This window comes from Sporosarcina sp. Y1009, assembly GCF_057669865.1.
This window is the reverse complement of sequence record NZ_JBYHFO010000007.1, coordinates 57672-172184: the sequence shown is the minus strand read 5'-3', so window position 1 is coordinate 172184 and position 114513 is coordinate 57672. Positions and strand designations below refer to the sequence as shown.

The window sequence follows — 114513 nt, the reverse complement described above, 5'->3', positions numbered from 1 at the left end:
GACCCTGAGTTTAATTTATTTGAAAAGGTATTGTCGCTTGCGATTGAAGAGCTAGAGAAAGCTGAAGTTCCAGATTCATTTATAAAAATTGGTGGTATCAGCGGTCCAAAAGCACAAGCCGTGAAAGAAGCTAATTTTCTTAAGTCGATAGGCTACGACTTTGCTTTACTCAGTACTGGGGGCCTCGGAGATGCTTCTGAACAAGAATTGCTAGAACGAACGAAGGCGGTTGCAGAGATTATTCCAGTTATCGGGTTTTATCTACAACCTGCTGTAGGCGGGCGTGTCCTTTCTTATGATTTTTGGAAAGAACTAGCAGATATACCGAATGTACACGGGATCAAAATCGCTCCTTTTAATCGATATCAGACACTTGATGTGATGCGTGCGGTTTGTAACGCTGAAAGAAATAAAGAAATCGCTATTTATACTGGCAATGACGATAATATTGTTGCAGATTTGTTGACCTCGTATCGTTTTAACGTAAATGGGAAAATCGTGGAGAAAGAAATCGTTGGCGGATTATTGGGGCATTGGTCTGTTTGGACAAAAAAGACAGTTGAAATTTTTGAGGAAATCAAAAAAGCTAAAACAACCGGGAATATCCCAGTTGAATTGTTAACAATTGGGCAAGAAATTACTGATGCCAACGCTGCATTCTTCGATCCGAAGAACCAATTTAAAGGAAGTATAGCCGGGATTAATGAAGTGTTAGCAAGACAAGGAATTCTTCAAGGTAATTGGTGTTTACATGAGCGGGAAAAGCTTAGCCCAAACCAAGCACAGGAAATCGACCGCGTATATGCTGAATATCCTCATCTAAATGACGATGCATTTGTGAAAGAAAACTTGTCTAAATGGTTTAATAAGGAGTAGATGATGTGAGAACGGTTATTGCGAGAGATAAAAAAGTGCAAGTAATTGAACAAGCAGACCCAGTAATTTTACCATCCTATGTACTAATTGAAACGAGTTATTCCGCAATTTCACCAGGAACAGAACTCGGTTTAATTGAACTCAGTGAAGGCCGTGACCTTGAACTGGGTTATAGTGCAGTCGGCGTTGTTGTTGAGTGCGGTGATCATGTAAAGGACTTCCAGCCAGGGGATCGTGTCGCTTGCTACGGAGCTCCTTATGTGGGGCACCGTGAAAAACTTTTAGTTCCAACAACTTTATGTGCAAAAGTACCGTCCAATGTCGATTTAAAAGAAGGTTCATTAGCTGGAATAGGTGCAATTGCCATTCACGCTTTACGAGTTGCGAACTTAGCGTTTGGCGAGACGATTGTGATTGTTGGACTCGGGGTACTTGGCCAAATGATTGCCAAAATCGCGAATGCGGCTGCTTATAATGTCATCGCTTTTGATATTCAAGTAGACCGAGTAAAACTGATTAACGAAGATAAGGGAATTCGAGCATTTTCATCTCGTGCTGAAATGGAAGAGGCACTCTTACAGTCTACAGCTAATCACGGTGCTGATGCTGTCCTATTATGTTCGGGCGGCAAACGTTCTGAACTGACTGACTACTGTCTCGAGTGGGTTAGAAAACAAGGGAAAGTTGTGATTGTCGGAGACGTGGAACCAGTTTTTCCGCGCGGTCAACTTTTTTCGAAAGAAGCACAAATTCTAATTTCGCGCGCCGGCGGACCTGGACGATATGATCCAATATATGAGAAACAAGCCATTGACTATCCTTATGGATATGTGCGTTGGACTGAAGGACGAAATGTCGCAGAGTATATTCGCTTACTCAGTACTGAAAAAATTGATGTACAACCCTTTTTGAAAAATGAAGTTGAACTTGAGAAAGTTCCTTTTGCTTACGATGCGTTAAGTAGCAGTGAAAAAGATGTGTTAACGAAAATTATTACCTATAAAAAATAGGGAAGGGCGTTTTATGCATGTTGAACGTTGGTGTTATTGGTGGCGGTTCAATTTCTGAGTTTCATATCAAGCCGTATGTAAATAATGAAAAAGCACAGCTAATCGCATTATGTGATCAAAATACAGATAGATTAGCATCGGTAGGGGCACACTATCAAATTGAAAATCTATACACGGATTATGAGGAGTTACTCGCGAATGAAGAAATTGATGCCATTAGCATTTGTACATGGAATAATACACATGCTCAAATTGCAATTGCCGCATTGGAAGCAGGGAAACATGTATTAGTGGAAAAACCACTCAGTATGACTGTTGAGGAAGCACTCGCAGTCGAAAAGGCGGTTCAGAAATCCGGGAAAATTCTTCAGGTTGGCTTTGTCAGAAGGCACGGCGACAATACGAAGATTTTAAAACAGTTTATCGATCAAGGAGATCTTGGTGAAATCTATTATGCAAAAGCATCTTGCTTACGAAGGCTTGGTAATCCAGGTGGTTGGTTCAGTGATCAATCGAAATCAGGCGGGGGTCCCCTTATTGATTTAGGCGTTCACATGATCGATATAAGTTGGTATTTGATGGGCAAGCCAAAGCCTGTTTCCGTCAGTGGGAATACATATAATCGACTAGGAAATCGAAGCAATATTGAGAATCTATCATTCTATCAAGCAGCCGATTATAATCCAAGTTTAAACGATGTCGAGGATTTGGCAAATGCATTGATCCGATTTGAAAATGGGGCATCCTTATATATTGATGTTAGTTTTACTCTTCATACGAAGCAAGATGAGTTATATGTAAAACTGTTTGGCGAAAGTGGCGGAGCAGAGATTGAACCAGAGTTGTCGATTGTTACTGAAAAAAATAACACCATATTAAATATTGAGCCACAAATAGATAATTTAAGTTTTGATTTTGAAGGCGCTTTCACCAATGAAATTAACCATTTTGTTGATAGCTGTATTGAAGGAACAGAAACAATAGCCCCAGTTGCTGATGGCGTGCAAGTGATGAAAATGTTAAATGCAGTCTATGAATCAGCAAAAACAGGGAAGGAAGTTTATTTATAAATGACGATAAGACAAGTAGATCTTTTAATCATTGGTGGGGGTTTAGGTGGAGTCGCTGCAGCTTTGTCAGCATGTCACGCAGGTATGCATGTGATATTAACAGAAGAAACGGATTGGGTCGGCGGGCAAGTGAGCTCACAAGGTGTTCCACCCGACGAGCACCAGTGGATTGAAGAGTTTGGTTCTACAAAAAGATATAGAACGTACCGTCAGAAAGTACGAGATACTTATTTGCGGACGATGGATGTTAAGTATGAAAATAGTGATTTTAATCCTGGAAACGGTTTGGTGAGCAATATTTGTCATGATCCAAGGGTCAGTGTGCATGTGTTGAATGAAATGCTTCTTCCTTACGTATTAAGCGGTCAGCTTATTATTGAGTTAAACACGATTCCCATTGCTGTTAACCGAGAAAATCAAGTCGTGAAAGAAGTAACATATCAACATACACTCACAGGGATTACGAATACAGTGCAGGCATCCTATTTCATTGATGCCACTGAAGCTGGGGACGTTTTACCATTGGCCGAGATTGCATATGTCACTGGAGCTGAGTCTTCGCTGGAAACAAATGAGCCACATGCAGAAGAAGTGGCGGATCCAGAAGACATACAAGCATTTACAGTTGTGCTTGGAATGGAATACCTAGAAGGTGAGAACCACACGATACCAAAACCCGAAACGTATTCATTTTGGAGAGATTTTCATCCAGCAATTTGGCCAGATGCGTATTTAAGCTTTTTTGCACCGCATCCAATTACGAAGGAAAAAAGGACCTATACACTTTTTCGTGAAGACGTAGGTTTTCCACTATGGGAATACAGACGTATATTCGATACTAAAAACTTTAATCTGGCTATCGATGTTGGGGAAATTAGCTTGATGAATTGGCCGATGAACGATTATTTTTTGGGTAATATTTATGATGTTTCTGAAACAGAAAAACAAGGAAATATATATAAAGCAAAACAATTAAGTTTATCTTTGCTGTATTGGCTTCAAACAGAAGCGCCGAGACCGGATGGAGGAGTGGGTTATCCTGGCTTAAAACTGCGTAAAGATCTATTTAATACGCAAGATGGGTTGGCTAAAGCGCCTTATATAAGGGAGTCCAGACGGATAAAAGCGCATTACACAATCGTGGAACAGGACGTATCCCCTGATTTTAACAAAGGGAAAACAGGGAAGCTCTATACAGACAGAATCGGCATCGGTTCTTATAGCATCGATTTGCACCCGAGTATGTCGGGCAGAACCTATTTAGATATTAAAGCATTGCCGTATCACATTCCATTAGGCGCGTTAATCCCTAAGGATGTCGATAATTTATTGGCAGGTTGCAAAAACATTGGGACGACACATATTACAAACGGTTGTTACAGACTTCATCCGACAGAATGGAATATTGGGGAAGCATGTGGTTTGCTCGTTGCCTATTGCATACGGACAAAAGCAACACCAAAAGAAGTTCGGGAAAATCCTGAAATGTTAGTTGCTTTTCAAGAAGAATTGCGTGGAGATGGTTTTGAACTAGAGTGGCCGGATTCCTTTTATCAAGATTGAATTTTTGAGATATGAAACTAGCTTTGAGAGGGTGATACGATGAAAATCAGTGTGAGTATGTACAGTCTTGCCTCCACTATTAAAAAAGAAGGTTGGACGATAACTGACTTTATTGACTATGCAAGCCAAATTCCAGTAGACGGTGTCGAATTACTAGACATCTATTGGACAGATAATCGTGAAGCTGAAATTGAACAAGTAAGAGCATCTTTACGATCAAATGATTTAAAAGTGTCAGCATATGATATCACGAATAATTTTGTTAAAGAAACACTTGTAGAACGAGATGCTGAAGTGAAAAAGGTACTCGAAGGTATAGAAATTGCCCAGAAGTTAGACACGAATATTGTTCGCATATTTTGTGGGGATATTAAAGAGAATCTGACATTTGAAGATGGATTTTCTTGGATTATTGAAGGGCTAAAGAAATGTGCAGCAGCCGCTGAAAAAGCAAAAGTGTATTTGGCGATTGAAAATCACGGATTACTAGCCGGGACAAGTAAGCAAATCATGAAAATTGTAAATGAAGTCAATAGCCCTTATGTGAAGTGCACCTTTGATACGGGAAACTTTCTACTCGTTCATGAAAATCCGACTGAAGCCTTTCATGAAGTGAAAAAGGAAATTGTTCATGTACATTTTAAAGATTTCCGAGAAAAGGCTGTCAATGATTCGGTAAATGGTTTCCGTTCAACAGAAGGTGTGGAATTGATCGGTGTCATCCCTGGAGACGGAGAAGTCGATCTTGAAACAATTGTTGAAGGCTTGAAGGACATCAATTATAACAGTTGGTTGTCGATAGAGTATGAAGGATTTGATGATGCTAAAAAAGCTAATGAGGAAGCAGTTAGACGTTTGAGAAAACTATTAGCATAGAGGGAGATGTAGCATGAATATCGTATACGCTGATATAGAAAGAGTGGATATAAGCAATTCATTAGAAAAAATTAACTTCGTTTCCTCTTTAGAAGATAGTAAGAGGGCTGAAGACGAGACCTATATTGTACCGATAAATGGATTGGCAATGGAGACGATTTCTGGTGCAAGTATTTATCATCCGTATATGAATCAAAAATTAGTTGAAGGTAACTATCTTTACTTTGATTTGGATAATCATGCTTTTTATCAAAAAGCAAAAGTACTTATTAAAAAAGGTGAAACTTCCAAAGGTGTTTTTCGCTATCGACGAATTGTTAGAGAAGAGGATTATTCATCATTTGTTATTGGAGATTTATACGTTCTATCCTCTTTATTTGGCGAAGCAATAGATGTCCAGCTGAAACGTACAGATCACACTTCAACGCCAGCACATACAATTTTGTCGGTTAATTTTGGCAAGGGGACGATGGCGCATATCGAATTTACAGTTGGACATGAGGATAGAATCGAACTTGAATGGAGTGGTATTAAGCGTATTCTTGAATTCAATAGTGGACAAATGCAACCTATACAACCTGCGGAAAATCCAATAACCTACACTGTAGATTCGATTTTGGAAACGGCACATCTAGTCGACGGCGCACTGATTAGTCATTTGGAACGCATAAAAGCATTGATTTACGGAGGTGATCGCTCATGAGAATTGGGATGATGAGTTTCGCACATATGCACGCCTATAGCTATGCAGACGGTTTAATGAAAATGCCGAATGTCGAGCTAGTCGCAATTTTTGATGAAGATCTAGAACGAGGGCGTAAAGTAGCAGAGCAATACAATACAATTCATTATTCGAATCAGGCAGAATTTCTTGCGTTGGATATTGATGCTGTCATTATTTGTAGTGAAAATAATAGACATAAAGAAATGGTCATTAATGCAGCAAAAGCGAAAAAACATATACTATGTGAAAAGCCAATTGCGACGAATGTAAAAGATGCAGAAGAAATGATTGCTGTTTGTGATGAACAAGAAGTGATTTTCCAAATTGCTTATCCGGTTCGCTTTAGTTCGCCTATTCAAAAACTCAAGCAAATGATTGATAACGATGAGTTAGGTGAAATTTTAGCTTTTCGCACAACGAATCGTGGACAAAATCCGGGTGGATGGTTTATCGATATAGAACAATCAGGCGGCGGTGCTGTATTAGATCATACAGTTCATATGGTAGATATCATGCGTTGGTATTTAAATGAAGAAGTAACAGAGGTAAAGGCTATTGTAGATTCCTATTTTCATGATATTGATATTGATGACGCAGGTATTCTGACGTTGGAATTCGAGAATGGGGTAATCGCTTCCCATGACGCGAGTTGGTCTCGATTTACAGAATATCCAGTTTGGGGAGACGTCACGATTGAGGTCATTGGAAAGAAAAAAACTGTGAAAGTTGATGCGTTCAGTGAACATATACGATTATACGCCAACAGCAGTAAGTCTTTAGAACACGAATTTTATGGCAGTGATATGGATTTTGCATTGATCTGTGACTTTGTGGATTGTGTTGAAACAGGAAGAGCGCCTTCCGTAACAGGGTTTGACGGCTTGAAGTCACTTGAAGTTGCCTTGGCAGCTTATGAATCTAGTGAATCGACAAAAGCGATTAAATTATAAACGAGTGAAGGTTGGAGCACTGATTATGTGCTCTTTTTTTGAAACAATTACATAAAGAAGGTGCTATTTTTATGCATAAAGTCATTTATTGGGATGCACATGAGACGGTCATCTTTGCAGTTAGAGAGCTGGAACGACTTATGAAGGAAGCGGATATGGAATGTCAAATCAGTGATCGTTCTGTATTTAACAGATTAAATGAAGAGACGGATACATGTATTATGTTAATCGATACGGATGAGTATAATCGCATGACTGAAGAAAAAATATCACTTCATGGTGATCGTTTTGCATTGGTTCACTCAGGTAATAATCGATGGATTATAGGAAATGAACCGAGAGCAATCTTATATGGTGTTTATCATTATTGTAAGCAGTATTTAGGTTATCAATGGATTGAATTAGAGGATGAAACGATTCAAACAGCTTACATAGGGCCACATGAAGATGACATCTATATTCACGAGCCTTTATTTGCAAGACGGGGTAATATTCTGGAAACAATTAATGATCCAGACTACATTAATTCACTAATTGATTGGGGCGTGAAAAACGGCCAAAATGAGTATTTCTTCACATTCTTCCTGTGGGATCAAATTAAGCATGAAGTGGCACCACAGTTAAAAAAACGCGATGTCAATGTAACGCTCGGTGGTCATAGTCTTAGCTATTTACTAGCGCAAATTCAAAATGAAGATGTTGGTAAAAGTCTTCAAAAAGAAGAGAAACTTAAATTTTTTGCGGACAATATCATGCTTCAGGACAAAGTGATTCAAAAGATTGTTGAGATTTGCCTTGAAAATCAGATTATAACGAGAGTTTCATTATGGCCAGAGGATATAGGTATCGATGAAAAAAATGCGGATGGATTTTTACAAACGTATATTAGTTTTACAGAAAAGTTGAAGAAAACCTTAAATGAAAAATTACCGCATATAGATGCTGAATTTATTGTCTATAATGCGGGTCTTTCCTGGCGTATGTTGGAAAGAGATTCAGGAACTGAAGCGTCAGACAAAGTTGATGTTTTGTATGCCTTTTGGGGAAGGGACTATTCAACGCCAATTAACTCCAGTAACAATCAGCAAAACAGAGCGAACGAGGCGTTGCAGGACTGGGTTAGGCAAACTGATAACAAGGGAAGGTCATTGACGGTTCTTGAATATTATAGTGATCATTTTATGCTATCTGAAATTTTTCCACCGCTGTTAACAAGAATTCATGAGGATTTACAGGAATATAAAAAAAAGAATATAGAAGGCGTTTTAAATTTAATAGTTCCATTACATCGTAAAAAGGATGCGCCTGCATTTCTAGAAAATTATCCTTGGAAATGGATTCACCATTTAAATAATTATATTTATACCCGAATTACTTGGGGAGAGCGTTTTGAGGATATTGTGGAAGAATACTTTTCTAGATTTAAGGAAGACCAACATTTCTTTTATTCAATAATTATTCAATTGGAAAGTATCGTTTCAGCGCATACAAAATACAATGTGCCGCTATTTCCAGCAAGGGTTGTTGATCCGGAAAAAGTTACTGAACCAAAAGAGCATTTAAAGGTAGTCGAGTATTTGAAACAAGTCGAATCGCTATTAGCGCCATTAGATTTGGTAGCGGATGAATCATTAAGTAGCAAAAATAACCAGCAAATGATGCTGTATTATTTTTCTATGCTAAAAAAGTCAGTGCAATTGTATATCGAAATTTGGGCGTCAAAAGAAAGTAGCGGAGGTCATGACATTGAGTTTTGAACATCTATATTATTATAAACAGACTGAAAAACTTGAAACCTCAAATACAATCAAAAAGGATATTATTATTTACGGTGGAACACCAGCTGGGATAACGGCAGCGATTCAAGCGAAGAAGATGGGATCGACAGTGGCTATTGTTGAATTTAGTCGTCATATTGGCGGTATGACGGCAAGTGGCTTAGGGGCGACGGATTTAGGCGCAGAAGATGCTGTAGGAGGACTGTCAAAGGAATTCTATAGTCGAATCGCAAACTATTACGGGAAAGATAAACAATGGACTTTTGAACCTAAAGCTGCGCAGTCAGTTTTGGAACAGTGGGTGAATGAACATGAGATTCCGATTTACTTAAATCAGCCTTTAGATGAAGTGATGAAGGTAGATTTAGAAATTCGTGAAATTACAATGGAGAATGGGAATCGTTTTATCGGAAAGGTATTTATGGATTGTAGTTATGAAGGAGATTTATTGGCAAAAGCGGGTGTTTCCTTTTTTGTCGGTAGGGAGTCCAATGCTACATATAAAGAGATTTATAATGGAATTCAGTTCGGTGCGCCTCATCATAAATTTGAAAAGTGGATTGATCCTTATGTTATCGAAGGTGATCCAACTAGTGGGTTACTGCCAGGCGTTACAGAGGATGACCCTAGTGAATTAGGTTATCAAGGACAAGGGGACCATCGGATTCAAGCTTATAATTTTCGAATATGTTTAACAAAAGATAAGGATAATCAAGTTCCATTTCCAGAGCCGCCCGAGTATGATGCGGAGCGCTATCAGCTTCTTCTGCGCTATATACAATCGGGTGTGTGGGATGCGATGAATCTGCATACGATGCTTCCGAATGGGAAATCAGATTTGAATAATTACGGTGCATTTTCAACTGATAATTTAGGGATGAACTACGATTGGCCTGAAGGTAGTTATGAAAGGCGAGAGGAAATTTTTCAGGACCATGTTAATTATGCGTTAGGCATGTTGTATTTCTTGTCGAATGATCAACGTGTTCCAGAGGAAATTCGTAGGGAAGTAGCTGGTTGGGGATTACCGAAAGACGAGTTTCTTCAAACCGGGCACTGGCCACATCAACTATACATTCGTGAAGGAAGAAGAATGGTCTCAGATTATGTCATGACAGACCACAACTGTTTACAACAAACTTTTGTGGATGATCCGATTGGATTGGCATCGTTTCATATGGATTCGCATAATTGTCGACGTGTCGTGATTAATGGTAGATGTGTCAATGAAGGGGATGTACAAGTACCAATTCCTCCATATGAAATTTCGTACCGCTCCATCCGCCCAAAATCCGAAGAATGTACAAATCTACTTGTACCTGTTTGTTTATCTAGTTCTCATATTGCCTATGGTTCGATTCGGATGGAGCCAGTATTTATGATATTGGGACAGGCAGCAGGCACAGCGGCTTCGTTAGCGATTAGGCATAATGAAACCGTTCAAGACGTGGACTATGCCGAACTGAAACAGGAACTCTTAAATGGTAGTCAAGTTGTCCAATGGGGCGAAGACATGATGGATGATCCACTGTCTCGTATGAAAGAAACGTTCGGGAAAGAATAGAAATCGGGGGGATGGATATGAAGCTAATCCCATGGGATATTGGGCGACTAGATGAATTGCTTGCGTTGTGGGAAAAAGAACTATCAACTGATTTTCCAATGCGTAAAGAGTTGTTCAAACAAAATAGTTTTGATGATGTAAATATTTGCTTTAACAGTTCGTACATTGCGGTAGATCTTAATGATCATGTCATTGGGTTTATCGTTTCCAAACGGTGGCTAGAGGACATCGATGTTGGTATGGATCCGAAACGAGGCTGGATTCAAGTCTTGCTAGTAGATCAAGCGTATCGTAAAAAAGGAATAGGGACGGCACTTTTTGAGCGGGCTGAAACTGAATTGAAAAAGCAAGGAATAGAAGAAATACAGTTGTGTGGGGATCCCTTTCATTATTTTTCTGGAATTCCAGATCAGTATAAGGAAACCAGTAAATGGGCTGAGAAAAAAGGGTACGTAAAGCGAGTCGATACTTATGATTTAGTGAATCATTTAGAGAAGAATTATCCGGTTCCAGAAGATGATTCGATTGAATTTTCACTGCTTCATATTGATGAGAAAGATGACCTTCTCTCATTTCTTGAAAGATGTTTTCCAGGACGCTGGGTTTACGAAGCGGTGAAGTATTTTGAGCTGAACGGGAATGGAAGAGAGTACCTTGTGATAAAAAAGAAGGGCAGCATCATCGGATTTTGTAGAATGAATGATGTAGATTCACCGTTTATCGCACAAAACGTCTACTGGAGTCCGTTGTTTGGGACGGAGGTTGGCGGAATTGGTCCTCTGGGTATAGATCCTGATGAGCAGAAGCAAGGCTATGGACTAGGGATTGTCCAAGCGGCAATGGCTTATTTGCAAGCGAGAAATATTACAACCATTATTATTGATTGGACGGTTTTCCTAGACTTTTACGGTAGACTTGATTTTGTTCCGTGGAAAAAATATGGGGTTTATTTAAAAGATGTAACTTGATGTCAGGGGGTTAAATAGACAATGGACTATATTCTTGCAGCTGATATTGGCGGTACAAAACTCGCTACAGGTTTGTATGATGAAAATGTGAATCTAGTATCATCAACAGTTATCCCGAGTGAGTCAACTAGTGGGGAAAAGCTTTTTACTTCTTTGGTCGATTCATTCACCTTACTTTGTCAGAATGCGTCTGTCCAAATGAGTGACGTTCAACGGATTTCGGTTGGACTTCCAGGGGTTTTGGACGTGGAAAACGGCATTATTCTCTATCAAAACAATCTACCATGGAAAGACTTTCCATTGCATGCGCGGCTTAAGGAAGTATATGCCCAGGCTGATATTGTCATTGATAATGATGCGAATATGTCGGCGTGGGGAGAGTATTCAACACGTGGCTATACAGATGAATCATTGGTTTATGTAACATTAAGTACCGGTATTTCATGTTGCACAATTGACCATGGACGTTTTTCTAGGGGTGCTGGCATGGCCGGAGAAATAGGCTTCAGTCTTATGGAGGACTCGAATGGAACATTGGAAGATCTTGTTTCAGGTCCTGCTCTGGAAGCAAGAGGAAGAAAGCTATTCAACCAATCTGATATGACATTAAAAGAGATGATGGCATTTTATTATGAGGGCGATGAAAGAATGATTGACGTTATGAATGACGCTGTCAAAGCATTGGCAAAAGAAATTCATCATATCTTGGTCTATTCAGATCCACATTGTATCGTTCTCGGCGGTGGCGTTTTTAATCATCATCCGAAACTTGTGGAAGCAGTGAGAAATGAAACAAAACGATATTTGCAACACCCGCTTTTAAGTGGGAAAGAAACACGTATCGAAGGAAGTCTCCATAAAGGAGAGGCAGGATTAGTGGGCGCTGCGCTGAGAACACAATAAGAAGTCTAAAAAAGTGTAGAGGGAGCCTCTACACTTTTCTTTGGTATTCATAATTGTGAAATCTGATAGGATTTCGAAATGTCTTCACTAATTTGGTTGGCAGTTGCCACAAGAAGTGGGACATAAAATTCCTCAATAGTTTCTTCTGTAAATCTGCCGGCATGTGCAGAGATATTAATCGCTGCGATTACCTTACCTGCTTGATTTTTAATAGGTGCTGCAATTGAATGTAGCCCGTCCTCAAGTTGTTGCTTTGTACTCGCCCAACCTTTTTCTCGAATTTCTTCTAGCTGATCTTTCAATTTTACTTTGTCTACAATTGTTTTATCTGTAAATGCTTTTAGGTCGACTGAATTGAGATACTCATCGAGTTCTTCAGCTGACAGATTTGCGAGTAAGATGCGTCCCATTGAAGTGACATATGCAGGAAGACGTGAGCCGATATCCAATGCAATGGCCATAATTCGTTTCGTTGGAATTCGAGCAACGTAAACGATATCCGTCTGATCTAACACAGAGATTGAAGAAGATTCTCCTGTTTGTTCAACAAGCTTTCGCATATGTGGATGTGTAAATTCCCAGATTTTTCTCGATGAAATATATGAATAGCCTAATGCCAGTACACGAGCAGTTAAACGGTAACGTCCATTTGAGGAATCTATGAAACCCAATTCTTCAAGGGTTAAAAATATTCTACGTACAGCAGGCCGACTTAAATTTGTGATTTGTGCGGCTTCACTCACAGTTAGATCCGGATATTCTGGTGAAAAAGCTTGAATCACCGATAATCCACGTTCAAGAGATTGTATAAAATCTGATGATTTAATAGAGTTATTAGAAACTTCGCTTGACATTGAACAAGCCTCCAATGGTATAATAGTATTGTACGTTAATTAATACAAGTGTACGTTTATCGTACAATAGTCGATCATGAATTACAACTAAATTCACATAGATTTATTTTAAAAAAGAGGGGGATTTTTTATGTCTAGAGAAGTAGTCATAGTAGATGCAGTGCGTACGCCCATTGGTAGATATAAAGGACAATTTAAAAATGTGCGTCCTGATGATTTAGGCGCGATTGTTATTAAGGCTTTACTCGAGAGAAATCCAGAACTAGATCCAACTTTAATAGATGATGTTATTTTGGGCAATGCAAACGGTGCAGGAGAAGATAATCGTAACGTTGGTAGAATGTCTTTACTGTTAGCGGGTTTGCCACAAGAAGTGAGTGGCACAACGGTGAACCGTTTATGTGGTTCGAGTTTAGATGCGGTTAGTATGGGGGCACGTTCAATTCTTTCTGGTGAATGTGATGTCATCATTGCAGGCGGGACTGAAAGTATGACGAGAGCTCCGTTTGTCATGGGGAAACCAGAACAAGAATATCCACGCGGGGATTTGGGCTTACATGACTCGACAATGGGGTGGAGATTTATCAATCCTAAGTTGAATGAAATGTACGGCACAGAAACGATGCCGAAAACAGCGGAAAACGTTGCAGAAAAATTTAATATTACTAGAGAAGAACAAGATGCTTTCGCGTACCGCAGTCAACAATTGACAAAGCAAGCTGTTGAAAATAATCGTTTTGAAGATGAAATTATTCCTGTAGTTGTTAAAGATCGAAAAGGCAATGAAACCATTATTGATAAGGACGAACACCCAAGGCCCACAACCTCATTAGATAAGTTAGGAAATTTACGACCATTATTTGAAAATGGCACAGTTACTGCTGGAAATGCTTCTGGTATCAATGACGGTGCTTCGGGCGTGATTTTGATGAGTGCAGAACTCGCGGAAAAGTTAAATCTAAAACCTTTAGTGAAATTTGTTGGATCTGCAACGGCAGGAACTGAACCTTCGCTAATGGGATTAGGTCCAATTTTTTCTACGAAGAAAGTCATGAAACGGTACGGATTGACTGCAGAAGACTTTGATTTAGTGGAAATTAATGAAGCATTTGCATCCCAATCTATCGAATGCGTGAAACAACTTGGACTGGATATAGATAAAGTAAACGTCAACGGTGGTGCAATCGCACTTGGTCACCCACTAGGCGCAAGCGGGACGCGAATTTTAACAACGCTAATTTATGAAATGAAGAAAAGAAATTCAAAACTGGGACTCGCTTCGATGTGTATCGGAGTTGGGCAGGGGATATCAGTAGTTGTTGAAAATATAGAGTAATGAATTCAAATAAAAAACCGTTCTGCTATGATGACAGAACGGTTTTTTTGTGTTTAATCTCTCATTTCCATATAAGACAATGACACTTTCAGATTTGCGTTTCTTTCGCGAATTACATTCAGTAATTCTTGATCTTTTGTATCGACTTTACTGCGAATGGCAAATGTATATAAAATCATTGTGCCTAGGTTTGTTGTTTCAACTTGACGAAGTTGATAGCTATCCGTTTTTTCTTGTAAAATGTCATCAAATAGATTTTCATCATTTAAATTTTCAGGAACTGTAATTTTTAGGATTTGTGTGTCTTTCCCAACGCCATAATCGACTTTATATAGTAAGTAGAACACAAGACTCGCAAAAAGCGTTAAAACGATGGCTAGTTCGAACTGAAATAATCCTGCGGTCATTCCGACACATAGTCCAAAGAAAATATAAGCGATATCTTTCGCATTTGTTACAGCACTTCTAAAGCGAATCAGAGAAAATACTGCAAATAAACCAAATGCAACACCCGCATTACCACTCACGACATTCATAACAACTGAAACGACGACACTCATCATGATAATTGTATGAACAAAAGCCTGAGAATAACGCTCACCAGTAAATGTTATTTGGTACACCTTTGTAATGATTAAACTCAACACTGCTGCAATGGCCATTGCACCAATGCTCATCCATATTGTCGGTTCCCCATCTACGCCATTAAATTGAAATAAGTTGTTTATGCTCTCCATCTTTAACGCCTCCAATTGTTGTTGTTTCCATCCAGTCATTATGTGGAAGGCTATCTCCATATAATAATTCCGTGCTCGTGCAGAACTTCGAAGCACTTCGTTGCTCACAATCTAGTTCTTGTAAAAAACGCGTAAGCCATAATGGCACACTATCATTAACTTTAACCTCAAGTACAACAAGGTTCTCATCGATAAAGTTCTCCCCATAAGGACCATGTTCAAGTGCTAAATCTTCATTTCGACATTTGAGGTCCAAGTCGAATGTGATTCGGAGTTCCGGATCAGTTGTTCCGTGAAATGCATGCCGATAATAACTCACAATCATTGCGGGATGTAAGTTATAAAATCTACGGAAATGATCAATCTCTTTTAAGACTTGTGGATTAGAAGTTTCAAAGCTCGATAAACACTCATCAGTATCATTCTTTAAGTATCGATAAGCTTCCTTTAACGGCAGCACAAGACGGCGTTTGTTGACGACTTTATTATGCTTTTGCTTCACTTCAAAAAATGCTGTGCCGTTTCGATCCGTATCATCATAAACACGCAGTCGTAGTTTTTGACGGTACTTCAATTTGTTTTTCGTTTCAAAATAAATTACTTTGTTAGGGTTTTCAAAATATAGACTGGTTACCGTATACTGACCACCTACCCCGTACTTATCATGTCGCATGAAAGGTGTTATCTTCTCGACAAGCTGCTCATACTGCCAGCGCGTAATTAGATACTTTTGTTCACGCCGACTAAAGATCTCAATAGCCATATCATCTCTCCTCTTATGTATTAACAACCATCCTTTATTTGGATTACCCTTATCATATGGTTCCCTTCTGTGATTCTACTGAGAGATTTATTAGAAAGTCATGAGAATCTCTAAATACCGTCGGGAAATATGTATAAAATATCCCCTTATGTAGTTTGTAATTATTGGAATCCATTGTATAGTTAAACTAGAACATTCAATTCTATTCCATAGAGGAGATATTCAAATGAGGAATTTTTCATATGTTGAAAGATCGAATTTATTGAACGAACTTGAAGACAAAGAGTACGACGTTATTATTATTGGCGGTGGAATTACAGGTTCAGGAATTGCACTTGATTGTACAACTCGAGGGTTGAAGACTCTAGTAGTGGAGATGCAGGATTTTGCAGGGGGGACATCAAGTCGCTCTACTAAGCTTGTTCACGGTGGGCTCCGCTATCTAAAACAATTCGAAGTTAAAATGGTTTCTGACGTCGGAAAAGAACGAGCGATTGTTTACGAAAATGCACCGCATATTACACACCCTCAATGGATGCTGTTACCTATCTATAAAAAAGGAACATTTGGAAAATACTCAACATCAATTGGACTTAAAGTATATGATTTTTTAGCAGGTGTTAAGTCTGCTGAAAAGAGAAAAATGCTCTCTCGAAAGGATGTCCTCCAAAGAGAACCTTTGCTTAATAAAAATGGGTTATTAGGTGGTGGGGAATATGTGGAGTACCGTACGGATGATGCAAGACTAACAATTGAAGTTGCCAAAAGTGCTTTTGAGCACGGAGCAGATTTACTTAATTACACCATGGTTAATGAATTTAAATATAACGCTAATGGAATCGTTTGTGGTGCCTACATTACGGATAAAGTAACGAATCACCGTCATCTTGCAAGAGGGAAAATCATTGTCAACGCAACTGGTCCTTGGGTTGAAAAAGTATTAAATCTAGATGAAAAAGTTGTTGGAAAAAGCCTCCTACTAACAAAAGGCGTTCATATTGTCATCGATCGAAAAAAGCTCCCTCTCCATCAACCTATTTATTTTGACACACCAGATGGGCGAATGGTTTTTGTGATTCCAAGAAATCGAAAGACTTATATAGGAACGACGGATACAGTCTATGAAGATAATTTGGAACACCCCATAACGACAGAAGAGGATAAAAAATATCTATTGAACTGTGTTCAAAGTATGTTCCCGGACACTAAGATAAATATGACGCATATTGAGTCAACATGGGCTGGTATACGTCCTCTAATACTTCAAGAAGGGAAAGGCCCTTCTGAAATTTCGCGGAAAGATGAAATTTGGACATCTGACACGGGACTCATTACAATTGCTGGTGGTAAATTGACAGGCTATCGAAAAATGGCGGAGTCAATAACAGACCTAATAGTAGATAAATTGAATATTGAAGGTATCCGAAGCAGACCCTCAATTACAAAAAAAATGAAGTTGTCCGGAGGTGATTTTTTTCAAACCAGTGATTATCCGACCTTCATCGAAGCCAAAGCTAGAGAACTCTCGAAAATGGGGATGTCAATAGATGACGGTGCATCGATTGCTGCAGTTTATGGCACAAATACAGATAAAATCATTAATTTAGAAGAAGAATTATTAGTGGAATTAGATTTACCGCTTCCAATCAAATTGACCTTACATTATGCGATTTATCATGAAATGGCAGTGACACCTACGGATTTTTTCACAAGAAGAACTGGAGCAGTCTATTTTGATCTTCAATGGGTTCAAATATGGAAAAAACCTGTAATCGAGTATATGGATCGTCTATTACATTGGACGCCAGAAAGAAAAGAGTCACTTATAGAAGATTTAGAGCAGCGAATCCGAGAGGCGAAGGGTTAAACTAAACTATATCTTTCTAGGATTATTATCTGCCGAATACTATATTACTATTAGATAGGTGTGAAAGATTTGAAAAATTACTTAGTGGAAAAAGAAGAGGAAATGCTGTTGTTGCTAGAAAGATTAGTAAATATAGATAGTGGCTCGATGGATAAAGAAGGCATAGATACAATTGGTGCTATCTTACAAGCTGAATATGAGAACCTAGGATTTGTGATCGAAACGAATTTCCAAGAAGTTCAGGGAAATCATTTAATCATACGTCATCAAGAGGCTGTTAATCCGGAAATACTGTCTGTTCTGCATATGGATACTGTTTTTTCGAAAGGCACTGCATTAAAACGTCCTTTTAGAATTAATGAAGGACGTGCGTATGGACCGGGTGTTATTGATATGCAGGCAAGCCATATCGTTATTCTTTATGCATTAAAGGCACTTCAAAAAACGAATCAATCAGGACTTAAGAATATCGAGATTATTTTAACAAGTGATGAAGAAATTGGTTCTCCAACTTCAAGACACTTGATTGAAGAGCATGCTGAAAATAAGAAATATGCGCTTGTTATGGAGCCTGCCAGACAAGATGGCTCACTCGTCACGGCTCGAAGAGGAGCCGGTGAGATGACGCTACATGTAACTGGTAAAGCGGCACATGCGGGTGTAGAACCACAGGCAGGAAGTAGTGCAATCGAAGAACTGGCACTTAAAATTATTAAAATCCTGAAGTTAACTGATTATGAAAAAGGGATTACTGTCAATGTTGGGGTGATTAAGGGTGGAGATACAGTAAATACAATCGCTCCATGGGCTACTGCAGAGGTAGATCTTCGTATTAGCCATATTGAACAGGGTAAATGGCTTGAAAATCAAATTAAAGAGATATGTGCAGTTCCTGATGTAAAAGGCACAACTATCAAAGTGACTGGTGGAATTGAAAGACCGCCAATGGTGAAAAATGAACAAACGATAGATCTCCTCAACGTGATTAAATCTGTTGGTAATGAGCTTGGAATTGATATAAAAGATATGGCGACTGGGGGAGGCTCAGATGCTTCCTTTACATCAGCAATGGGAGTGGCCACGATTGATGGATTAGGTCCGATTGGTGGAAATACACATAGTGAAGATGAGTATTTAGAAGTTGACAGTCTCGTTGAACGTACTCATTTATTAGCTCATGTGATTCATCGACTAACAAATAAATAAAAATACAATAAAACACCAAAGCCACTTTAGGCTTTGGTGTTTTCGAATCGTAAAATTATGAAATAATTTTTTTAACGGTTAAGTAATAGTCTACATCCTGCGCCAAATGAGCTTGGAATTCATAAATAGAAGTGGGATGTAAGTGTTCAAAATTGAGTTGTGCTGCAATTTCTAGTTCGCTTTCAACTTCAATCTCAACTTCTTCATCCACAATTTCTTCTGGATTAGTTTCTTGGACAGGTGGTGTAGAAACTGTCTCTGTCTTTGTTACAGCTTTTGCTTGCGGTTTTTCAGCAACCTTTTGTGTTGTTACAGGTTTACTCGTTTTTTTAACTTCTTGTTTTGCTTTTGGTTTTTCCTCTTTTTTCTCCACTTTTACTTCAGTAACTTCTTCTGTTTTTGGTTTTTCAGTAGGTTGAACATTTGGACGGCGCGCTCCGATATAGCGACTTCCCCAGTAATGTGGGTCATATATGGAAGAAATCATAACACCCCGACTAGAGGAAGCGTGAATAAAATTATTAGAGCCTATATAGAGACCTACATGCGATACGCCTTTTCCATTTGTGTTAAAAAATACGAGATCCCCTGCTTGCAAGTTCTCTTTAGCTACTGATGCACCAACAGCAAACTGTCCGCTTGTTGATCTAGGAAGTGAACTTCCTGCATCGCTGAATACACGTTGTGTAAATCCAGAACAATCAAATCCTGAGCTAGTCGTGCCACCGTATGAATATGGGGATCCGATATAACCATTTGCAATACCAATCAGTGTAGATGCAGAGCTAGCAGAGGTCATGGCAGGAGTTGCCATGGTTAAAAGTAAGCATGCCAAAATTCCGAAAATGATTCGCTTCATGTTATTCCCTTTTCCCCTTTCAAATCTTTTAAAGATTCTTTCGTTTTTTCTGTCTATTTGTCTATAACTATCGTAACAAATTAAACATAAAGAATAATTACAATTACATTACATCTTAGTGACATATAAAACATATCGACTTCAAGACAAGCACGTTTTGTAATATCTTCTAACTTGGTCGAAATATTATTATATAAAAATTATATTGACTATTAAGTAGCGTTGTATTATTCTGTTAACACAAACTGTATACCGTCGACGAAGTATAAAGGAGTGAAATATTTGACTGGCGCAATTATAAAACGCAAAACTTTAAAAACACAAGTTTACAAATACTTGAAAGACGCAATTACATCAGGAAGAATTCGTCCAGGAGATCGACTCATTGAAGAAAAAATTGCGTCAGACCTTCAAGTGAGCCGAAGTCCGATACGGGAAGCCATACGGATGCTTGAAAAAGATGGTCTTTTGCTAGTCAATTCAACCGGTGGTGTTACCGTCGTCGAACCGACATTGGAAGACTATCAAAGTTTATTTGAATGTCGAGTAGAAATGGAGTCATTGGCAGCTTTTTATGCAGCTAAAAGGCGCTCAGAGAAGGAACTTGAACAAATACATTTGAATTTGTTGGATAGTAACCAATTATCAGCGCCGAATAATTTAGCAACTGTGAATGAAGCGAATCTAGATTTTCACAACGACATTGTTAAAGCAAGTAGAAATTCATTTTTAGTCTCAATGATTGCTCAACTACGTGGTGTCAATAGTTTTTATAGGAAGGCAATTCTAGAAAACTATCCACAGCATATTAAGAATGCATTAGTTGAGCATGAAGCTATTTATCATGCAATTGCCAATCAAGATGCAGATGCAGCAAGATTTCATATGAAAAGTCATATCGAAAATGATTATAAAATGTTTATGCATATCGCCAATAAATGATAGGAGGTGCAACATTGGTAAAACGAAAGCCGTTAGATGGGATTAAAATCTTGGAACTAGGAAATATAGTTGCTGCACCTTTTGCAGGAAAGATCTTTTCGGAATTTGGTGCGGAGGTTATTAAGGTAGAGGAGCCGAAAAATGGTGACCCCCTTCGAAATTGGCGTGTCATGCATAAGGACACCGCCGTCTGGTGGTATGTTCAGGCTAGAAATAAAAAATCTATCACAGTCAATTTAAGAGAAGCAGAGGGGCAAGAAATTGTTAAATCGTTGGTAAAGCATGTCGATGTTGTGCTTGAAAATTTTAAACCTGGAACGTTGGAAAAATGGGGACTTGGATTTGATGAATTGAAAAAGATTAATCCATCCATCATATTGACGCGAATTTCTGGTTATGGTCAAACTGGTCCCTATCGAGAAAAACCAGGATTTGGAAGCGTTGCAGAAGCAATAGGTGGTTTAAGATACCTGACTGGCTACCCAGAATTACCACCTGTCAGAGTGGGAGTTGCCGTCGGGGATATGGTAGCAGGCTTGTATGCGGTTATTGGAACCCTTATGTCATTACGTGCACGTGATGAGGACCCTAACCGCAAAGGACAAGTTGTCGATGTTGCATTATATGAGTCTGTTTTTAGTTTACTAGAAGGGATTTTACCGGAATTTGATTTAACAGGGCATGTACGAAAAAGAAGTGGTGCTACATTGCCAGGAATTGCCCCATCAAATACTTATGAGTGTAAAGAGGGAAAACGAATTGTTATTGGGGGAAATGGTGACCGAATCTATGAACGACTGATGGTTGCTATGGACCGCGAGGATTTGGCTTTCGATCCTAGATATGCAACGAACCAAGGGCGAGCAGATCATGTTGAAACGATAGACCGAGCAATTGAAGAATGGACAAAACAACATACTTTGGAAGACGTGCAAAAGAAACTTGACGAGGCTTCAGTTCCAGTTGGGCCAATCTATGGAATTGAAGAAATAGTTGCCGATAAACATTACCAAGCTCGTGACATGTTAAGAAAAGTAGACTTGCCTGATGGGAGTTCGGTTTTAGTGCCGGGGGTTGTACCAAAACTTTCTGAAACACCAGGTGATTTAGAATGGGTTGGGCCGACGTTAGGCGAACATAATGACGAAGTTTACTCAGAGTATTTGGATTTTAGCTTTGATGACTTTATTAGGCTGAAAAAGGAGGGGATTATCTAAATGCCAGATGTAATGATAATCGACGTGAGTCCACGAGATGGCTTGCAAAACGATTCCAATATAATTGCTACAACAGAAAAAGCAAAGTTAGTTGAAATGCTTGTGGACGCAGGTATTTCAAAAGTTGAAGTGACATCATTCGTACATCCGAAAAAAGTACCCCAAATGGCAGACGCAGACGACTTACTTAGAGAAGTCTCTTCCAATCCAAATCTTGAATCAATTGCACTTGTCCCTAATTTAAAAGGATATGAACGTTCAAGTCATCATAAACTTTCTGAAATTAACTGGGTGAGTTCTGCAACTGAAACTTTTAATGAGAAAAATATTGGGATGACAATCAGCGACAATCTACAACAGTTCGAAGCAATTGTTGAACAGGCAAAGAAGACAGGTATAAAAACTTGTTTCTCAGTTGCAGTCAGTTTCGGATGCCCATATGAAGGACAAGTATCGAAAGAACAAGTTCTATCTCTTGTGAAAAAGGCCAAGGCAGCGGGTGCTGATCGGATTGGAATTGCAGATACAATCGGAATCGCGACACCGGATCAAGTCGAAGCTTTGATGGCAGAGGTTTTACTAGTAGCTGGGGAAACACCAGTAGCCATTCATTTACATGATACGCGTGGACTTGCTTCGGCAAATGCTTATGCAGCTTACAAAGTGGGCATTAGGATATTTGAAGCGGCGGTTAGCGGAATTGGAGGCTGTCCATTTGCACCTGGAGCCGCAGGGAATTTGGCGACAGAAGACTTGGTGTACTTATTTGAACGGATGAACATTAAAACAGGTATTGATTTTGAGAAGTTATTAGACGCGGCTGATTATGCTGCGAGTCTCTCGTCAAAAAATCCATTGGGAAGAATCAGGCATGTAGAAAGACCAGATACGAGGGGGAATAGAAAATGAAAAAGTGGATGGCAGGTATTATTTATACAATTTTAGCGGTATTGGTGTTAGCAGCATGCGGTAGCACAGACGAAGGAAATGCGAGCAGCAATGGTTCGGGAAGCGACGGTGATTATGAAGAAGCGAAAATTCGCCTTGCCTATAATCTACCACTAGATCACCACATAGCGGTAGGAATTGAACAATTTGCAAAAGATGTGACTGAAAAGTCTGGTGGAAAAGTAAAAATTGAAGTCTATCCAGCGGGTCAATTATTAAGTGACAAAGATATGAACCAATCAATTTTATCAGGCGGCGTCGAAATGGGTGTTAACTCATCAACCCTTTGGGCATCAACTGTTCCAGCTATGGGGATTTTCGATGTACCTTATGTGTTTAATGATTATGCGGCCGTAGGAGAAGCTGTGGGCGGCGAATTTGGTGACAAATTACGCGATGCGATGGAAGAAAAAGGTGCGAAAGTTTTGATGTTTGCTGACTATGGCTACGTTCAGTTCGCAAATAATAAACGTGCATTAAAATCACCATCGGATTTTGAGGGCTTAAAAATTAGAAGTATCGGAGATATCCCTTCAGAACTGATTAAAGCATATGGTGCATCACCAGTATTCATGGGCGGTGGAGAAGTATACATGGCTTTACAACGAGATACTGTTGACGGTGCTACTTCTGGAACAACTGCAATGCTTCAACGAAAATATGACGAGGTTACAAAGTATTTAACGATTAATAATTATGCTTATCTAGAATTTCTACTAGCAGTGAATAAAGACTTTTGGGATAAGTTACCTGAAAAAACACAAGTTCTTCTACAAGAAACAGCAGATGAAACTGAAAAGTGGATTCGTGAACAGGCAGAAATTGAAGATGCAGCAGCAGCGAAACAACTTGAAGAAAATGGTATGGAGGTCTATGTAGTACCTGAAGAAGACATACAAGAATGGATTGATGCCGCGGAACCTGTACAAGAAGCCTTTACTAAAAATGCAGGTGAACTTGGAAAAGAACTGTTAGAAATGACAGTCGGTAAGTAAAATTGTTTAGTTAGGAGGGAACCACCATTGAAAAAAGTATACAACTTTTTTGATTTTCTTATTAAATTAGGCGCTTATATAGCAGGAACATTAATATTGATTACAACTTTTATGACATTTTATGAGGTGGTTTCCAGATCGGTTTTCAATGCACCGACATCATGGGCAACAGAGTTGTCGATTTATGCGATAATCGGAAGTTGTTTTTTAGGAAGTGCCTTTGCGGTAAGAACATACTCGCATATCACGGTTGATTTATTGATCAATAGTGTGAATGACCGTTTTAAAACGATTCTTGCTTATGTTACGAATTCTTTAGGCTTATTATTTAGTGTGATTTTCACGATTTACACATTTAGTCATGTAGTAAAGACTTACGAATTAGGCGTTACATCAGCATCCTTATTACGTGTACCTATGTACCTGCCAGAGATTTTTCTATTAGCAGGTGGAGTGCTGTTATGTATAGCTTTTATCTTACAAATTATTGACGGCGGCGTGCATGAGGGGGGAGAACATATATGAGTTTCTTTTTTACAGGTGGATTAGGTGTTCTTCTTTTACTCGGGTTGCCAGTCGCATTCGCACTATGCCTATTAGCTGTTGGTGGGATGTTCTTCTTTAATGGGGGGACATTTGCATTTGCGCAAATTCCAATTATTTCATATAAATCCTTGGATGATTTCACACTGACAGCGTTACCGATGTATGTGTTGATGAGTCAAGTGTTAGTTGTCAGTGGAGTTGGAAAAGATCTTTATGAGATGGCGAGTAGATGGTTTAGACATTTTCCAGGAGGACTCGCAATTGCAACAATCTTTTGTTGTACAATCTTTTCCGCAATCTCAGGTTCTAGTGTTGCAACTGCTGTAACAGTTGGTGCAGTAGCACTTCCAGAAATGGTGAGACGTGGATATCCTAAGAGACATGTACTGGGCCTACTTGCAGCAGGGGGAACGCTTGGTATTCTAATCCCACCAAGTATTCCAATGATTATTTATGGTTCGGTTACTGGAGAATCTGTTGGTAAGCTATTTATTGCTGGAATTATCCCGGGAATCATTATGACACTTGCATTTATGGTGTTTTCTGCTTATCAAGCGCGGCATATCAAAGATGCACCTGCGACTTGGGCAGAACGGTTTGAAGCTTCTAAAAAGGCAATATGGGGCTTGTTACTTCCAGTAATAATTATTGGTGGGATTTACACAGGTTTCTTTACCCCTACTGAAGCGGCGGCAGTTGGTGTTGTACTCAGTTTCGCAATATCAGCGATAATTTATAAAAACTTAACCATTGCCAATTTGAAACAAATTATGCTTGCAACAGTAAAAACGAATACAATGATTTTGTTTATCATTATTGGTGCAATGTTATTAGGATTTATCTTGACGATTTTACAAATTCCACAATCCGTTGTAAATTTCGCAACATCACAAGATATTAATCCTTGGATCATCTTTATCTTGATAAATATTGTGTTGTTGATCTTAGGTATGTTCCTTGAAACAGTGTCTATCCTAGTCATCACATTGCCAATTCTATATCCAATCATTATCGCACTTGGCTTTGACCCAATTTGGTTTGCGATTATCATGGTGATTAACATGGAACTAGCACTAATTTCGCCGCCTGTAGGCTTGAATCTATTCGTGCTGAAAGGGTTAGATAGGCAAAATTCAATTAGTGAAATTGTGAAAGGTGTTATTCCGTATGCTGTTATCATGATTGTTTTCATGATTGTCTTATCGTTTTTCCCTGAAATAGCAACGGTGTTAATACACAGTGATATTAAGTAATGAAAAAGGAAGACACCCAATTCGGTGTCTTCCTTTTTACATAAAGAAGTTCTCAGCGCCAACTTTTTCATATAATCCGCCCTTTTTAAAAAGGGGAATTTTTTCTTTTGGTAGTTTCTTAATGATAATGTGAATATCCGCGCGGCGTGCATCGTCAATAAACGTTGATAAAGCAGCTTCTCCAGTTGCGTCTATGACTGATGTATGCTCTAAGTCAAGAATAATTGTCTTCACATCTTTCGTCAAGATAACGGGATAAGCATCCTCAAAAGTTTTTGCCGTACCAAAAAATAATGGGCCATCGAGGATATATTTCTTTAACGCATCAGGCTGATTTTGACCGAATTTAATGATCTCAACTTCGGAGGTTTTCGCCACTTTTAAATGAAGTTTATTGACCATTTTGCGTAAAAAGGAGATAATCGCAATCAGAATACCGACTTGCACAGCGACCGTTAAGTTTACGAATATCGTTAGTAGAAAAGTAGTTAACAAGACGATAGAGTCACCCGATCGAATTGACAATATGTGTACAAAAGCTTTTCTTGCACTCATATTCCAAGCCACAAACATGAGAATTGGTGCCATCGCTGCAAGTGGGATATGTGATGCGTAGGGTGCAAATAAAAGAAGGAATCCAAGAACAAATATACTTTGAACAATTCCAGAGACGGGACTTACTGCACCTGCACGAATGTTTGTTGCCGTACGAGCAATCGCGCCGGTTGCAGGAATTCCGCCAAACAAAGGTGTGATAATATTTGCGATTCCTTGGCCGAATAATTCTCGCTTGGAATTATGATTCTCAACTTTCTCAGGTTTCATCCCGTCCGCAACAACGGCTGATAAAAGTGATTCAATGGAACCAAGTGCGGCGATAACAAGGGCTGGTTGCCATAGAGCAACCAATCTAGATAATGTAATTTCAGGAAATTGGAACGTCGGTAGGGAGTTTGGAATGCCGCCAAAGGCAGTGCCGATTGTTTCAACTTTCCCATCAAAGAAGAAGAAGGAAATAAGTGTTGGAATGAGGAGTGCAACAAGAAGAACCGGAATGCGCGGTGCCACTTTTGGTAAAATAAAAATAACTGCTAGACCAATAACTGCGATGAGTATACTATTAAAGTTTGCTGTATATAATTGATTGAACAAACCAATCATATTTTCATGAAAAAACTCTTTTTTATCGACACCAGTCAAGCCGAAGAAATTCTCGAGCTGTCCAGTGAAAATAATGATGGCAATACCAGCAGTAAAGCCTATGGTCACTGACTTTGGTACAAAGTGTATTAGACTACTCACTCCTGCATAACTCATAACGACAAGTATAATACCTGCTAAAAATCCGGCGATGAGCAAATCTTCGTAACCGTATTGAAGAACAACAGCCAGTAAAATAGGGATAAATGCACCTGTTGGTCCTGCAATTTGAAATCGAGATCCACCTAAGAGAGCTACAATAAAACCTGCAACAATCGTCGTATAGAGTCCATATTCGGGTTTTACACCAGAAGCGATTGCAAATGCCATTCCAAGTGGTATGGCAACAATTCCCACTGTAATCCCTGCGATTAAATCCTTTCTGAACCCGCTTACATTATAATCAAGAAATCGATTATCTTTGAACACGTCGTTCACTCCGTATAATATTAGTATGTTTTTAAGATCTTCCAACTATATTATACCTCATAAATGTAGTAACACCAAGGGTTCAGCTTGGTTTTTAATGTGTTCTAAATAATTAAAGAACCGGTTATTCTCTTTTCTGAGAATAACCGGTTCTTTAATGTTTTTAAAATGAATATTGTTTTAAGAGTTTTTCGAGTTTTAACGCCTCACCAAGATTCCCTTTTATTTTAAGTTTCCCCATCATATATGAGGTGGTTGCGTTTAAGTTTCCTTCGATTAACTTCTTGAAGTCTTTAACGCTCATTGACAGTGCGCAGTCGGATCCATCAAGCATCCCGATAATGGTTTCTACATGTCCATCTGTAAATTTAAGCGCGAATTGTCCACCATCTTCCCCGGACAGGTTAAAAGCGTAAGTCGTATTCATGTCCTGATATGGTTCAGCATTTTCGTTCAATTTCTTGTCGATTTCTAGCCAAATTTCTTCAATCGACATTTCATTCAAATTTGATGTCATTTAATACCCCTCCAATAAATGAATGTTCATTCATTTATTATTATATCATCTATTTCACTTCTTTTGAAAGAAACTAATAATAATTCCGACAAATGCCCCTACTATTGCTGGAACTAGCCAACCGATTTGTTGTTCATAGAGCGGAAGGTGTTGAAGTATTGATGTCACTGGTTCTACATCAATTCCTGCTACACGAAGTCCGTCGAAAATACTGACAATTGCTGTTGCAAAAAGTGCGAGTATATAAACAATGGGTTTTCGGTCAAATGCTTTGTCAATGAAGGACATCAGCATAAGTACAATTGCAAGTGGATAAATCATCATAAGTGCAGGTAGTGAAATGGCTAAAAGTTGAGTTAAACCAACGTTCCCAACAACTGCACTAAATCCGGCAAAGATCCATACATAAGTTTTATATGAAAGTCGTGGGAAGATTTCATTAAAAAACTGAGCGCACGCGGCAACGAGTCCGATAGAAGTTGTTAAACAAGCGAAAATAATGGTGACTGCTAGAATTGTGGTCCCTGCTGATCCGTATAAAACTGTGGATGCCAGTGACATAATTGCGCCACCATTATTTTGTATACCAATTACATCAACACTAGTTGCGCCGATAAAACTTAAGGAAACATATACGAAAGTTAACCCTATAGCGGCGATAAAACCAGCAATCGTCATAGCTCTCATAATAGGTGCTTTTTTAGTTACGCCTTCATCTTTAAGTGCGTTGACGACGACAATTCCGAAAACGAGTGCAGCAATTACATCCATGGTTAAATAGCCTTCAATAAAGCTCCTGAAAAAAGGGTGTGTCGCATAATCTCCCTGCGCCTGTCCAATCGATCCAATCGGTGTTACGATACTTTTAATCGCCAATGCACCAATTACGATAAATAATCCAGGCGTTAATATTTTCCCAATTCTATCGACTAGTTTAGTAGGGTTTAAGGCCATAAAAACTGTAATAAGGAAGAAAAAAATCGTGAACAAGGCAAGTGGCCAAGTTGATAATGCTATATGTTAGAAAGAAAAGGAACAATCCCAATCTCATAAGACACAGTAGCAGTCCGCGGAATTCCAAAAAAGGGACCTATCGCCATATAGATAATTATCGTGAAAACGATTCCGAAAACGGGGTGAACTCTTCCCGCTATCGTTTGTAACCCTGAACGTCCTCCTGCATTTGCAATTGCTAATACAGCTACAAGGGGAAGACCGACACCAGTAATTAGAAAGCCAGTCATTGCGATGAAAAGATTTTCGCCTGCCATTTGTCCGAGCGTCGGCGGGAAGATAATATTTCCTGCACCAAGAAATAATGCAAATAACATCAATCCGATGAGGAAGTTTTTGCGTAATGTCAAAGTAAACACTCCTTGAAATCGTGTTAATATTTAATGTTTCCTACTATTTATAGTAAAATTCAATATAAGAATAGTGGAAAAACTAAGCATGCTATTACTCCGAATTATTCCACTTAATCGTTAAATATACAAGGTTTACTTGTACAATTCAATTTACGAAAGATCTAATAGTGTGTAATATGGGAACAGTACTCAATTATTTGGAGGTTGAAAAAATGGAACAAAGTGAATTTATGCGTAACTTAATTATTGAAACCCCATCTTCACCTGGTAACTTTGCTAAAGTAGCGATGGCAATCGGAGCGTTAGAAGGTGATATAGGGGATATCCAAACAATAAAACTCGGTACATTATCAACGATTCGCGATGTTGCGATTCATTGTAGAGATGAAGAACATTTACATACGATTGTCAAAGCAGTGAATGATATTGGAAACGGAATTACTGTACAGGCTGTAACAGATGACGTACTCCAAGCACATGAAGGCGGTAAAATTCACACGAAGAGTCGAATGGAAATTCGTTCACTTGGAGATTTACGTCGGGTTTATACGCCTGGGGTTGCAAACGTTTGTGAAGTAATTAAAGAAGATCCTGAGCAAGCTAATTATTTTACCGGTATTTCAAACACGGTTGCAATCGTCACTGACGGTACCGCAATATTAGGTCTTGGAGATATTGGACCAGTTGCAGGAATGCCTGTTATGGAAGGGAAATCCGTCCTATTAGATCAATTTGCTGGAATCAGCGGTGTTCCGATATTACTAGGAACGAGCGACCCAGATGAAGTGGTCAATACAATTAAGAATATTTATCAAGGTTTCGGTGGAATTCTACTTGAAGATATTGGATCACCACATTGCTTTGAAATTGAAGAGAGACTCAAAAAAGAACTTCCGATTCCTGTCATGCACGATGATCAGCACGGTACAGCTGTCGTCACACTTGCTTCAATTATTTCCGCTTGTAGGCAATCAGATGTTAAGTTATCAGACTCTATTGTAGGGCAAATTGGACTTGGAGCTGCTGGTTTAGCAATTAGTCGGATGCTAATGGAATATGGCGTAAAAGAAATGCGTGGAATTGACCGAAACGAAGTTGCATTAGAACGTCTTAAAGCACATGGTGGGACTGTTTTAGATTCACTTGATGAACTAATGGCTACTTGTGATATTATCGTTGCAACAACAGGCGTTGCTGATTTGATAAAACCGGAAATGGTTCGAAAAGGACAAATTATTTTAGCATTATCAAATCCTAATGCAGAGATTAAACCTGATGTTGCTTTAGAAGCAGGAGCTGCATTTGCAGCAGACGGCAGACTTGTTAATAATGTTCTAGGTTTTCCAGGCATATTCCGAGGTGCATTAAATGCCAATGCGAAAGCAATTACGTATCCAATGCTTCTGGCTGCCGCACATGCCATTGTAGACAGTACTAAACCCGGAGACCTTGTTCCACACCCGCTAGACCCATCAGTCCATGAGAATGTCGCAGCTGCTGTTGAACGTGTAGCATTAGAACATAAAATGGATAAATAAGTAGGTTAAATTAGAAAAAAGACTGAGGAAATCATTGCGATTTCATCAGTCTTTTTGATTTCTACCTTCCAATCAGCCAATCAAATGGTGGTGAACCAGGTGGTGAGTGTTTTATTATTTCAATCACCGGAATTGTATAAGCGAAAAGGATTAAAGCAATTGTAATCGCGATCCATAAAACCCAGTTTTCCAATAGTTTTGGTGTTGGCTCTGCATCTTCTTCTTCCTCAGCAATCGGGTATTCTTCAACGCCGCGCGGTGCAAAGAATGTTAATTGGATGAAAATATACACCATTAAGATGATAGCGATGAAGAGTATCGATCCACCAATAGCTTGTGCCATTTGATAACTAATCCATGTTTCTACTTGTGCTCCGCCTGCATATTCAGAGAAATTGGAGCGACGCGGCCCACCTAATAACCCCTGGATATGCATAGAAGTCGACATGATGACCATACCGACAGTCCAGATGAGGGACTGAATGATACCTAATTTATTTAGTCTTGGTGTCAATCGGCGTCCTGTTAAATGAGGGACAAGCCAATACGTTATTCCAAAGAATGTAAGAACAGATGTCATTCCTGCTGTTAAGTGGAAATGTCCAGTAACCCAAATCGTGTTGTGGATTAATGCATTCATTTGGTGAGATGCGTTAATAATTCCACCTGCTCCACCAGGAATGAAAGCAACCATCCCGATGAAAGGTGCCAAGAAGCGAACATCTTTCCATGGCAGTTTTCTAAACCAGCCAAAAAGACTTGTAAATCCTTTTTTACGTCCTGTTGCTTCAAATGTTGCAAAAATCGAGAAAGCTGTCATTAAAGTCGGAATGACGACCATAAATGTTAAAACAACTTGAATGAATTTCCAAGTCGCATCAATACCTGGCTCTGTCAACTGGTGATGGAAACCGACTGGTATCGAAAACATTAATAGTAAAACAAATGATAACCTAGCAAGTGAATCGCTGAATATTTTCCCGCCAATTATTTTCGGAACAATTGCATACCATGCCATATAAGCAGGTAATAACCAGAAATAGACGAGTGGGTGCCCGAAATACCAGAACAATGTACGACTCAGTAGCACATTAATGGTTGCAGTATAGCCAAGTGACCAAGGTATGAAAAGTACTAGGACAGAAACGGCAACACCAAGTGAGGCAATTACCCACATAATCATATTAATCGTTACCATATAAGCGAGAAGTGGAGACTTTTGTCCTTTATTCGCTTTTTTCCAGAGATATAATTGACGGAAATTTACAATTGCGGCGACCCAACTGCCGACAATAACGAGCGCGAGTCCGATATAAAAAATAGGATGGGCACGTAGTGGTGCATAGAATGTATATAGTACAGATGCTTGCCCGGTTAAAACCATTGTTGCGGCCATTATTGTACCCGTAAGCATAATCCAAAATGACCACCAAGCCATTTTTCGTTGTTTATCAGACATGCCAACTGTTTTACCCATGAGTGAAAATTGGAATCCTATTATGAAAAATGTCGTCATAACAAGTGCAAGAATGACGCCGTGAACCGTTAAAATTGTATAATAGTCGATGCCGAATGGTAGTGTAAGTTTTCCTGATCGAACAAAAGTCTGAAGTAATCCCATCAATCCACCGACTAAAAGTGAAATGAAAGTAACATACATAAACGCCATATATAATCTAGATTCTTTTTTAGAAAATTTTAGTTGTTTCATGATTATTCGTACACCTCAACTTTCCCATACATTAAGTGATGACCGATACCGCAATATTCGTTGCAGACGATTGTAAATTCACCAGTGTTTTTCATTACGGTTTCGTATCGGCTTATATGACCGGGTTCGACCATCATATTGATATTTGTACCTGCGACTTGAAAACCATGTACGACATCTATTGTTGTTATTTGAAACAGAACAGTAGCGCCTTTAGGAATTCGAAGGCTATCTACGCGATTTCCTTCGTTATCTTTCCCTAAGTCATAATTGAAAGCGGATGCAACAATGTTTACGGTGTATTTACCTTCTTCGACTTCATGTAACCCAAGGTTTTCAGGTTTAAAAGCTTCATGCGCGTCAACATTTTGCGGATCTATCGTTTCAATATGACTCTGTGGATGCGTCCCTTTCCAAAATGCTGCAAAACCAATGATGATTAAAAACACAGCAAGTGAGCCGATTCCAAAAATCAACCATATCTTTTCATATTTATGCAAATTCATTTTATATCCCCCTGTCTTTCGTTATCTAGATAAAAAGAGTGCGTAAATGCCAAACCAAGATGCAACCAAGAATACACCGAGTAACATGACTGCAATAAAAGTTCCTTTAAAATGAATGGATGATTCGTTATTCTCTTGTTGTTTTGGCTGTTTGTTTTTCATATCAACACTTCCTTTCATTGTGCTTGATTTCGTTGGCGCCTACCTCTATCATAAGCAGACTATTTTAAAGAGGAATTAGGGATTTCCCTAGGAATGTTGATAAGTACGAATCATTCACATTTCGTTCACGTATCCTTCATAAATTTGCCATAAGCTCATTTGTTGGGTAATGTTAACTTGTTCTGATGATGACGGTTGTTTTTTAAGTGAACACAGGTAAAAATTTTAGATATTTTAAATCAGTAAATATTTTTTCAGTTGACAGAGGGCTTATAAAAAAAATACAATTAGTACAACAAAAAAAATAAGTGAAGGTCGGATGTAATGATGGAAAACGTGAAATTTGTTAAAGTGGATAATCCTGAACAAGGATCAGTTACGACATTTCAAATCATCAAAGAGGAGCTTGAAAATAACAAGCTCCATACAATCAGTCTTGCGACTGGAAACACAATGATTCCTGTTTATGATAAATGGGTGAACTCGGACCTAGATTTTTCAGATGTGATTACGTTCAATTTAGATGAGTACGTAGGAATTTCAGCGGAGAATCCAAATAGTTATGCATACTTTATGCATGAACATTTATTCGATAAAAAACAATTTAAAGAAACGTTTTTATTAAATGGGTTAGCAGAAGATTTAGAAGAAGAATGTACGAGATATGAAAACTTACTTGAAAAATACGGTATTGATCTCCAACTTTTAGGTGTTGGTGAAAATGGTCATATTGCTTTTAACGAACCAGGTACTTCATTTGATTCGGTGACACATATTGCCAAATTAACGGAATCCACATTGAATGTGAATAGTAAACTATTTGCGAACGATGAAAAGATTCCTGATACTGCATTATCTTTAGGAATTAGCTCCATCTTCCGTGCGAAGAAAATTGTCTTACTAGCGTTTGGCGAAAGAAAACGTGCAGCACTAGAGAAGTTGAAAGAAGGTCGTGTAACAACAGAATGGCCAATTACCAAGCTTGTGGATCATAAAGACGTTACGATCATTACAGATTTGGACATTTAATGGAACCAAAAAAATCCCACCTCGTCCTATAGACAAGGTGGGATTTTTAAGATTGTTTAGCGTTTATCGCCAATGTGACCTCTATATTCTGATCGCATATCTTCAATTTTATCTTGACGCATCTCGTTCTCAAGCATACTGCGGTTATCTTCTTCTATTTGACCATCGATTTCGCTTTTGGATGGGGGAGACTCTTTACGTTTTGATTCGCTATTCTCACTGCTAAGTGTATTTCTTTCTTGTAAGGGTTCATATTCACCAACTGCATGGTTGTGCTGTGAATCTGCATTTGAATCCCAATTGAGGTTTACTTTATCTTCTTTGATCTCATCTGTATGGTTAACCCATTTTTCAAGGTTTTTTTTGACGGAGCCCTTTGAATTGTGAAAGATTTTTATCACCTCATCAGACATATGGTCATTATTCGGCATGATCTTATTCCTCCTTCTTTTTTGGCTGTTGATTATACATACCCGGATAGATAGGAGTTAAACTGTTTATCCATTTACTGTTACTAGGTAGATTCATTCGTTAAATGAGTAGGGACGGAATGCTTTATATACCTAACTGTGTTATAATAGTAAAGATTTTAAGACTAGATTATTTTTAGGAGGTAGGACATGTTAATCCTTGCAATCGTTGTTGCGTTTCTCACTTCGATTATATTGACTCCGCTTGTAAGAAAATTAGCATTCCGTATTGGGGCTGTAGATCGTCCGAACTATCGGAAAGTTCATGTGTCCATTATGCCTCGTATTGGTGGTCTAGCGATCATAGGCGGTTTTTTAATAGGCTATTTACTACTAACGCCTTCGGATGAGCATGCTATTGGAATTTTCATAGGAGCACTTATCATTGTGATAACAGGTTTTCTTGATGACATGCTTGAAATTACCGCAAAAGCAAAAGTTGCTGGTCAATTGGCAGCTGCAATTGTTGTCGTAACATGGGGCGGTTTACAAATAGAATTTATTAATTTACCATTTGGTGGTATTATAGAATTTGGCTTTTTGAGTATACCAGTTACAATACTTTGGATTGTTGGTATTACGAATGCGATTAATTTACTTGATGGTTTAGATGGTTTAGCAGCAGGTGTATCATCAATCGCTCTCATTTCGCTTTCTGTTATGGCGATGCTAATGGGTGATATGTTTGTTGTAGCAACTACAACAATTTTAGCAGCTAGTTCCTTAGGTTTTTTAATTTACAACTTTTATCCTGCAAAGATTTTTATGGGAGATACAGGGGCATTGTTTCTTGGGTTTATGATTTCCGTCCTTGCATTATTAGGATTTAAGAATGTAACATTTATCTCCTTAGTTATTCCAGTTCTAATACTCGGTGTTCCGATTTCTGATACATTTTTTACAATTGTGCGGCGTATCCGGATGAAACAACCGATTTCAGCACCTGATAAATCACATTTACATCACAGCCTCTTGAATGCAGGATTTTCACATAGACAGTCGGTATTAATTATTTATGCACTTGCTGCATTGTTTGGTGTTAGCGCAATTCTTTTTTCGCAAGCTACGCAATGGGGCGCACTTCTACTGGTTTTCATTATGCTCATCGCAATTGAGTTATTTGTTGAAGTCGTCGGACTAGCCGGTAAGAATTATAGACCACTATTGAATCTTGTTAGAATGATAGGGAAGTAAAAACGATTAGACATACTGTCTGGTCGTTTTTTAATGGAAGAAAATAGAGCAGAACAAAGCCCGATAGTGACTAGCGCTATCGGGCTTTGTTCTTGCTATTTCATTATGTTTATTATCTTGGAAGGGTTGCATCATCTGCTGCTTCTTTAATAGCGTTCATGCGGTCTACTTCTGAGTCATCATTGACTAGTGATGAACCCGGTAAAACCTCTAAATGTTGTTGTAGTTCAAGTTTTATTTCCTGAAGATTTTCTTCATCAGGTAACCAGTACCAAATACCCGTCGATCTATCGTCAGTTCCGCTAATGTTGAGTGTTTCAACATCTGGCATACCGCCTTTAGCATAGGCTAGGAATGATTTCATTTCACTAAAGGTCATATTGGTTTTCATATTGTCACCAACTGCATCAATGACGCTACCGTACTTAGTTACCGATGATATGGATGTCGCTTGACTCATAATCGACTTTAAAATCATTTGTTGTCGCTTACCGCGTTCAATATCACTATCTAGTTTACGAGTTCGTGCCAGCGCGAGCGCTTCTTTTCCGTTGAGTTCTTGTAAACCGGGTTCTAAATTGATTGTTCGTTTATCGTTCTCGTCTAATTCCGTTAGCTGATATGGGACTTCAGCTTCAATACCGCCTAGTGCGTCAACGACTTCAATAAAGGCATTGAAATTCATCTTTACATAATAATCAATCGGGATATCGAGCATGCCTTCAACTGTTTCAATTGTGCCTGGTACACCACCAAAAGCGTGTGCGTGATTTATTTTGTCTTTACGCTCTCGATCAGGAATGTATACGTATGAATCTCGTGGGATACTTAGAAGTTTTACCGACTTATCTTTGTTGTTAAGTGTGGCCACAAGTAGGGCATCTGAGCGGCTATTGCTGTCACCTTGGCTACGATTTTCACTTTCATCGACACCGATGAAAAGAACTGAGACATTGTCGGTCAATGGTTTGACAACTTCATCGCGAAGATCAGACTTCACTCGTTCATCAAGCGCTTCATAAGCGCGGTCAGCTGCATCTGAGGCTTTTTTTTGTAATAGGACTGCATAAGCAGCGCCGACTAAAACGATTGTTAACACAGAGAAAATCGATATTTTAAGAGCAAGTCTTTTCCGACTGCTATGCTTTTTTTCTTGTCTATACTTCTTTCTATTCATCAAGGGTCCTCCGAACTTAATATGTGATGGTAACTATTATTATAAAAGACGATTAGTTGTCTCCAACAATCAGACGTTTACTTCTAAAAAAAGTTTCATATCTACAAAAGTGCATTTCATATTATTATACTCTTTTTTTAGCACAGTTACAATTTATCAAATATTAAATTCTAGGAATTTATTCGATTGAATAGAAATTTTCGCCTGACCATTCGTCATTTCGGTCATCCATTCTGTAAATACCTGTTCATCTTCTACAGGCGCGTATAAAAATAAATCAACATCTTCCGCATATGTAATGTCATCAAGGATATAGCTTGATTGCCTTGCTTCGTTTTCTACCTTTCCTAACCAAGTATAATCGACGCTTACCTTCATTAAATGATGAAGTTTGCATACTACTAAGCCAGCTGCAGCGATTCCTTCAGTAGCTGCTCGACCATATGCACGAATGAGACCACCTCCGCCAAGCTTGATTCCACCAAAGTATCGGGTGACAACGATTACTGTATCTTTTAGTTGTTGCTTCTTTAATACTTCTAAAATCGGAACACCTGCAGTGCCTGATGGTTCACCATCATCATTCGCTTTTTGTATATCATCATGCTCGCCGATCATATAAGCTGAACAGTTATGTGTTGCGCTATGATGCATTTTTTTAATCTTCGTTATGAAGTCTAAAGCCTCTTCTTCAGTTTCGACGCGCATGACATATGTTAGGAATCTTGATCTTTGAATAATGTATTCACTTTCACCATATCCTCTTACTGTACGATAATTTGCTCGCATTTCAAAACCTCCATATCTGTAATACAAACTTAATATTCATTTCGTTGTATAATGATATAATAAGTGAAGTGGGCAAGAAATTGAAAGCCCATTGGTACACTACATAAAGTCAAATGTTTGTTTTCTAGGCAAGGGGGAACATAATGGCAGACCAAAGAGTCGATATTAAGGCGTTGGACAATATTTTTTCTAGTATGCTACGTGCGATGGATCATTCCAAGAACGATATATTCATTATAAGTGAACGAAGTCGTAAAAGCTTTGATGAAATGAAAGCAGAGCTAGAAGCGGTGGAAAATGCGATTGCCCGTTTGCTAATAGAAAACACTCAATTAGAGGGGGAAAGTCGTCGTTCACGAAAGCGGCTTGCAGAGGTTTCAAAGAACTTTGCGAGTTATTCAGAGCAAGAAATTAGTAGTGCTTATGAAACTGCAAATAAATTGCTTCTCGAGTTATCGGTCAATGAGATGGAAGAAAAGCAGATGCATCAACGACGTTTCGAACTTGAAAAACGAATGAGTGAACTACTAGAAACAATGGATAGAGCTGATCAACTTGTGCACCGGGTTTCAGCAGTTGTGAACTATCTGACATCTGATTTGAAAAATGTTGGAGAGGCACTTCAAGATGCTAGGCTCAAGCAGAACTTTGCGATCAGCATAATCGAAGCGCAAGAAGAAGAGCGCAAAAGACTATCTCGAGATATTCATGATGGACCCGCTCAAATGCTAGCTAACGTCTTAATGCGCTCAGGTTTAATAGAAAAAGTCTTCACGGAACAAGGTGCGGACCTAGCTTTTAAAGAACTAAATGAATTAAAAGAAACGGTACGCGATGCGCTTTCCGAAGTTAGGCGGATTATCTACAACCTTCGTCCGATGGCACTTGATGATTTAGGCTTAGTTCCTACTTTGAAGAAATACCTATCAAGTTCGGAAAATTTTGAAAGAGCAGCTGAAATTCATTTTGTAAGTATTGGCCAACCGATACGTCTCCCAACAAATATTGAGATATCAGTTTTTAGATTGGTGCAAGAATCAGTTACAAATGCAATAAAACATGGAAATTCCAAGGATGTTTGGGTGAAAATTGAGTGGCTTCGCGATATACTAAACATAGAAGTGAAGGATAATGGAAAAGGCTTCGATTTAAAAGAAGTACGAGATAAATCTTTCGGTTTAATCGGAATGCGAGAACGTGTCGATTTACTGAAAGGCGAAATGAAAATTACTTCAACACCGGGAAAATGGACTAAAGTAATGTTTAGTATCCCACTAAAAAGCAATGTGATTGAGACGATAATGGAGAATTAGAATTATTGGGAGGAAATGCTAATGGCGACAATAAAAATTGTAATTGTAGATGATCATCAACTATTTCGTGAAGGGGTAAAAAGAATTTTAGACTTTGAAGACACATTTGAAGTGGTTGCTGAAGGCAGTGACGGAAGTGAAGTTCTTGACCTTTATGAAAAACATAGTCCAGATGTAATTTTAATGGATATTAATATGCCTCGCGTTAGTGGGGTAGAGGCTACAGAATCGCTTCTGAAGAGCTATCCAGATGCAAAAGTTATTATTTTATCTATTCATGATGATGGTTCATATGTTACACATGCACTCAAAACAGGTGCACTTGGCTATATGTTGAAAGAAATGGACGCAGATGCGATTGTAGAAGCGATTAAAGTTGTTTCGTTAGGTGGTTCATATCTGCACCCGAAAGTCACACATAATCTCGTGACAGAATTCCGCAGATTAAGTGAACGTGAACATAAAGGGGCGTTCCAACAAAATGATATTCGACGTCCGTATCATTTGTTGACAAAGCGTGAATGTGAAGTGTTACAATTGTTAACGGATGGACAAAGTAACCGGACAATTGGCGAGACATTATTTATATCTGAAAAGACCGTTAAAAATCATGTATCAAGCATTTTACAGAAAATGGCTGTCAATGATAGAACACAAGCAGTTGTTTCTGCGATTAAAAATGGTTGGGTCGAGGTAAAGTAATGATTTAAAATGAAAAGGGCCATCCGATTTTTGGAATGGTCCTTTTCTATATGCAGGAGGAAAAAGTCATGAAAAAGATTTACTTGGCAATGGGGTTAGGTCTATTGTTAGTGCTTGGGGCTTGTAGTGCAGATAAAGAAAGCACGTCGCAGCATGGCTCAGTAGATGATGGGGAAGCGATGAATGAAAACGGCGCGCTCGATCACGGTGTAGATGATAAGCAAGTTGGATTTAATATGTCTGGCGGGATGATCGAAGAAGCGGCAGAGGTACCGGCCGCCGAAAAAGAGCGAATTTTAGAAGCGTTTTCGGTTTACATCGATGCATTTAATGAAAAAGATATCGATAAGTATATGAATACTCTTTCAAAGCACTCAGATGTGTTTGATTTAGAAGAAGAACGTATTTATATGGAAGAACAATTCAGTGAGTATGATTTGAACCGCGAGGCTGATGATCTGACAATCGTTAAATACGATGAGCAAGAAGCTCAAGTATTTGCCACACTGACAACAAAGATTCAGCAAATCTCGACAGGTCTGAAAATCGATCAATTGGGTCGACAAGTAACGGTTTTTACAAATGACGATGGTGATTGGAAAGTAACATCGATTCACTATATCGGCGATGAAAAACAATAAAACTGATAAAATGACTTCTTGCTCTTATGGGCAAGGAGTTTTTTTCTGCTTTTTAAAGTTGATATTTTGGTGTAGAAAGCATATACTGAAAATAAAGGAACAAGCGTTCGTTTTGTAGAAGAGGAGGTATAGTATGGCGCTAATTCCGGAACAGGCTTTGCCGTACTTCGAAAATATGATTTACTTGCCGATGATTCTGATTGTGTTAGAACGGGACCGACAAGAATTTGATAAAGGCTCGTTCAAACTAAAAAGACCTTATGTCAAAATCGTTGAAGAAGCGCTCACTATTGCGCGAAAGGAACTAAAAGAAACCTCGATTTATTTAAGGCGAAATAATATGAAAGTGATTCGCGGTAAAATGGATGACACCTTCACCGAGTATCTCTTTTTATACGGCGGCTATGAAGAACGCCGCCGATATTTAAATGTTCGCTTGCGCAATAGAACGGAAGAACTGATTTCTGTTTACTTGGCTATGACTGGAACTTCAGTTTAGAAAGCCGTTAAAGTTTTTGTATTTTCTAATATGTTCTTTTTCTAAGATATTACCTAATGACGTTTGACGATATATTGTTGCTGAAGAAACACGTACTGATAATGTTGTGCCATTTGTCAAATCGATCTTACATGCATTTTCTTCCCGCCGGATATTAGAAACTGCATGCAAAGCGATCCAAACATTATCAGGTGCACTTGGTGATAATGTTGGGAAAAATGTGATTGGGCTGCCGTAATTAAAAGCGATAACGATGGGTGGCTTTTGTAGTTTTCTTAAAAATTTATTTGAGCCATCCACTGCATTTTCGAATGAGTGTCCATAATGCCGACATGAGTTTTTAATGCTATGTAGCGGCGATTGAGCAAAAGTAAGTGTTCGCTCGGATTCTAAAACTTTTGTTTGCATTCCATACTCTGTAAAAATTGGTTCTAGTACTAATGTATTTAAAGAAATTACATAGGGCTTACTGTTTTGATTTTTTGTATTCAAATAGTCCCACTCCTCTTCCATTTAATAGTTGTACAATTCATATTATATATAAAATTATTATAATTTTGCAAGAGTTTTATTGAAGAAATTTGATTTTTTTGAAAAAAATGATTATATAGACCTATTTACCGTCCAGAGAATAGCTTTGTAAAGGGGTTAATATTCAATCATCTAAAACGAAAAAACCCCTTCTATTAGTCATAATAGAAAGGGTTAAAGGTATTTCGAACTATATAAATGGGTTTTAATTCAAAGAATAATGGACTACTATTTGCCAATTTAGATAGAAAAATTGAAAATGATAGAAGTAGTACTTATTGTTGGTAATCAAGCGCCGCCGCACCAAGTACTTTTGCCGCATTTAACATCGCATTTTCATCGAAATCGAATTTTGGATGATGATGTGGAAATGGATTTTCAGGTTTTGCACCAGTGAAGAAAAATGTACCCGGAACTTTTTCAAGGTAGTAAGCAAAATCTTCGCCGCCCATATGGGGTTTCGTTTCATTGACATTTTCGACACCCGGAATTTTTTCCGCTACCGATTTCAAAAACTCAGTCTCATCTTTATGGTTAACAAGAGCAGGATACCCACGTTCATAGACAAACTCAATTTTACAATCAATTGCAAGAGCAGTACCGTCAACAACACGTTTCATTTCGAGTTCCATCAAGTCTCGAATTTCTGGATTGAATGTTCGAACCGTGCCTCCAATTTTTGCAGAATCGGCAATTACATTGAATGCATTGTCCGCCACAAAAAAAACTACAGATAAAACCGCTGATTCGGTCGGATTCACACGTCGTGATACGATTTTAGTATTCTTTGGAAGTGAAGCATCCCGATATATTACTGCTAAAATAATACCTGTAAATGGTGGTTTCAGTTCCGCTGGTAATAGATTAGAATAGAATTATAATGTGTAAAAATATAGCACTCTAAATTTTATGGTAACTTTGTGCTTTTTATAAAGAATAAAGTGAATAAAACAGAGAATAGAAATTTCTAACGGGTTCCGTTATCTATCGCAAACATTAAAAGTTTAAGTGAAATTGACTATCAAATTGTATACTAATTTGGTAGTCAATTTTTATTGATATAAAAGGGTTTTGTATGAAAATTGCATTTAATTTGTATGGTAAATTGTAGCCCATTTTGCAAGGGTACAACGGCTATTGTACCTTTGCATATTCTAATAATATGTTATTTATCGTAAAACACGGGTTTACAAGGAATTTTTAATCGAATCTTATTTCCAATGTACAAGCAAATAAAAGAAGGTCGTGGAATAGGTATAGGTGCAGATTGAAAGGTTTGGTTGAAGATTGAAAATGGTCTATTTGATATAACAATTTACTCGTTTGAGATGGCTTTCCATCATTTTTTGGAGAATCATTTATTCAACGAATCAGGTCTTCTACTTCTATACAATAGGATAGTAACATTTTACACGAAATAATCGACTTTCTTATCAATAATTTTATAAATCTAACGTTTGAGTTATTTGATATCTGTTGATAAATTGTTTTACTTGTGAACTTAATAGGACATGCTTATTACGGACCCAACCAATTTGTGCAGATAACAGTTCAAATCCCTTGATTTCTAATGGAACGATTCTTCCCGACAAAAAATAAGGATTAAACTTAAGGGAATAATCATAGGCAACACTAATAGCATTTTGTTCCAAAATAGCTAAAAATATAGCTTCAGTATTATTTGTCCGAAATAGAACATTAATATTCCCATGCTCTTGAGTAAACTCATTTTCAAAATACTTTACATGATCATCCTTATATAAGATAAAACTTTCCCTTTTTAATTGCTCTACAGTAATGGATTTTTCTTTAGCATAGGAAGAATGGTGACTCACAACTGCAACCATTTTTCCTTCCATAATAGGTTCGAAAATTAAATCATTAAATTCATCTTTAAAAAGTGCGGAACGTACAATTAATCCTGCATCTAGTTCTCTTGCCATTATTTTTTTAATTATTTCTTCGCTAGTAATTTCCGTTAAAAAAAGTTCAACATTAGGATTATTCTTTTGGTAATTAGTAACCGTTTTTATTAACAATGGCATAACACCTGGAATGGATGCTAAACGCAACTCTTCGGTTAGTTTCGCATGTTCAAACAAATCCTTCAACTCTTCAGTTTTTTCAATAACTTCAAGAGCCTTTTCTATAATCATCTTTCCTTTTTCACTTGGATATGTACCTGATTTTGTTCGAATAAATAGAGGATATCCAATCTCCTTCTCAATTTGATTAATTGCTTGGCTAACTGTAGGTTGCGTAACGTTTAAACTTTTGGCAGCTTTATTTATAGATTTTAGTTTTGCTACTTCAATAATATATTCTAATTTTACTGTATTCATAAGTATATCCTCCGTTATGTTATAGGAACTACCTATAACGTAACAAAAAAGAACAATTATTACAATTTCGTGAAATGCTTTATAATTATAATTGTAAGAAAACTAATTGGGTGGAGTGAAATGGAGGCTACTGTTTGGCATGTTGTAAAAGTTATAAGGGTGTAAGATTTTAATATAATTTGATTAGAGGGTTTGCAGTACAAACGAGTTATTTTGGGACTAGGTCACAAAGAAAATCAAATAATTAAGTTCAATTAGAAGAAACTAATTTCAAGGGGGAATAAACAAATGACAAATAATACATTCCAAAAAGATCTTTTCAAAAATCGTGTTGCGGTGGTAACTGGTGGAACTTCAGGTTTAGGTGCAGCAACTGCATTTTACTTAGCAGACCTGGGAGCTAAAGTATATGCATTAGGTTTAAAGGCGGATTCCCTAGATATTCCAGAGGGACTAGATGTAGAATCTGTCGAATTCGATGTAACAGACGAAGAAGACGTGAAAAGGTTCTTTGCTGGATTAGATCAGCTTGATATTTTATTTAACGGTGCCGGCGTGAACCTGCCGAACCAGTTTGACTATAAAGTTTACAAAAAAACGATGGATATTAATGCGGACTCTGTATTCCTTATAAGCTCATTAGCACAACCACTCTTAGCAAAATCTGAGATAGCAAGCATTGTTAACGTTTCATCAATGATGGCGATTTTTGGTTCTGAATTAGGAGTTGCCTATAGTGCAAGTAAAGGTGCAGTAGACCAAATCACTAAATCATTAGCAGACGCATACGCAAAAGATAATATTCGTGTTAATGCTGTTGCACCAGGTTGGGTCAGAACACCACTTATGGAAGCACTTCCTAGTGATTTACAAGAAAATATTATAAAACGTACACCAATGAAACGATTTGGAGAACCTATTGAAATTGGACAGGTAGTTGCGTTCTTCTCTTCACCTGCGGCATCATTTGTAACAGGAACTATTCTTCCGGTCGACGGTGCATATTCAATTTCGATTTCTTAATATAATTTGATAGGACAACAAGTTCTTCTATTTCTATCTAATTTTATAGTAGTTTAAAGTAGACTTTAGTAATTTTAGCAAGAGATATTTATAATTGGCTGCCTTTTTAGGAACAGATAGATTTTTATAGTTTGTAGGGGGTTCTTAGTAACCTCCTCTTTACTTTTAATGTGACAAGAGTTCGATGTATAATCAAAAAATGTGCGAGTTATGTCATATTATAACTATTTATGAACCTGTGAAGAGATGTACTTAAACTAAATGGTGTCGATATACAGTATCCGAACCAAAACATTGATATGGTGCAACTTTTATCCGAAAAAAGAGCATATGGGAAAAAATATTATCACTATGCAGGATAGATCTGCACAGGGTCTAATGTCTATTTTTTCCGGTTGCTAGTTATTCCAATGTCGTTAATAACAAGAACCCCTTACTGATCTATGGTAGTAAGGGGTTTTGAACTTTTGGATCTAATAGATAAATGGAATAAGGCAAGAGTAAATGTTATTTGACGGTGTGCATAAACCCTGAAAATTAATCTATAGACCTATTTAATTTTAATTTAATCATTTAACCTGATAATCCAATGCCGCCGCACCAAGTACTTTTGCCGCATTTAACATCGCGTTTTCATCGAAATCGAATTTTGGATGATGATGTGGAAATGGATTTTCAGGTTTTGCACCAGTGAAGAAAAATGTACCCGGAACTTTTTCAAGGTAGTAAGCAAAATCTTCGCCGCCCATCTGCGGTTTCGTTTCTACAACTTTTTCAATGCCTGGAATTTGTTCAGCTACTGATTGTAAAAACTCAGTTTCATCTTTATGGTTTATGAGTGCTGGGTAGCCGCGACTATAAACAAACTCGATTTCACAATCATTGGCAAGTGCAATTCCATCAATGACGCGTTTCATTTCACGTTCCATAAGATTACGAATTTCTGGATTAAAAGTTCGAACGGTACCGCCAATCACTGCAGAATCCGCAATAACGTTGAACGCATTGTCAGCGATAAATGAACCGACAGATAAAACGGCTGATTCAGTTGGATTCACGCGACGTGAAACGATTTGTTGTAAGTTAGTGACGAGCTGTGCACCAATTGCAATGGCATCTTTTGTTTGATGGGGTGCAGCCCCGTGCCCACCTGCCCCTAGAATTGTAATGTCAAATTTATCAGCTGCTGCCATCGTTGGACCAGTTAAATATTCAATCGTACCAGCGTCAGTCAGTGACCAAAGATGCGTTCCAAAAATAACATCCACACCATCGAGACAACCGTCTTCAATCATTGGCTTGGCACCGCCTGGCGCAAATTCCTCGGCATGTTGGTGAATAAAGACATATTCACCTGCAAGATCTTCCCTCATCTCGTAAATGGCTTTGGCGAGTTGTAGAAGCGTTGCTGTATGACCATCATGTCCACAAGCATGCATAACCCCAGGAACAGTAGATTTATAGGGAACCTCTTTCTCATCTTGAATTGGCAATGCATCAAAATCTGCACGAAGCGCAACCGTTTTTCCTGGTCTTCCGCCTTTTACGCGAGCCACTACACCATTACCGCCGACGCCAGAACGCACATCAACGCCGAGATCCGCATAGAAATCTACAATATATTGAGCTGTTTTTTCTTCTTTAAAAGATAACTCTGGATTCATATGTAAATATCGGCGTATAACGACCATATCTTCATATGAATTTGTTAGTTTTTCAAATAACTTTACTTTCATAAGTATTCTCCTCTCGAGTACAAAGTAGTTTGAAAGTTAATTGTATCAATGATGGGTAGTTGCTTCAATAAAAAGAAAAATCCTAACAGTTAAGTTAGGATTTTTCCTCTTTATCTTCCTCAGTAGTTGTTTTATAAGTTGTCACATAAGGTGCACTTAAAAAGATGTGTTGCATCTTATCCAATCCAGCTTCGTGTTCGATACTTTCATGTAGCTTTTTATAAGTAGGGGACTCGAGCCAAAGGTTTAAAAATACTTTACTCGTCCATTGTGTTAAGACGATATACGTTTCTGAATTTAATGGTCGAAGTAAACGGTGAGCGACAAATCCAGGTTCCCCGCTGATATCTTGTAGACGGGTTTGAAACCGATGTTCAAAAGTCGGTCGACCTTCTTCTGTAATAGGAATATGATTGAAAGCAAAAAAACCAGTGTCTGTTAGCGTGCCTAAGGTGTTAATCACTTCATATCGTCTCGGTGTTTGAAAAACACTTTTTTCTTCTGATTCATGTAGAAGGACAGTATTACCTGCTCCGTGCATAACAATCATATCCTCCATTGGATATCGTGTTCTAACCGTTTCCATAAAATCCATCGTTCCTGAAGTTAAATAAATGTTCATTCTAAAATCGCCTCCCCTTATTACTTTATATTTTCCCTTATCTACAGAAATAAAACAAAGAATGACAATTATGTGGCGAAAATTAAAGACGATTGTATGACGATGGGGGCATTCAACTATACAAAGTGCACAGAAAGCTCTAGTATTTAAAGGAGTTAGGTTAAGACGAAAATATTATTTGAAAGTGGGAATCGAGTTTATGACTAAATTTAACGACACACTTTTGCGAGCAGCACGCGGTGAGAAGATTGAACATACACCAGTATGGTTTATGAGACAGGCCGGACGATCACAGCCCGAGTATTTGAAAATCAAAGAGACTCACTCTTTAGAGCAAATTACACAAAATCCTGAAATTTGTGCGTATGTTACAAAGCTACCAGTCGACCAATACAATGTGGACGGGGCTATTTTATATAAAGATATTGTCACACCGCTACCAGCAATAGGTATTGATGTGAAAATTAAGCCAGGCGTAGGACCGGTTATTAGTAACCCTATTCGCTCGGTACAAGACGTTTATAATCTAGGTGAAATTTCACCAGAAGATGATATACCTTTTGTGTTAGAAACGATTAAAGTTTTGACTAAAGACCAATTGAATGTTCCACTCATCGGTTTCGCAGGCGCACCGTTTACACTTGCGAGCTATATGATCGAAGGTGGTCCATCAAAAACATACAATCTGACGAAGTCATTCATGGTGTCAGAATCTGAAGCATGGTTTGCGTTAATGGACAAGCTTGCGGATATGACGATTACGTATATAACTGCACAAGTAAATGCGGGTGCTAAAGCAGTCCAGATATTTGATTCGTGGGTTGGCGCATTAAATGTTTCGGACTATAGAATCTTCATTAAACCTGTTATGACACGTATTTTTACAGAACTACGTAAACTAAATGTTCCAATCATTACATTCGGCGTTGGTGCCAGCCACCTTGCAAATGAATGGCATGACCTTCCAGTTGATGTTGTTGGTCTTGACTGGCGTCTACCGATAAAAGAAGCAGGCGAACGTGGTCTGACGAAGCCGGTACAAGGAAACTTAGACCCTTCACTTCTATTAGCGGATTGGAGCATCATTGAAGAACGTGCGAAAGTCATTGTAGAACAAGGCGTAGCACATGGTAATCATATCTTTAACCTTGGTCACGGTGTATTCCCAGAAGTAAAACCAGCCACATTGAAAAAGTTAACTAAATTTGTGCATGATTATAGTACGGAGTTACGTAAATAAGACAGTGAAAAATTAACAGAGGTGATTACTATGACGAAAAAGAAAATGGGTTTATTGGTGATGGCATACGGAACGCCTTATAAAGAAGAGGATATCGAACCGTATTACACACATATTCGGCGGGGGCGTCCACCAGCACCAGAACAGTTAGAAGATCTTCAAAATCGCTACGAAGCAATCGGTGGAATTTCTCCCCTTGCAAGAATTACGGAAGACCAAGCAAATGCGCTGTGCGATCGTTTGAATGAAGTCCAAAAGGAAATAGAATTTAAAGTATATGTCGGACTCAAACATATTACGCCTTTCATCGAAGAAGCAGTTGAGCAAATGCATAATGACGGCATTACAGAAGCTGCTTCAATCGTTCTTGCACCGCACTTCTCAACATTCTCTGTTAAATCGTACAACGGTAGAGCGAAAGAAGAAGCTGAAAAATACGGCATACAAATCACTTCTGTTGAAAGTTGGTACAAAGAGCCGAAGTTCATTGAATATTGGGCGGACAAAGTCCGTGGAACATATGAAAGTATGAGCGATGAAGAACGCAGTGAAGCATGTCTTATCGTCTCAGCCCATTCACTACCTGAAAAAATTCTTGCAAACGGTGATCCTTATGCCGATCAGCTCAATGAGACAGCAGATTTAATTGCCAAGGCGGCTGGCATTGAGAATTATGAAGTGGGCTGGCAAAGTGAAGGACAGACACCTGAGCCTTGGTTAGGGCCAGATGTTCAAGACCTCACACGTGATTTGTATAATGAAAAAGGATATAAAACATTCGTTTATACGCCAGTAGGCTTCGTATCAGATCATCTAGAAGTTTTGTATGACAATGATTATGAATGCAAAGTTGTTTGTGATGAAATTGGCGCATCTTATTATCGCCCAGCTATGCCTAACACTGATCCACTCTTTGTCGACGCAATGGTCGATGCGGTATTTGGGAAACTTGAAGAATCGAAATAATAAAGAAAGACGTGATGATGGACATGAACGAAAAACATAAAAAAGTCGTCATTATCGGTGGAGGAATTACAGGACTTTCCGCAGCTTATTATATGCAAAAAGAGGCGCGGGAAAAAGGACTTGCACTCGATGTACTCCTCATTGAAGCGTCGAATCGTCTTGGAGGAAAAATTCAAACGGTGCGACGTGACGGTTTTATTATTGAACGCGGTCCTGATTCGTTTCTTATACGCAAGAAAAGCATAGGGATTTTAGCGGAAGATCTTGGGATTGAAGATCAACTCGTCAAGAATTCAACGGGTCAAGCATATATTTTCGTTAATGGAAAACTACATCCAATACCTGAGGGTTCTGTGATGGGAATTCCGACAAAAATGGGTCCGTTTCTAAAGACAGAGTTATTTTCATTAGCAGGAAAACTTCGTGCCGCAGGTGATTTTATTATGCCGCGGACTACTATATCCGGCGATCAATCACTCGGTAGTTTTTTTCGTAGACGACTCGGTGCTGAGGTTGTTGAGAACCTGATTGAACCGTTGTTATCTGGTGTTTACTCGGGTGATATCGATCATATGAGTTTAAAATCCACTTATCCACAGTTTTATGAGGTTGAGAAAAAGCATAGAAGTTTAATTCTCGGGATGAAAAATTCAACACCTAAACCGCCACTCACGAAAGATGGCTTACCTAAGAAAAAGGAAGGGGCCTTTCATACGTTTCGAAATGGTCTTGACACACTAGTTGAAGCTATTGAAGAAAAACTGGAGCCTCATTCTGTTTTGAAAGGCGTTCGTGTAGATTCGATTAAACGGACAGAAAACGGAAATCTCCTTCATCTGAATGATGGGCAAATAATAGAAGCCGATGCTGTAATCATGACCACTGGACATAAAATGGCAAGTGATATATTTGCCCCACATGGTTTGTTGAAAGATTTGGGAGAAATTCCAACGACATCGGTTGCAACAGTCGCAATGGCTTTTCCAGAAGAAGCGATTGTGCAAGAAGAAGAAGGCACTGGCTTTCTAATTTCTAGAGCAGGCGATTTTTCTGTCACAGCCTGTACATGGACACATCGTAAATGGCCAACGTCGACACCAAAAGGAAAAGTACTCATACGAGCATTTGTAGGTCGAATTGGTGATGAAATGATTGTGGATTTGCCTGATGCTGAAATTGAAAAAATTGTACTGTCAGATTTGAAAAGAATCATCAATATTAACGCCAAGCCTGAATTCACAGTGATTACTCGTTGGAAAAAAGATCGTCCACAATATCGGGTCGGTCATAAAGAACGAATTGAAGCTGCAAGAAGAGAGTTACAGGACGAATTTCCACTCGTGAAATTAGTGGGCGCTTCCTATGATGGCGTCGGACTACCCGACTGTGTCGATCAAGGGAAAGCGGCTGTAAAAGAGCTAATCGAAGAGTTATTTTAATCGTGCTTACATCCATGCACCCGCTTGTATCTTTTACAGGCGATGCATGGATTTTTTTGACGTTTCTTTTACTTAAGAAAGGGATATAGAAAAAAAGGAGACGGTAGTATTGAAAAAAAACGGACCATTTTTATCAGTTTCTTGTTGGCGGGATGCGGGCAAGAAATGATTGATACTAGAGCAACGCCAGATGAAGACTTTCATATTGTTGCGCATCGAGGAGCCTCAGCTTATGCGCCTGAAAATACGCTGGTATCATACGAACTTGCAGAAGAAAATGCAGACTACATAGAATTAGACATACATTTAACGAAGGACGGTAAAATAGTCGGTATGTATGATGAGGATGTTGCGAAGACAACAGAGGGAAGCGGAGATGTCGGGAATCATACACTTGCCCAACTAAAGGAGCTATCTGCAAACTTCGGACATAAAGGAAAAGAAAGAAATCGAGAAGGTGAAGCTTATAAAGTACCCTCCTTGCGGGAAGTATTCGACCAATTTGAGGGTCAAATAAATTTCATGATTGAATTAAAAAAATTCGAAACAAATCATGGGATTGAAGAAAAGCTGGTCAACCTGTTGAAAGAATACGATATGATGAACTCTGCTGAAAAAAACAATAAACCAAAGGTCATTGTTCATTCATTCTTTGAAAAAATGCTGAAACGAGTGCATGAATTCAATGAAGATATTCCGTTAGTGAAATTAATTACCTTCGAGAAAGGGGAGACTGCTGAACTCTCAAAGGAAGAAATAGATGAATTAGTAAATTACTCGTCTATGCTGCGAATGTACAGGAAGAGGAAGCGGCACGGGATATGTTGGAAATGGGGGCAAATGGTATATTTACCAATCGTCCTGATGTGTTGCAAAATATTGAATTTTAATTATCAAAAAAAGCAGCTATCGGAATTTTACAAGTTCCATAGCTGCTAATTTTTTTTAACTCTATATAACGTTACACGAATCGCATGTGTTTCCGTAGCATTCATGTTGTTCAACAATTTCTTCACCGCAATTCGTACATTTTTTTGGAGGTAAGTTTTTAAAGAACTCTATAATGTTTTCAATCATCTAGTTCATCTCCTTTGCTTATTATAGTGGATGGGTAGTGGTCTATGTTCTCTATACTACGTTACATTTATTGCATTTGTTCGTGTAGCAATCATGTTGCTCTGTAAATTCTTCCTTACAGTTAACGCAAACTTTTGCAGGTAGGTTTTTGAAGAACTCGATAACGCTTACTAACATTGATGATCATCTCCCTTCTGTACTAGCACTGAAGCTATTAATCATAGTGTATTATAACAGTGAATCAAATGTCAATACATTTCTGTACTTTTCAGATAAAATAGAAGTGAATCATTAGAGAAGGGGCGATAGCCATGCATTTTATAGACAATAAAGGAATAACAGATCCGCAAATTAACTTAGCCATAGAAGAGTACGTGCTTCGGACAATGGATATTAATGAAGATTCATTTCTACTGTTCTACATCAATGAACCATCAATCATCGTTGGAAAAAATCAAAACACTATTGAAGAGATAGATACCGATTTTGTAGAAGAAAACGGCATTAAAATTGTTCGACGTCTTTCCGGTGGTGGCGCTGTGTATCATGATTTAGGTAATTTAAATTACAGTTTCATCACAAAAGATGACGGAGAATCTTTCCGTAATTTTAAGAAGTTTACTGAACCCGTTGTTGATGCACTCGCAAAAATGGGGGTAAAAGCAGAATTGATTGGCCGTAATGATCTCCTCGTAGAAGGCCGCAAAGTTTCTGGTAACGCACAGTTTGCAACACAAGGCAGAATGTTTAGCCACGGTACTTTAATGTTTGATACGGAAATTGATACAGTTGTGTCAGCTTTAAAAGTGCGAAAAGATAAAATTGAATCGAAAGGGATTAAATCAATCCGAAGTCGAGTCGCGAATATTTCAGAGTTCCTTGAAGAACCAATGACAATTGAACAGTTCCGTCAAGAAATCCTGAATTCTATTTTTGATGGTGAAGAAAATATTAAATATCGCGTATTAACAGATGAAGATTGGGAAAATATTCACGAATTGTCTAAAGAGCGCTATGCGAATTGGGATTGGAACTACGGGAAGTCGCCTAAATTTAATATGCAGCATTCTCACCGTTTTCCAGTCGGAAGCATTGATGTAAGACTTCAAGTGGATAAAGGAATCATTAAAGACGTTATTATTTTTGGGGACTTCTTCGGGGTTGGTGAAGTTGAGGTCATTACTGAAAAGCTGAAAGGCATCCAATACAACAGGGAATCTATGAATAAAGCCCTTTCAGACCTTGATATCTCTAAATACCTTGGTGGGATAACAAGAGATGAGTTTTTACAGTTGGTCTATTAATTACTGAACATTGAGTATGAATGTAACAGGTTATTCCCCATTAGACATCATTGATAATCAGCACTGCAATTTTGCAGTGCTTTATTGTTTTATAAAACAACGCTATTTCATTTTGGCTTTTTCATTAGCTTATCCATATTATAGGATAAAGCAAGGCGAGCATTCAGTGCTTATCTAGGTTATAATCAATATACTAGTGAAAGGGGAATAGCTATGGAAAAACATCGTATATTCATCGTTGAAGATGATCACAAAATTGCTCATTTACTTGCAGATACATTGCGAAAGTATCAATATGACGTAGCGATTATCGACAACTTTGATCTCGTAACGGAAGAATGCCTCGCATTTAATCCGCATTTAATCCTTCTTGATATCAATTTACCTTCATATGACGGTTATTATTGGTGCCGTCAATTACGCACTCACACCACATGCCCAATTATTTTTATATCCGCGCGATCTGGTGACATGGACCAGGTCTTCGCACTCGAAAATGGTGGAGATGATTTTATAACAAAACCATTCCACTATGAAATAGTTCTTGCGAAAATTCGGAGTCACCTACGTAGATCTTTTGGCGAATATTCTTTAGGGCAATCCGAACGAACAATTAAACTCGGTGCGATGAATTTGTATGTCGAACGAATGGAACTCCATATAAATGATGGCGTGATTCCGCTTCAAAAAAAAGAATGCGTAATTTTAGAACTTTTACTTGAAGCTTCTCCTAAAGTAATTTCTCGCGAGATTCTGCTTGAGCAACTTTGGGATGACCAATCTTTCGTCGATGAAAATACGTTAAACGTCAACATGACAAGAGTTCGAAAAAAGCTTGCAGACTACAAAGTCAAATCGACAATTGAAACTGTACGAGGGGCTGGCTATCGCTTTATCCCAGCGCAGGAAGAATTATGAAAGCAATACGCCTATTCCTGAAAGATCATGTATCGTTTATCTTTTTTCAAATTGGGCTAGTCTTATTTTTACTTTTACTATTTTGGTTAGACGGATTTAGAAATTACAACACAGCTATTTACTCTATTATTATTAGTATATTATTGACAATTGGTTACCTCATTGGAAAATATACCATTCGGCGTTTCTATTATAAGTCAATTGTTAGAAAACCAACAAAAATGGAAGATGCATTAATCCGTCACGCACAAGGACCAGAGCATATTCGAACAGCTGCTTATACACGAGCTTTATACAAAATCTATCAAAATGAAGTGCAATCCTTGTATTCTTCACAAAGTCGGCAACTTGAATTTATGAATCACTGGGTCCATCAAATGAAAACCCCGATCTCGGTCATCAATCTATTGTTAGAAGAAGAAGATATAGACCGAGAAAGCATTAAAGAAGAAATTGAACGTTTGCATTTTGGTCTTGATTCTGTTTTGGTTAATGCAAGATTAGAAACATTTGAACGAGATATGACAATTGAACGTGTTAATTTAAAAGAACTTGTGCAGGAAGTAGTCACAGAACATAAGCGTTTATTGATCACTAATGGTGTGTTTCCTGTTCTCGTGATTGATGAAAGTTTTGTCGTTTTCACAGACAGAAAATGGGTAAGAATTGTGCTTGGTCAATTTATCACAAATGCGCTTAAATATACTTTTGAAAAAAACAAGAAAATCTTTTTGTCTGCTATACGTACTGAGAGTAAGATTACCTTTACGGTTCGTGATGAAGGTGTTGGAATTCCTGCATCTGATTTGAATCGTGTGACACAGGCTTTTTTTACAGGAGAAAATGGTAGGCTTACAGGTGAATCGACTGGTATGGGTCTCTATATTGCAGCGGAAGTTTGTGGAAAACTTGGTCACTCGTTAAAAATTGCGTCTGAATTAGGTACGGGGACAACTGTATCTGTAATATTTGAGAATACGGAAGTGGTGGGGGGAATTAGTAGTGAAGCCAATCGTGACATTGCAGGAAATAACGAAGATTTATGAAGGGAAAGTCATGCATCGTGCGTTAAACCAGCTGAACTTTGAAGCGTTAGAAGGCGAATTTGTCGCCATCATGGGTCCATCCGGAAGTGGTAAAACGACATTGCTGAACCTGATTTCTTCGATTGATTTACCAACTTATGGTCGTGTGAGCATCGATAATATTGAGCCAGAAAGGCTATCGGAAAGTAAACTAGCCCTTTTTCGAAGAAATAAGTTAGGTTTTGTCTTCCAAAACATCAACTTATTGAATATGCTCACAGTCGAAGAAAATATTGTATTGCCATTAACTTTAGATGGCGCAACTCTCGAAGAAATGGAGCAACGTATTTCACTATTGTCGAATCGGCTTGGTTTAGGGGATATTTTAGACAAACGTCCTGATGAATTGTCAGGGGGACAAGCACAACGAACGGCAATTGGACGAGCCCTTGTTCATAAACCTAAAATCATACTTGCAGACGAACCCACTGGTAATCTAGATTCAGCCTCGGCAAAAGATGTCCTTGAATTATTAAGTGAAGTTAATCAAACAGAAAAAACGACAATCATAATGGTTACACATGATCCAATTGCAGCTAGCTATTGTGACCGTGTTGTATTTATAAAAGACGGTACATTTTTTAATGAAATCTACAAAGATGAGCGTAGACACACTTTTTTTCAACGCATCTTAAATGTGCTTTCACTATTGGGAGGACACTCAAATGACCTTTCGTCAGTTCGCCTACCGTAATGTCGTTCGCAATCGCCGTATTTATGCTGCGTTTTTTATGGCGAGTGTGTTTTCAGTCATGGTGTTTTTCCTTTATTCAATGTTACTTTTTCACCCGACGATAGAAGACCGATTTATTCAAGAAATTGCTATTATGGGCATGGGAATTGCTGAAATTATATTATTTGTCTTTACTGCGTTCTTTTTATTTTATTCAATGCGGGCGTTCCTGCAAGCCCGTTCCAAAGAATTTGGGATCTTACTTCATCTTGGAATGGAAAAACGGCAACTCAATCGGCTTATTTTTATTGAAACGCTACTAATCGGCATTACAGCAATTGGTATGGGCATCATTTTAGGATTTACTTTTTCAAAGTTCTTTTTTATGATTGTGAAAGAAATCGTATTATTACCGGCGTTGCCACTCTATTTGTCTTGGAAACCATTTGTCCTGACCATCGGTGCTTTTTTAAGTTTATTTGTTCTTATTTCCTTGATTGCACCGGTTTTTATCAAATCAGGAAAAGTTGCAGATCTTATTCGTGGTGATGGAAATCAAACAGACTTATATCTCTACTCTAAGTTGAAGGGGTATACTGGACTTGTTTTTCTAGGTGTGTCGTATGCAATGGCAGCATCTACTTCGAATTCAATTGTTCTTGTCCTCCTTTACTTCTTACCACCACTAGCGACAATTGGCACATTTTACTTTTTCACGGATTCAGTTCCGATGATTTTACATAAGCTTAGGGGAAATCGTAAATTTTATTGGCGCAGTTTTCGTTTATTGACCGTTTCAGAGGGCATTGTCCGGTTACGTGAAAATGCACGGATGTTTTTCATTGTGACGATTGTTTCTACGATAGCGTTCATGTCAGTGGGCACTCTAGCTTCATTAACTTCATTTGCCTCGCAATACCGTGAGATGAATCCACTCGGGCTCGTTTATATAAGTCAGCAAGAAAACGAGTTGGAAGAAGCGCATATCAGCATGCTAGATAAAGAGCTGAAAGACCATAATATTCAATATGAAAGCAAAAAAATTCCGGTATTGAAACAGCGTTCCACCTATACGGGTAGCTCTGTCGATATTATTAGCGTATCTGCTGTCAATGAATTGGCAAAGATGTTTAATCATTTGTCCATTCAACTGGGGAAAGGCGAGGCACTCTTTTTACCACCGTCACCATCCTCGTTTGAAAATTTAAATAGTCGGACGGTCCGAACAACGCTTCAAGATAGCGATGTGCCAATTAGAATTGATGGTGCTTATCCATATCATTTATTTGCATCGTACTCAATATCATCAAATGCAATCATATTAAATGATGAGGACTTTTCATCTGTTTTCGCCAAAGGAACTCCAGCAGAGGCACAGTCATTTACGTATTACGCTTATTACATTCCAGAATGGCAAAAAACAAAAGATATCGGTCTTTCCATTAATGACACGATTAACGAAACCTTTATCATAGGTGCTGCTAGTTCACTATCGTACTCTTTCGATAATCCAGGCCTCAATTATTCGGTAATCCGAACGACATTTTCACTATTATTATTTATCGGATTGTTGTTGGCGGCAGTTTTATTATTAGCGGCAGGCAGTTTCATCTATTTTCGATTATATACGCGGCTCGAACAAGACAAAAAGCAGTTTGATGTGTTAAAACGCTTAGGATTAACAGATCGGGAATTCAAAAAAATTGTCAATAGACAGTTAATCCCGCAATTTTTCTTACCATGGGGTGTTGCGATGCTGCATAGTTCGTTTGCATTTTTGTCGTTACAAGTTGTTTGGGATGCGCTTGCTGAAATTTCGATTATAAAAGAAATGATGCTGGTTTTAATTAGCTTTACTATTTTACAAGTCATTTATTTTTATTTGATTCGCTGGCGCTATCTTGCACATATAAAAGCATCAAGTTGAGTTCTTGATGCTTTTATATGAAAATATAGATTGTATTATTTTAATTATTCTTATATAATTATTATTGTAGAGTTTATGAATGGTTATTCATTCATAAGGGAGGGGATGCGAGAATATGAACCTAATAACAAAAATTCATGAAACTGCAACTGCACAACCGGATAAGATTGCTTATCATTTCATGGGACAGGATACGTCTTACAAGGAATTGGATTTATCTGTTTCGAAATTTGCTGCTGCACTTCAAGATTTGGGGATTGAAAAAGGGGATCATGTGGCGTTTTTATTGGGGAATACACCACATTTTTTAATTTCGCTTTATGCGACGATGCGGATTGGGGCAACGGCTATTCCCGTTAATCCGATTTATACGCCAGATGAAATATCTTACATCATACAAAATAGTGATGCAAAGGCCGTGATTGCACTTGATCAGCTATTGCCGCTTGTTGAGAAAGCAGCAGTTGCATTTCCAACAGTAGAGCATTATATTATTTGCGAAACAGATTCAACAACACCGGAAAAAATGGCAGCTATGCCTGAACATGTAAAGAACAAATTACGTTCATTTACTGGGCTGATTTCTACTGGAAATACAAATGTTCAACCAGTTAGGATTGAACAAAATGAAACCGCTATCATTCTTTACACTTCGGGAACGACAGGGAAACCAAAAGGGGCTATGTTAACGCATCAAAATATTTACTCTAATGCACGTGATGTGGCCGATTATCTTGGTTTTTCAGAAGAGGATCGGGTTATCGCGACATTGCCCGTCTTTCATGTATTTGCGCTAACTGTTGTTGTCAATGCACCTCTCTTAACTGGGGCAACGATTCTACTAGCACCGCGATTTAGTCCAGCAGAAATTTTCCGATTAACGAAAGAGAAAAAGGCGACAGTGTTTGCAGGTGTGCCGACGATGTACAATTTCTTGTACCAGTATCCAGAAGGTAGAAAAGAAGATTTCGATTCGATTCGTCTTTCCATTTCAGGAGGATCTTCATTGCCAGTGGCTTTGCTCCATAATTTTGAAGAGAAATTTGATGTAAGGATTTCAGAAGGCTATGGATTATCTGAATCATCGCCGGTAACTTGTTTTAATCCAACTGATCGCGAACGGATACCTGGTTCAATTGGAATGAGTATAACGAATGTAGAGAATAAGGTTGTCGATGAGTTCGGAAATGAAGTACCAGACGGCGAAGTTGGCGAACTGATTGTACGTGGTCCGAACGTTATGAAAGGCTATTACAAGATGCCGGAAGAAACTGCGGCAACGCTTCGTGATGGCTGGCTATATACAGGAGATTTAGCAAAACGAGATGAGAATGGTTATTTCTATATCGTTGACCGCAAGAAAGATTTAGTGATTGTCGGTGGCTATAATGTCTATCCACGCGAGGTTGAAGAAGTATTATTTGAGCATAGAGATGTTGTTGAAGCAGCAGTTATTGGAATCCCGGATCCAGATTTCGGTGAAGCAGTTCATGCATTTGTCGTGTTAAAAGATGGCGTCAAAGCAGATGTTGATGCACTTAAGAATTATTGCGAAAAGCGCTTGGCGAAGTACAAAGTACCAACACGTTTTGAGTTTTTAGAGGACTTACCAAAAAATACGACGGGCAAAATTTTAAGACGCGCTTTAAAAGACCACGTTACAGTTTGATTATCTAAACTCTTTCCAAAGTGGAAAGGGTTTTCGTTTTGATTAATCAGATAGAATTTGCTCGATGAAAGAAATTAAGTCAGCTAGATATGTTGAACTATTGAATGCGAATTTCAGAAATTTGTAAAGGGAAACATTTTGTTTTAAACACACTTGAAAATCGTTGAAAAAGGCGACACTCCCGCGGGAATAGCATCAGCCGAAGACCCCACAGCGAAGCGAGGAGGCTGAGGCGATGCCCGCAGGAAAGGGAGCCGTTTCAACGATTTTCTTTTTAGTGGATTCTTTATTTCAACATATAGAGATGATTTTTGACAATAAATTAACCAAAATAATAGTTTGAAATTTGGTGAATGAATTCTTCTTCAAGTTCTCCTTTTTTCTTCACGATAATAAATGTTGAGACGGTTGGCAATTCGAACAAGTCAAATTGGGGTTGGATCAGTCTTCCTTCAATGAGTTCGCGTCTAACAATTGAATGGGGCAAGAACGAGACGCCAAGCCCTTCTTGTATGAAGCGTTTTGCGATATGCGCTTGTGTCACTTTCATCGTTCGGATTCCATGGACATGCTTACCTAGAACGAACAACAGTTTATCCCAAAAAACGGGATGATGATGGGTAAATAGGAAATTATTTTGAAGTACTTCTGATACATCAATTGGTGGACCACTTTCATCATCATAATTATCTGGAGGCATTACAAACAAAATAGGGTCTTCATATATACGGATGGATTCGATGTTTTTATATTTGGCATCAATTGCTGAAATGCCTAGATGGACCTCGCCAGAATCGACAAGTCGTTCGATTACTAAGGAATCTTCGATACGAATTGTTATTTCGACGTCAGGATGCCGTTGCATAAACGTGCGTAAATAATAAGGCAAAATGGTTTCCGCCATGAGTGGTGAGATTGCGATGGTCCAGTTTCGCCGATAACCTTGGATAAATGCATGCATTCGGTTTACGGTAGCGTCTAAATCGGTCGTTAGGCGAACCGCTTCTTTATAAAAAAGTTTACCTGCATCGGTTAATGAAACACGATTGTTCAACCGGTCAAACAGTTTCGTCCCGAGATGTTCTTCTAGGAGTCGAATATGTACAGTGACACTCGGTTGAGACATCATTAATATTTCAGATGTTTCTCTGAAGTTAAGTTTTTCTGCGGCAACAGTAAATGTTTTCAACCATTGGTAGTCCATGTAATCCTCCTTTTGATTAATATTATTAATTGAAACGATTAAAAACATTTAATTTAACTAATCATAACCTCAATCTATACTAAAGAAAAGGAGGAGGAATAGTTATGTTTCAAAAAGGATTAAAAGATGTTGTTGCTGTCCATACAAAGATTGCATCTGTAGAGGGGGATATTGGTGAACTACGTTATCGCGGTGTGAAAGTGAATGACTTAATATCGAATAGGACTTTTGAACAATTGGCAGATTTTATTTGGAAGGGGGAACAGCGCAAAGAAGCGCTCCATTTAGATGCGAATGAATCTCGACAGTTGCCCAACCATGTTATACAAATTATCGATGCACTACCAAAGGATGTACCTCTAATGGACGCGATGAGGACAGCGGTTTCAGCTTTTTCATATTCGGAATTTAATGAACAATCAATTGAAGAACAAGCTGTAACGTTAACTGCATCATTACCAGTTATCGTTGCAAGACATTTTAGATTGCAAAACGGATTAGAACCGATTGATCCCAATCCAAAATTATCCTTTACAGCAAATTATTTATGGATGATAACGGGGAACATACCAAATGACGTGCAGGTAGAGGCACTTGAAACATATTTAAAGTTAACCATGGAACACGGATTGAACGCTTCTACATTTGCAGCCCGGGTAACTATTTCAACGGAGTCCGATTTGACCGCAGCTATTACTTCTGCACTTGGAACAATGAAGGGCCCTTTACATGGTGGAGCGCCATCGGGCGTTATTGAGTTATTGGAGGAAATTGGGGAGCCTGAAAATATTCGATCAATCGTTGCCAGAAAGTTGGTACATGGTGAACGGATAATGGGATTTGGACATAGGGTTTATCAAACGGAGGATCCAAGGGCTATACTTTTGAGAGAGAAATGTGTCAGTATGATTGGGCAAGATGACTGGCTCGATCTCGCGACAGAATCGGAAAAGGTAATTCTCGAGATGCTGGGTGAATATAAACCTGGTCGGAAAATTTATACAAATGTTGAATACTACGCTGCTGCAATCATGCGTTCTATTGAAATGCCACCTGAATTATTCACACCGACGTTTAGTGTGGCCAGAATGGTCGGTTGGACAGCTCATGCAATTGAACAACAGCGTGACAATACAATTTTTCGGCCACAATCAATATATACAGGAAAATTAACGGGATGAACTTCTTGTGAGCTTCAGACTTTAAAATGAAAAAGTCTGAAGCTTCTATAATTCTTGGTAAATGGCTTAAGTAGACGGTAGAATATACCGATAGATTCGATAGAATTATTTTTGTTCCTAAAATAGAGGGAAACTGTTCCGACTGTCGAAGTAATAAAAAGTAGAAATGAATTTTAGGGGGAATCCGTATTGAGTAAACGTAAATTACAAGTCAATGATTTATTTGCACTAACATCTGTAACAAATCCAAAGATATCACCAAATGGTAATGAGGCTGTTTTTGTTCAGACGCATATTGACGAAGAAGATAATAAATATATTTCAAATTTATATCATGTAGATTTAGAAACGACAGAGGTTACGCAGTGGACCTATGGAAAAGAAAGCGTATCTTCACCTTCTTGGTCAGCTGATGGTGAAAAAATTGCTTTTCTATCAAACCGAGAAGAGACGAACCAAGTGTTTCTTTTACCTGCCAAGGGTGGAGAAGCAAAGAAACTGACTACCTTTGAAAAAGGAGTTTCGAGCTTTCTTTGGTCACCATGCGGTAAAAAAGTTTGGGTAAATGCAGTAGTTAAAGAGGGGAAGACATTTACAGACAAAGAAGATAAAGAGGAAAAGAAAAAACCTGAACCGTACCGGGTAACAAAAATGAAGTATCAGATGGATGGGCTAGGTCTACTTCCCGCGGATTCTTTCCGTCAGATTGGTGTTGTCGATATTGATTCTGGTGATGTGACTCAATTTACAGAAGGCAATCATCAACATGCGCTTCAGACCGTTTCACATGACGGTAAGAAACTTGTGATGGGTGTAAATCGTGCGGAAAATCAAGATTTCGAATTTCGTCAGCCACTTTACATAGTCGATGTTGAATCGAAGGAAGAGACTGTATTAGTTGATGAAGATGGTTATTTTGGTGGGGCGACATTTTCACCTGATAACCGCTATATAGCTTTTGTAGGCGCTGATAATAAATTTAAAAATGCAACACAAGCAGAACTATATGTCTTTGATACGGAAGATGGTCGTACAGTCTGTTTAACCGAAAGCATCGATGCGCCTGTTGGGGATAATGTGGCTACCGATCATCAGCAAGGTGGCGCTGCACCTGCGGTAGTTTGGACGAAAGACAATCACTTGTATTTCCAATTGTCATTGATGGGAGACGTTCGGCTGTATTTTGCTTCGCTTGATGGGGCAGTTTATCCGGCTTCACCTGAAAATGAACATGTATACGGCTATGACGTGGAGGCAGACGGAGAGTTTGCACTTGTCACAGTTAGTTCTTCCATTAATCCTGGTGAACTGTATAGACAAACGATTGCGACTGGGGAACGTGTTGCATTAACTGAGGTAAACAAATCTTATTTAGAAGAGGTAGAGCTCGTAAAACCGGAAGCGATTGTCTATAAGGGGGCAAAAGATTGGGATGTACATGGTTGGCTGATGAAACCAGCAGGCTTCGAGGCTGGTAAGAACTATCCGCTAATTGTTGAAATTCACGGCGGTCCAGCAGCGATGTATGCGAATACTTTTTTCCACGAGTTGCAATTATTGGCAGCAGAAGGTTACGGCGTGCTGTATGTAAATCCACGTGGTAGTCACGGCTATTCCCAAGAATTTGTAGATGCAGTTCGCGGTGATTACGGCGGCGGTGATTACGAAGATATTATGGCTGGCCTTGAGTATGCGATTGGAGAGAATGATTGGATTGATACAGATCGACTCGGTGTTACAGGTGGAAGTTACGGCGGCTTCATGACGAACTGGATTGTTGGCCACACGTCTAAATTTAAAGCAGCGGTGACACAACGCTCCATTTCGAACTGGGTCAGTTTCTACGGCGTGTCCGATATTGGCTACTACTTTAACGACTGGCAGCACGGGGCAGATATGAATGACATAGAGAAACTATGGGATATATCTCCATTGAAGTACGCTAAGAACGTTGAAACGCCTTTATTAATTGTGCATAGTGAAAAAGATCTCCGTTGTCCAATTGAACAAGCGGAGCAATTATATATTACGTTGAAAAGCATGGGGAAAGTAACGGAGTTTGTGCGTTTCCCAGATGCAGATCACAACTTATCTCGTACAGGGACACCGAATTTACGCATCGCGAGATTGAATGAAATCACAGGTTGGTTTAAAAGATATCTATAATGATTAAGGAAAAATAAAAGAACTAGGGGGGATTTAGAAAATCCATCCTAGTTCTTTTTGGATAAGCCAATTATCTTTTACCTTTAAATGTGCGCAAAAATACATCAGGCGTTTTGGTTTCGAAACGTAGTAATTCACCACTCGTTGGGTGTATAAATGAAATTGCATGTGCGTGAAGACCAAGTCTACCCAGTGAATTATTTCTTGAACCGTATTTCTTGTCACCAACGACAGGGTGTCCAATATCTTTCATGTGAACGCGGATTTGATTCTTACGACCCGTTTCTAAGTTGACTTGTAGTAAAGAGTAATTCCTATTCGATTCAAGCACCTTATAATGTGTGATGGCTTTCTTGCCGTCGTTTTCACGTGGACTGGAATAGACCATGAATGTTTTACTTTCTGTCAGCCAAGAAGTCATTGTACCATCTTTTTTAACTTGACCTTCAACAAGTGCGATATAAGCACGCTCTTTGACAGTTTCATGCCATGAATTTTGAAGGGTTTGCTGAACTTCTTTATTCTTAGCGAATACCATGACGCCAGAAGTATCACGATCCAAGCGATGAACAACGAAAATGCGGTTTTTTGGATCAACATTTCGAACATAATCCGTTAACTGACGATAAGCGGTCACAAGTTTTTCATCATTAGATGCAATCGATAATAACCCTTGCTCTTTTTCAACGACCAGTAAATCCTCATCTTCATATAAGATGGAAACCCCAGTCATTTTTATATCCTCTGTTGCAACACGCGTCTGAATTTGAATCCGATCGCCTGGTGATAAAAGGTCATTAAATTGTTTGGATACTTGCCCATTCACCAAAACTTGACCACGGCTTAAAATTCCCTTAACCGAATTACGACTTCGACTAGCTAAAACTTCATGCAAGTATTTCAGTAATTCTGTTGGTTCTTCGACAATAAATTCATCATTTCGAGTCATACAATTCACTTTCCTTTAAATTGAGGTTTGCGTTTTTCACTAAATGCCATTAATGCTTCAACGCGGTCTTCAGTTGGAATCGTGATTTCATACGCTTTTCGCTCAATTGCAAGCCCAGTATGTAAATCTGCATTCATCCCTTGTTTGATCGCAAACTTGGCTTGTTGTAATGCAATTGGTCCATTTGCGAGCATAGATTCCGTAAATTCTGTTGTTTCAAGTATTAAGTTTTCTTGTGTGGCAATTTTTGTAACCATACCATAATTGAATGCTTCAGTGGCTGTGAGGCGTCGTGCAGTTAAAATAAGTTCAAGCGCTTTCGTTTCACCGATTAATCTCGGAAGTCGCTGTGTTCCACCAGCTCCCGGTATAATCGCTAAGCTGGTTTCTGTGAGCCCCATAACAGCAGTTTCAGAGGCAATTCTGAAATCGCAGGCAAGTGCAAGTTCCATCCCACCACCAAAAGCAAAGCCATTCATCATTGCTACAGTAGGTTGTGGCAATGATTCTACAGCAGAAAAGATTTCCCCAATTTTATAAACATTACGCTTTACTTGTATGTCAGTCAATGTTTTTCGTTCCTTTAAGTCTGCGCCAACGCTGAATGCACGGTCCCCAGATCCTGTGAAAACAACGACACGAATATCTGGATTAATGCGTATGGCTTCGGTAATTTGACCTAATTCTACAAGCATGTCATAATTAAATGCATTCATTGCTTCCGGTCGATTTAACGTAACGTAAGCAAGATTCCCCTTTTGTTCAAAACGAACGAGTTCCATTATGATTTCCCCCTTATTTTAACCTTGTTTCCTATGTAAAACATACCATGAATTAAAACTTTCTACCATAAAGATTAAATTCCAAACCCCTTCACAGCCAAAAATCAATCCAAACTATTGGAGAAAGAGTGTGATTTTATGGCGGTTTCTTTTGATTCAACCATTCAAGATTTTTTAACTGGACGCATTTGGCTACGCAACCATATTCCATTCCATTCGAAAATGATTGATATGCATATCGCAAATGATTCGATTAAAATCATTTCAGGTATTAGAGAAGAGAAGACGTTTTTTCTTCAAAAGAAGTATCAATGCAATCGTTGTGAAAACAATAACCAATCGAAGTTCACTATATTCAATTGTGCGAAATGTATGGGGGATTGCGTCTATTGTAGGCATTGTCTAAAAATGGGCAGGGTTTCTTCCTGTACGGATCTCATAATTTGGATAGGACCAGAACCAGTTTTTCCTGTAAAACATGTCATAGCCTGGCAAGGAACACTAACTCCACTACAACAAAAGGCATCCAACGAATTATTTGAGAGTACAGTCCAAAACCGTCCTCATCTAGTTCATGCGGTTTGAGCGACCAAGAATGAAGACTGAATTTAAAACTTAGATAATCCAGTCAAAAATTATAGATCCATCTTCTATGATGATACCATCTATTACCTTCTCCACAATTACTCTCTTCTCGCTAAATTCGAGGTTATCAAAATCGGAGATATATCCATCCAGCTGATTTAAATCAATGTGCATAATGGCATTCTGGTTATCTGATAACTGCCTTGTTATTAAACCTTCTTTCTCCATGTTTAATACCTCAATCTTACTGCGTAAGGTCTTCTTGTCAATATCGCCCTCTGAATACAAGTCGATTAACCTGTTAATTTTCCCCTCAACTCGACGTATCATTAAATCATAATTCTTATTTGTTTTAGGTTTGGTGACGGAAGCCCTTCTTTCCTTCATCACAGATTGCAAGTCGCTTTTGAATAGACTTAAAACAATATCGTTTTTTATTGTTTCATTAAAACATTTTTCCTCATACTCACTTGGCAAACGCCTTGCACGACATATATAAGACCTAACATAATAATCACCTTTTGTTTGGTTTTTTACTCTATAGCTATATGCAGTATATAGTTCTCCGCACTTTCCACAAGTTATTAAAGAGCCGAATAAACTCTCTTTTGCCTTTCCTGCATTTCTGCCCGGTGGATGCCGTGACAATAAATCTTGAACTCGATCAAACTGATCAACTGATATTATTGGTTTGTGCTTACCATTGTACTCTTGTTTTTTATAAATCACTTTTCCTATATAAAGCCGATTACTTAATATTTGTCTTATAGTTGTAAAACGTCTACCTGCATATCCTTCTTCTTTTAATACTTTTTGGATCTTCGTAATTGAGTGGAATTGCTCATATAAATCAAATATACGCTTCACCTTTCCGGATTCTATATCATCAATAACCAAAGTAGATTTCGGCCCTCTTTTATATCCTGTAGGCATATAGTTACCACCTAGTTGACGATACCCAGCTTCCACTCTCTTCTGTATTCCACCCTGCATACGTTCAGTGATTGTTGCACGCTCCAATTCCGCAAACACTGCTAGTATACCAATCATGGCCATGCCAAAAGGTGTTGTAGTGTCGAGTGTTTCTAATACGGACACAAAGGCTTTATCATTTTTTAAAAAGTGGTCTTGAATTAATTCCAAGGTATCTCGTTGCGAACGGGATAAACGATCTAGTTTGTACACCATTATTACATCAAATTCATCTAACCTGGTTAACATACTTTGTAAATCAGGACGATCCATATTAGCCCCTGAATATGCTGCATCACTAAAGTAGTCTCCAACTACCCATCCTTTCGAAGCACACATCGCTTCCATACGTTCCGTTTGTATTTCTATGCTGTAGTTCCCGTCTTGCGCGGACGTGCTGTAACGACTGTATAAGGCGACTCTCTTTACGCTTTCCATATCCTTTCAACTCCTTAATATTACTTTAAATAAAAGTAGAACATCCGTTCTCTTTATGCTACAATGTATTTAACTACTTGTCCATTGATGGTTTAATTTTCCAACAAACTTACTATGTTAATTGTTCAGAATAATGATATGGTTAATCTAATCTGAACGGCTTAGTCGATTCGTCGAGTAGACTAACTCTACTCGTTTTGGCCTACTTCAATCCACTCATATAAATCATCGATATTACAATTTAAGATATGAGATATATTCTTAGCTACCCGGATGTGCATAAGTTGTTTATTCAGATAGTATTTATTTACTTGCTGGTAACTCACATCCAACTTTTCAGCTAATTCAGCTTGTGACATATCTGATTTATTGAGTAGCTCTTGAAGTAGACATCTACCGACTTCATAAGCCAAGTCAGACGCCCTCTCTACTATAAGATTAAAAGGTGGTGCTAATTTTGACAGATGATGAATTAAAACAGATTTTAAAATTAGTTAGCGTTAAAAAGAGTGGAAAATTACATAAGATAAAACTTAGTAATAAATTACTTATCAAAATAGTCAGCAGCAAACTTGATACTGTCCATTAACCTTTTTCGTTCGGCACTCTCTAATGAGAGTGCTTTTTCTGTTATGCGTTTTATTAATAGCATATCTTCCAAATCTAAATCTTGTGTCTCTGATAACTCTAAGGCTCTGTGTAAAGAGTCATCTTTCTCGTTAGATGTTGTGGATGGGAACAAGTCATCAACCTTGATTCCGAATATATCTACTAATAGAAACAAGTGATCATAGCTGATTTGCCAATCCCCATTTTCATATCCCGATACAGTATTTTGTGCAACCCCTAATCTTTTTCCTAACTCCGTTTGATTCATGCCTATGCTTTTTCTATATTTCTTAATTTTATTACCTACATATTTATTAATGTCCATATGGCACACCACCTCTACATTATTATATAACAAGTATATCCATACTTCAAAGAGAAATATCAGGGTTTTTGATTATTAACCTTGACTTATCGGTAATACTGATATAATGTGACATTATACAACAAAATACAACAAAGAAAGGAAGGGTGCAAATGCATTGGGAATTAATGAAACTCCGTAAAATTAATAAAGTCAGTAAGACGGACATGGCAAGACTACTTGGTATTAAGACGTTAGAAACTTACACATTAAAAGAGGATGGCCAAACAGATTTCAGCTTGACTGAGATGTTTACCATCGCAAAACATTTCGACAAACGTATAGAAGAAATTTTTTTGCCAAGGTATATCGGTAATACTGATAAAACGAAGGAATCTAAGTAAAGGGGAGAGGGAGAAATGCACAAAATTGAAATCCCTTATTTAGTATTTGAAGGCGAAAGAATCGAAACGCCAGCTGGGCTTTCCAAGTTGCTAGAAAATTCATGGGTGCTGAAAACAGAAAGTGATACAACATCAGACGTTGTGAATGATTATGAAAGGGTCGCTTATAAAAGAGAAAACGGCTGTTGGTCAATCAGATATACAAGAAAGGATAAAGTCAAATGCTAAGTCTAATCGATAAGTTATTGATTGTGCTTTACCTTACACCGTTTTTAATTGGTTATGTCGTGTGGATGTATAAACAAACAGATTGATAAAAAAAGGGAGGAATAAATCATGAATTTAAAAGAATTGTCGAATCAGAAGTTAATCAGTTTACACGGTGATGTCGGTGCGGAAATGGGTAGACGATTGGAAGAACGTATGCGTGGTCATGTAGAAGCGATTAGGCATGATGGGAAGATGTTGCGGAAGGTTAGCCGTAAAGTTTCAGCGGGTGATTATGTGAGGTTTAACGATATGGTGAAAGGCTCTCAACTCGAAAATGGAGAAATATATGGTCCTGTAAAAAGAACAATGACTGTTGGAAATTACAATTACAACGTATTCGTTGACTACCATAACCGAACACACAATAACGTTGAAGTTTTTGAAGCTGTTGAAGAAAATCCAGTCACAAATTTACAAGACGTTCCGTTTATTCCATCACCCAACCAACAACGTGCGGAATTGATTCAGCGGGCTAAGGAGTTTGTGGAGGGCTTAAAACGAAAAGGTCATTTCTCAGGAGTGGAGAAAGAGTATTACCGCTTTGGAGGACATGGAGTTAATTGTGTAATCGAATTTGTTGTAAATGAAGAAAAGCGTACCGTTGTAGCTATTGCAAGGGGTGCTGGAACTAACAGATTCATATCAAGGGGCATCGCCAAATGCAATCCATCTGACGTATTCAACTCTGACATCGGCAAAGCTATCGCACTAGCACGAGCGTTGGAGATTGACATTCCGGTAGAGTTTTTGGGAGCTGTTCAGCCTGATGAAGTTGTGGTGGGGATGGTTGTAGTCAAACACTCATTAGCTAATGTAGGAATCCCTCAAACAGTCGAAAGATTAGACGGACTAAGTAATCATAGTGGAGTTCCAGAAACTTGTTTTTGGACAAAGGAATTATTCGGCTCATTGGTCACTTCACAAATCAACATCACCAACGATTCAAACGCAAATTATGGGAGGGAAATCAATTGACAAAAGAATTACCAGTAGGCGTTACAAAATCTAAACACGGATATCGTTTATATCGAACAGTTAACGGTAAAAAATACAACTTTGGCAGCATTCAAAATCATGAACTTGCATTACGACTAAACGGCTACATCGATATTATCGTTAATGATTTGCACGAAGCACAAGCAATAGGTGGAAGTGTTTCAGTTCAACAAATACATGAAATGATCGTGGAGAACAGCGTTTCGGATATTCAAGAAATTACTAGTTTAATAGATGATTCAAATCGAAATTTTAATCACAAATGGCTTCAGTTAGTGGAACAGAACAAATATCTAATCGAAGATAACGAAAAACTTAATAAAAAACTTAACGCAATCGTCACGGTCATTCAATCGGAAGGTCAAAAACCAGTATGGCAACGCATCAAGGGGAGTTGAATTCATTGGAAACCATCCTTATCGAAATAAGAAAAAACAATGATGGCATGTGGGTAGCTGAAATGGTTGGGATTAAATTAGCAATATCACCTTTAAAACTTTATGTAAGTAAAGCTGTGGCAAGTGTTGTCGAGTTAAATCCGCAATTAAAATTTGAATTGGAGGAATTGTAATGAAAACAATATTGAATGTAAATGGTGAAAAATTATCAGTTTCAAGTATCAGTTTTTATCAAGATGAAATAACTAGCGTAACTGCCACGGGTGAAAAGGGCGTGGTTATCCAGACTTATTACGATGAAGATGCTAGTTGGACACCAGAAGGCACGAAACGAATTGACATAAAGAAATCAATCGAATTTCCAGAACTTGAACAATCAATTGTGGATAGGAACAACAAACTTATTGAACATCTTGAAAAAACATTGAAAATTGAAGATGAAAAACTAATCAATATCGCAGTCGATGCAATGGAAAGTGATTCAGACTTATTACCATTTACTTCTTCGGCTCTATCAACTTATCAAAAGGATTACAAGCTTACACAACAACGCGTACTAGGATTCATTGATGCTGTAGAAGAAGTCAAAGCATTCACGGAAGGATGGTATGCAAATGACGAAGTTACAGCAGAAATTGAAACGAAAAAACATTATTAATCAGTTGAATAAATTCGATGTCCACAGTATTGAGGGACAGGCATTGGAAGATGTTAAGTATTCAATTCTGCTTCGTAAGTTAGCTGTTAAGCGGGCAATGCAAGATTAATTTAAGGAGGTGAGAATGATGGGAGCTTATGACACGTCGTCAAAGGAATGTCCTTATTGTGGGAGCGGGATGGAAGCAGATTTTGTTGATGTAGGTGTCGGCATGGTTCAATGCGGTCCATATCATTGCTACGCATGTGAAGCTAGTGAGATTGGCCCGGAATTTGATAATTGGTGTTACAAAGACAGGATTGGAAAAACGATATATACGCAATCAAAACGAAAGTATTTTAAATACACAAAGAAAAAATTTCACCCAAAAACTGATTACAGCAAATATGTTTTACGTCCTGACGCTCCATTTACTAGAGAAGAATTGAAAGCGGGATATTACAAAGGGAGAATATCACCTTATGCAAATACAGTCGGCGGGGAATTAGTGGACCACATTACTGCGAAAGAAATGTATAACGTTGGATTGTTGGATGAAAAAGAATTGGAAATTAAAAACGACCCTCTCCAAAGGGCCGCTAAGTGAAATATCTCACTGCTAGTTTATCACAATTCATTCAAAAATATAACCATGGGAGGAAATATAGTTGGCTACTTTATACGAATTACAAGGCTCATATGCTCACTTGCAACAAATGATAGAAGATGGTGAAACAGATTTAGACGGCATCCTATCAACTGTGGAGGACGCGATCGAAACAAAACTAGAATCATATGCAATGGTTATTAAAAATATTGAATCTGATGTAGCTGGATTAAAAGCGGAGGAAAAACGTTTAGGCGATAAACGCAAAGTGATGGAAAATAATATTAAACGTATGAAATTAGCAATGCATGAAGCTATGTCTTCCACAGGTGATAGGAAAATAAAAGGTAAGAAATTCACATTTACCATTCAGAAGAATCCTCCATCTTTAAAACTTGTGGATGAGTCGTTGATTCCGAAGATATACGTTACAACTACAACAGTAAATACAATCGACAAAAAAGCCATAATGGAACTTTTGAAAAATAAAGAAGAAGTACCTGGTGCACAAATACAACAAGGCGAATCATTGCGAATTCGATAATTGGAGGAAACCAAAATGACAAAAGAACAATTAAACCAAAAAGAACAACACTATGCAGGTACAAGTGATGAAGCAGAAGAAATCGTTTCAGCAGCAAAAGAAAATGTATATCTCACAATGCACAAAATCAGTGAAAAGCATAATAAATTCGGCACATATTTCCTTGTCGATTTAACTTACAGCTACAACGTACCACGTGAAATTATGGAAAATGATGCTATGAAAAATGAAGCAGAAAGAATCATGCATGAAGGTGTAGAAGTTACTACAAATGGCGATGGAACATTTCAAGTAGATCCAAATCAAATGAGCATCGATGAAGTTGTGGAAGACAGAAATGAAAATGATGGAGCTCCATTTTAATAGAGAGGTGTGGAAAATATGAAAACTACTAGTGCAATGGAGATTCAAGCGGAAGCATCTACTTGGTTCCTATACGGAAATCCAGGTATGCGAAAAACAACTGCCGCGAAGTATTTAGATGGTAACACACTTTATATACCAATCGATAAAACGGAAATCGTTTTGGCAGGAAGTCCGAACATTGATATAGTCAATTTCGATTCTTACGATGCGTGGAATGCTTGGAATCAATTAATGGTCGATTTAAAGAATGCTGACCTGTCGAAATACGATACTATCTTTTTTGATAATATTTCAGAGTTAACTAGATCAATGTTATCAAATTTAGGTAGAGAAGGTAAAAACAATCGGGTGCCATCCCAAGGAAACTATCAACAAATCGATTTCTTTATTATAGATAGCGTTCGTTTTATTAAGACTTTAGGAAAAAGGGTAGTGTTCACGGCGTGGGAAATGACGGATGCTTGGAATTTACCGAATGGACAAGTTGTCAATCGTTCTTATCCGGATATTCGCATCAAAATATTAAACAACTTTATGGGGTTGTGCCAAGTAGTTGCTAAATCGGTGAAGAATGATGAAACGGGTAATTATGGTTTTATTTTAGAACCATCGTCATATATATTCGCGAAAAATCAATTAGACCATCGCAAAGCATGTGCTCACGAGGACATTTTCAAGGTCGGCGACCAGCCTTCCACAATTGATAATACAAAAGGAGAAGATAAATAATGTCATTTTTTAAAATGGAAGAAGTAGAAGAAGTAAAAGGGTTTCAATTGCCAAAGGTAGGTAAATACGAAGCGGTGATCATTAACGCAGTCGCTCAAAAAACACAAGCAGAAAAAGATATGTTGGTAGTAGATTTTGAAATTCGATCGGACGTTCCGCAAGAATCACAAGGCGCAAAAGTTTTATATAACAACTTTACATTCGAACACCCAACAGCAAGAGGTATTGCTAAATCATTATGTGTAGCTGCTGGATTTCCTACGAATCATAACTTTGCATCTTGTGAGGAAATGGCAAACGGTTTGATTAATAAAAATCTAGAAATCGGTGTAAAACACGAAGAAGATAATAAAGGTAACACTTATGCCAAGTCTAGTTATTACAATCCGTCTAATGCAAATCCACCAGCGCAGGTAGGAGCACCAATCGTTGTGGGTGATGATGATTTACCATTTTAATGGAAAATGAATAAAACTAAATAGAGAGGTTCATTTCGGTGGACTTCTCTTTTTTATACGATTAAATAGACGAATTAAACATAAATTCGATTGGATGCACGAATTATGAAAGGGAGGAAAAGCGAATGCTAGATTTCGGATATAAATTTATGAATGATGCGGGATTCTTTGCAATATCGACAATCTTCATATTACTACTTGTGGCGGTGTTTATTACAGTAATTACTGAATGGAGGAAAAGTAAATGAGTGGAAAAATTATGATTACGCAGGAACAGGCTGATGCGTTTCAGTGGATGCTAGGGGGTTCGCACCCTTGGAATATTGACCAATTAATAATATCGCACATTAAAAACGAACGTAGTTATATAGGAAAGGCTTCGGTATTGAATGGGATGGATGACGTTAAGTTTTTGAGGGCTTTGCGTGTCGGTTACGAAATCGAACCAGAATACAAAGCTGGGGATTGGGTTGTACGTGAATTTTCGGGGCAAGGACTGAACCCTGATAACGATAAGGATTTTGTGAATGGGAGAGTATTTGAAGTTGTTAAAGTACTTGGAGATAAGATTACTTGTGGGAATTCCGCAATACATCTAGATAAAAATATCCGTCATGCAACTCCTGAAGAAATCAAAACTGAACAGCATCGTCAATTGTGGAAGAAACTTGATCGTGAGGTTGGGGAATTTAAAACTGGCGATATAAGAATATATCGTTATGGCGGGAAAGAATTATCGGTAGATGACCCTGATTTCGCATATCACGAATATGAAGATGGGGAATTAAAAGGTTTCTACCCAGCCGAATCATTCATAAATTTTGAAGGTGATTCAGTTGACTAACTATACATTCGAAGAAAAACAACAGGCATTAAATGAAGCACATGAACTTATGAAAACAGATGCGGAACGATTGAAGAATATCGAAGAATATATAAATGATGCACAATTGAAATTTGTTAATCCTTACTTGAATGAGGATGATTTAAGTTTCCTTATTAAACAAGCTAAACGAACGGAGAAATACAAAACGGGTGCAACTAACTTTGGGCAAGCGTGGGCGGACAAATTAGAAGAAAGCAAGCGACTACGTGAAGCGCTTGAATTATTCGATGGAGTTTTCGATTTCAGTTTAGGAGCAATAGAAAGCCTTCTGGTCGATGATGAAGATTTAGGTATTAAAGATATTAACGTAGCTATTGTTAAAGGTCGAGAAGCGTTGAGAGGTGATTCAGAATGACTGAAACGAATGCGGAACGGGTGGAACGATTAAAGAACCACGCAACATACGAGCATCTAAGAGGTAAATTCTTAGTTCCGAGTGGTGACTATTTATGGCTTATCGAACAAGCTGAATTGGCGCAAGAGTTTAAATTGGCGCTTGAGATAGTTGTAGAAAAATATGCGATAGATTTAAAAGAAAACAAGCGATTCCGTGAAGCGTTGAAATTCTATGCACAAGAAAGTACATGGCAAAACAGCAAGTTGTACACGCCGGAGGGGGACATTTATGATGATGCACCTCCATTTGTGGAAGATACAGGATATAAAGCACGTCAAGCCTTAGAAGGTGATTCCAAATGACAACAGCCAATATTCCCAACATTGAATGGCAATGGCAGCAAGAAAACGCAAAGTTACAGAGTCAGATTGAACGGATGCGGAAAGTCATCATGGAATACGGAATACCCGAAGATGACGATGAAAACACTAGAATTTTCACAAAAACGCAGCTTGTATTTATCCATTCGTTGGGGCTGGATTACGGTGAAGTTTATAGGTTAGCTAAAAAATATGAGAGTGGACACGATGCTATTGAGGAAATCGTGTACAAATTGAAAGGGAGAGAAAACATTGAAGGGTCTAACGTACGTCAATAAAAATGCGATTCTCACACAAGTACTGGACAAATTAATCACACAAACAAATAAAGGTGTTGAGAAATACGGGGAAACGGTCAATCCAGATAGTTATTCAACAATTGAGTGGATAGACCACGCGATTGAAGAGTCTATTGACCATGTTGTATATCTTACTTGTTTGAAAGCGAAGATTGTGGAGGGAAATAAATGAAAGAATGTTACAAATGCAAAAAGCAAAGCGATAAAGTTACTCAATATTTTGATGGATTGAAAACAATTGTCGTTTGTAAAAGTTGTAAGGAAAAGGTATATGGAGGGGTTGATCGGTTATGAATTTAAGTAAATTATTCGAAACTCAAAAGGTATTAGATGAAAGAATAGTGTCACAGAAACAACTAGAAGGACGTGACTTGCTTCCAGAAAAGATTCTTGCATTACAGGTCGAGTTAGGCGAACTAGCGAATGAATGGCAAGGTTTTAAGTTTTGGAAAGAGAATAACGCACCGAGAACTCAATACTTCACTATTAACGGACCCGTCAATCGAGTTTTAGAAGAATACGTTGACAATCTTCACTTCATTCTGTCGATTGGATTGGAACACGAATTTGACAAAGCGTTACCTTTGGATATTGAACCAATCACCTGTGACGGAATTACGAAACAATTCACCATGTTAATGCAAACGGATTGGGAGTTTCATGAAGAGGGTTACGGTGGTTATTTTCATGAGGGATTGGAGTTGTTTTTAGGGTTAGGTGACATGCTTGGATTTGAATATGAACAAATCGAAACAGCCTATTACGAAAAGAACAAAATCAATCACAATAGACAAGAAAATGGATATTAACTTAGTCAAATCAGGAGGGCGGTCATGAAAGAAAATCCATACAATTTTAACGAAATACCAGCTGAATTAAAAGCCCTTCCTCAATGGATATTGTGGAAAAGTGAAGAGAAAGGCGAACGATATACAAAAGTACCATATCAAGTTGACGGTGAAATGGCTCAAGCTAATAACCGTCGTACTTGGTCCACATTTGCAACAGCGGTTAAGTTTTACTTACAAGGTGATTATGACGGAATTGGATTTGTATTCAGTCGTCAAGATAATTACATCGGAATAGATGTTGATGACTGTGTATCAGATGGGAAAGTTAATAGTTTTGCAACAGAAATAATTGATTCGCTAGATTCTTATACAGAATTTAGTCCAAGCGAAACAGGTATCCACATTATTGTTAAAGGAAACGTCCCTCAAAACGTGATAGGGACTGGAAGGAAAAACACGAAGCATGGTTTAGAAATTTATTCACACACTCGCTATTTTACCTTCACGGGCAATAAAGAAAACTCAAACGAAATATACGAGCGTACTGATGAACTAGCTGAAGTGTTTGAACGTTATTTTGACGATAGTGATATCCAAGGTCGAGCCAATTTAGCAGACTTTGAAAGTGACGAAATAAAATTATCAAACGAATCACTTTGGGAAAAGATGTTCCGCAGTAAAAAAGGCGATGAAATTCGTAGTTTATACAAAGGTAATTTAATCGACAATGACCATTCTGGAACGGATCTAGCTTTATGTAATTATCTTGCATTCTGGACAGGTAAATCAGCAACTCGAATGGATGCAATGTTTCGTGAAACGGCTCTCATGCGTGATAAATGGGATGTAATTCATTTTAGGGACACTAATGAAACATATGGTGAACGCACGATTGCAGAAGCTATTACATCCACCACATCCACAGTATTGGACCAACAGCAATATGATGAATTCTCTTTTGATTTCCACAATGGAGAAGAAGTAGAAAAGCCGAAAAAGAAATTCCGTCTTACTGAATTAGGTAACGCTGAAAGAATCGCTTATGAGTACGGCCATACCATCAAATATGTTGGCGATATGGGTTGGTTGATATGGGATGGAAAACGTTGGCGTGTTGATACTAAAAAGGAAATCGAGCGAATCACAAATAAAGTTTTACGTGGATTGTACAAGTCAGATGACGAAATGGAATCAAAATGGGCTCGTATGTGTGAACGCAGAAACATCCGGATGAATAGCATTAAAGATTTAATGCCATTGGTGCCAGGCGAACGTGATGAGTTCGACAGACATAAATACTTGTTCAACATCGAAAATGGCATCATCGATTTAAAAACAGGAAAACTTAAACCGCATGATCGTGAATTAAATCTAACGAAAATCGCAAATGTTGAATATGACGAAAACGCAAAATGTCCCGTTTGGATGACATTCTTAAATCAAATATTTAAAGATGATAAAAATTTAATCGAATACATGCAGCGGCTCATAGGCTATTCACTCACTGGTGATACATCCGAACAATCAATGTATTTTCTAGTCGGTGGTGGCTCAAATGGTAAATCAACTTTTGTTAATACGATAAAAAAAATAATGGGTGATTATGGTTTACAAACAAACTCAGAAACATTCATAAAAAGAAAAAGTGATGGAGCAAATAACGATATTGCTAGATTGGCCAGTTCCCGTTTTGTATCTGCAGTAGAAAGTGAAGAAGGTGAAAAACTTCAGGAATCACTTGTAAAAACCATAACAGGTGGAGAAGCAATTCTAGCAAGATTCCTTAGACAAGAGTTCTTCGAGTTTATTCCCGAATTTAAAGTGTTTTTTACGACAAACCATAAACCAATCATTGGTGGTGTGGATGACGGGATATGGAGAAGAGTAAAAATCATTCCATTCACTTTAAGTTTAAAAGCGCATGAACGGGATAAGAAACTTGAAGAAAAATTATCAATGGAAATGTCAGGGGTTCTAAACTGGGTAATCGAAGGTTGCTTAAAGTGGCAGCAGTCGGGATTGAAAGAACCTAGAGCCGTTTCTGATGCTACTGGAAACTACAAAGAAGATATGGATATTTTAGGACCATTTCTAAGTGAAAATTGTTATACCGATGAACCTACAAATGAAGCGATTCAAATTGAAGCAAAAGAATTATACAACGTTTATGACAGATGGTGTTTTAGTTCAGGTGAACGATCACTCGGAAATCGTGCTTTTTATAGAATGTTAGAAACGAAAGGTTTCGGAAAAACGAAAGGTACTGGAAATAAAACATTTTTGACAGGAATTACCTTAAATGAGCGTGTAACAGTTACTGAAGGGGTTATCGAAAATGAGAATAACAACTTTTTCAAGGTCAGTCAGTAACGAAAGTTAGTCTCAGTAACTATTTTATTTTTTCACGAAGCCAATAGTGACAAGGCTTAGAGTTAGTTATCTATTACTATAGTTACTTTAGTTATTGGTATTCTATATAAGTAAAAAATAAAAATATATATATATAGTCTCTTTAGACGGGTAATACCTGTATGCCAGTAACTCTAATAACTTTCATGAAAAAATACGCTTGAAACTGTTGGTGCTAAAGGGTTTATCGTGAGTTATCGAGATGTAATTCTAGTAACTATCATGATAACTTCCGTTTTTTCAATAACTCGAGGGAGGGATACCGAATCGTGTCAGTATTAAAAGTTTTATCACTTATCTGGAAGAGTGGCGCTGAAATCTATCGTGATGAATCAGATGGTCGATTAGCGATTAATAATGCAAATTTAATTCCACCAGAAGTATTAAAGGCAGCTGAACCGATTTTTAATGATGTTGATCAATGGTTTAAAAGTTGGGAATCAGCAAGTAATGCAGATGTGACGATTCGTAAAGCACTCCTTTTATTCTGTGGATGGCAATGGAATGAGAAAATGAATGAATGGCTTACGAATGACAATGAATCTTTAATGTTGTTGCATGATTGGACGGTTGTTCTAGCGAAACAGGGATGGTTTGATTTGTACTCTGACTATCGAGAATATGAAAATGATGAATCAAATTCTATGAAAATTAAATTTTATAATCTAGCAGTTTCATACGCTAGTCGAAATAAGTAGTTTACGAGCGATTATAGGCGTTTTAAGTCGAATGTGAGTATTTGTTCATGAAACTACTTAGAACAGTTAGGACGAACGGTAAATGATGTTAAAACGGGAGGTAATAGGAATGAGAGAAATTAGATTTCGAGGTTATTCAAAAACATATAACAGATTCATTTTTGGAATCCCTTTATTCGGTAGTAATAGTGCTTTCATCGTGAATGTAGATAACAGAGCGTGCGACATAGATAGTCTCGTTGTTCCTGAATCAGTTGGACAATACACGGGCTTAAACGATAAGAACGGAGCAAGAATTTATGAAGGCGATATTGTCGCTGACGGAATGCAAACCTTTGCAGTAGAAATCGGAGAACAGGTTGTCGAAGGTGATTTTGGTGAAAAAATCATTTACTACGGTTGCAACATTCTCTTAGGTGGAGGCTATCCAACTGCTGTAAAAAACGAGTTTGAGATTATCGGCAACATCTACGACAATCCAGAATTGCTAGGTGATGTTAAATGAAGGTAGTACAAATTGTATTAGGTTGTATGTTTTTGATGATAAGCGTAACTGTTTTTATGGGTGTAGAGGTTAATTCTTTTAGTGTTGCAACAGCTTTTATTACAGGAGCGTTATTGTTTTTCGCACGAGCTTTGGAGAGTGATAAAAAATGATTAGCTATAAATACACAGAAAAAGAAATAAAAGAAATTATGAAAACAATGGTAATCGTTATGGATACCAGGGAGAAGGTTAATCAGCATATAACAGATTACTTAAATCAAAAAGGCATTCCAGTGAAAATTGAAAAGCTTGATACAGGAGATTACGGAGCTTTAATTCCAGCTAATCCAGAATTGGGCATCACACGCAATATTTACTTCAATGGACGTGTAGAACGTAAAGCTCATATGGACGAAATCACAGGCAACTTGCAAAAAGATACACAAACAGCATTTGAAAATGAATTGATCCGTTCGAAAGATATTCCCTTTACTTTGATTGTGGAAGACATAAACGGATATGAAAAAATGTTAAAAGGCGATTACAGGTCGAAGTATGACCCATTAGCATTATTAGGTAGATTGAATACATTCAAAGCTAGATATAATTTTGAAATCGTCTATCTTGATAAAAAATTTAGTGGAAATTGGATTTACCATCATTTTTATTATCAATTAAGACATTATTTAAAAAGTGGAGCATTTTAAACAGAAATACGGACTAAAGGGGAGTATTAAATGATTAAAATATTCGAGTTGAAAGAAGAACACATTAAGTTGATAACAAATATGTACGTTGGTTGGAAAAAAACCGAAACAGGCGCACCGGCAATCAATCCCAAAAGACCTTATGGAAACAGTGATGTACCGTCGGACATTCATTATATTTTAACTGGTAGCTACGCAGAAGAGTTGTCGGCGGAATTAGAAGATAAGTACGGAAATCTACACAAAGAAACCGAAACCGCTTTGCAAATCATTCTTCAAACTAAATCGTTTGAGGTCGGAACATATCGTTTAGAAGGTTACGGAAATGAGTGGAATAAAATATATTGATGGTCTAATTCACAGGGCAATGACTTTTGAAAACGAGGTGAGGAATTGCGAAAATTAAACAGACACGATATTAAAAAACTAGAAGAACATTGGATAAATCATAATGAAAACATCAAACGGTTAAAATATCGTGAATGGGAATTGATGAGTAAAAACTCGGATGATGAGAATTCGGGTGGAGGTAGTAATTCGGTTCGTCAGATATCTAAACCGACTGAACAATTGGCTATTAAATTATTGGAGGATAAATTACATCAAAATTTAACCACTATTACGAGCGTTATTGAAAAATTGTATGAGGAACTCGATGAAGATGCTAAATCAATTGTGGACAGGCGTTATTGGTGTAGTGGGAGGGACTTCATGGAATGGGAAGATATGGCGTTTGAACTTGGCATGACGCGTTATAAAGTGTTGAGAATAAGGAATAACTTATTAGATGATACGGCTAGATTGATTGGGTATGTGTGATGTAGTTGACACAAACTGTAGAGGGGATGATTCAACATGATTCATGACTTGGAAAACACATTACACGGTGTTCTTCGGTGCAAGTGTAAGGGTAACTGTGTGCTCAAATCCCTGTATGTCAAAAGCGTTGTAGACGGTCACGCGGAAATCGACGCTGAACCATATGACGAAGCTTACGGACTCCTTCATTTTGATGAAACAATGAACAAAGTGGTTAGGGTGATTCAAAGACGTAGGAAGTCGATACTTAAAGCGTTAAATGCGGATGTCGTTACATTATCAGTTTACAACGAATACACAATGCAAGCAGCATTCTATCTGTCGGCGGAATCAAACGAATTGGTTAAGGTGAGTTGACACATAACGATGAATAAATTTTAGGGGGGAAATATAGTGAATCATGATTTCTATACATTCGAAGATGTTAAAAATGCCAGTGATGAAGACATGGAAAGTAGCTCTAGTCTATATCATTATGTAGTGGAATGCGGCTTTCAAATATGTAAAAAATGCGGAGAAGCCGAAGGTGGTCTTGCAATAAGTTGTCCAAGTAAGTAATCAGCAGTTCGACCATTATCCTTATCGAACTTGTCAGGGGTATGTAAGTTCGAATTAATATGAGGTAAATTGATATTGTAGTTATTTTCCTTAAAACTACATTTTCCTCCCTTCTTTTTAAATCACACTCGAAGATTCTAACATTAAAATTTAAACTCTATCACACGATGTTTAATCAGCGTACGGAAATACGCAACCATGTTGGTATCTAACTTATCTTCGGGTGTGGTATTTTTTTTACCCTTCTAGTACTATAATGGTATTCAGGAGGGATAAAATGAAAATATTAAAAATTAAACAAATAGTAATGTTATTGATCGCAATTGTCCTATTATCTGCTTGTGGAGGAAAGGCAAATAGTGAATCGGAAACTATTCATAAAAGTGTAGATAAAACGTTCGCTGCCGATACGAAACGAGTTCTTGAGGAATTAGATTATATTAATGAGAATGAGGTACCACCAAGCGAGAAAGCAATTGAGATATTTGAAAAGTATATAAGCCTATACGAAAATACAGAAATGACTACTAATGAATCAGACATATTTAGATATACGAGTGTGTTCACCGAAACCATTCAAGGTAAACACTACTTAGATAGCGATAAGGATAGATTTCGTAATGTGAGAGATAGTATATTGAGTATGATTGAAACGGGTAAACGTGCTGAACGGGAATAATTAAATATAATCAGTCAAAGGCATTCACATTCGTGAGTGTCTTTTTTGATATAAAAAAATAAATAGGAGTGGTAATCATGGCGGACAAAATGTCACGCGAAGAGGAAGAACTTAATAACATTCTTGGAATAAAGGCTTTGGCAAAGGCAACTAGTGAGTATGATGTATTGAAAATGGCAGGGAAACGACTTGGAGAAGAAGATAAATTAACGACCTTAGAATGTATGGATTGTGGATATAGGGAAGTATTTACAGAACAACAATTTAAATTTACTGATGGATTTGGTTGCATTCTTTGTGATGGACCAACCAAATCAACATTAACTAGACCTAATGATGCGATTAAAAACAGGAAGATGAAGGTGTCGAATGAACTGAACAGGATAGGGAAAATTGGCGAACAGGGTGGCATCGACATTGCTAACACTCTTAAAGGACTCAAAGCAATCCAACGTGAAGCACGTAAGGCTATAGCGGACTTGAAAGAGTTAGAGAGCCAGCAAAGGGAATGTAGTCTCCATATTGACGGGAGAGCTATAGCTGAATCACTCGCAAAACATAATGCAATGGCTCGTAGATTCGATGGTGATAACTCATGACCGAAAAACTTACAGCACTCTGCAACCAATGCGACTACATCACAGACGTAGTATTTAAAGAGAAGAAGCACCCAAACAACATACAGGAAACCTACTTCAAGTGCGAACATTGCCATCATCATTACACATCATTCGTTACAGATGCCAGGGTAAGGAAGCTACAACGCAAGAGGGCGACGCTGACAGGTCCATACAATGAACAGAAGCGAATCGAACTGTTTGAAGATATTAAAACTCAAATGTCTCAACTCAAATATAATCTAGTGAACTTCGGTCGTGCTGATCTATGACTAACCCATACAAAGACCAACGTTGGATACGTAAGCGTAAAAATATCTTGCGTCGTGATGGATACATTTGCAAGCACTGTAGTCGCTACGGTAAGACTACGGGGGCAACTACGGTACACCATATATACCCATTGGACGAGCATCCATCTCTCTGGTTAACAAACGATAATCTTTTAAGTTTATGTCTGACTTGTCATGGCAAAATGCATAATCGAATAACAAATAAAATCACAAAGATTGGAATCGATTGGCAAGATAGAGTCCACGGTAAGCTTGCTGTTCATCTGAATAAATAATAAAAATCTGATTCGAAATAAAAAATGTACATCCCCCCCATTGAGTTGTCGAATTGTGTGGCACTACGGGAGCGAAGAGGGGAGGTCTTTCCAATAGCGCGGACATTTGACATTTTAGAAAGGGGGTGTGGCGGCTGTATGAAAAAAAAAATACGCAAATCAGTTGTTGATAATATGAAGCATTTGGGAGTTTACAGCGATAATTACGAGCATACGATTGATCTCTATGTAGATATGTTGGTTCAATATAAAGTATTTGAAGAACAGTTTGCTGATTCTGGTTATAAATTGACTGAATCACATACGAATAAAGCCGGTGCTACAAACGAGCGTAAAGCCCCGATCTATATGGCCATGGAATCGCTAAGGAAGGATCTCGCGAAATACTCGGATTTACTTTGTTTGAATCCAAGGGCTTATGAAAGGGTTAAGAAACCAGAGGTGCCTATTCGTAAAGAGGTTCCTGAGAAGCCAAAATCAAAGTTAGAACAAGCATTAGGTGATGATGGGTGAAGGATTTCAAAAACTATGAAACTGTAGTGCGCTTTGCTTCTGCAATTGTGGAGAAAAGGAAGCTCGCGAATAAAGAACAAATTGAAATGTGTAAAAGATTTTTTAACGATATGGAAAACCCTAAATATGATTTCAATCCCAAAGATGCGGAATTCGTCATTAGGATAATTGAAAAAACATTCGTCCATCAAAAAGGCGAAGACATGAATGGCTACCCATTACGCGGTAAGCCTTTTTTATTGGAGCCATGGCAGAAATTTGTCGTTTATAACATACTAGGTTTCTATCATAAAGGGACAATTCTCAGGAAATATAAAGAAGCGTTTATCATGCTGCCACGGAAGAATGGTAAAACGCCATTTATGAGTGCTTTGTCTTGGGGATTGGGGTTACTGGAAAGAAAATCGGGCGCGGAAATCGTCATAATCGGAAATCAATTAAAACAAGCGTTGCAAAGTTTCAACTTTATAAATTACAACGTAAAAAACATGGGTGAAGAAGGCAACTTCCGCATCCTCGACAACAACCAAGAACACAGCATCAGCGGTAATATCGGTGAAGGTTATATGCGAATTGAAACGATTGCGGGTAATAGTGATCGAATGGATAGTTTGAATACGCTCATTCAAGTTTTGGATGAGTTACATCTATATAAAAGTGCATCGCAGTATAACACGATTAAGGAATCGGGTAAGGCATATCGAAATAGCTTATGTATTGGTATAACGACAGCCGGGGATAACATGAATAGTTTCTGTTATAACCGAATGATTTACTGTCAAAAAATATTAAATGGTTCCGTAAGTGACGAACAGTATTTTGTGTTTATCGCAAAAGCAGACCAGGACGAACATGGCGAAGTCGATTACACGAATCCGATTGAACATGAAAAAGCGAATCCGAATTATAATATTTCGATTGCCGGCCATGAATTATTGAATGATGCATTGCAAGCTCAAAACGATCCGCAACAACGAATGGCATTTTTAGCAAAGTCGCTTAATATTTATACATCAGCAATGAAAGCGTATTTCAATCTTGATGAATTTCAATCGTCCAATCGTGAAACCGAAGAGGAATTAGGATTGGCTGGATTATCACTAGAAGACAAAATTAAAAAACTGGCGACAATGAAAATAGATTGGTATGGCGGCGCAGATTTATCCAAACGTCACGATTTAACAGCAACAGCGTTGTATGGAATGTATAAAGATATTGATATTGTTATCAGTCACGCATTTTTCCCAATTGTAGCAGCGCATGAGAAAGCAACTGTGGATAACATCCCTCTATTTGGATGGAAAGACGAAGGACATTTAACTATGACCAATACGCCGATTGTCAACTATCCTGATGTTGTCAATTGGTTTATTCGCATGAAAAAATTGAAGTTAAATATTAAAAATACAGGATTTGACCGTAAATTCGGACGGGAATTCATTATGGAAATGAAGAAAAATGGATTCAAGATTGAAGATGCTCCACAGTATTTTTATTTAAAATCAGAAGGCTTCAGACGGATTGAAACAAAAGCGAAAGAACGAAGATTTTATTATCTTGGTTCGGAAGCATTTGAGTATTGCATCCAAAATGTTCGTGCGATTGAACAGACTGATGATGCTATTAAATACGAAAAAGTTTTAGAAACTCAAAGGATTGATGTATTTGATGCAGCGGTGTTCTCGGCTATGCAGATGTTGAAGAACTTGGAGAAATCGGGGACTGCTTCTCGATGGTTGGATAGTTGATAGATAATGAGTGGGAGGGATTGAATAATGAACGAAACGAAGATTTCGGGTGCGGTGAAAAGGTATGTAAAAGCGTTATGGTATGGAATGTTTCTTGACTATCACTTGAGCAAGCGAAACAAAATAAGGTCAAAGCATCAGACGCTATTTCGATACCATTATGAAAAATCTCTATATTATTACGAAAATGCTTACGGTAAAGAATACGAAGAAAATAAAGAAGAAGTCTAATTCGCATCCACTTCCACGACATTCAGCAGTTTAGAAAGGCGGTGAACAAATGAAGTTTTTCGACAGATTCAAAAAGCGGTCAAAAAGCGTGATGGAAATACCTTTCACATTTGGCGATTTAAGTACACCAGGTTACACAAGATTATCCGATAATCCAGATGTGCGAATTGCAGTAGATAAGATTGCAGACTTAGTTTCTAATATGACAATTCACCTAATGGAGAATACAGACGAAGGCGATAAGCGATTACGCAATGGGCTATCCCGAAAAATAGATGTTGAACCACATCGGAATATGACTCGTAAAGGTTGGGTTCATAAAATTGTCACGGATATGCTTTTACACGGTGATGGAAATTCTGTCGTCCACATCGGTGTTGATTCTGAAACGGGGTTGATTGATGATTTAAAGCCATTTCCTATGTCGGCTGTCAATTATGAAGAAGATGGAAACGATTATTTAATCAGCTATGATGGGAAAACGTACAGACCAGATGAGGTTATCCATTTTGTAATAAATCCCGACCCTAATAGACCATATCGTGGGACAGGCTACCGTGTCATTCTACGAGACATTATTAAAAACCTAACCCAAGCCGATAAAACGAAGAATAGTTTTATGAGTGGTACGTATATGCCGTCAATCATTCTATTTGTGGATGCCATGACGGACGAATTAGCAAGTGAAGAAGGACGAGAAAAAATACTTGATAAATATGTATCTGAATCAGACAGTGGAAGAAAACCATGGGTATTACCCGCTGACTTAATAAAAGTTGAACAAGTAAAACCGTTATCACTCAAAGATATTGCCATTATTGAAGGTGTCGAATTGGATAAAAAAACTGTTGCTGGACTCATTGGAGTGCCGGCATTTTTTCTGGGCGTTGGCGAGTTTGATAAAGAAGAATATAACAACTTTATTAACACTCGGATTTACTCGATTGGACAAGTATTCTCCCAAACATTAACGAGGGATTTACTTTATAACCCGAACTGGTTTTTCCGTTTAAATCCACGAAGTCTATTCAGCTATGATTTAACCGAAATGGTAACAGCCGGAACGATGATGGTCGATAGAAACGCAATGCGAAGAAATGAATTAAGAGATTGGATTGGTTTGGATCCGGATGGCGAGATGAACGAATTAATCATTTTGGAGAATTACATTCCGGCCAATAAATTAGGCGACCAGAACAAATTAAAAGGAGGTGAAAATGATGAGTGAAAAACGCCGTATGCATTTCACGTCTGATTTAAAAACCCGTGACAGCGACATTGAAGGTGAAGCGGTCATTGAGGGTTATTTTGTTGTATACGACAAGGAAACCGAACTATGGCCAGGAGCATTTGAAGAAGTCGCGCCCGGAGCGTTTACGGAAAGTTTACGTAGTGCCGATATTATGGCATTGGATAATCATGATTCCCGAATGGTATTGGGTAGCGTTTTGAGCAATACGCTTGAGCTTAAATCAGACGAAACGGGATTATGGGGAAGCGTGACAATCGACATGGAAGACCCGAATGCTAAATCAGCCTATCGAAAAGTGCAAACAGGTAAAGTTCGTGGGTGTTCATTCGGCTTTTATCCAACAAAAGAAGAACGCATTGAAAATGATGACGGCACTATGAAATGGCGAATTACGGAAGCGGAACTATTAGAAGTTTCCATAACTGCTTTTCCCGCATATCCCCAAACTGATATATCAGCCCGTCGCAAAGATATTGACAAAATGAAGAAACAAAAATTAGAGCAACGCAAAAAACAATTAAAGGAGCGGATGTCGAAATGAATCCAGTATTAATCGGAGCAAAACTTAATTTGAAACGTAACTCACTCAAAACTGTGGAGGAAAGAATCGCAGAACTACTTGTTAAGCGTAGTGAGCTTGAGGAATCTATCGAAGGTATTGAAACAGAAGAAGATTTAACTGCTGTTGAAGCAAATGTAAAAGAAAATGACGAAGCAATCGAAGCAGCAGAAGGCGAAAAAACGACACTCGAAGAAGAAATTGAAGGACTCGAAGGCGAACTTGAAGCATCTAACCGAAAAAAACCAAAAGCAGGAGGTAAACGAACTATGCCAAACGAAATTGAAGTACGCGAAGGAATCAATGCATTTGTACGATCTAAAGGGGCTATTCAAGAGCGTGGGGACTTTACGTCGGTTGAAGGTGGCGCATTAATTCCAGAGGATTTGATGGCTCCTAAAAAAGAACTTGTGGACGTATTAGACCTAACTCTATATGTTCGTAATCTTCCAGTTACACGCGGTTCTGGTAAATATCCAATCATCAAGAAATCTAACGGTAAATTTGTTTCTGTTGCTGAATTGGCCGCGAATCCAAAACTTGCTACACCGACATTCGATGAAGTAACTTATGACATCGAAACGTACCGTGGTTATGTTCCGATTTCACAGGAAGCAATTGACGATGCAGATTATGACATTGCAGGAATGATTGCTGAAGATATTCGAGATCAAGAGCGTAACACGAAAAATGAACAAATTTCAGCCATCTTTAAAACGGCGCCAGTTAAAGCAGTTTCTGGATTAGATGGTATCGTGACAATGTTCAATAAAGATTTCAAGAAAGTTTATAATACGAAAGCATTTGTTTCATCTTCACTATTCAATGCACTTGATTTACTGAAAGACAAAAACGGTCGCTACTTACTAGAAGATGACATCACTGTTGCATCTGGTAAACGAATCAAAGGAAAAGAAGTTATTGTTCTTGATGATGATGTTATCGGTAATGCAGACGGTGACTTAGTTGGATTCTTCGGTGACGCTTACGAGTTTATTACTCTATTCAACCGTAAACAAGCATCTGTTAAATGGGTAGACAATGACATTTACGGTCAACTATTGGCAGGCTTCGTACGATTTGATGTAAAATCTGTGGACGACTCAGCGGGTTATTATGTCACTTATACGCCAGCAATTCCAGAAGTTTAAGAAGGGGTGATATAAATGGCGAACAAAGTAAAATCACCATTCCGTGATAAATTCACGAAAAAAGAATATGAAAAAGGCGATTCCTACTCTCACAAAGACGAGAAAAGGGTCGCCTTTTTAGTTGAAAAAGGATATTTGGAAAAGGCAACGAAAAAAGCCGAAAAGTAGGCGATACAAATGAATACAGCAACTATTCTCGAATTAGTAAAAGCGCGAATCGGTATTCGAGCGACAGCAAGGGATGCATATCTCGAAGCGATTATTAAAGGCGTAGTCAAAGAATTAGAGGATGACCAAGGGTTGGTGTTGGATGAAACAAATCCACACCATCTCATGTTCATTGTCGACTACTCCACATGGCGTTACCAGAGCGTTACAGACACTCAAACGAAGGTAGTCGGTAAACCTATCAATATGCCCCGACATCTGCAATGGCGATTACACAATCTCGTTGTAGGCGGTGTTAAAAATGGGGACGTTTGATGATGAAATACAATTGATTAGTTTAGTAGAGACTGTGGACGACGACGGATTTCCAAACACTGAAGAAGGTCCACAACCTCCTATTTTAGCTAATCGATTAAGCATTAGATCGAATGAATTTTGGAGTGCTAAACAGGAAGGCGTAGCACTTACTTATATGTTTGAAGTCCATTCAATTGAATACGGTGGCGAGGAAAAATTATTATATGAAGAAAAAGAACACAAAGTGGAGCGAACTTACAATAAAGGCGATTTAACTGAATTGGTTTGCAGTCGAAAGGCTGATGACCATGCAACTTGATTTCGAGGGAATCGATGAGCTAATTGCCGAAATCGAAAGAATTGAAGGCGTAACAGAAGAGTTAAAGGATGTAGCGTTGATATCTGGTGCTGATGTGCTGCTTACAAATATGATTGCGAATGTCTATTCAATGGGACTGAACATAAGAAGCGGCGAAGCTAGAGAATCATTAACGCGAACTGATCCGGTTAATGGCGAAATATTTGTTGGTACAGAAGGCGGTAAAAAAGTGCCGGGCTATTATCTCTATATGCACGAATTCGGCTACTACAACGTGCGTTCGAAGCGTTTCATGGCTCCCAAGCCGTTCGCTAGCATTACCTATGAAAATAGTAAAAACGAGATACTAGATGCCTATGTGGACGTATTTAGAAAGGGGATGGGAATGTCGTGAGTTTAGATAGCGGAACATATTTAAAAATAATTGGATTTAACAACGATTCAAATGACGATAACATACAAAAAACAGAGTCAGCAATAGCAATTAACAATGTTCCTAAAATTAATCTAAACAAGCTAATCATGGATACTCTCAAACCTCTTGGTGTCCCTGTGGCATCCATGCGTTATAACAATACCGCTGATACCTATATCGTTTTTCTAACGTATAACGAAGCACCCAGAATGAATGCAGACAATGTGGAGATAATCACGAAGTATTTCATTCAAGTGGATGTTTTTTCAAGCGGCAATTTTATCAATCTAGTAGAACAGGTTGAAAGCAGATTAAAGGCCGCAGGATTCGGTCGAATGTTCGCTAGCGAAACTTATGACGATGACATGAAAAAATTTAGAAAAATTATGAGATTTAACTATGAAACTACAATTGAGGTGAAATAAAAATGGAATTAGACATGCAAAAAGTAGCGGAATACATTTACCCAAAGCTTATTGAACAAGGTGTCACAATCACGGTTGAAAATATCGGTGTTATTCTTGATTTGGAATTTCAATATATGCAAGAAAATGGATTTGTCGAAACATTAGAGAATTAAATGAATGATGAAATAAAAAACTACAATCAACTAGGAGGCTATTAAATGGCTATTAAAGGATTAGATAATTTAGTATACGCAATTATTACAGAAGAAAACGACACAGAAACGGTCTACGGAGAAGTTAAAAGATTAGGTCCAGCAATGGCACTTAATATTCAGCCCTCGGTAAACCGTGCGAATTTACGCGCAGATAATAAAGTATTATTCTCGGATTCCGCAAAAGGACCGACGGCCGTAACCCTTAATACAGCATATTTAGAAAAACAAGTTGAAGCCGATATTCTTGGTAAAACAATTCATGCCAACGGAATTATCTCTGACAATGCGGATGATGCAGCTCCATATATCGCAATTGGTGGTAAAGCAGAAAGCGGACGTGGTGGGGAAGAGTATTTCTGGATTTACCGCGTGAAATTTGCTCCTGCAGAAGAAAATAAAGAAACGAAACAGGAAACTCCATCTTATCAAACGCCGAATTTAACTGGCGAAGCAATTCCGCGTCTTCATGATGGTGAAGAAAAAGCAAAAGCATGGGAGAACGATCCTGACATTGTGGATAAAGAAATCTTTGAACAATGGTTTGATTCGGTAGTTGATAAAGACTACCTGCCGACACCCTAACGTGCCCCTCGGAATTGGGGCGGCGGTAATTGGTAGAAATTTTATTGTAAGTTAAAAAAAGACGGGGAGGAAATGCTATGCAAATTGAACTACTTATAGATGGTGAGAAGAAAATATTTAACGCTCCGATTACACCAATGTTGGCGCGCAGGAAGTTTTTAGAAGTGCGAGCGGCGGCGGAAGAAAGAGAAGAAGATGCGACTACTCGGGAATTATTAGCCGAAGAGGATGCAGTTCATGCGATTCTCACGTCCGTCGTTTTTGGAAATCAGTTCACTGCTGAACAACTGCTCGAAGGTACGGAAAAGTGGTATTTTGATGAAAAACTAAACGAAGCAATTTGGGGAACCAAGCCTAAGAAGAAAACGGAAGATGACGAGGGAAACGAGCCGGGGAAGTAATAGAACCGGTGACATTCACCGAAATGTATGCTTCCATGAAAAGTTTATATAAAACAATGATGTTTCCTAAAAGTGTGAACGCTCCAAGATATTCAATGAATGAAATTGATTCACTTGATGTCCACTTCTTCTACGAGATTGTGGAACACGAAGAAGTAGATGCTCCGAAGAAAGAAGAAGAATATTACCTATCCGAACGTTGGTAAATAGGAGGTCATCCAAATCTCGTAACCATGCGTAAAATGGTGCAAACCGGTTCAGCCACGTCCGTTAATCGTGGCTTTTTATTTTGATTAAAATGGAACTATTTTGATTAGTTGTGGTATAATCAGAAAACAGGCTAGGGATGTACACCCGAAAGGAAGTTACCCAACTTCTTGCCTGTTAAAAATAAAATGGGGCGACTTGGGAGGTCATGAAAATGAGTAAGAAGATTGAATTACAAAATGGTATGTTTGCAATTGTGGATGACGAGGATTATGAGCGTTGTATGGAGTTTAATTGGTGTGCGAGCATTGTTAACGAATCAAGCTTGGTTGTTAATAGAAATGAAAACACATCGGAAAAACAAGGAAGAGTTTCGCTACAACAATTTATTTTGTCTGTAAAAACGGACAGAAAACACGCCATAACTTTTAACGATGGGAACAGGTTAAATTTTAAAAAGGACAATTTACGAATTGCTAAAAGAAGTGAAATTAATCAATCTAGAGGAGGCTCTAGGAATTGCTCGTCAATATATAAAGGCGTTTCACTCAATAAAAAATCCCAGAAATGGTTTTCCCAAATAAGGGTAGATGGTAAGTTGAAATATCTTGGACAATTCGCATCCGAGTGGGAAGCGGCTGAAGTGTACAATCGTGCCGCCAAAACCTACTTCGGAGAGCATTCTTTCCAGAACGAAAGAGACAAGGATAGCAGTGTAGAAACTATAACAAAAGATACGGGATGGCAACAGCGTGTCGAAGGGCCGAAGTCTAGGGGAACTTATTTTGATAAAGGAAGAGGAAAGTGGTGCGCAAGGATTGGTAGTCAAGGGAAACTCAAACACATTGGAAGATTCCAAACCGAACTAGAAGCCGCTAAAGCCTACGATGAAAAAGCAATCGAATTACATGGTGATAAAGCGATATTAAACTTCCCGAAAAAAACACCTCAAGACAAAATTAAAAGGAAGTTAAGATATGGATGAAAAGATTGTGCTTAATGTTAAAGAGCTTTCAAAACTTTTAGATGTTTCAATCGTAACTATCTACACTATGGTTAGGCTAGAGGAAATCCCTGCTGTAAAAATTAGAGGGAAGATTTTATTCCATAGAGATTCTATTGAAAAGTGGATTACTGAAGGTGGCTCAATCAAACAAGTACCAGTAAAAAATGACGAATCTTTTGATGAATCCTATCCGACACGTGAAATGCAAGCGCTAAAGAAAATCGCTTCAAATTACGGAATGAGCGTGGACGAACTTGTGAAAAGGGTGCTGAAGTAAATTATTCCAAATAAGTGGACTTCCTACCGCTAGCGAAGACAAAATAAAAATATCAAAAAACACTCACTATCATTGGTGGGTGCTTTTTTATGCGAAAAATGAGAGGTGATCAGATATGCGAGCGAGCAAATTACATTCTTATGTGACTGGTACAGACTATCATCCAGGCGGTATTTTCATGGCAGGCGTAAAAGAGGAATCGGACGAGTCGCAAGAAGAAACACGAATAGAAATACCAAATCTGAATATTGATTTAAAGTTGGTGAAGATAAATGGCGAGTAAAGATATTGGTAGTTTAAAGACCAGACTTTCCTTTGAGCAAGAAGGTAATCAAGCAGGTTTAGCGGGATTCAAGCAAGACTTGAAAGGCTTACGCTCCGAAATGAATCTAGCTAAATCGGGCGGTCGTGACTACTCTAATAGTTTGAAAGGCATGCGTGAACAGTCGGATATATTGTCGAGAACATTTAAGACTCAACAGGAACGAGTAAAAGAGCTCAAACACAGGTATGACGAGTCTGTAAAAGTCAAAGGCGAGGATGATAAAGCTACAAAGGATTTAGCGTCGCAATACAACAATGCTACTGCTCAAATGAATCGTACTGAAGGTCAACTACAACGCTTAGATGACGAAATGAAAGCTTTGACCGAGGAAATCAGAAGACAGCAAGATCCGTGGACTATATTAGGCGAGAACATGACTAAATCTGGCGATAAGATGCAGAAGTTCGGCAAGGGTATGACTGACTTTGGTAAGTCGTATTCGATGCGAGTAACTGCTCCTATTGTGGCGGGTGGTGTGGCTATATTTAAGGCTGCATCGGATTATGAATCTGCTTTTGCGGGTGTTAGAAAAACTGTAGATATGACTGAAGTTGAATTCGCTACATTGTCTGACAGCATTCGAGATATGGCGAAAGAAATTCCTGCGTCGGCGGAAGAAATATCGGCAATTGCGGAAGCGGCTGGTCAACTTGGTATTAAAAATGAAGCGCTTGTAGGGTTTACGCGAACGATGGCAGACCTCGGTGTTGCAACAACCATGTCGAGTGCTGATGCGGCGACAGCATTGGCAAGGTTGGCAAACATCACTGGCATGAATCAGCAAGATTTCGACAGATTAGGCTCATCGGTAGTTCATCTAGGTAATAACTTTGCTGCAACTGAAGAAGAAATTGTGGAGATGGGTCTTCGTTTAGCGGGTGCCGGGGATCAAATCGGCATGAGTGAAGCTGACATACTCGGATTATCAGCAGCCCTCACATCGGTTGGAATTAAGGCCGAGATGGGTGGCTCTGCAATGTCTAGAGTTATGGTCAATATGCAAATGGCTACGTCTGTCGGATTCACGAAAGTAGAAGAGCTTTCTCGGAAAACAGGAATGTCTTTACGAGATATGCAACTACTAGCGTCGAACAATAGTAAAGATTTCAAAGGGCTTGCAGACTCACTAGGAATGACATCCGGAGAAATGACTAACCTTATCAAAGCCGGTGTCGATTTAGGGAACTTCTCCAATATTGCCGGAATGACAAGCACTGAATTTAAGAAAGCGTTTGAAGTAGATGCAGTCGGCGCTTTAGGTAAATTTATTGAAGGACTAGGAAACGCTGAAGAAGCCGGAGATTCTGCGATAAACATGTTGTCAGAAATGGGCATCACAGAAATTCGATTGCGTGATAGTTTATTACGCGCAGGAAACGCAAGTGAATTATTCTCTGATGCAATAGACGTATCAAATACAGCATGGAAAGAAAATACGGCACTTACTGAAGAAGCTGAAGAACGTTATAAGACAACGGCTTCTCAGTTGAAAGTATTGTGGAATCAGATTAAAGATATAGGTATCACATTAGGACAAGCGCTAATTCCCGCTGTTATGGATACATTGAAAGCGGCAGAACCATTGATTAAAAAAATCGAAGAAGGTGCACAAGCCTTTAGCGATATGGACGAAGAACAACAACGAGTTATATTAAAGGCAATTGCATTAGCGGCGGCGATTGGTCCCGTAGCTATTGGACTTGGAGCTATGTCTACAGGTATCGGTAGCGTTTTGAAAATCGGTGGCCGCTTATCTACAGCATTAGGCACAAAAAGTGGTGCCGGAATTATAGGGCGAATAGGTCTGATGGGACTAGGACCGACTCCGGTTGGCTTAGCGGTTCTCGGTGTAGGTGCTTTAGCGGTCGGCGTATACGCATTAACTCAAAGAACTGACGAAAGCGCACAAAAGGCGTTGGAAGCGGTAGAAGCTCGAAAGAAAGAGCTTGAAGCGAATGAAGAATTAATTGCTAGTTTTGAAGTATTGCAGAATAAAAATAAGCTATCCACAGATGAAGTGTTGCGTTATATGGACATTATGAGCGAGTTAGAAGATGCTAAGTCCGAAGAAACGATTGGAAGATTAACAAGAGAACAAGAAAAACTGCAAGAAAAGTCCGGTCTCACGAATGAAGAAATGGAAGAATTTCTAAGGCTAAACGGCGAACTTGTGGAAAACGCACCTGCTGCCGCACAAGCGATTAGCGACCAGGGTAATGCTTATGTAGATGTACTCGAAATCGTGAAAGAATTAAGCGTAGCGGAACGTGAATTATATAATGATCGATTACGGGAATCACTTTATGAAGAATCGCAGAAACAAACGAAAGAGTTAGAAAAACATAAAGCCTTAACCGAAGAAATAACCGCTAAAGAAGCAGAACAAACCGAAGAATATGCTAAACGTCGGGAAACTAGCGCTAAGTTGTTGGAACAGAATGTTATTGTTAGGGACCTAGAAAAAGAAATTCTCGGTGCTACAGGTGAAGCAAGGGTAGAATTAGAGCGTAAATTAAGACTTGAAGAGGAAATTCAACGGGAATTAGACGCTCAACTATTCCAACACGACAAAGAACTCGACAGACTTAAAAACCAAATTGCAGACAGGAAAACAAAACTTGAACTATCAGGCAAAGAACTGGAAGCGTTTGAAGCATTAACCGATGAATATGCCCAGGCTTTACTTTTAGAGCAAGGAATCGTTGCAGAAAAGGGTAGAGCAGTTGAAAAGGTGCAAGAAGAGCAAACTGCAATCAATGAATCTCGACGAGCGTTGGAAAGAAGAAATAAGGAACTCGAACTCGGTCCCGGAATCTATGAAGAAGAACTTTCAAAAATTGACGAACAGCAAACCAAACTTGATGGTGTCAAAACGAAATTAAAAGAAGCTAATGAGTTGGCTGGTATGAAGATTTATAAAGATGTTGATTTAAGCATAAACCCGTCAATCGCCACACTCAACAGAAACTTAGGTGCTCCAGTATCTAAAACTGTAAACGTAAAGGCTAGTGGTGAAGCGAGTAGATTAGCTACTTATGCAACAGGTACAGACTATCATCCAGGCGGTTTAGCGTTAGTCGGTGAAGAAGGACCAGAATTAGCAAGACTCGGTAGTAGGTGGGACATGCTCGGTTTTGGTGTCAAAGATTTACCACGAGGAACACAAGTATTCACGCATGATGAAACAAAAGATATTCTTAGGTCGATGAATCGTCTTCCACAATATGCGAGCGGTGTTAGTCCATCGGGCGAAGCTAATAGAATTGTGGACAGCATGAATAATCAACCGCAACAATTAACAGGCGAAGCGGTGATTTATACGACTGTTATTAATCAAGTTGATGGTCGAGAGTTTAGTAGGCATACGTATCGCCATGTTACAGAATTTCAAAATAACGAGAAGAAAGTGAGGGAGAAATTTGCGCAAGTCACTAACCTTTAATGGCATAAAGAAACCATGGCTATATTTATTGGAAGGGCGGCAAAAGTCGCCTTTTTCTCCCGTCAAAAACAATCTAGTATTCGTACCTGGTATGGATGGTGCTTATGTGGGTTCAAAGGAAATCGAACCCTTATACATCACTCAGCCGATTGGATTTATCGCTAGGGATGATGCACACGCATTAGAATTACAGGACGAATTAGCTGAATGGTTGAAAACAGATACAGCATCCATATTGGAATTTGATGATGAAATAGGCAGAACTTATTATGCTGAAATCGAAGGAACGATTGGTGACTTTAGGAAGTTTAATAATCAATATAGTGGGACGGTTACATTTTTGTGTGCGGATCCCTACTCTTATGGTCCCGAAATTCCTAAGTCATTCCATCCACTTGACCACGCAGTAATAAACAATAATGGAACGGCTGAAACCGAACCGATATTCGAATTAACAGTTAAAGAACCGACAACTTTTGCAATGTTAACGAATAACTATGACGAATACATGATGATTGGACGACCTTATGACGTTGACGGTGGAACGCCATATGAGAAGTATGAACGCATTCTAAGTGCTACGGGTGCAAACATGACAGGTTGGAATAATGCAAGCACAGGCGAGGTTGATGGAGCGGTCACGGGGCAAATGACGACACAAAATGGGCGATTCCAGGCGTCAAACTACGGAACGGGAACGGGTTGGCATGGTCCCGCAATTAAGAGGTCATTTACACCATTGAAAGACTTTCGGCTTGAAACCGAAATTGATTTCGGGAATCTAAACGCCGAAATGGTTGGACGTGTGGAAGTATATCTACTAGATGTTAACGGCAATCAAATTGCGAAACTAGCATTTAAAGATACGCAAGTGTGGCAGTCAGACTCTATACATGAAGCACGTATTGGTAACAATGAAGATAACCATTTCTTTTATAAACCGTTTGATTGGAGCCTATTGTTTTGGGATAATTTTAAAGGAATTATGCGGATTGAACGTGAGAACAACGTGTGGAGTTCATATGTTTCTCATATTACGCCAAACGGCATTCATTATTCCCAACGCATCGGAAAACCGATTGATATGGGAGAAAGGCATTCTGCAAACGTTGCACAAGTAGTCGTTCACGTTGCTCAATTTGGTGAGTATACAACGCAAAACATGGGAATAAGAACCGTCTCTATGGATAGAATCAATCACGAACCAGAGGGCATCCCGTATATCGCACACACGGGTGACGTTATCACATTTGACCACAAAGATGATTTAGCGTATATAAACGGATCGCCAGTGCCTACGGATTTCGGCGCTGACTTTTTTACGTTAAAAAAAGGATTGAATCAAATCATTGTACATCCGCCAAATACATTCGACACAAGCGTTAAACATCGTGATAAATATTCATAAGGAGGTTTTTCAATGTCTAAAAAAGAGATATTAAAGAATAGATTTTCAACTGGCAAAAAACCTACGGGTGCAGATTTTGCTAGTTTGATAGATGAAGCAGCAGATGCTAAAGAAATAGCTGAACAGATACTTGATGGAAGTTTTAATGAAGGTGTTTTAAATACCGAAATCGAACGAAGATTGGACGAAAAAGAAGCGGAATATGCACCAGAATTAACAAGAGTTAGTAAACAGTTGGCGGAAATTGCGACGGTAATTAATAAAAATATCGCGTCAACAGATGACACCTCTATCATAAACGACACTATTGCAAATGGCGGAAATTTTTTATTGAACGGGGATTTCATCGTTAGTTCCCCAATTCGTCTAAAAGATAATACGACAATTAATTTTACGAAAGACTCAAAAGTCAATTTAAAAGATGGTGCAAATTGCTACGTATTTATGAATGACGATATGGTAAACGGCAACAAAAACATCACAGTTCAACACTTTGAAATGTACGGCAATGGAGATAATCAAATACGTAATTACACAGGTGGTGCAATTACAGGCTACTTCGGATTTGGGATGTTCTTTTATAAGGTGGATAACTTAAAAGTGTTGGACGGGTATATTGACAAAACAAATGCTTGGGCGATTGCGCATTTTTCATGTGTAAACTTTCAATTTGAACGTCTAAAGTTTAATCAAAGACCGTTAGCGAGTCAAAATGGCGATGGTGTGACGGGAACATCTTCGAAAGGCACTATAAGGGACTTGTCCGGATATGTATCCGATGACATGGTGGCTATGTCAACATCGGGCGGTACTTTGCAAGGATATAGTACAGGTATGCCCGACACAGAAATCAAAGATGTTGTCATTGAGAATATATTTTTAGATAAAGGAGAAATATCTTCACATATTGCTGTGGGAATATATTCGAACAATGATTTACCGATAACCAACGTGACCGTTAACAACATAAAAGGATATGCACAGTATTACCTTGTGCGTATATTAAATTATTGGCCGACATTAGGAAAAGGTATTTTTAACGGAATTAAATTTAGTGATATGGAAAGATATAACGATGTGGACAGTCTAAACTATCCAGTAGTCCTCGTTAAGGATGGTATATACGATACGTTGTCTATTAAGGGTATCAAAAATGATAGTGCGCCTACTCAGTTTGGCGACCTTATATCGATAGACGGTGAAGCGGTTATCGGGAATTTGATACTCGACGATATAATGCACCATAATAACCATCCGACTGTAAATTCGGGGGTAGTTAATATTATAAGTGGGACGGCAGACGTTAAAAATATCTTTGCTAGTAACTGTAAAACATCTACAAATATCGGTAATAATTTAGGTTACGTAATACGGAAATCCGGTAACAATCCTTATTTAACGAAAATTTACGGAACTAATTTAAAAGGTGTAAATACAGAAATACTCCCATTTAATTTAACGTCGAACGTGTCAGCAAATGCCCCCGGTTGTCGTAGTGATATTACTAAATTGGTGGGTCAAAATGGTGATGCTATAACTAGTGATATCGGTACAATGCACAGGACGTTTTCTTATGGCGTATGGGATTATGTAAATCAACCAGTTACTTTGCTTGCGGACTGGGTAAATTTTGATACATCGATTTATTATCCCGTATCGGCTTATAGGGTTAGTTCGAGCGTGGAATTACAAGGCGCAATAAAATTAGGATTAACAGCCGTAGGCACAAAAATTGCAACAGTGCCTTTAAGTTTAGCTCCCAAAAAGAGAATAATAATTCCGGCGGTTACAAAGACAGGTACGGGAATAATAGAGATACGACCAGATGGCGGTATTTATATTATTGGTGCACTTCCAGACAATGAGTTTTTGACGTTAAATAATATAACGTATTCATTGATATCATAACGGGATAAGTCGCCTTAGGAACAAACTGTTGAGTAAGGAAAAGTTAAATAGTTAACCAAGGAACGTCCAAATCGGGCGTTCTTTTTATTTTACAAAAAAGGCGGTGAATCAATGAGAAAACGCAAAGCATCCATCCACATTACAGACGGCAAAACAGGCAACGTGCTTGGTCGGATATCAGCAAAAGATATCATTTGGAATGAGCATGATAAATCGTTAACGGATAACTTGGAGACATTCGATTTTATTACGCATGGAGATAAACTCTATTCGGAGCATTTAGGTAAAGCGAACAACGTAATAATTCCCGATGAAGACAACGGTTATATCGAATTGCGAATAGTCGATGCGATTAAAATACGCGATGAAAAACCATTTCGCATTGAAGTTTTTACTTATGCGACTTATCTTGACTTGACGACGTCCAAAGTAATTAACCCTGGTAAAACAGCAGCATTAACCGTTGAGCAACATACTAATTTGTCACTATCAGGGACTGGATGGCAAGCGGGAGAAATTAACTTTAGCGGTGTACGATCAATCGAATTTGAAGAGTATACAAATCCACTAGTTTACTTAAAACGCATCGCCCGAGAGTTTGAATTAGAGTTAAATTTTCGTATTGAAACGGATGGTAGTAGGGTTACTGGTCGATATGTGGATTTAATACCGCGAATCGGACAATGGCGTGGTCGTGTAATCGAATTTAAAAAAGATTTAATCAGTATCCACAGACGAGAACAAACTGGCGACATTATCACAGCCTTAATCGGACTAGGACCAAGACGTGAAGACGGCACTCGCTTAGAGGTGTTTGTGGAGGACATGGAAGCAAAGTCTTTGTGGGGCAAGTATGGTGAGAATAACGTCGCTACTTATGAGCCAACAACCGAAGATGAGGACATGACAGAAGAGCGATTAACACAGTTGGTACGTGCTCAGCTTAACAAGATTAAAAATGCGGTTATGAGTTACGAAGCATATATTGCAGATTTGGAAAACGTGCCAGGCTTGGAAAATAAAAAAATTCGATTTGGAGATACAATCCGAATTAAAGAATTGTATTTTAATCCACCTTTATATCTTGAAGCACGTATCCACAGGCAGGGACGCGATATTGTGGATGACTCGAAAAAGTATGTAGAGTTAGGCGACTATGTAGAGTACACAGAAGACGAAGCGAAGGCAGCGCGCAATAAAATGGATGATGAGATTAAACGGCGTATCATCGAAGCAGAACGACGCAATCGTCTTTATACAGATGGATTTGCAGAGCCTAAGATTCCGATATTAACGATACCGCCACCAAATCCCAAGCCGATGCAAAAGTATATTGACGGTTCGAAAAGTCCTAACATTATGATGTTTTGGGATGGTTTTAGATGGAGAAAATCAAGCGCAACTGAAGCATTTGAAATCGGAGCGGAAACACCTTTAGGCGCAAAAATTAAAATTGACGATGCTTTGATGCCCGTTAATCAAAGTATATCAGAATTCGAAGGTGATATTAAACAGCTGATAATAGATTTAGAATCCGCAGAAACAGCAATAGAAAAAACGAAGGGCGACTTAATCGATGCTGGGCAAAGAATTGAAGATGCTCAAGAGTTGATAGATGCGGTTACGGGTACAAAGGACGGAATAACCGTACTGCAAGGGACGCTCGTGACAAATAACATCATCGCTGAAAACGCAATCATCACTGGTACATTTACGGGTTCCAGTGCGATATTTGAAAGTATACAGATTAACGATGCCACGATCATTGATGCGACAATTGAAAACGCCATAATATCGGGAACCTTACAAGGGGCAACAGGGACATTTGCGGGGAGTGTTATCGCAGGGACGACTAACCGCATCGAAATGGTAAACGGCAGCTTGCGATTTGTGGAGAATGGCTCGATTAAACACACGTTAAGCCCTAACAGATATTTGCCTTCGTTTTATATGGGCGAAGTGCGTAACTCCACAGGATACACGTCTAACGACAATTTAAAAGAGGGCGTCCGAACGCACGGAAAAATATACACAGAAACATTTAGAATGACTTTGCCTATATCTCAACAGGGCGATGCCGTACCGTTTAACGATATGGCGCTATCGGTATCGGGATTTACCGATATGAATATAGTGGCGGGTGTTTTTGCAAATAGTAGTGCTGCAGAATTCACTGCAAACGTGATTGATTATAAGTTTTTAAACGGTTCATTATCAACTGTTAGTTTACGAGTTATCGCCACAAAAACGACTACATCAACTATTCCTGTAGTGGTAAGCGTGTTAATCATTGGGGGTACTTAATATGAAAGCGCAAATAACGTATGACGGTCAAAAAGTACAGGCACGATTGGCGAGAAGAATTGCTAGTTTGGAAATGTTGCTTGCGAATGAACAAGAGGAAAAACAAGCGGTTATTGAATATGCCAGTGGATTAGAAAAACGTATCGACGAATTAGAAGGGAATGAAGAAAATGAAAATAATGATTGAAAGAGTCGTCATGAACCGTGAAGGTGGTGAGTTAAATTTCGTGCAAGTTTACTTTTCTGCTGTCAGCGAGAACCGTTTAAACAGCTTGAATATGCAGTTGCAATTGAGTGTGGACGAATACACAGGTAATGAGGGAGAGGCAGCGTTACAGAGTGTTGTGAGAGCTAAAGCGGTGGAATTACTATCGGAAGTTGAGAGCGCTGAATAAGCGTTCTTTTTGTTTTATTAAAAATTAGGAGGTAATCAAATGGAAAACATGCTTAAAATTTTAATCGGAATAGGTGGCGCGGCTACCTCATTTTTATTCGGGGGGTGGCCAGTGTTGCTACAAGTTTTAGTTATCTTTATTATTGCTGATTATGTCATGGGTGTTTTGGTTGCAGGTTATAACGGGGTGCTAAATAGCAAAATCGGTTTCAAAGGCATTGCTAAAAAAGTAATGATATTGCTACTGGTAACAGTTGCGCATGCGTTAGATACAGTATTGGGAGATGGCCATCTGATTCGGGATGCGGTCATCTTCTTTTATTTGGCAAATGAATTGCTGTCCATTATCGAGACTGTGGGTAAGACGAGTTTGCCAGTGCCGGACATATTGAAACGAGCGGTTGAAACGTTGAACAGCAAGTCGAAGAGTGACGAGTAAATCGTTGCTCTTTTTTAATACCAAAAATAAGAATAGAAAAGGATGATAGAAAAATGTTTATTAATCCAGCAGAAGGACGTATTACTTCACCATTTGGAATGAGAACTCACCCAATCACCGGTAAACCATCTACAATGCATTGGGGTATCGATATCGCTAAATCCGGGACAGTGCCTATTTACGCAGTTGCAGATGGCACTGTATCACGAGTTCAAAAAGATGGTACATTCGGGACTTATGGCAATTTAATTATGATTGTCCACAATATCAACGGGAAAACGTACGAAACTGTATATGCTCATCTTAAATCAATTGCTGTGAGAAATGGCCAAACGGTAAAGGCGGGCTTGGCAATCGGAGCAATGGGTACTACTGGCGGTTCCACAGGGCAACATTTACATTTTGAAGTCCACAACGGGAGATGGAATAACAAGTATACCAATGCAGTTAACCCTCTTATGTGGATTAAAGGTGATGTGACAGCTCCACAAATTGGCGACTATGGCCCGCGAGTTGGAACTTTGCAATCTAAATTAAATCGGCTTGGCGCAAATTTAAAGATTGATAATGAGTTTGGCCCGGCATCGGATGCGGCCGTTAAATCGTTTCAGCGTAAACATAAATTAACAATTGATGGACTGGCGGGACCGGCAACACAAACATTAATCGTTGAGAAAATAAAAGCATTAAAGCCGATTGTACCAAAAGGCAAGACGCTCCATTTACCAAAGACTGCATCAGCATGGCGTGTTTATCCAACAAATAAAACACCAGTGGCGGCCAACGCTTTAAAAACTAGATTGAATCCTAAAAAGTTTGGTGGGCTCACATATACGATCATCGGCAATCCACAGAAAAATGTTTATACGATTAAGACATCTCAATTAGGAACGGTTAATATTTATGCTGCACCTAGTACCGGAGCGATAATTAAGTAATGTTAAAAATAAAATGTATTGCATTAGCGTGAAAAATATATTAATATGTAGATATTCCCTAAATTAGCAACAGAGATCATTCGTAAAAAGCGACTACTCATTAATTTGAGCGGTCGCCTTTTTTGTGTTATATAATAAAATCACGAAGTTATTAGTTTGAAAGGAAGTGTAATGGTGATAACTGGTAATGGAAAATTAGTTCAAGAGATGATATCTGACCAAATGAAAATATTAACCATAGTAATGAGCACGACTAAACCAGATTCAGGCATTTTGTTTATGGGTAGAAATATAGAAAAAGGTAAGCGTCCGAAAATACATATATATTTGGTACATAAAGAAGGCGTCGGTTTTAGAGTGGAAAAGAAATTACGGGTTTATAAATTCAGAAATCCGGAAACTGCAAACGTTTTTGTAACTCAAATGTCGAAAATTTCACCGCTTGGCATGCTTTTTGTTTTAAGTGGGCAAGCTTTAACTTGCAGAAAAAAGTAAAAGGCGACTACTCTTAATGAGCAGTTGCCTTTTTTTATTTGCCTATTTTTAATTCCATTCCAGTATTTCATTGAAGTCAGTGATTTCTAACGCCTTACAAATTGTTTCTAGGTGTGATTTATTAATTGTGTCTCTTCGATTATTGACAATCTCACTTATTGCTGCTTGTCGTATTCCCGTCATTTCAGACAACTTCAATTGAGTAATTCCTCGCACTTCCATTATTTCTTTTAATTTTATCCTCACTTCAAATCACCCACTCTCATATTAATTCCTTATTAAAAATATATCAGATTATACGCTTATACGCAATATAATATAAATAATACTTGACTATACGTATACTCGTATATTATAATGTATACAGATAAGCGAATATGTGTATAAGCGTATATGTGGAAGAAGGTGGAATTGAAATGACATTAGAAAAATTATTTAAAGAGTTAGAAACAAAATGCAAGTCATCGAAAGGCTTCATGGGAGTTTATTTTGATGGCGTAAAAACTAAGGAAGATTTAATGGAAAATGTGAAAGATGAAATAGTTTCATTTGAAATTATTCTTGATGGAGGAAATGAAGAAGACTTGTTTGGAATGACAAGACGTGAAACAAAAGGATATTTAACGAAATTGAACAATTTTATAAAACGGCATTCAGCACTTTAAATAATCAACCAGGAATGAAAGCGAGGTGAGAGAAATGGATGTAAGATTTTTCTTTTTAAACGGTGAAACAAAAGACGTGAAAATACAAACTTATTACAAAGGAAAAAATAACAACTTTTTAATCGTTCCCGTTACAGGAAGGCCATATGAAATACAGGACGTCAAAGAATTGATAAAGATTAAATAATTATATTTGCAAACGAAAGTGAGGTGAAAAGAAATGAAGGTCTACGAATTAATTGAAGAATTGAAGAAAATGCCACGATTTGCAGTAGTCAAACTAGATGATGGTGAATATGTGAACGACGTTGATGAAGTTGAATTGGATGATCGTGACTATGTGATTATTCGTCCACAATAAATATTCTTGATTAGAAAGCGAGGTGACAACATGTCCACACTACTAAATACAGAATCAACATACATGAAATTACAACAATTCGACTCAGTAGACGAACTTAACAAAAATACGATACAAGTACGCGAACTTTACGCGGATCAACTTACTCCATCCACAAAGGAAGTGCTGGACGTGTTGCACCGTTATTCGTGTAAGTATCCTGGTGTTTCATATCGTAGTAAAAATAAAATTGCCGATGAGTTAGGTATCAGCAGAAAGACTGTTACACGTGCATGTAAGCATCTTGAAGATTTAGGCATCATTAAGCAATACGCATTAAAACGACACAATGGAGACAAAAGACGTGCGGCAGATGCTATTGTATTCGTTCCTGTTAAACCTATTGAAAACAACAATGTCCCGACAGCATGTCCCGACAAAGAAGCTCTTATTAATACTCAAAAATCTTTTATTAATACTAACGATACTAGAAACATAGATTTTGTGGATAAAACAGAAGTGGTCAAGGATTTACCAACAGTGACTGCAGATATTAAGCGTGGTTTACGTGATAAGATGCCGACGTATCTTTATGACTTGCTATCTCCATATCTAAACTTGGACGACCTGTATGAAGCGTACGGGACGCTATTGAGAGGTAAAGCGAAGATAGATAAGTCAATCGTGTTCGAAGCGCATGAAAGACTGTTTACTGATGCGGTGCTGTCTGTAATCAATGCTTACAAACGTGGCAAGGTTCGTAATCTATTTGCAGTCTTATATTCTGCAGCTATGGATACCAGTGCTCAAATATATCGTAAGAATAATAGTAAACTTGATAATTGGTTGGAGTGGTAAATATATTTATTTCAAAAATAAAGGATAACTAAAATTAATGTCGAATAATCATTTCAGATAGGGGGGATAACAATGTTGGAATTAATAGCTGAAGAAGAAAGTATTAAAAAAAGTGTTGAAGAAACCATCTGTGCTGAATGCAAGGAAAATCTAATTTTCAAAAGTATGCTCACACCGATTAATAAACACAGTCATAAAGGGTACGTAACGGCAAATACATATTGCACAACGTGCGATAGGGACTCCTTTGCGACAATGTCAATAAAACGAAGAATTAAGATTAAAAAAAGGTGATCTAGTTGATTCCAGAAGAAGCTTTACCACATTTCACGAATGCCATTTATTTGCCGATGTTAATCATAATCCTTGAAAAAGATTTACTTACTATAGAAGAGACACAACTTAAATTTAAGCGACCATATTCTAAGATGATTGACCAGGCCATTAAACATGCACGATCCGAATTGAAAAAGTCGAACATCTATTTAATGCGAAATAATATGAAACTAATAAAGTATAGAAGCGATAAAGAGTTTACTGAATATATATATTCTGGAATTAGATTTGAGGAACGCAAGAAGTTTTCAAGTGGTCAATTAAAAGATCGTACTGAAGAAATAATGAGTGAGTATCTTAATAAGTTTCAAATTTAAAAGAGAGCGATTAGGCTCTCTTTTTTATATTAATAATGTTTCTGTCGTTATTCCTAGTCGCTTGTGGTGCGGGGAAAACTGAAATCCTCTTCGAACCGATTTACAAACTTTTACAAGAAGGTAAGCGTGTGTGTATTGCTGCACCTAGAGTAGATGTTGTCTTAGAACTCGAACCACGTCTTCGCGAGGCATTTCCAACTACAAAAATCGCGGCATTATACGGAGGCGCAACGATCACGAACGACCTTTGCCAATTAATTTTAGCAACAACACACCAACTATATCGATTCCATCAAGCGTTTGATGTTATTTTCGTAGATGAAGCAGATGCTTTTCCTTATACAGCGGAGGCTACGCTTCGTAAAGCTGTTATGAAGGCTGCTAAGCCCAATACACCAATTCACTCAGTAACTGCTACTCCATCCAAAAAACTGGTGCTAGACATGAAGAAAAATGGCGCTGTTTCAACAATCAATCGACGGTATCATGGCTATTCACTTCCCGTACCACGCTATGATGCCTTATGGAGTTACGCAGAGAAGATTAGAAAGAAAAAGCTACCGTCAAAATTGGTAAAATGGACAAGAAATCGTTTAGTAGAAAAAGAACGGTTTCTGATATTCTTCCACAATATTAAATTGATGGAAGAGGCATTACCGCTAATTCAAATGTTAGATGATAGAATCCAAGCTGTTCATGCATCCCATGAAAATAGAAAAGAGTATGTGCAAAACCTGAGAGACAATAAGGTGCCAGGATTATTGACAACGACAATCCTCGAACGTGGCATTACAATTCCAAATGTACAAGTTGCTGTTGTTGGTGCAGAACAGACGATTTTTAATTCTGGAGCGCTTGTGCAAATAGGCGGCCGAGTGGGTAGATCCTCAACTTATCCAACGGGAGATTTCGTTCTATTTCACCATGGAATTTCACATGCGATGGATGATGCAAGACGAGAAATTCATCGTTTGAATAAAGCAGGTGTTAATAAATGAGTGAATGTCTGATTTGTGAAAGGTTATTATCAATGGGACCCTCGTGGAAATCACTATTGACTTTGGAAACACAATCTCCCATTTGCACGGAATGTAGATTAACTTTTAAAAAATCTACCAAAAAGATAGAAGACATAACGCTAAAAAAAGTGACCGCACTATATGAATATAATGAAGCAATGAGAGAGTGCTTGCATCAGTTTAAATTTTTACAGGACGTAGCTTTAGCAAAAGTGTTTAGTCATGATTTGCAAAATGCTTTAAAATCTAAACCGAATATCATACCAATTCCTATGCACCCTAATAGAAAATTGGTCCGCACGTTTTCACATGTTGTAGAATTACTAAATTGTGTGCAAATTACGTATAGTAATGTACTTGAGAAAAAAGATGACGAAACGATGGGAGAGAAATCTAGAATAGAACGGCTAGCACTCGCACCCTTATTCAAACTTCAACCGAATGCAGTGATTAAAAATGAATCCTATACGCTTGTGGATGATATTTATACGACGGGTACTACCCTTCGCCATGCAGCGCATGTTCTTATGCAAGCAGGTGCTAAAGATGTGGAAGGTGTCGCACTAATCCATGCTCGATTAAACGATTAATTTTTTTAAAGATAGGCGTCTAACTATTCAAACAGTCAGAAATGTGGTAGTTTTAAGTTAAGGGACATATATGCTTATAAAAGAGACTTGATGTAAACAGATGAATAAGTATATTGTCTAATTAATAGACTACTAATCACCATTGAACAGGAATACGATGTAAAGCACGTCAAAGGCCTATTGCTTACATGAATTTTATGAGGATAGAAAAAAGCGAGAACCATCGCTGCAGATTGGAGGGATGGAGAAGGCGTGAATAACAATCGGCAGTTGGTAACGAATACTCCCGAATTACAAAGTTTAAATATTTCTCCATTAAGTATTCTGAGAAACCTTGACTGTCATTGTTTCGACATAATCCACCAAAAATATTTATTTTTTTAAGGGTTTTAAAAGGACTATTGAGGGAACGTATAGAAGTATACAGTAGTGTTTAATTAAAGGAGGAGTTCATATGCTAAACTTTAACATCCGCGGCGAGAATATAGAGGTGACTCCAGCGATTCGCGATCATGTAGAAAACAAAGTAACAAAGCTCGAAAGGTATTTTACAAATGGTGCGAACGCGCCTGCAAACGTGAATCTCAAAGTGTACAATGACAAACAAACGAAAGTAGAAATAACTATTCCAATGAAGAATTTAACACTTCGAGCTGAGGAAAGACATGATGATTTGTATGCAGCAATCGATTTAATCGTCGATAAGCTTGAACGTCAAATTCGAAAATATAAAACGAGAGTGAATCGTAAATTTCGAGAAAGAGAAGGCGTTGCAGCTTTCTTCGCCTCAGTTAATAAAAGCAAAGCGAATGAAACTCCACAAGATCTTGAAGATGACGATGAGTTTTCTGTAGTTCGGACAAAACGTTTCGACTTGAAACCGATGGATGAAGAAGAGGCTATTCTGCAAATGAATATGCTGGGACATAGTTTCTTTATCTTCACAGATGCCGATTCAGATGAAACAAGTATTGTCTATAAAAGAAAAGATGGAAAGTACGGTTTAATCGAAACAAACTAAAAAGTACCCTACAATCCTCCAAGTGTGAGTGCACTTGGAGGGTTTTCTATGATAAACTGCGTATACTCAAATTATATATATACAAAATAACTTGTTAGGACATTTGCACAGGGCATTTTGCAATGTTAAAATGAAGCGTGAACTAAATGAGGATGTGACCTAATTGCTAAGTGTATTAAGTAAAATATTTGATTCGAATAAAAGGGATTTAAAAAAGCTTGAAAAGATTGCTGATCAGGTTGAAGCTTTGGCTACAGACATGGAACAGTTATCAGATGAAGCGTTAACAGGAAAAACTGAAGTGTTTAAAGAGCGCGTCGCCAATGGTGAATCCCTCGATGATTTACAGGTAGAGGCATTTGCTGTTGTCCGCGAAGCATCACGTCGTGTTCTTGGGATGTATCCATTCCGTGTGCAATTGATCGGTGCTGCTGCTCTACATGAAGGTAATATTGCAGAAATGAAAACTGGTGAAGGGAAAACATTAACTTCAACACTTGCCGTATATTTGAATGCACTTGAGGGTAAGGGCGTACATGTTGTTACAGTAAACGAGTACTTGGCCAGTCGTGATGCTGAGGAAATGGGTGAACTATACGAGTTTCTTGGGTTATCAGTTGGCTTAAACTTAAATAGTATGTCAAAGGAAGAAAAGCGAGAAGCTTACGAAGCAGATGTAACATATAGTACGAATAATGAACTTGGATTTGATTATTTACGTGACAATATGGTGCTTTATACTAATCAGAGAGTACAGCGTCCACTCAACTTCGGTGTTATAGATGAAGTTGACTCCATCTTAATCGATGAAGCACGAACACCACTAATCATTTCCGGTCAAGCTGCAAAAGCTGCTGATTTATACAGATTGGCGAACATGTTTGTGTCTACGATGAAAGTGGATGAAGACTATTCTTTCGATGAATCAACAAAAGGTGTCGTGTTAACTGAAAAAGGCGTCGAAAAAGCTGAAGCGGCTTTCAGTATAAGTAATCTATTTGATTTAGAAAATGTGACACTTCTTCATGGGATAAACCAAGCACTTAAAGCACATATTAGTATGCATGTAGATATTGACTATGTTGTTGAAGAAGGCAGCGTCGTGATCGTAGACTCCTTTACAGGGCGTCTAATGAAAGGTCGTCGCTATAGTGATGGGCTACACCAAGCCATTGAAGCAAAAGAAGGATTAGAAGTTCAAAACGAATCCATGACACTCGCAACAATTACGTTCCAAAACTTCTTTAGAATGTATGATAAGCTTTCCGGAATGACGGGAACAGCTAAAACAGAAGAAGAGGAATTCCGTAATATTTACAATATGAATGTTATTGAAATTCCAACAAATCGTCCAATTACTCGAGATGACCGCGCAGATTTAATTTATTCATCAATGGATGGTAAATTTAAAGCAGTTGCAGAAGAAATTAAAGAACGCCATGAAAAAGGTCAACCTGTTCTGGTGGGAACTGTCGCAATTGAGACTTCTGAAATTATTTCGAATTACTTAAAGAAACTCGGCGTAAAACATAATGTTTTAAATGCGAAGAACCATGGTCGTGAAGCAGAAATTATTCAAGAGGCTGGTCATAAAGGATCGGTCACGATTGCTACGAATATGGCCGGTCGTGGAACGGATATTAAATTAGGTGAAGGTGTCATTGAAGTTGGCGGATTAGCGGTTCTCGGGACTGAAAGACATGAATCACGAAGAATCGACAATCAGTTACGTGGTCGTTCTGGTCGTCAAGGTGATCCAGGGGTAACTCAATTTTACTTGTCACTGGAAGATGAGTTAATGCGCCGTTTTGGCTCAGAACAAATGAAATCGATGATGGCAAGACTTGGTATGGATGATACAACACCAATACAGTCGAAAATGGTATCACGTTCTGTGGAGTCGGCACAAAGACGTGTTGAAGGGAACAACTTTGATGCGCGAAAACGTCTCCTTCAATATGACGATGTTCTTCGTCAACAACGTGAAATTATTTATAAAGAACGTAATGAAGTTCTTGAAACAGATAATATTCGTGGCATCGTTGAAACGATGTTAACTGATGTGATTGATCGTTCAGTTGATGTTTATACAACTGGGGAAGATCCAGCAGATTGGAATTTGAAAGGTTTTGAAGACTTCATAGGTGCAAATTTACTTCCAGAAGGTCAGTTAAAGAAAACTGATTTAGAAGGGAAGACGGCTGAAGAACTAAAAACGTTTATTCGAGAGGCTGTCTTTGCACGCTACGATGAAAAAGAAGAAGAAATGTCAGAAGAACGCATGCGGGAATTTGAAAAGGTCATTTTACTTCGAGCAATCGATACGAAGTGGATGGATCATATTGACGCAATGGAACAATTACGACACGGCATTCACCTGAGAGCATATGGTCAGTCAGATCCACTTCGCGAGTATCAAAGTGAAGGATTTGCGATGTTTGAGGATATGGTTTTAGCAATTGAAGGCGATGCCGCAAGATTTGCAATGAAAGCAGAAATTCGCAATAATTTAGAGCGTGAAGAGGTTGTAAAAGGCCACGCAGTGAAACCGGATGACGAAGGTGAACCTGTGAAGAAAAAACCGGTACGTCGTACAGTAAGTGTTGGACGTAACGAACCATGCCCATGCGGCAGTGGTAAGAAATTTAAGCAGTGCCATGGTCGTAACTAAGCGACTGGCAACCTATTTCAGGAGGAATATTTTATGATGGAATTATCAGATGTGCGTAATGAGCTTGACACTACAGCTAAGAAATTAGTCGACTTTAGGGGGTCTCTTTGACTTAGAAAACAAAGAGGCTCGAATACAAGAACTAGATGAAAGAATGGCGGAGCCAGGATTTTGGGATAATCAAGAATCCGCTCAAAAAGTCATTACTGAATCCAATGCTTTAAAAGATGTTGTCGAAGAGTATACAGAACTGACAGATGTGCAAGAAAACCTTGAAATGACGCTTGAATTATTACGAGAAGAATTCGATGAAGAGCTTCAAGAGGAATTAAGCAGTGAGTTAAAAGTATTTCAACAGAAACTTGAATCATTCGAATTACAAATGCTCCTAAGTGGCGAGTTTGACCGTCACAATGCTGTTTTAGAACTGCATTCAGGTGCGGGTGGAACAGAATCGCAAGACTGGGCTTCAATGATCTTACGCATGTATACGCGTTGGGCAGAACAGCATAAATTCAAAGTTGAAACGTTAGACTATCAAGCTGGTGATGAAGCAGGGGTTAAGTCTGTCACACTTTCAATACACGGCCATAACGCATACGGCTATCTGAAAGCGGAAAAAGGTGTACATCGACTTGTACGCATATCACCATTTGACTCTTCCGGTCGTCGACATACTTCGTTTGTTTCATGTGAGGTTATGCCAGAATTTGACGGTGATATTGATATTGAGATTCGTACTGAAGATTTAAAGATAGACACATACCGCTCAAGTGGCGCAGGTGGGCAGCACGTTAACGTAACTGACTCAGCTGTGCGAATCACCCATCTACCAACAGGCGCAATTGTGACCTGTCAAAC

135 protein-coding genes and 2 pseudogenes (2 of these 137 running past the window's edge) are annotated in these 114513 nt (G+C 38.3%); 110 read left to right on the top strand and 27 right to left on the bottom strand.

Features of this window, described 5'->3' with window-relative positions; all coding sequences use genetic code 11:
• The 11 genes in view from AC25Y1_RS11115 to AC25Y1_RS11065 are tightly spaced (at most 39 nt apart) and all read left to right on the top strand, a layout consistent with a single transcriptional unit that may run on beyond the window.
• Nucleotides 1-876: the 3' portion of a dihydrodipicolinate synthase family protein gene (locus tag AC25Y1_RS11115; RefSeq protein WP_488148052.1), read on the top strand. Its footprint begins 183 nt before the window's first position; only the last 876 of its 1059 coding nucleotides appear in the window; its start codon lies off the left edge, out of view; the stop codon is at nucleotides 874-876.
• 5 nt (nucleotides 877-881) lie between these two features.
• Nucleotides 882-1886 carry a zinc-dependent alcohol dehydrogenase gene (locus AC25Y1_RS11110; RefSeq protein ID WP_488148051.1) on the top strand — a complete coding sequence of 335 codons (1005 nt, stop codon included), beginning with the start codon at nucleotides 882-884 and terminating at the stop codon, nucleotides 1884-1886.
• Between the two features lie 17 nt (nucleotides 1887-1903).
• Nucleotides 1904-2956: a Gfo/Idh/MocA family protein gene (locus AC25Y1_RS11105; protein WP_488148050.1), complete on the top strand. Its 1053-nt coding sequence runs from the start codon at nucleotides 1904-1906 to the stop codon at nucleotides 2954-2956.
• Nucleotides 2957-4519 (top strand): FAD-dependent oxidoreductase, encoded by a 1563-nt coding sequence (locus AC25Y1_RS11100; RefSeq protein WP_488148049.1) that lies wholly within the window; start codon nucleotides 2957-2959, stop codon nucleotides 4517-4519. It begins immediately after the preceding gene.
• A gap of 39 nt (nucleotides 4520-4558) precedes the next feature.
• Entirely contained in the window at nucleotides 4559-5395 is an 837-nt protein-coding gene (locus tag AC25Y1_RS11095; RefSeq protein ID WP_488148048.1) for a sugar phosphate isomerase/epimerase family protein, read from the top strand.
• A 13-nt stretch (nucleotides 5396-5408) separates the two neighbouring features.
• Nucleotides 5409-6098 (top strand): hypothetical protein, encoded by a 690-nt coding sequence (locus tag AC25Y1_RS11090; RefSeq protein ID WP_488148047.1) that lies wholly within the window; start codon nucleotides 5409-5411, stop codon nucleotides 6096-6098.
• Nucleotides 6095-7069, top strand: a complete 975-nt coding sequence (locus AC25Y1_RS11085; protein ID WP_488148046.1) for a Gfo/Idh/MocA family protein — start codon at nucleotides 6095-6097, stop codon at nucleotides 7067-7069. The genes AC25Y1_RS11090 and AC25Y1_RS11085 overlap by 4 nt, the downstream gene beginning before the upstream one ends.
• A gap of 38 nt (nucleotides 7070-7107) precedes the next feature.
• Entirely contained in the window at nucleotides 7108-8826 is a 1719-nt protein-coding gene (locus AC25Y1_RS11080; RefSeq protein ID WP_488148045.1) for a hypothetical protein, read from the top strand.
• The gene (locus tag AC25Y1_RS11075) at nucleotides 8810-10411 is read left to right on the top strand and encodes an FAD-dependent oxidoreductase (protein WP_488148044.1); all 1602 of its coding nucleotides are present in this window, start codon (nucleotides 8810-8812) and stop codon (nucleotides 10409-10411) included. Before AC25Y1_RS11080 ends, AC25Y1_RS11075 begins: the two co-directional genes overlap by 17 nt.
• Before the next feature lie 17 nt (nucleotides 10412-10428).
• Nucleotides 10429-11379 carry a GNAT family N-acetyltransferase gene (locus tag AC25Y1_RS11070; RefSeq protein WP_488148043.1) on the top strand — a complete coding sequence of 317 codons (951 nt, stop codon included), beginning with the start codon at nucleotides 10429-10431 and terminating at the stop codon, nucleotides 11377-11379.
• A gap of 21 nt (nucleotides 11380-11400) precedes the next feature.
• Nucleotides 11401-12282, top strand: coding sequence for an ROK family protein (locus AC25Y1_RS11065; RefSeq protein WP_488148042.1), 882 nt, complete (start codon nucleotides 11401-11403; stop codon nucleotides 12280-12282).
• A gap of 47 nt (nucleotides 12283-12329) precedes the next feature.
• Here AC25Y1_RS11065 and AC25Y1_RS11060 read toward each other — a convergent pair whose 3' ends face one another.
• Nucleotides 12330-13136 carry an IclR family transcriptional regulator domain-containing protein gene (locus AC25Y1_RS11060; RefSeq protein WP_488148041.1) on the bottom strand — a complete coding sequence of 269 codons (807 nt, stop codon included), beginning with the start codon at nucleotides 13134-13136 and terminating at the stop codon, nucleotides 12330-12332.
• A gap of 130 nt (nucleotides 13137-13266) precedes the next feature.
• On the opposite strand from AC25Y1_RS11060, the gene AC25Y1_RS11055 reads away from it, so the two are divergent.
• A complete protein-coding gene (locus AC25Y1_RS11055) occupies nucleotides 13267-14472 on the top strand; it encodes an acetyl-CoA C-acyltransferase (RefSeq protein WP_488148040.1) in 1206 nt (401 codons plus the stop codon).
• Between the two features lie 53 nt (nucleotides 14473-14525).
• On the opposite strand, the gene AC25Y1_RS11050 is transcribed toward AC25Y1_RS11055, so the two are convergent.
• Both AC25Y1_RS11050 and AC25Y1_RS11045 read right to left on the bottom strand, forming a co-directional pair.
• The gene (locus AC25Y1_RS11050) at nucleotides 14526-15209 is read right to left on the bottom strand and encodes a DUF4956 domain-containing protein (protein ID WP_488148039.1); all 684 of its coding nucleotides are present in this window, start codon (nucleotides 15207-15209) and stop codon (nucleotides 14526-14528) included.
• A complete protein-coding gene (locus AC25Y1_RS11045) occupies nucleotides 15178-15972 on the bottom strand; it encodes a VTC domain-containing protein (protein WP_488148038.1) in 795 nt (264 codons plus the stop codon). Before AC25Y1_RS11045 ends, AC25Y1_RS11050 begins: the two co-directional genes overlap by 32 nt.
• Before the next feature lie 226 nt (nucleotides 15973-16198).
• Here AC25Y1_RS11045 and AC25Y1_RS11040 point away from each other — a divergent pair, with 226 nt between their 5' ends.
• Both AC25Y1_RS11040 and AC25Y1_RS11035 read left to right on the top strand, forming a co-directional pair.
• Nucleotides 16199-17839, top strand: coding sequence for a glycerol-3-phosphate dehydrogenase/oxidase (locus AC25Y1_RS11040; protein WP_488148037.1), 1641 nt, complete (start codon nucleotides 16199-16201; stop codon nucleotides 17837-17839).
• Nucleotides 17840-17899: 60 nt separating this feature from the next.
• The gene (locus tag AC25Y1_RS11035) at nucleotides 17900-19045 is read left to right on the top strand and encodes a M20 family metallopeptidase (protein ID WP_488148036.1); all 1146 of its coding nucleotides are present in this window, start codon (nucleotides 17900-17902) and stop codon (nucleotides 19043-19045) included.
• 55 nt (nucleotides 19046-19100) lie between these two features.
• Here AC25Y1_RS11035 and AC25Y1_RS11030 read toward each other — a convergent pair whose 3' ends face one another.
• On the bottom strand, nucleotides 19101-19904 hold the full coding sequence (locus AC25Y1_RS11030; protein ID WP_488148035.1) for a C40 family peptidase: 804 nt from the start codon (nucleotides 19902-19904) through the stop codon (nucleotides 19101-19103).
• 273 nt (nucleotides 19905-20177) lie between these two features.
• Between AC25Y1_RS11030 and AC25Y1_RS11025 the strand changes: the two genes are divergently transcribed.
• From AC25Y1_RS11025 to AC25Y1_RS11000, 6 genes are read left to right on the top strand one after another with little or no spacing between them, the layout of a single operon-like run.
• Nucleotides 20178-20846, top strand: a complete 669-nt coding sequence (locus AC25Y1_RS11025) for a GntR family transcriptional regulator (RefSeq protein ID WP_488148034.1) — start codon at nucleotides 20178-20180, stop codon at nucleotides 20844-20846.
• 14 nt (nucleotides 20847-20860) lie between these two features.
• Nucleotides 20861-22063: a CaiB/BaiF CoA transferase family protein gene (locus AC25Y1_RS11020; protein ID WP_488148033.1), complete on the top strand. Its 1203-nt coding sequence runs from the start codon at nucleotides 20861-20863 to the stop codon at nucleotides 22061-22063.
• Nucleotides 22064-22972, top strand: a complete 909-nt coding sequence (locus AC25Y1_RS11015) for a hydroxymethylglutaryl-CoA lyase (protein WP_488148032.1) — start codon at nucleotides 22064-22066, stop codon at nucleotides 22970-22972.
• Complete coding sequence (locus AC25Y1_RS11010) at nucleotides 22969-24006, top strand: TRAP transporter substrate-binding protein (RefSeq protein ID WP_488148031.1); 1038 nt, start codon at nucleotides 22969-22971, stop codon at nucleotides 24004-24006. The genes AC25Y1_RS11015 and AC25Y1_RS11010 overlap by 4 nt, the downstream gene beginning before the upstream one ends.
• Nucleotides 24007-24033: 27 nt before the next feature.
• Nucleotides 24034-24531 (top strand): TRAP transporter small permease, encoded by a 498-nt coding sequence (locus AC25Y1_RS11005; RefSeq protein WP_488148030.1) that lies wholly within the window; start codon nucleotides 24034-24036, stop codon nucleotides 24529-24531.
• Complete coding sequence (locus tag AC25Y1_RS11000) at nucleotides 24528-25805, top strand: TRAP transporter large permease (protein WP_488148029.1); 1278 nt, start codon at nucleotides 24528-24530, stop codon at nucleotides 25803-25805. Before AC25Y1_RS11005 ends, AC25Y1_RS11000 begins: the two co-directional genes overlap by 4 nt.
• 36 nt (nucleotides 25806-25841) lie before the next feature.
• Here the strand turns inward: AC25Y1_RS11000 and AC25Y1_RS10995 are convergent, their stop codons facing one another.
• The 3 genes and pseudogenes from AC25Y1_RS10995 to brnQ all read right to left on the bottom strand — a co-directional run bounded on the left by AC25Y1_RS10995 (nucleotide 25842) and on the right by brnQ (nucleotide 29282).
• Nucleotides 25842-27434 (bottom strand): SulP family inorganic anion transporter, encoded by a 1593-nt coding sequence (locus tag AC25Y1_RS10995; protein ID WP_488148028.1) that lies wholly within the window; start codon nucleotides 27432-27434, stop codon nucleotides 25842-25844.
• A gap of 163 nt (nucleotides 27435-27597) precedes the next feature.
• Nucleotides 27598-27951 carry an SCP2 sterol-binding domain-containing protein gene (locus tag AC25Y1_RS10990; protein ID WP_488148027.1) on the bottom strand — a complete coding sequence of 118 codons (354 nt, stop codon included), beginning with the start codon at nucleotides 27949-27951 and terminating at the stop codon, nucleotides 27598-27600.
• Nucleotides 27952-28005: 54 nt separating this feature from the next.
• Nucleotides 28006-29282: pseudogene (brnQ, locus tag AC25Y1_RS10985) on the bottom strand (branched-chain amino acid transport system II carrier protein).
• A 248-nt stretch (nucleotides 29283-29530) separates the two neighbouring features.
• Here brnQ and AC25Y1_RS10980 point away from each other — a divergent pair.
• Nucleotides 29531-30856, top strand: a complete 1326-nt coding sequence (locus AC25Y1_RS10980) for an NAD-dependent malic enzyme (protein ID WP_488148026.1) — start codon at nucleotides 29531-29533, stop codon at nucleotides 30854-30856.
• Nucleotides 30857-30917: 61 nt separating this feature from the next.
• On the opposite strand, the gene AC25Y1_RS10975 is transcribed toward AC25Y1_RS10980, so the two are convergent.
• The 3 genes from AC25Y1_RS10975 to AC25Y1_RS10965 are packed head-to-tail and all read right to left on the bottom strand — an operon-like array spanning nucleotide 30918 to nucleotide 33235.
• Complete coding sequence (locus AC25Y1_RS10975) at nucleotides 30918-32567, bottom strand: b(o/a)3-type cytochrome-c oxidase subunit 1 (protein ID WP_488148025.1); 1650 nt, start codon at nucleotides 32565-32567, stop codon at nucleotides 30918-30920.
• Nucleotides 32568-32569: 2 nt separating this feature from the next.
• Nucleotides 32570-33073: a cytochrome c oxidase subunit II gene (locus AC25Y1_RS10970; protein WP_488148024.1), complete on the bottom strand. Its 504-nt coding sequence runs from the start codon at nucleotides 33071-33073 to the stop codon at nucleotides 32570-32572.
• A gap of 21 nt (nucleotides 33074-33094) precedes the next feature.
• Nucleotides 33095-33235, bottom strand: coding sequence for a cytochrome c oxidase subunit 2A (locus tag AC25Y1_RS10965; protein WP_488148023.1), 141 nt, complete (start codon nucleotides 33233-33235; stop codon nucleotides 33095-33097).
• Between the two features lie 327 nt (nucleotides 33236-33562).
• On the opposite strand from AC25Y1_RS10965, the gene AC25Y1_RS10960 reads away from it, so the two are divergent.
• Nucleotides 33563-34264 (top strand): glucosamine-6-phosphate deaminase, encoded by a 702-nt coding sequence (locus tag AC25Y1_RS10960; protein ID WP_488148022.1) that lies wholly within the window; start codon nucleotides 33563-33565, stop codon nucleotides 34262-34264.
• Between the two features lie 56 nt (nucleotides 34265-34320).
• Here the strand turns inward: AC25Y1_RS10960 and AC25Y1_RS10955 are convergent, their stop codons facing one another.
• Nucleotides 34321-34695 (bottom strand): hypothetical protein, encoded by a 375-nt coding sequence (locus AC25Y1_RS10955; RefSeq protein ID WP_488148021.1) that lies wholly within the window; start codon nucleotides 34693-34695, stop codon nucleotides 34321-34323.
• Between the two features lie 189 nt (nucleotides 34696-34884).
• Here AC25Y1_RS10955 and AC25Y1_RS10950 point away from each other — a divergent pair, with 189 nt between their 5' ends.
• Nucleotides 34885-35928: a glycosyltransferase family 4 protein gene (locus AC25Y1_RS10950; protein WP_488148020.1), complete on the top strand. Its 1044-nt coding sequence runs from the start codon at nucleotides 34885-34887 to the stop codon at nucleotides 35926-35928.
• 112 nt (nucleotides 35929-36040) lie between these two features.
• Here AC25Y1_RS10950 and AC25Y1_RS10945 read toward each other — a convergent pair whose 3' ends face one another.
• Both AC25Y1_RS10945 and AC25Y1_RS10940 read right to left on the bottom strand, forming a co-directional pair.
• Entirely contained in the window at nucleotides 36041-37105 is a 1065-nt protein-coding gene (locus tag AC25Y1_RS10945) for an LCP family protein (RefSeq protein ID WP_488148019.1), read from the bottom strand.
• A gap of 156 nt (nucleotides 37106-37261) precedes the next feature.
• Complete coding sequence (locus AC25Y1_RS10940) at nucleotides 37262-37894, bottom strand: YigZ family protein (protein WP_488148018.1); 633 nt, start codon at nucleotides 37892-37894, stop codon at nucleotides 37262-37264.
• Nucleotides 37895-38037: 143 nt separating this feature from the next.
• Here AC25Y1_RS10940 and AC25Y1_RS10935 point away from each other — a divergent pair, with 143 nt between their 5' ends.
• The 4 genes from AC25Y1_RS10935 (at nucleotide 38038) to AC25Y1_RS10920 (ending at nucleotide 41049) form a co-directional block, all read left to right on the top strand.
• Nucleotides 38038-39207, top strand: coding sequence for a sensor histidine kinase (locus AC25Y1_RS10935; RefSeq protein WP_488148017.1), 1170 nt, complete (start codon nucleotides 38038-38040; stop codon nucleotides 39205-39207).
• 21 nt (nucleotides 39208-39228) lie between these two features.
• The gene (locus AC25Y1_RS10930) at nucleotides 39229-39909 is read left to right on the top strand and encodes a response regulator (protein WP_488148016.1); all 681 of its coding nucleotides are present in this window, start codon (nucleotides 39229-39231) and stop codon (nucleotides 39907-39909) included.
• A gap of 68 nt (nucleotides 39910-39977) precedes the next feature.
• The gene (locus tag AC25Y1_RS10925; RefSeq protein ID WP_488148015.1) at nucleotides 39978-40550 is read left to right on the top strand and encodes a nuclear transport factor 2 family protein; all 573 of its coding nucleotides are present in this window, start codon (nucleotides 39978-39980) and stop codon (nucleotides 40548-40550) included.
• A 133-nt stretch (nucleotides 40551-40683) separates the two neighbouring features.
• Nucleotides 40684-41049: a YhjD family protein gene (locus tag AC25Y1_RS10920; RefSeq protein WP_488148014.1), complete on the top strand. Its 366-nt coding sequence runs from the start codon at nucleotides 40684-40686 to the stop codon at nucleotides 41047-41049.
• Here the strand turns inward: AC25Y1_RS10920 and AC25Y1_RS10915 are convergent.
• Together AC25Y1_RS10915 and AC25Y1_RS10910 are read right to left on the bottom strand one after the other, a co-directional pair.
• Nucleotides 41041-41541, bottom strand: coding sequence for a competence protein ComK (locus AC25Y1_RS10915; protein ID WP_488148013.1), 501 nt, complete (start codon nucleotides 41539-41541; stop codon nucleotides 41041-41043). The genes AC25Y1_RS10920 and AC25Y1_RS10915 overlap by 9 nt on opposite strands.
• A 314-nt stretch (nucleotides 41542-41855) precedes the next feature.
• A pseudogene (locus AC25Y1_RS10910) lies at nucleotides 41856-42359 on the bottom strand (M20 metallopeptidase family protein); the annotation flags it as partial.
• Between AC25Y1_RS10910 and AC25Y1_RS10905 the strand changes: the two are divergent.
• Nucleotides 42289-42453, top strand: a complete 165-nt coding sequence (locus tag AC25Y1_RS10905; protein ID WP_488148012.1) for a hypothetical protein — start codon at nucleotides 42289-42291, stop codon at nucleotides 42451-42453. The pseudogene AC25Y1_RS10910 and the gene AC25Y1_RS10905 overlap by 71 nt on opposite strands.
• 569 nt (nucleotides 42454-43022) lie before the next feature.
• Here AC25Y1_RS10905 and AC25Y1_RS10900 read toward each other — a convergent pair.
• Nucleotides 43023-43922 (bottom strand): LysR family transcriptional regulator, encoded by a 900-nt coding sequence (locus AC25Y1_RS10900; protein ID WP_488148011.1) that lies wholly within the window; start codon nucleotides 43920-43922, stop codon nucleotides 43023-43025.
• A 288-nt stretch (nucleotides 43923-44210) separates the two neighbouring features.
• Between AC25Y1_RS10900 and AC25Y1_RS10895 the strand changes: the two genes are divergently transcribed.
• Complete coding sequence (locus AC25Y1_RS10895) at nucleotides 44211-44945, top strand: SDR family NAD(P)-dependent oxidoreductase (RefSeq protein WP_488148010.1); 735 nt, start codon at nucleotides 44211-44213, stop codon at nucleotides 44943-44945.
• Between the two features lie 569 nt (nucleotides 44946-45514).
• Here the strand turns inward: AC25Y1_RS10895 and AC25Y1_RS10890 are convergent.
• Nucleotides 45515-46681, bottom strand: coding sequence for a M20 metallopeptidase family protein (locus AC25Y1_RS10890; RefSeq protein ID WP_488148009.1), 1167 nt, complete (start codon nucleotides 46679-46681; stop codon nucleotides 45515-45517).
• A 94-nt stretch (nucleotides 46682-46775) separates the two neighbouring features.
• Entirely contained in the window at nucleotides 46776-47303 is a 528-nt protein-coding gene (locus tag AC25Y1_RS10885) for an antibiotic biosynthesis monooxygenase family protein (RefSeq protein WP_488148008.1), read from the bottom strand.
• Nucleotides 47304-47502: 199 nt separating this feature from the next.
• Here AC25Y1_RS10885 and hemE point away from each other — a divergent pair, with 199 nt between their 5' ends.
• The 4 genes from hemE to AC25Y1_RS10865 all read left to right on the top strand — a co-directional run bounded on the left by hemE (nucleotide 47503) and on the right by AC25Y1_RS10865 (nucleotide 51887).
• Complete coding sequence (gene hemE, locus AC25Y1_RS10880) at nucleotides 47503-48543, top strand: uroporphyrinogen decarboxylase (RefSeq protein ID WP_488148007.1); 1041 nt, start codon at nucleotides 47503-47505, stop codon at nucleotides 48541-48543.
• A gap of 30 nt (nucleotides 48544-48573) precedes the next feature.
• Complete coding sequence (hemH, locus tag AC25Y1_RS10875; RefSeq protein ID WP_488148006.1) at nucleotides 48574-49509, top strand: ferrochelatase; 936 nt, start codon at nucleotides 48574-48576, stop codon at nucleotides 49507-49509.
• Nucleotides 49510-49532: 23 nt separating this feature from the next.
• Entirely contained in the window at nucleotides 49533-50948 is a 1416-nt protein-coding gene (gene hemY / locus AC25Y1_RS10870; RefSeq protein WP_488148088.1) for a protoporphyrinogen oxidase, read from the top strand.
• Between the two features lie 165 nt (nucleotides 50949-51113).
• Nucleotides 51114-51887: a glycerophosphodiester phosphodiesterase family protein gene (locus tag AC25Y1_RS10865; RefSeq protein ID WP_488148005.1), complete on the top strand. Its 774-nt coding sequence runs from the start codon at nucleotides 51114-51116 to the stop codon at nucleotides 51885-51887.
• Nucleotides 51888-51899: 12 nt separating this feature from the next.
• Here AC25Y1_RS10865 and yhfH (AC25Y1_RS10860) read toward each other — a convergent pair whose 3' ends face one another.
• Both yhfH (AC25Y1_RS10860) and yhfH (AC25Y1_RS10855) read right to left on the bottom strand, forming a co-directional pair.
• Nucleotides 51900-52025 carry a protein YhfH gene (yhfH, locus tag AC25Y1_RS10860; RefSeq protein ID WP_488148004.1) on the bottom strand — a complete coding sequence of 42 codons (126 nt, stop codon included), beginning with the start codon at nucleotides 52023-52025 and terminating at the stop codon, nucleotides 51900-51902.
• Nucleotides 52026-52076: 51 nt separating this feature from the next.
• Complete coding sequence (gene yhfH, locus AC25Y1_RS10855; protein ID WP_488148003.1) at nucleotides 52077-52202, bottom strand: protein YhfH; 126 nt, start codon at nucleotides 52200-52202, stop codon at nucleotides 52077-52079.
• Between the two features lie 134 nt (nucleotides 52203-52336).
• Here yhfH (AC25Y1_RS10855) and lplA point away from each other — a divergent pair, with 134 nt between their 5' ends.
• From lplA to AC25Y1_RS10825, 6 genes are all read left to right on the top strand, one after another.
• Nucleotides 52337-53329: a lipoate--protein ligase gene (lplA, locus tag AC25Y1_RS10850; RefSeq protein ID WP_488148002.1), complete on the top strand. Its 993-nt coding sequence runs from the start codon at nucleotides 52337-52339 to the stop codon at nucleotides 53327-53329.
• Between the two features lie 213 nt (nucleotides 53330-53542).
• Nucleotides 53543-54247, top strand: a complete 705-nt coding sequence (locus AC25Y1_RS10845) for a response regulator transcription factor (RefSeq protein WP_488148001.1) — start codon at nucleotides 53543-53545, stop codon at nucleotides 54245-54247.
• Nucleotides 54244-55293, top strand: a complete 1050-nt coding sequence (locus tag AC25Y1_RS10840) for a sensor histidine kinase (protein ID WP_488148000.1) — start codon at nucleotides 54244-54246, stop codon at nucleotides 55291-55293. Before AC25Y1_RS10845 ends, AC25Y1_RS10840 begins: the two co-directional genes overlap by 4 nt.
• 10 nt (nucleotides 55294-55303) lie before the next feature.
• Nucleotides 55304-56026, top strand: a complete 723-nt coding sequence (locus AC25Y1_RS10835) for an ABC transporter ATP-binding protein (RefSeq protein WP_488148087.1) — start codon at nucleotides 55304-55306, stop codon at nucleotides 56024-56026.
• Complete coding sequence (locus AC25Y1_RS10830; RefSeq protein ID WP_488147999.1) at nucleotides 55998-57932, top strand: ABC transporter permease; 1935 nt, start codon at nucleotides 55998-56000, stop codon at nucleotides 57930-57932. The genes AC25Y1_RS10835 and AC25Y1_RS10830 overlap by 29 nt, the downstream gene beginning before the upstream one ends.
• Nucleotides 57933-58047: 115 nt before the next feature.
• Entirely contained in the window at nucleotides 58048-59601 is a 1554-nt protein-coding gene (locus AC25Y1_RS10825; RefSeq protein ID WP_488147998.1) for a fatty acid--CoA ligase family protein, read from the top strand.
• A 322-nt stretch (nucleotides 59602-59923) separates the two neighbouring features.
• Here the strand turns inward: AC25Y1_RS10825 and AC25Y1_RS10820 are convergent, their stop codons facing one another.
• Nucleotides 59924-60805 carry a LysR family transcriptional regulator gene (locus AC25Y1_RS10820; RefSeq protein WP_488147997.1) on the bottom strand — a complete coding sequence of 294 codons (882 nt, stop codon included), beginning with the start codon at nucleotides 60803-60805 and terminating at the stop codon, nucleotides 59924-59926.
• Nucleotides 60806-60909: 104 nt separating this feature from the next.
• Here AC25Y1_RS10820 and AC25Y1_RS10815 point away from each other — a divergent pair, with 104 nt between their 5' ends.
• Entirely contained in the window at nucleotides 60910-61986 is a 1077-nt protein-coding gene (locus AC25Y1_RS10815) for a citrate synthase/methylcitrate synthase (protein WP_488147996.1), read from the top strand.
• Between the two features lie 189 nt (nucleotides 61987-62175).
• The gene (locus AC25Y1_RS10810; RefSeq protein WP_488147995.1) at nucleotides 62176-64152 is read left to right on the top strand and encodes a S9 family peptidase; all 1977 of its coding nucleotides are present in this window, start codon (nucleotides 62176-62178) and stop codon (nucleotides 64150-64152) included.
• Nucleotides 64153-64222: 70 nt separating this feature from the next.
• On the opposite strand, the gene AC25Y1_RS10805 is transcribed toward AC25Y1_RS10810, so the two are convergent.
• Nucleotides 64223-65101 carry an RluA family pseudouridine synthase gene (locus AC25Y1_RS10805; RefSeq protein ID WP_488147994.1) on the bottom strand — a complete coding sequence of 293 codons (879 nt, stop codon included), beginning with the start codon at nucleotides 65099-65101 and terminating at the stop codon, nucleotides 64223-64225.
• 5 nt (nucleotides 65102-65106) lie between these two features.
• Entirely contained in the window at nucleotides 65107-65883 is a 777-nt protein-coding gene (locus AC25Y1_RS10800) for an enoyl-CoA hydratase-related protein (protein ID WP_488147993.1), read from the bottom strand.
• Between the two features lie 138 nt (nucleotides 65884-66021).
• Between AC25Y1_RS10800 and AC25Y1_RS10795 the strand changes: the two genes are divergently transcribed.
• Nucleotides 66022-66468 carry a hypothetical protein gene (locus tag AC25Y1_RS10795; RefSeq protein WP_488147992.1) on the top strand — a complete coding sequence of 149 codons (447 nt, stop codon included), beginning with the start codon at nucleotides 66022-66024 and terminating at the stop codon, nucleotides 66466-66468.
• Between the two features lie 30 nt (nucleotides 66469-66498).
• On the opposite strand, the gene AC25Y1_RS10790 is transcribed toward AC25Y1_RS10795, so the two are convergent.
• From AC25Y1_RS10790 to AC25Y1_RS10780, 3 genes are all read right to left on the bottom strand, one after another.
• The gene (locus tag AC25Y1_RS10790; RefSeq protein ID WP_488147991.1) at nucleotides 66499-67878 is read right to left on the bottom strand and encodes a recombinase family protein; all 1380 of its coding nucleotides are present in this window, start codon (nucleotides 67876-67878) and stop codon (nucleotides 66499-66501) included.
• 188 nt (nucleotides 67879-68066) lie between these two features.
• Nucleotides 68067-68291: a helix-turn-helix transcriptional regulator gene (locus AC25Y1_RS10785; protein WP_488147990.1), complete on the bottom strand. Its 225-nt coding sequence runs from the start codon at nucleotides 68289-68291 to the stop codon at nucleotides 68067-68069.
• A gap of 131 nt (nucleotides 68292-68422) precedes the next feature.
• Entirely contained in the window at nucleotides 68423-68812 is a 390-nt protein-coding gene (locus tag AC25Y1_RS10780; protein ID WP_488147989.1) for a helix-turn-helix transcriptional regulator, read from the bottom strand.
• Nucleotides 68813-68979: 167 nt separating this feature from the next.
• Between AC25Y1_RS10780 and AC25Y1_RS10775 the strand changes: the two genes are divergently transcribed.
• The 57 genes from AC25Y1_RS10775 (at nucleotide 68980) to AC25Y1_RS10495 (ending at nucleotide 105835) form a co-directional block, all read left to right on the top strand.
• A complete protein-coding gene (locus AC25Y1_RS10775) occupies nucleotides 68980-69195 on the top strand; it encodes a helix-turn-helix transcriptional regulator (RefSeq protein ID WP_488147988.1) in 216 nt (71 codons plus the stop codon).
• Nucleotides 69196-69210: 15 nt separating this feature from the next.
• Complete coding sequence (locus AC25Y1_RS10770; RefSeq protein ID WP_488147987.1) at nucleotides 69211-69423, top strand: hypothetical protein; 213 nt, start codon at nucleotides 69211-69213, stop codon at nucleotides 69421-69423.
• A gap of 108 nt (nucleotides 69424-69531) precedes the next feature.
• A complete protein-coding gene (locus AC25Y1_RS10765) occupies nucleotides 69532-70440 on the top strand; it encodes a hypothetical protein (RefSeq protein WP_488147986.1) in 909 nt (302 codons plus the stop codon).
• A complete protein-coding gene (locus tag AC25Y1_RS10760; protein ID WP_488147985.1) occupies nucleotides 70437-70859 on the top strand; it encodes a hypothetical protein in 423 nt (140 codons plus the stop codon). Before AC25Y1_RS10765 ends, AC25Y1_RS10760 begins: the two co-directional genes overlap by 4 nt.
• A gap of 5 nt (nucleotides 70860-70864) precedes the next feature.
• Nucleotides 70865-71032, top strand: a complete 168-nt coding sequence (locus AC25Y1_RS10755; RefSeq protein WP_488147984.1) for a hypothetical protein — start codon at nucleotides 70865-70867, stop codon at nucleotides 71030-71032.
• Nucleotides 71032-71517 (top strand): hypothetical protein, encoded by a 486-nt coding sequence (locus AC25Y1_RS10750; protein WP_488147983.1) that lies wholly within the window; start codon nucleotides 71032-71034, stop codon nucleotides 71515-71517. The genes AC25Y1_RS10755 and AC25Y1_RS10750 overlap by 1 nt, the downstream gene beginning before the upstream one ends.
• Nucleotides 71474-71626, top strand: coding sequence for a hypothetical protein (locus AC25Y1_RS10745; RefSeq protein WP_488147982.1), 153 nt, complete (start codon nucleotides 71474-71476; stop codon nucleotides 71624-71626). The genes AC25Y1_RS10750 and AC25Y1_RS10745 overlap by 44 nt, the downstream gene beginning before the upstream one ends.
• Nucleotides 71627-71644: 18 nt before the next feature.
• Nucleotides 71645-72103, top strand: a complete 459-nt coding sequence (locus AC25Y1_RS10740) for a hypothetical protein (protein WP_488147981.1) — start codon at nucleotides 71645-71647, stop codon at nucleotides 72101-72103.
• 61 nt (nucleotides 72104-72164) lie between these two features.
• On the top strand, nucleotides 72165-72647 hold the full coding sequence (locus AC25Y1_RS10735) for a siphovirus Gp157 family protein (RefSeq protein WP_488147980.1): 483 nt from the start codon (nucleotides 72165-72167) through the stop codon (nucleotides 72645-72647).
• Nucleotides 72648-72662: 15 nt separating this feature from the next.
• On the top strand, nucleotides 72663-73010 hold the full coding sequence (locus tag AC25Y1_RS10730) for an organic solvent tolerance protein OstA (RefSeq protein ID WP_488147979.1): 348 nt from the start codon (nucleotides 72663-72665) through the stop codon (nucleotides 73008-73010).
• 18 nt (nucleotides 73011-73028) lie between these two features.
• Nucleotides 73029-73742 (top strand): AAA family ATPase, encoded by a 714-nt coding sequence (locus AC25Y1_RS10725; protein ID WP_488147978.1) that lies wholly within the window; start codon nucleotides 73029-73031, stop codon nucleotides 73740-73742.
• Nucleotides 73742-74200 carry a DUF669 domain-containing protein gene (locus AC25Y1_RS10720; RefSeq protein WP_488147977.1) on the top strand — a complete coding sequence of 153 codons (459 nt, stop codon included), beginning with the start codon at nucleotides 73742-73744 and terminating at the stop codon, nucleotides 74198-74200. Before AC25Y1_RS10725 ends, AC25Y1_RS10720 begins: the two co-directional genes overlap by 1 nt.
• A 125-nt stretch (nucleotides 74201-74325) precedes the next feature.
• Nucleotides 74326-74448 carry a hypothetical protein gene (locus AC25Y1_RS10715; protein WP_488147976.1) on the top strand — a complete coding sequence of 41 codons (123 nt, stop codon included), beginning with the start codon at nucleotides 74326-74328 and terminating at the stop codon, nucleotides 74446-74448.
• The gene (locus tag AC25Y1_RS10710) at nucleotides 74445-75044 is read left to right on the top strand and encodes a hypothetical protein (RefSeq protein WP_488147975.1); all 600 of its coding nucleotides are present in this window, start codon (nucleotides 74445-74447) and stop codon (nucleotides 75042-75044) included. The genes AC25Y1_RS10715 and AC25Y1_RS10710 overlap by 4 nt, the downstream gene beginning before the upstream one ends.
• Nucleotides 75037-75441, top strand: coding sequence for a hypothetical protein (locus AC25Y1_RS10705; protein WP_488147974.1), 405 nt, complete (start codon nucleotides 75037-75039; stop codon nucleotides 75439-75441). The genes AC25Y1_RS10710 and AC25Y1_RS10705 overlap by 8 nt, the downstream gene beginning before the upstream one ends.
• On the top strand, nucleotides 75438-75785 hold the full coding sequence (locus tag AC25Y1_RS10700) for a hypothetical protein (protein ID WP_488147973.1): 348 nt from the start codon (nucleotides 75438-75440) through the stop codon (nucleotides 75783-75785). The genes AC25Y1_RS10705 and AC25Y1_RS10700 overlap by 4 nt, the downstream gene beginning before the upstream one ends.
• Nucleotides 75782-76081: a hypothetical protein gene (locus AC25Y1_RS10695; RefSeq protein ID WP_488147972.1), complete on the top strand. Its 300-nt coding sequence runs from the start codon at nucleotides 75782-75784 to the stop codon at nucleotides 76079-76081. The genes AC25Y1_RS10700 and AC25Y1_RS10695 overlap by 4 nt, the downstream gene beginning before the upstream one ends.
• The gene (locus AC25Y1_RS10690) at nucleotides 76056-76274 is read left to right on the top strand and encodes a hypothetical protein (RefSeq protein WP_488147971.1); all 219 of its coding nucleotides are present in this window, start codon (nucleotides 76056-76058) and stop codon (nucleotides 76272-76274) included. Before AC25Y1_RS10695 ends, AC25Y1_RS10690 begins: the two co-directional genes overlap by 26 nt.
• Nucleotides 76275-76392: 118 nt before the next feature.
• A complete protein-coding gene (locus AC25Y1_RS10685; protein ID WP_488147970.1) occupies nucleotides 76393-76911 on the top strand; it encodes a dUTP diphosphatase in 519 nt (172 codons plus the stop codon).
• Between the two features lie 24 nt (nucleotides 76912-76935).
• Nucleotides 76936-79263: a phage/plasmid primase, P4 family gene (locus tag AC25Y1_RS10680; RefSeq protein ID WP_488147969.1), complete on the top strand. Its 2328-nt coding sequence runs from the start codon at nucleotides 76936-76938 to the stop codon at nucleotides 79261-79263.
• A gap of 308 nt (nucleotides 79264-79571) precedes the next feature.
• Nucleotides 79572-80000, top strand: a complete 429-nt coding sequence (locus AC25Y1_RS10675) for a hypothetical protein (protein ID WP_488147968.1) — start codon at nucleotides 79572-79574, stop codon at nucleotides 79998-80000.
• 109 nt (nucleotides 80001-80109) lie between these two features.
• The gene (locus tag AC25Y1_RS10670) at nucleotides 80110-80505 is read left to right on the top strand and encodes a YopX family protein (RefSeq protein WP_488147967.1); all 396 of its coding nucleotides are present in this window, start codon (nucleotides 80110-80112) and stop codon (nucleotides 80503-80505) included.
• Nucleotides 80502-80657: a hypothetical protein gene (locus AC25Y1_RS10665; RefSeq protein WP_488147966.1), complete on the top strand. Its 156-nt coding sequence runs from the start codon at nucleotides 80502-80504 to the stop codon at nucleotides 80655-80657. Before AC25Y1_RS10670 ends, AC25Y1_RS10665 begins: the two co-directional genes overlap by 4 nt.
• A complete protein-coding gene (locus tag AC25Y1_RS10660; RefSeq protein WP_488147965.1) occupies nucleotides 80654-81193 on the top strand; it encodes an ERCC4 domain-containing protein in 540 nt (179 codons plus the stop codon). The genes AC25Y1_RS10665 and AC25Y1_RS10660 overlap by 4 nt, the downstream gene beginning before the upstream one ends.
• A 30-nt stretch (nucleotides 81194-81223) precedes the next feature.
• Complete coding sequence (locus AC25Y1_RS10655; RefSeq protein WP_488147964.1) at nucleotides 81224-81541, top strand: hypothetical protein; 318 nt, start codon at nucleotides 81224-81226, stop codon at nucleotides 81539-81541.
• 45 nt (nucleotides 81542-81586) lie between these two features.
• The gene (locus AC25Y1_RS10650) at nucleotides 81587-82012 is read left to right on the top strand and encodes a DUF722 domain-containing protein (RefSeq protein WP_488147963.1); all 426 of its coding nucleotides are present in this window, start codon (nucleotides 81587-81589) and stop codon (nucleotides 82010-82012) included.
• A gap of 36 nt (nucleotides 82013-82048) precedes the next feature.
• Complete coding sequence (locus tag AC25Y1_RS10645; protein WP_488147962.1) at nucleotides 82049-82369, top strand: hypothetical protein; 321 nt, start codon at nucleotides 82049-82051, stop codon at nucleotides 82367-82369.
• 36 nt (nucleotides 82370-82405) lie between these two features.
• Entirely contained in the window at nucleotides 82406-82570 is a 165-nt protein-coding gene (locus AC25Y1_RS10640; protein ID WP_488147961.1) for a hypothetical protein, read from the top strand.
• Between the two features lie 277 nt (nucleotides 82571-82847).
• The gene (locus AC25Y1_RS10635; protein WP_488147960.1) at nucleotides 82848-83249 is read left to right on the top strand and encodes a hypothetical protein; all 402 of its coding nucleotides are present in this window, start codon (nucleotides 82848-82850) and stop codon (nucleotides 83247-83249) included.
• Between the two features lie 77 nt (nucleotides 83250-83326).
• Nucleotides 83327-83848: a hypothetical protein gene (locus tag AC25Y1_RS10630; protein WP_488147959.1), complete on the top strand. Its 522-nt coding sequence runs from the start codon at nucleotides 83327-83329 to the stop codon at nucleotides 83846-83848.
• A 286-nt stretch (nucleotides 83849-84134) separates the two neighbouring features.
• On the top strand, nucleotides 84135-84434 hold the full coding sequence (locus AC25Y1_RS10625; RefSeq protein ID WP_488147958.1) for an HNH endonuclease: 300 nt from the start codon (nucleotides 84135-84137) through the stop codon (nucleotides 84432-84434).
• 138 nt (nucleotides 84435-84572) lie between these two features.
• Nucleotides 84573-84947 (top strand): P27 family phage terminase small subunit, encoded by a 375-nt coding sequence (locus tag AC25Y1_RS10620; RefSeq protein WP_488147957.1) that lies wholly within the window; start codon nucleotides 84573-84575, stop codon nucleotides 84945-84947.
• Nucleotides 84944-86695, top strand: coding sequence for a terminase large subunit (locus tag AC25Y1_RS10615; protein WP_488147956.1), 1752 nt, complete (start codon nucleotides 84944-84946; stop codon nucleotides 86693-86695). Before AC25Y1_RS10620 ends, AC25Y1_RS10615 begins: the two co-directional genes overlap by 4 nt.
• Nucleotides 86696-86722: 27 nt before the next feature.
• On the top strand, nucleotides 86723-86926 hold the full coding sequence (locus AC25Y1_RS10610) for a hypothetical protein (protein ID WP_488147955.1): 204 nt from the start codon (nucleotides 86723-86725) through the stop codon (nucleotides 86924-86926).
• A gap of 49 nt (nucleotides 86927-86975) precedes the next feature.
• On the top strand, nucleotides 86976-88154 hold the full coding sequence (locus tag AC25Y1_RS10605; RefSeq protein WP_488147954.1) for a phage portal protein: 1179 nt from the start codon (nucleotides 86976-86978) through the stop codon (nucleotides 88152-88154).
• Nucleotides 88147-88719, top strand: coding sequence for an HK97 family phage prohead protease (locus AC25Y1_RS10600; protein WP_488147953.1), 573 nt, complete (start codon nucleotides 88147-88149; stop codon nucleotides 88717-88719). The genes AC25Y1_RS10605 and AC25Y1_RS10600 overlap by 8 nt, the downstream gene beginning before the upstream one ends.
• Nucleotides 88716-89888: a phage major capsid protein gene (locus AC25Y1_RS10595; protein WP_488147952.1), complete on the top strand. Its 1173-nt coding sequence runs from the start codon at nucleotides 88716-88718 to the stop codon at nucleotides 89886-89888. The genes AC25Y1_RS10600 and AC25Y1_RS10595 overlap by 4 nt, the downstream gene beginning before the upstream one ends.
• 15 nt (nucleotides 89889-89903) lie before the next feature.
• The gene (locus tag AC25Y1_RS10590) at nucleotides 89904-90056 is read left to right on the top strand and encodes a hypothetical protein (RefSeq protein ID WP_488147951.1); all 153 of its coding nucleotides are present in this window, start codon (nucleotides 89904-89906) and stop codon (nucleotides 90054-90056) included.
• 9 nt (nucleotides 90057-90065) lie between these two features.
• Nucleotides 90066-90371, top strand: coding sequence for a hypothetical protein (locus AC25Y1_RS10585; RefSeq protein WP_488147950.1), 306 nt, complete (start codon nucleotides 90066-90068; stop codon nucleotides 90369-90371).
• On the top strand, nucleotides 90358-90672 hold the full coding sequence (locus AC25Y1_RS10580) for a hypothetical protein (RefSeq protein WP_488147949.1): 315 nt from the start codon (nucleotides 90358-90360) through the stop codon (nucleotides 90670-90672). Before AC25Y1_RS10585 ends, AC25Y1_RS10580 begins: the two co-directional genes overlap by 14 nt.
• Complete coding sequence (locus AC25Y1_RS10575; protein WP_488147948.1) at nucleotides 90656-91066, top strand: HK97-gp10 family putative phage morphogenesis protein; 411 nt, start codon at nucleotides 90656-90658, stop codon at nucleotides 91064-91066. Before AC25Y1_RS10580 ends, AC25Y1_RS10575 begins: the two co-directional genes overlap by 17 nt.
• Nucleotides 91063-91512 (top strand): hypothetical protein, encoded by a 450-nt coding sequence (locus AC25Y1_RS10570; protein ID WP_488147947.1) that lies wholly within the window; start codon nucleotides 91063-91065, stop codon nucleotides 91510-91512. The genes AC25Y1_RS10575 and AC25Y1_RS10570 overlap by 4 nt, the downstream gene beginning before the upstream one ends.
• Nucleotides 91513-91514: 2 nt before the next feature.
• The gene (locus AC25Y1_RS10565) at nucleotides 91515-91667 is read left to right on the top strand and encodes a hypothetical protein (RefSeq protein WP_488147946.1); all 153 of its coding nucleotides are present in this window, start codon (nucleotides 91515-91517) and stop codon (nucleotides 91665-91667) included.
• A 45-nt stretch (nucleotides 91668-91712) separates the two neighbouring features.
• The gene (locus AC25Y1_RS10560; protein WP_488147945.1) at nucleotides 91713-92291 is read left to right on the top strand and encodes a major tail protein; all 579 of its coding nucleotides are present in this window, start codon (nucleotides 91713-91715) and stop codon (nucleotides 92289-92291) included.
• Between the two features lie 77 nt (nucleotides 92292-92368).
• Nucleotides 92369-92692: a phage tail assembly chaperone G gene (gene gpG / locus AC25Y1_RS10555; protein ID WP_488147944.1), complete on the top strand. Its 324-nt coding sequence runs from the start codon at nucleotides 92369-92371 to the stop codon at nucleotides 92690-92692.
• Between the two features lie 415 nt (nucleotides 92693-93107).
• Complete coding sequence (locus AC25Y1_RS10550) at nucleotides 93108-93884, top strand: AP2/ERF family transcription factor (protein WP_488147943.1); 777 nt, start codon at nucleotides 93108-93110, stop codon at nucleotides 93882-93884.
• The gene (locus tag AC25Y1_RS10545; protein WP_488147942.1) at nucleotides 93877-94182 is read left to right on the top strand and encodes a helix-turn-helix domain-containing protein; all 306 of its coding nucleotides are present in this window, start codon (nucleotides 93877-93879) and stop codon (nucleotides 94180-94182) included. Before AC25Y1_RS10550 ends, AC25Y1_RS10545 begins: the two co-directional genes overlap by 8 nt.
• Before the next feature lie 115 nt (nucleotides 94183-94297).
• On the top strand, nucleotides 94298-94465 hold the full coding sequence (locus tag AC25Y1_RS10540) for a hypothetical protein (RefSeq protein ID WP_488147941.1): 168 nt from the start codon (nucleotides 94298-94300) through the stop codon (nucleotides 94463-94465).
• Nucleotides 94455-97949, top strand: a complete 3495-nt coding sequence (locus AC25Y1_RS10535; protein ID WP_488147940.1) for a phage tail tape measure protein — start codon at nucleotides 94455-94457, stop codon at nucleotides 97947-97949. The genes AC25Y1_RS10540 and AC25Y1_RS10535 overlap by 11 nt, the downstream gene beginning before the upstream one ends.
• Nucleotides 97927-99357, top strand: a complete 1431-nt coding sequence (locus AC25Y1_RS10530) for a distal tail protein Dit (RefSeq protein WP_488147939.1) — start codon at nucleotides 97927-97929, stop codon at nucleotides 99355-99357. The genes AC25Y1_RS10535 and AC25Y1_RS10530 overlap by 23 nt, the downstream gene beginning before the upstream one ends.
• A 12-nt stretch (nucleotides 99358-99369) precedes the next feature.
• Nucleotides 99370-101265, top strand: a complete 1896-nt coding sequence (locus AC25Y1_RS10525) for a hypothetical protein (RefSeq protein WP_488147938.1) — start codon at nucleotides 99370-99372, stop codon at nucleotides 101263-101265.
• Nucleotides 101266-101376: 111 nt separating this feature from the next.
• On the top strand, nucleotides 101377-103569 hold the full coding sequence (locus tag AC25Y1_RS10520; protein ID WP_488147937.1) for a phage tail spike protein: 2193 nt from the start codon (nucleotides 101377-101379) through the stop codon (nucleotides 103567-103569).
• A 1-nt stretch (nucleotide 103570) separates the two neighbouring features.
• Nucleotides 103571-103756, top strand: a complete 186-nt coding sequence (locus tag AC25Y1_RS10515) for a hypothetical protein (RefSeq protein ID WP_488147936.1) — start codon at nucleotides 103571-103573, stop codon at nucleotides 103754-103756.
• Nucleotides 103731-103964 carry a hypothetical protein gene (locus AC25Y1_RS10510; RefSeq protein ID WP_488147935.1) on the top strand — a complete coding sequence of 78 codons (234 nt, stop codon included), beginning with the start codon at nucleotides 103731-103733 and terminating at the stop codon, nucleotides 103962-103964. Before AC25Y1_RS10515 ends, AC25Y1_RS10510 begins: the two co-directional genes overlap by 26 nt.
• A 39-nt stretch (nucleotides 103965-104003) precedes the next feature.
• Complete coding sequence (locus AC25Y1_RS10505) at nucleotides 104004-104402, top strand: phage holin family protein (RefSeq protein ID WP_488147934.1); 399 nt, start codon at nucleotides 104004-104006, stop codon at nucleotides 104400-104402.
• Between the two features lie 53 nt (nucleotides 104403-104455).
• Entirely contained in the window at nucleotides 104456-105340 is an 885-nt protein-coding gene (locus AC25Y1_RS10500; protein WP_488147933.1) for a peptidoglycan DD-metalloendopeptidase family protein, read from the top strand.
• Nucleotides 105341-105514: 174 nt separating this feature from the next.
• Nucleotides 105515-105835 (top strand): hypothetical protein, encoded by a 321-nt coding sequence (locus tag AC25Y1_RS10495; RefSeq protein WP_488147932.1) that lies wholly within the window; start codon nucleotides 105515-105517, stop codon nucleotides 105833-105835.
• 48 nt (nucleotides 105836-105883) lie between these two features.
• Here AC25Y1_RS10495 and AC25Y1_RS10490 read toward each other — a convergent pair whose 3' ends face one another.
• A complete protein-coding gene (locus AC25Y1_RS10490) occupies nucleotides 105884-106081 on the bottom strand; it encodes a helix-turn-helix domain-containing protein (RefSeq protein ID WP_488147931.1) in 198 nt (65 codons plus the stop codon).
• Nucleotides 106082-106251: 170 nt separating this feature from the next.
• On the opposite strand from AC25Y1_RS10490, the gene AC25Y1_RS10485 reads away from it, so the two are divergent.
• The 11 genes from AC25Y1_RS10485 to prfB all read left to right on the top strand — a co-directional run.
• Complete coding sequence (locus AC25Y1_RS10485) at nucleotides 106252-106500, top strand: hypothetical protein (protein ID WP_488147930.1); 249 nt, start codon at nucleotides 106252-106254, stop codon at nucleotides 106498-106500.
• A 34-nt stretch (nucleotides 106501-106534) separates the two neighbouring features.
• A complete protein-coding gene (locus tag AC25Y1_RS10480) occupies nucleotides 106535-106687 on the top strand; it encodes a hypothetical protein (RefSeq protein ID WP_488147929.1) in 153 nt (50 codons plus the stop codon).
• A gap of 33 nt (nucleotides 106688-106720) precedes the next feature.
• On the top strand, nucleotides 106721-106861 hold the full coding sequence (locus tag AC25Y1_RS10475) for a hypothetical protein (RefSeq protein ID WP_488147928.1): 141 nt from the start codon (nucleotides 106721-106723) through the stop codon (nucleotides 106859-106861).
• 30 nt (nucleotides 106862-106891) lie between these two features.
• Nucleotides 106892-107698 carry a MarR family transcriptional regulator gene (locus tag AC25Y1_RS10470; protein WP_488147927.1) on the top strand — a complete coding sequence of 269 codons (807 nt, stop codon included), beginning with the start codon at nucleotides 106892-106894 and terminating at the stop codon, nucleotides 107696-107698.
• Between the two features lie 72 nt (nucleotides 107699-107770).
• Nucleotides 107771-107992 (top strand): hypothetical protein, encoded by a 222-nt coding sequence (locus tag AC25Y1_RS10465; protein WP_488147926.1) that lies wholly within the window; start codon nucleotides 107771-107773, stop codon nucleotides 107990-107992.
• A gap of 5 nt (nucleotides 107993-107997) precedes the next feature.
• The gene (locus tag AC25Y1_RS10460; RefSeq protein ID WP_488147925.1) at nucleotides 107998-108351 is read left to right on the top strand and encodes a YhjD family protein; all 354 of its coding nucleotides are present in this window, start codon (nucleotides 107998-108000) and stop codon (nucleotides 108349-108351) included.
• A gap of 35 nt (nucleotides 108352-108386) precedes the next feature.
• Nucleotides 108387-109349, top strand: a complete 963-nt coding sequence (locus AC25Y1_RS10455; protein WP_488147924.1) for a helicase-related protein — start codon at nucleotides 108387-108389, stop codon at nucleotides 109347-109349.
• A gap of 149 nt (nucleotides 109350-109498) precedes the next feature.
• Nucleotides 109499-109960 carry a ComF family protein gene (locus AC25Y1_RS10450; protein ID WP_488147923.1) on the top strand — a complete coding sequence of 154 codons (462 nt, stop codon included), beginning with the start codon at nucleotides 109499-109501 and terminating at the stop codon, nucleotides 109958-109960.
• A 454-nt stretch (nucleotides 109961-110414) separates the two neighbouring features.
• A complete protein-coding gene (gene hpf / locus AC25Y1_RS10445; protein ID WP_488147922.1) occupies nucleotides 110415-110981 on the top strand; it encodes a ribosome hibernation-promoting factor, HPF/YfiA family in 567 nt (188 codons plus the stop codon).
• Nucleotides 110982-111144: 163 nt separating this feature from the next.
• Nucleotides 111145-113652: a preprotein translocase subunit SecA gene (gene secA / locus AC25Y1_RS10440; RefSeq protein WP_488147921.1), complete on the top strand. Its 2508-nt coding sequence runs from the start codon at nucleotides 111145-111147 to the stop codon at nucleotides 113650-113652.
• A gap of 36 nt (nucleotides 113653-113688) precedes the next feature.
• Nucleotides 113689-114513, top strand: a protein-coding gene (gene prfB, locus AC25Y1_RS10435) for a peptide chain release factor 2 (protein ID WP_488148086.1) whose coding sequence is annotated in 2 segments (ribosomal slippage) — nucleotides 113689-113760 and nucleotides 113762-114513 — 1101 coding nt in all (it continues 277 nt past the right edge of the window). Because the reading frame shifts where the segments join, the coding sequence is not laid out codon by codon here.

Bases quoted from the DNA above. Each gene is read 5' to 3' on its own strand.
- AC25Y1_RS11105 (WP_488148050.1), top strand. From the start codon at position 1,904: ATGTTGAACGTTGGTGTTATTGGTGGCGGTTCAATTTCTGAGTTTCAT.
- AC25Y1_RS11100 (WP_488148049.1), top strand. From the start codon at position 2,957: ATGACGATAAGACAAGTAGATCTTTTAATCATTGGTGGGGGTTTAGGT.
- AC25Y1_RS11095 (WP_488148048.1), top strand. From the start codon at position 4,559: ATGAAAATCAGTGTGAGTATGTACAGTCTTGCCTCCACTATTAAAAAA.
- AC25Y1_RS11090 (WP_488148047.1), top strand. From the start codon at position 5,409: ATGAATATCGTATACGCTGATATAGAAAGAGTGGATATAAGCAATTCA.
- AC25Y1_RS11085 (WP_488148046.1), top strand. From the start codon at position 6,095: ATGAGAATTGGGATGATGAGTTTCGCACATATGCACGCCTATAGCTAT.
- AC25Y1_RS11075 (WP_488148044.1), top strand. From the start codon at position 8,810: ATGACATTGAGTTTTGAACATCTATATTATTATAAACAGACTGAAAAA.
- AC25Y1_RS11070 (WP_488148043.1), top strand. From the start codon at position 10,429: ATGAAGCTAATCCCATGGGATATTGGGCGACTAGATGAATTGCTTGCG.
- AC25Y1_RS11065 (WP_488148042.1), top strand. From the start codon at position 11,401: ATGGACTATATTCTTGCAGCTGATATTGGCGGTACAAAACTCGCTACA.
- AC25Y1_RS11060 (WP_488148041.1), bottom strand. From the start codon at position 13,136: ATGTCAAGCGAAGTTTCTAATAACTCTATTAAATCATCAGATTTTATA.
- AC25Y1_RS11055 (WP_488148040.1), top strand. From the start codon at position 13,267: ATGTCTAGAGAAGTAGTCATAGTAGATGCAGTGCGTACGCCCATTGGT.
- AC25Y1_RS11050 (WP_488148039.1), bottom strand. From the start codon at position 15,209: ATGGAGAGCATAAACAACTTATTTCAATTTAATGGCGTAGATGGGGAA.
- AC25Y1_RS11045 (WP_488148038.1), bottom strand. From the start codon at position 15,972: ATGGCTATTGAGATCTTTAGTCGGCGTGAACAAAAGTATCTAATTACG.
- AC25Y1_RS11040 (WP_488148037.1), top strand. From the start codon at position 16,199: ATGAGGAATTTTTCATATGTTGAAAGATCGAATTTATTGAACGAACTT.
- AC25Y1_RS11030 (WP_488148035.1), bottom strand. From the start codon at position 19,904: ATGAAGCGAATCATTTTCGGAATTTTGGCATGCTTACTTTTAACCATG.
- AC25Y1_RS11015 (WP_488148032.1), top strand. From the start codon at position 22,064: ATGCCAGATGTAATGATAATCGACGTGAGTCCACGAGATGGCTTGCAA.
- AC25Y1_RS11010 (WP_488148031.1), top strand. From the start codon at position 22,969: ATGAAAAAGTGGATGGCAGGTATTATTTATACAATTTTAGCGGTATTG.
- AC25Y1_RS11000 (WP_488148029.1), top strand. From the start codon at position 24,528: ATGAGTTTCTTTTTTACAGGTGGATTAGGTGTTCTTCTTTTACTCGGG.
- AC25Y1_RS10990 (WP_488148027.1), bottom strand. From the start codon at position 27,951: ATGACATCAAATTTGAATGAAATGTCGATTGAAGAAATTTGGCTAGAA.
- AC25Y1_RS10980 (WP_488148026.1), top strand. From the start codon at position 29,531: ATGGAACAAAGTGAATTTATGCGTAACTTAATTATTGAAACCCCATCT.
- AC25Y1_RS10975 (WP_488148025.1), bottom strand. From the start codon at position 32,567: ATGAAACAACTAAAATTTTCTAAAAAAGAATCTAGATTATATATGGCG.
- AC25Y1_RS10970 (WP_488148024.1), bottom strand. From the start codon at position 33,073: ATGAATTTGCATAAATATGAAAAGATATGGTTGATTTTTGGAATCGGC.
- AC25Y1_RS10965 (WP_488148023.1), bottom strand. From the start codon at position 33,235: ATGAAAAACAAACAGCCAAAACAACAAGAGAATAACGAATCATCCATT.
- AC25Y1_RS10960 (WP_488148022.1), top strand. From the start codon at position 33,563: ATGGAAAACGTGAAATTTGTTAAAGTGGATAATCCTGAACAAGGATCA.
- AC25Y1_RS10955 (WP_488148021.1), bottom strand. From the start codon at position 34,695: ATGCCGAATAATGACCATATGTCTGATGAGGTGATAAAAATCTTTCAC.
- AC25Y1_RS10950 (WP_488148020.1), top strand. From the start codon at position 34,885: ATGTTAATCCTTGCAATCGTTGTTGCGTTTCTCACTTCGATTATATTG.
- AC25Y1_RS10945 (WP_488148019.1), bottom strand. From the start codon at position 37,105: ATGAATAGAAAGAAGTATAGACAAGAAAAAAAGCATAGCAGTCGGAAA.
- AC25Y1_RS10940 (WP_488148018.1), bottom strand. From the start codon at position 37,894: ATGCGAGCAAATTATCGTACAGTAAGAGGATATGGTGAAAGTGAATAC.
- AC25Y1_RS10935 (WP_488148017.1), top strand. From the start codon at position 38,038: ATGGCAGACCAAAGAGTCGATATTAAGGCGTTGGACAATATTTTTTCT.
- AC25Y1_RS10930 (WP_488148016.1), top strand. From the start codon at position 39,229: ATGGCGACAATAAAAATTGTAATTGTAGATGATCATCAACTATTTCGT.
- AC25Y1_RS10925 (WP_488148015.1), top strand. From the start codon at position 39,978: ATGAAAAAGATTTACTTGGCAATGGGGTTAGGTCTATTGTTAGTGCTT.
- AC25Y1_RS10920 (WP_488148014.1), top strand. From the start codon at position 40,684: ATGGCGCTAATTCCGGAACAGGCTTTGCCGTACTTCGAAAATATGATT.
- AC25Y1_RS10900 (WP_488148011.1), bottom strand. From the start codon at position 43,922: ATGAATACAGTAAAATTAGAATATATTATTGAAGTAGCAAAACTAAAA.
- AC25Y1_RS10895 (WP_488148010.1), top strand. From the start codon at position 44,211: ATGACAAATAATACATTCCAAAAAGATCTTTTCAAAAATCGTGTTGCG.
- AC25Y1_RS10890 (WP_488148009.1), bottom strand. From the start codon at position 46,681: ATGAAAGTAAAGTTATTTGAAAAACTAACAAATTCATATGAAGATATG.
- AC25Y1_RS10885 (WP_488148008.1), bottom strand. From the start codon at position 47,303: ATGAACATTTATTTAACTTCAGGAACGATGGATTTTATGGAAACGGTT.
- hemE (WP_488148007.1), top strand. From the start codon at position 47,503: ATGACTAAATTTAACGACACACTTTTGCGAGCAGCACGCGGTGAGAAG.
- hemH (WP_488148006.1), top strand. From the start codon at position 48,574: ATGACGAAAAAGAAAATGGGTTTATTGGTGATGGCATACGGAACGCCT.
- hemY (WP_488148088.1), top strand. From the start codon at position 49,533: ATGAACGAAAAACATAAAAAAGTCGTCATTATCGGTGGAGGAATTACA.
- AC25Y1_RS10865 (WP_488148005.1), top strand. From the start codon at position 51,114: ATGATTGATACTAGAGCAACGCCAGATGAAGACTTTCATATTGTTGCG.
- yhfH (WP_488148004.1), bottom strand. From the start codon at position 52,025: ATGATTGAAAACATTATAGAGTTCTTTAAAAACTTACCTCCAAAAAAA.
- yhfH (WP_488148003.1), bottom strand. From the start codon at position 52,202: ATGTTAGTAAGCGTTATCGAGTTCTTCAAAAACCTACCTGCAAAAGTT.
- lplA (WP_488148002.1), top strand. From the start codon at position 52,337: ATGCATTTTATAGACAATAAAGGAATAACAGATCCGCAAATTAACTTA.
- AC25Y1_RS10845 (WP_488148001.1), top strand. From the start codon at position 53,543: ATGGAAAAACATCGTATATTCATCGTTGAAGATGATCACAAAATTGCT.
- AC25Y1_RS10840 (WP_488148000.1), top strand. From the start codon at position 54,244: ATGAAAGCAATACGCCTATTCCTGAAAGATCATGTATCGTTTATCTTT.
- AC25Y1_RS10835 (WP_488148087.1), top strand. From the start codon at position 55,304: ATGCATCGTGCGTTAAACCAGCTGAACTTTGAAGCGTTAGAAGGCGAA.
- AC25Y1_RS10830 (WP_488147999.1), top strand. From the start codon at position 55,998: ATGACCTTTCGTCAGTTCGCCTACCGTAATGTCGTTCGCAATCGCCGT.
- AC25Y1_RS10825 (WP_488147998.1), top strand. From the start codon at position 58,048: ATGAACCTAATAACAAAAATTCATGAAACTGCAACTGCACAACCGGAT.
- AC25Y1_RS10820 (WP_488147997.1), bottom strand. From the start codon at position 60,805: ATGGACTACCAATGGTTGAAAACATTTACTGTTGCCGCAGAAAAACTT.
- AC25Y1_RS10815 (WP_488147996.1), top strand. From the start codon at position 60,910: ATGTTTCAAAAAGGATTAAAAGATGTTGTTGCTGTCCATACAAAGATT.
- AC25Y1_RS10805 (WP_488147994.1), bottom strand. From the start codon at position 65,101: ATGACTCGAAATGATGAATTTATTGTCGAAGAACCAACAGAATTACTG.
- AC25Y1_RS10800 (WP_488147993.1), bottom strand. From the start codon at position 65,883: ATGGAACTCGTTCGTTTTGAACAAAAGGGGAATCTTGCTTACGTTACG.
- AC25Y1_RS10795 (WP_488147992.1), top strand. From the start codon at position 66,022: ATGGCGGTTTCTTTTGATTCAACCATTCAAGATTTTTTAACTGGACGC.
- AC25Y1_RS10790 (WP_488147991.1), bottom strand. From the start codon at position 67,878: ATGGAAAGCGTAAAGAGAGTCGCCTTATACAGTCGTTACAGCACGTCC.
- AC25Y1_RS10780 (WP_488147989.1), bottom strand. From the start codon at position 68,812: ATGGACATTAATAAATATGTAGGTAATAAAATTAAGAAATATAGAAAA.
- AC25Y1_RS10775 (WP_488147988.1), top strand. From the start codon at position 68,980: ATGAAACTCCGTAAAATTAATAAAGTCAGTAAGACGGACATGGCAAGA.
- AC25Y1_RS10770 (WP_488147987.1), top strand. From the start codon at position 69,211: ATGCACAAAATTGAAATCCCTTATTTAGTATTTGAAGGCGAAAGAATC.
- AC25Y1_RS10765 (WP_488147986.1), top strand. From the start codon at position 69,532: ATGAATTTAAAAGAATTGTCGAATCAGAAGTTAATCAGTTTACACGGT.
- AC25Y1_RS10750 (WP_488147983.1), top strand. From the start codon at position 71,032: ATGAAAACAATATTGAATGTAAATGGTGAAAAATTATCAGTTTCAAGT.
- AC25Y1_RS10745 (WP_488147982.1), top strand. From the start codon at position 71,474: ATGACGAAGTTACAGCAGAAATTGAAACGAAAAAACATTATTAATCAG.
- AC25Y1_RS10740 (WP_488147981.1), top strand. From the start codon at position 71,645: ATGGGAGCTTATGACACGTCGTCAAAGGAATGTCCTTATTGTGGGAGC.
- AC25Y1_RS10730 (WP_488147979.1), top strand. From the start codon at position 72,663: ATGACAAAAGAACAATTAAACCAAAAAGAACAACACTATGCAGGTACA.
- AC25Y1_RS10725 (WP_488147978.1), top strand. From the start codon at position 73,029: ATGAAAACTACTAGTGCAATGGAGATTCAAGCGGAAGCATCTACTTGG.
- AC25Y1_RS10720 (WP_488147977.1), top strand. From the start codon at position 73,742: ATGTCATTTTTTAAAATGGAAGAAGTAGAAGAAGTAAAAGGGTTTCAA.
- AC25Y1_RS10715 (WP_488147976.1), top strand. From the start codon at position 74,326: ATGCTAGATTTCGGATATAAATTTATGAATGATGCGGGATTCTTTGCA.
- AC25Y1_RS10710 (WP_488147975.1), top strand. From the start codon at position 74,445: ATGAGTGGAAAAATTATGATTACGCAGGAACAGGCTGATGCGTTTCAG.
- AC25Y1_RS10700 (WP_488147973.1), top strand. From the start codon at position 75,438: ATGACTGAAACGAATGCGGAACGGGTGGAACGATTAAAGAACCACGCA.
- AC25Y1_RS10695 (WP_488147972.1), top strand. From the start codon at position 75,782: ATGACAACAGCCAATATTCCCAACATTGAATGGCAATGGCAGCAAGAA.
- AC25Y1_RS10685 (WP_488147970.1), top strand. From the start codon at position 76,393: ATGAATTTAAGTAAATTATTCGAAACTCAAAAGGTATTAGATGAAAGA.
- AC25Y1_RS10680 (WP_488147969.1), top strand. From the start codon at position 76,936: ATGAAAGAAAATCCATACAATTTTAACGAAATACCAGCTGAATTAAAA.
- AC25Y1_RS10670 (WP_488147967.1), top strand. From the start codon at position 80,110: ATGAGAGAAATTAGATTTCGAGGTTATTCAAAAACATATAACAGATTC.
- AC25Y1_RS10665 (WP_488147966.1), top strand. From the start codon at position 80,502: ATGAAGGTAGTACAAATTGTATTAGGTTGTATGTTTTTGATGATAAGC.
- AC25Y1_RS10660 (WP_488147965.1), top strand. From the start codon at position 80,654: ATGATTAGCTATAAATACACAGAAAAAGAAATAAAAGAAATTATGAAA.
- AC25Y1_RS10655 (WP_488147964.1), top strand. From the start codon at position 81,224: ATGATTAAAATATTCGAGTTGAAAGAAGAACACATTAAGTTGATAACA.
- AC25Y1_RS10645 (WP_488147962.1), top strand. From the start codon at position 82,049: ATGATTCATGACTTGGAAAACACATTACACGGTGTTCTTCGGTGCAAG.
- AC25Y1_RS10635 (WP_488147960.1), top strand. From the start codon at position 82,848: ATGAAAATATTAAAAATTAAACAAATAGTAATGTTATTGATCGCAATT.
- AC25Y1_RS10630 (WP_488147959.1), top strand. From the start codon at position 83,327: ATGGCGGACAAAATGTCACGCGAAGAGGAAGAACTTAATAACATTCTT.
- AC25Y1_RS10625 (WP_488147958.1), top strand. From the start codon at position 84,135: ATGACTAACCCATACAAAGACCAACGTTGGATACGTAAGCGTAAAAAT.
- AC25Y1_RS10620 (WP_488147957.1), top strand. From the start codon at position 84,573: ATGAAAAAAAAAATACGCAAATCAGTTGTTGATAATATGAAGCATTTG.
- AC25Y1_RS10610 (WP_488147955.1), top strand. From the start codon at position 86,723: ATGAACGAAACGAAGATTTCGGGTGCGGTGAAAAGGTATGTAAAAGCG.
- AC25Y1_RS10605 (WP_488147954.1), top strand. From the start codon at position 86,976: ATGAAGTTTTTCGACAGATTCAAAAAGCGGTCAAAAAGCGTGATGGAA.
- AC25Y1_RS10600 (WP_488147953.1), top strand. From the start codon at position 88,147: ATGAGTGAAAAACGCCGTATGCATTTCACGTCTGATTTAAAAACCCGT.
- AC25Y1_RS10595 (WP_488147952.1), top strand. From the start codon at position 88,716: ATGAATCCAGTATTAATCGGAGCAAAACTTAATTTGAAACGTAACTCA.
- AC25Y1_RS10590 (WP_488147951.1), top strand. From the start codon at position 89,904: ATGGCGAACAAAGTAAAATCACCATTCCGTGATAAATTCACGAAAAAA.
- AC25Y1_RS10585 (WP_488147950.1), top strand. From the start codon at position 90,066: ATGAATACAGCAACTATTCTCGAATTAGTAAAAGCGCGAATCGGTATT.
- AC25Y1_RS10580 (WP_488147949.1), top strand. From the start codon at position 90,358: ATGGGGACGTTTGATGATGAAATACAATTGATTAGTTTAGTAGAGACT.
- AC25Y1_RS10575 (WP_488147948.1), top strand. From the start codon at position 90,656: ATGACCATGCAACTTGATTTCGAGGGAATCGATGAGCTAATTGCCGAA.
- AC25Y1_RS10565 (WP_488147946.1), top strand. From the start codon at position 91,515: ATGGAATTAGACATGCAAAAAGTAGCGGAATACATTTACCCAAAGCTT.
- AC25Y1_RS10560 (WP_488147945.1), top strand. From the start codon at position 91,713: ATGGCTATTAAAGGATTAGATAATTTAGTATACGCAATTATTACAGAA.
- gpG (WP_488147944.1), top strand. From the start codon at position 92,369: ATGCAAATTGAACTACTTATAGATGGTGAGAAGAAAATATTTAACGCT.
- AC25Y1_RS10550 (WP_488147943.1), top strand. From the start codon at position 93,108: ATGAAAATGAGTAAGAAGATTGAATTACAAAATGGTATGTTTGCAATT.
- AC25Y1_RS10545 (WP_488147942.1), top strand. From the start codon at position 93,877: ATGGATGAAAAGATTGTGCTTAATGTTAAAGAGCTTTCAAAACTTTTA.
- AC25Y1_RS10540 (WP_488147941.1), top strand. From the start codon at position 94,298: ATGCGAGCGAGCAAATTACATTCTTATGTGACTGGTACAGACTATCAT.
- AC25Y1_RS10535 (WP_488147940.1), top strand. From the start codon at position 94,455: ATGGCGAGTAAAGATATTGGTAGTTTAAAGACCAGACTTTCCTTTGAG.
- AC25Y1_RS10525 (WP_488147938.1), top strand. From the start codon at position 99,370: ATGTCTAAAAAAGAGATATTAAAGAATAGATTTTCAACTGGCAAAAAA.
- AC25Y1_RS10520 (WP_488147937.1), top strand. From the start codon at position 101,377: ATGAGAAAACGCAAAGCATCCATCCACATTACAGACGGCAAAACAGGC.
- AC25Y1_RS10515 (WP_488147936.1), top strand. From the start codon at position 103,571: ATGAAAGCGCAAATAACGTATGACGGTCAAAAAGTACAGGCACGATTG.
- AC25Y1_RS10510 (WP_488147935.1), top strand. From the start codon at position 103,731: ATGAAGAAAATGAAAATAATGATTGAAAGAGTCGTCATGAACCGTGAA.
- AC25Y1_RS10505 (WP_488147934.1), top strand. From the start codon at position 104,004: ATGGAAAACATGCTTAAAATTTTAATCGGAATAGGTGGCGCGGCTACC.
- AC25Y1_RS10500 (WP_488147933.1), top strand. From the start codon at position 104,456: ATGTTTATTAATCCAGCAGAAGGACGTATTACTTCACCATTTGGAATG.
- AC25Y1_RS10485 (WP_488147930.1), top strand. From the start codon at position 106,252: ATGACATTAGAAAAATTATTTAAAGAGTTAGAAACAAAATGCAAGTCA.
- AC25Y1_RS10480 (WP_488147929.1), top strand. From the start codon at position 106,535: ATGGATGTAAGATTTTTCTTTTTAAACGGTGAAACAAAAGACGTGAAA.
- AC25Y1_RS10475 (WP_488147928.1), top strand. From the start codon at position 106,721: ATGAAGGTCTACGAATTAATTGAAGAATTGAAGAAAATGCCACGATTT.
- AC25Y1_RS10470 (WP_488147927.1), top strand. From the start codon at position 106,892: ATGTCCACACTACTAAATACAGAATCAACATACATGAAATTACAACAA.
- AC25Y1_RS10465 (WP_488147926.1), top strand. From the start codon at position 107,771: ATGTTGGAATTAATAGCTGAAGAAGAAAGTATTAAAAAAAGTGTTGAA.
- AC25Y1_RS10455 (WP_488147924.1), top strand. From the start codon at position 108,387: ATGTTTCTGTCGTTATTCCTAGTCGCTTGTGGTGCGGGGAAAACTGAA.
- hpf (WP_488147922.1), top strand. From the start codon at position 110,415: ATGCTAAACTTTAACATCCGCGGCGAGAATATAGAGGTGACTCCAGCG.